This window comes from Lysinibacillus parviboronicapiens, from assembly GCF_003049575.1.
Classification (GTDB): Bacteria; Bacillota; Bacilli; order Bacillales_A; family Planococcaceae; genus Lysinibacillus; species Lysinibacillus parviboronicapiens.
On the sequence record NZ_PYWI01000010.1, the window covers coordinates 57,672 to 154,396 of the forward strand.

A 96,725-nucleotide genomic window follows, 5' to 3' on the forward strand; every position below is an offset into this window, starting at 1 on the left:
TGTTATTACGATCATTGTTAGTTTATCCCTGTTAACTGGTCATGCTATTTATACAAACTTCATAGAGGTTCATTCAAATGACATAACTACTGACAAAAAATCTGGCGTCTTTATAAGTGAAATCAGCACTCCTTTAAGTCCTAGTAATCCCGATGAAGTGTAACGTAGTATAAGCTTCATGATTGAATATGACATCATTAGCTTGTACGTTACAAACGGTGGAGTTGCCCATTTTAAAGTTACGTTAGCACAAGAAAAACTTGAGGTAATTTCCAAATAGGTTAGTGAAATTATTGCATCAAAAGTAAAATAAAATAACGCAAGAAGGGAATCACATAACTCGTGGTTCCCTCCTTCTTAATAGTTCCTATCCATTACTGCTATTTCCCCTTGTTCAATCTACTATATAAGTATTTTTCATTGTCTAGTATACGTTTATCGTTCGGTTTATATCTGCGCGCAGCTTCATTATGCTCATGTGCATTTTCATATAGACCTAAGCGATCATACAACTTACTTAATTGCAAATGTGGAAGCCATGTTGAATACGCTCGTCTCTGCGTACCGAGTGTAGTTGAAGATTGTTGTATCGCTTGCGAATACCAATAAATGGATGCTTCGTTTTTAAATTGCTCTATAAATAGATGACCGATTCGACAACAAGTTTCAGGACTCGGTCGCTCATACAATAATGATTGTAAAAGGGACTGAATTGCTTGTTTTGAATCGCGTAAATGTTGATAGCAATCTGCTACATTCAAACATGCCTGAATATTATCCTCTGCAGAACCAAGGTCTAAATCTAGAAAGGTATTATAGTGATTAATTGCTTCTAAAAAGCGCTGATGACTTTTTAATTCATTAGCATAATGAAACGTTTCTCTCGCTGAAAACGAATGTCCTGTGGCCATTAAACGCTCATAAATTTGAATATTACGATCCCTATCTTTTTTTAATGGTAAATGGGTAATCACTACATCGCTATGGAAAAGTTTCCCTTTCACATGTAGAAACTCATGAACAGCACCCTGCCACTGAAAATTTCGCGAACGTTTTACGAGTCGATATCTTTTTTCAGAGATCTCGATTTCTCCATCTTCATCTAATTGTACGTAATAATCCATAGAGACAGCATCAATATTAGGATTTAGCGATTTCTTAAGTTGCAGTAGCTTCTGCTGATATTCTGTCGTAAGTACATCATCTGCATCTAGCCATAAAGTATAATCTTTCGTTGCTTGTTGGAAAGAAAAATTACGGGCCTTTGCAAAATCATCGCACCATATGAAATCAAAAATACGCGTGGTATAGTTTTGAACAATTTCTTTTGTACGATCAGTAGAGCCCGTATCAATAATATTGATTTCATCCACTACATGTTGAACCGAATCTAGGCATCTTTCAATAATACTTTCTTCATTTTTGACAATCATGCATAAACTAATAGTTACCATCTGTCCCCTCCTCTATCTAAGTAATATATGCTACCTCTAAAATTGTCAGCTTGGATATTTTCCCATTTCAAATGTGAAGTTTTGCTGTTTCGTTGCAAAAATTTCCCTTTAATCCAAAAACGAACGGAGCAATATGCTACATCCGTTCGTTTTATCTTTATAAATATTCTTGTCGCCAACGTAATTGTTCTTTGTCTGATAACTGCTGTTCTAGCGTATTATCCCATTGATTTAATAGTGTATTCCACACTCTAGCGTACACAATATCTTGTTCCTTATCATGGAGGATGAATTCTAGACATGGAATATCATTTATTTGCTTGGCTTCTGTCTTCACAATGGTTTCAATGTGTGTATGTGCGGTGGTGGATTCATCATTTTCCTGCTGTAATGCTGCAATCATCATAGTTTCTTCAAATTGCTCCAGCTGTTCAGCCTCTTTATCTACATAGCGATATGGCTGTGGCAACTCATCATATTCCTCTATACTGTCTTCACCAATAGGAAGAAATACGTGATGGCATGGACTAAATAAAAGATTTGCTGTTTTCACATCTAGTTCCTCCTCAAAAATACCCCGCTCCAATTGTTGCTCACCTTTAGCAGTTAATCTGTAGCAACCTTCCCTTTGTTCAATAAGACGAACCCGAGCCATCAATGACACTAAATCTTCAATAAAAAGTGGGTCAACAAGTAATAGTTCACTTAATTCCTGCGCATTTTGAAAATCCGCCTCTTGCATGCTCATTAATAGCATTTTCATTAAGACATCCATTGTAGCACGACGAATAGGCTCATAGGTCACTTCTACGGTACGAATGGGAATGCACCATTCATTTGACTTCACTATTTTCACATGGCGATTATGCTGTAGTTCTTTCATTAACCGCTGCTGTAATTTTGACATCCTATATCACCTGTCCTTCATGATTACGTAAGCCCTTGTAGGATTTCACCGTTGTGAGAAGATTACTGTACATTTCACGCGTATCTTGATGTTTGGCTCGTTGTGCAAACATATCGGCGCTACCGACCAACATTAACAGCTCACGCGCGCGCGAAAGCGCAACATTTAAGCGACGATAATCGCGTGCAAAGCCGATGTCTCCTCCCTTAGGCGTATTACGTACCATACTCACTAAAATGACGTCCATCTCCATACCTTGGAACTTATCTACAGTCCCTGTTCTAAACTGGAGATGAGGTAGTTGTAGCTCCTGCTGAAGTAGGCGATTAATTTTCTTAACTTGCTCACCATAAAAGCTAATCACACCGACACTTTTCAGTGCATCCTGAGGCATGCGACCCGCCTTTTTCGCTTCAATAACAGCAGCATTTAAGTCTGTCAAAATGCGACGAATAGTTTGTAGCTCCCCTTCATTGTAGCGACTTGTTCCACCCTTAACTTGCTCCTCTAAATAAGGCTTTTCAGTTGGAATGTCAATCCATAGTAAATGATCATCTCGTCTGACAAATTGCCCCTCTAAACCATGGTCACGTGCCACATCTGAGTCTGGCAAACCACATTCTAAACCATTTTCTTCCTTGGCGTAAAATGGTGTAATACTATGCATGATTTTTTCATGCATCCTGTATTGTAATGCAAGCATTTGCTTATGAGTCGCTGGTAAATTATTAAATAAACGTTCAAATAACGATTCACGCAACAAATTTTTCAGCTCTTGTGCCCCATCAAAGTTAGGATTGTCATCTATCATCGATTTCAGCGTTTCCTCTAACGTATCATCGCCAAGCAGTGGCGGTAACTGATGGTGATCGCCTACCAAAATAATTTTCTTACCTTTAAGCATTGGTAATAATAATTCGGGTGGTGTCGCTTTCGATACCTCGTCGATAATAACGACATCGAAGGTTGGATAGTTTTCCATAAACTCCTTACTTGCAGAAGCAACGCATGTTGTTCCGATTACATTGGCATGCCGCACATATAATTTACGAATTTCATCCAAATCATATTCTGTTGCGTTTTGTAGCTTATCACGCCACTCCACTTGCAATTTTTTACGAAGAGGTAGCTGTTTTTCTTTGCGTTGCAGTTCCTCATAGCTTGATTTAGCCGACACAATAGCTTGTGCTACTTCCTCATATGTACGCTCCGGAGTAGACTGGAGGAGTTGCGTGAATACCGTTAATTTCTTTTCCTTCTTCAAACCAGCCACATTAATATCCTTTAGGCTTGCTTCAAATTGCGTTAATTGCTGTTCAATGTCTTGTAAGCTTGCTTGTACTGTTTGAAGCGCTGCCTTCTTCGGTACGAGCTGCGTATTTGCCTGTTCGACAGCTTGTAGCTGTTGGCGTGCTGTTTGTAAAAAGACTTGCTTTTCTGCTACCAGTATTTTCAATTGCGCTACAGATTCTTCTGGCATAGAGCCACATTGCGTTACTAGTGTTTCAGCAAGCTGCTGTAGTTTTTCTTGATGCTCGGTATACGGCTTCAATTGTCGCAACAAGCTTTGTACATTGAAGCTCGTAATCGCACATTCTTGATGTAATAGACTACTGACATTTTGACGTAATGATGCAAATTCTTGATCTTTATGTTCTTGCTGTTGTTGAAGTGCGACACCCTTTTGCCATACAAAATCACGACGCATATAGAGCCCAAGTAAATAGCTTTCTATTTGTTCTGCTGGTAGTGTCTGTCCCTCTTGAAAGGCTGTATTCAGCTGTGCAAACACGCCTGTTAAATTTTGCAATGAAAATGACTGAATAGGCTGCTGACGACTTTTTACAAGGGCTCGTTCCTTCGCTTCAGATGATAGTAATGATTCAAGCTTTTCAATTGCATTTCGTAGGCGCGTATTAATGATTGCCCAAGCTTCTAAATCCTTGGCATCCTCTAAATGCTCTAAACGTTGGATTTGCTGTGCTAACACATGAGAAGGTCGAACGTGATAATGCTGTAAAAAACGATGAATACGCTCAAAAGTAGTTAATGTACTAGTAAAATTTTGAGCTTCCTTCATTGATTGGAGTCGCTTGCTTTCTTCTTCGTATTTCATTTGAATATCTTGGAACTGTAGCGCCATTTGCGTTATCTGAACTTGTAATTCCTTATAGTGAATAGCCGCTTGCCACTGCTCTATCATTTTAGTAGTTTCATCTATAGTTAGTTGCAATTGTTCCATTGAATTATTTTCTGTGAGAATCTGTTCCAGTGACTCAATAATAGGCTCTAATTGTGAAAGCTGTTTCTCGTAATGCTCTTTTTGCGCTTCACATGCTTGTTGCTCTGTCTTAACGGTTTTCAATTCTTTTTTTAATGCTTGGATTTCTTGTTGTAAAATCGGCTCATCGATAGCCGCTTGCTCTTTTGCCGCAATTTCCTTTGTAAGTTCCTCGAGCCATGTTTCTAGTTTTTCTAATTCATCTTTAGCTTTAATCATATTGTTTTGTAGTTCGTGCTCGCGTGCACTAAAGCTTGTAATTTCTTCCTCGACAGCGGCAAGTGTTTGCTCACGCCAATGTAGAGCAACGTTTTCCTCGATGAATTTTTTCCCCTCTTCCTCAATACTTTCCGTACGGCCATAGCGTAAAATACGAATTTCTTGATTGGAAAGTAGTCTCCCTAATGCATTATCTACGGCTAAATTTGATTGAGAGGCAACAAGTGTTTTTAAACCTGCCTTTACATTTTGTTGGCAGATTTCAGAGATAACAGTTGTCTTCCCTGTCCCAGGTGGTCCTTGTATGACATATAAATCCTCTACAGATAGAGCACCGATAACAGCCCGACGTTGATAGTCGTTTAAGTTATTATGAAATTCTATATCATCCCGTTGCTTAGCTGTTCTTACAGTTGGACGTTTTTCAAACAATATCGTCTCTAAACTAGGGTTGACTGCCTCACCTTTTTCGAGCTTAGTAAAACCATTGCGTAAGCGTTTAATTTGGCTCAATGTTGCAAAATTACTAAAGCTCGCTTGCTTTGAACGAACATTGAGTTGATCCTTTCTCGCCTGATCCTGTGCGAAAGGTTTTAAGTCAATCTCAATCGTTTGCTTCCCTGCATTTACTTTTAACACTTGTCCGATTTCGCCACGAACGCCTTGAATACTAACACTCAAGCCATTTAACTGCTTCCACTCCTTCGCTTTCACATAGGGGCATACGAGCGTAAGGCGTGTAAAATCTTCATTAAAATAGCTTTGTTTAAATTCTGTATGAATATCATCAATTGTCGCATCACGCTCTTGGATTTTTAAATAGCCTTCCCAGCTGGCAATTCGCTTTTTAACATATTCCGTACGCTCCTCAGCAATTGGTAGTTCTCTTATTTTGGTATGAAGGTCTAACGGAATACCCGCTCCATTATTAGGTCTTGTTACAAATTGCAGTACAACTGGTAAACGACGATTTGTATTCACTGGCCCGCGCATATGTACGAAACGGATATTTGTTGCCAGTAAGCCTTCAACTTTTAATACACAATCCATAATCGCTGTTTTCTCTTCGATTATGCCTGCTAACTTTTCATTTTGCTGTGCATTAAAATAAATCGACAAAAACGTTTCACCCGGGGTTTTCGCCTTTCGTTTTTCAATATAGACGGTAAATGTTTTTTGTAACGCAAAAAAGGCATGCTCATTTGCTGAGCATTCCTCTACCGCTTCCTTCGCCTTATTCGTCAAAATGAGATTACAGCGTTGTTTTTCTAGTAAAGCGATGTCCTGCATGAGCAGCCCTCCCTTCCGATTTCACTAAAATCTTATTTTATCATATTGTAAAAGAATTCTAGAAAAGAAAAATCCCCTGAACAGTGATTTCCTTCCACTGTACAAGGGATTATTGTTTTCCGATATGATTAAAGGCTTAGCGACCTTCACTTACATGCAAGGAGTTAAACCACATGTTGTCATTTTTAATGTTGGTCAATGGTTTCTTTCGGTAATGTTTTGCTCATTTCACAATATTGTACAAAGACGCGTGCCATTTCGCGTAAACGATTATGCACATCAACATCAGTAATATTATTATCTGCATCAAAATGTGATGTGTGTGTGTATACATAGTTTGGTGTTACTAGCGCACGGAAGTAATCTAAAATTGGTTTTAATTGATTTTCCACTACTAAATGATGCTGGTATGTGCCACCATTTGCAACAATTGATACAGGTTTATAGCGCATTGTTTTAGGATGTAAGAAATCAAAAGCATTTTTCAATACGCCTGGAATCGAAGCTTGGAAAATCGGTGTTGCAATAATATAAGCATCGGCTTCTTCAAATTTTTGAATCATTTTTTTCATATCATCATTTAACGGTGACCCATCGACGATTTGATGCTTATATTCACTAAAATGCATAATTTCTAACTCAAAATTAGCATCTAATTCTTTAATATATTGTTCAACTTGCTCTAAAATAGCACCAGTTTTACGTCCAAACATTGTGCCATCAACGAGTAAAATTTTCATTATCATTTTGCCTCCACATTCATCTTCTACAATAATATTGTAACAAATGAATAGAAGCACGGGAAGAATAGGAACGGTCAAAACCATAAATTCAGTCTTTAGGCGGAATGAAACAAACTCTTAATGGTGAAGAGCGCATTCACTTCTCATCTCTTCGTTTAAAATTCACTTCTTTATCTACAACGCTCTCTGTTACTTTAAATTTATCTCGGTTGATAATGACATCTCGATTGACCTTACTATCTTCATCAATTGTATTTGGCAATTTATTTTTTTCCCAATTAAAATAATTGTCACGTGAGGCTTGCTCATCTTTTAACTTAGGAAAATCTAACGAAACTAATTTCTGCGACGGATAAATCGTTACAGGCTGCTCTTTACTATACAACGCAATAACAATCATCGCCTTGGCAACCTGTGACGCTTCTATTGCACGAGAACGTTTCAGTGGCCCCACTAATAAAGGCTTTGCAAACTTGAGAACTTTCTGTCCCACCTTTTCACCAAAACGGAAATCCTTGCGCGCTCCTATCAATAATGATGGACGAATAATCGATAGACGCTGTAAACCAAGTTCCTTTAACGCATGCTCAAGCTTGCCCTTTACACGATTGTAGTAAAACAATGAATTCGCATTTGCCCCCATTGCTGTTATGACAAGCATATGTGGTATACCTCGCTTTTTGGCCAATGATGCAATAGCTAAAGGATATTCAAAATCAACTTTCTCAAATACTTCGCGAGAACCTGCCTTTTTTTTGGTAGTTCCTAAACAACAATAGAGCTCATGAGCAAATTCAATATCATTTTCTTCTAATGTATCAAAGTTACGAATTTTGACCTCTAGCTTTGCATGCTCAAAAGCTGGTTTTTGACGTGCAATAACTGTCACTGAAATATATTCATCATTTTCACATAACTGTGCTACAAGCGAGGTGCCTGTTAATCCTGTTGCCCCTACAACAATTGCTGCACGCATTCCCATTGTGATGTTCCCTCCTTCTTCTAATGAAGTTTATGTATTAATTTAGCTAATCCTAATTTTTACACATACTTGCCCATTTTTCACCATAATTTAAATAGACAGACGAAAGGATGGGATACATTTGCAAAACGAAACTCAAACAATTAAACCGAAAAAAACGATTGTTTTCATTATTGAAAGCTGCATTGATAAAGGGCTCTATCCTTTTGAACGGGTTGCAACACTTGCTAAGCTACTCACACATGAGAAAGTTTTCATATTCGCAAAAACCCCTTCAAACGATGGGATACAAATTTTAATGAATGAAAATCTATCGCCTATATTATTCGAACATTTCGACGAACTATCAAAGCATATGAAAGGGATACAGCCTGATTTAATCGTTCGAGATGGTCGTAATTCTGAAAGCTGGCAAGTACACAATTTAAGACCATTTTGTAAAACAATCATCCATTTTGATGATTTTGGTGAAGGTGGTCAAGCCTGTGACTGCGTTTTACTAGCACTCTATCAAGAAGTTAAAGATTATTTACCATCACATTACATCGGTGGAAGCTTTGTCTTTGCTTTACCGGATACTTTCCAGCATTCAGAAGATTTACCGGACATTAAAATACCTGAAGATCCTCCACATATCGTTGTTGCTTTTGAGGATGGGGACGAGCATAACTTAACTTACCGAACGCTTCGACACTTAACTCAGCTACAAATTCCACTACAAATTACTGTGATGATTGATGACAGCTACCGACATGCAACCGATGATTTGCAGATGATGGTTCTAAGTCGACGTAATACTGCCATTCTTCGTGATAAAGACGCACTCCTAAAACTATTACCCAAAGCTGATGTTATTATTTGTAACGCCAACTACACACCTTATAAAATTGCTTCCTATGGTGTACCTTGCATCACTTTAGCACAAACAGAGGCCGAACTATTACATGCTTTTCCTCGTGAACATAATGGCTTCATTCATCTTGGTCTTGGGCGTAAAATGAAGCAGTCACAAATTCAAAACGCCGTAATGGAATTTTTGTTACATGAGGCGAGAAGCGAACGTGCTGTGAAAAAGCAACGTCAACTTAACCTTGCAAACAATAATGAGACGCTGGAAGCATTATTGCTTGATTTCGCATATGACCGTCATAATATCGCTTCAACTTAGTGATTCTTTTTAGGTGGATATGATACAATGTATTAGAATTTTTACACTTTCGCTTTTGTCAGCGTTTATCCCGTACTAAGGGTTCTAACCTCCCCCACTTCAATTTTGAGAAAACAGGGACGTTTAAAGTAAGGATTCGGCACACCCTTAAGTACCGATTGGTTCAACTAATAAGCGGTGGGGGATACGAAAAACCCTCACCGCTTAAAGTTTAGCTTTAAACGCATTTGTCATACAAATACCGATATAAAGGAGCAATGTATCATGCCATCAAAAAGTGATATTGAATATCAAATTAAAGAATTAAAAATGGATTATATGAATTTACAAGGTGACATTGAAAAGCTCGAATCTACAGGCCACAACGACCAAGTATCACAGGCTGAACAACGCCTTGCCAACATGGAAGCAAAATTAGCTGAACTAAATAAACAATTAGCAGCACTTTAAGTAATCTAGATTTTTGGAGGAACATTTATGGCAATATTAACAGTTGAAAACTTAGGTCATTCATTTGGTGACCGCACACTTTTTAAAGACGTATCCTTTCGTTTAGTAGAAGGCGATCATATTGGACTTGTTGGTGCAAATGGCGTTGGTAAATCTACACTAATGGGTATCATTACAGGCCAAACAATCCACGATACAGGAAAAGTTGAATGGCTACCAGGTACACATTACGGCTATTTAGATCAACATACTGTACTAACAGCCGGACGTACAATGCGTGATGTTTTACGTGACGCTTTCCTCCCACTCTATAAAAAGGAAGAAGAGCTAAACGATATTACAGGTAAAATGGCTGAAGCAACACCTGAAGAGTTAGAAGTATTATTGGAGCAAATGGCCGAGGTACAAGATGCATTAGATGCAGGTGACTTTTACACATTAGATATGAAAATCGAAGAAGTCGCACGTGGTTTAGGTCTTGATGCAATTGGCTTAGAACGTGACGTTGCTGCCCTTTCTGGTGGTCAGCGGACAAAGGTTTTGTTAGCTAAGCTTTTGCTTGAAAAACCGAAAGTATTATTACTTGATGAGCCAACCAACTACCTTGACGAAGAACATATTACATGGCTGAAAAACTATTTAAAGAACTATCCACATGCATTCCTACTCATTTCCCATGATACGGAATTTATGAACGACACAGTGGATGTAATCTTCCAATTGGAATTTTCTAAGTTAACTCGTTATACTGCAACATACGAAAAGTTTATCGAGCTAGCTGAAATAAACAAACGTCAGCATCTTGACGCTTATGAAAAGCAGCAGGAATTCATAAAAAAACAAGAGGATTTTATTGCGAAAAACAAAGCACGTTATTCAACAACTGGTCGTGCAAAATCGCGCGCGAAGCAGCTTGATCGTTTAGAACGAATTGACCGTCCTGAAACAGCAGTAAAGCCTGAATTCGGCTTTAAAGAGGCACGCACGCCAAGCCGTTATGTTGTAGAAGCAGAAAGTTTAGTCATCGGTTACGATAAAGATAAGCCGTTACTTCCTCCTCTGTCATTTATGATTGAACGCGGTGAAAAAATTGCCTTAGTCGGCATGAACGGTGTTGGTAAGTCTACCTTACTGAAAACGATGCTTGGTAAAATCAATCCACTCGGTGGCAAAGTGATCCGTGGCGATTATTTAGCCCCTTCTTACTTTGAACAAGAAGTAAAAGCTGATAAAATTACGCCAATTGATGATGTGTGGAACGCCTTCCCTTCAATGGAACAAGCACAAGTTCGTGCAGCTTTAGCGCGTGCAGGATTGAAAACTGATCATATTACGCGTCCACTCAATTCCCTATCAGGGGGCGAGCAAGCTAAAGTTCGCCTTTGTAAACTGATGATGGAAGAAGCGAACTGGCTATTATTTGACGAACCTACTAACCACTTAGATGTTGATGCGAAAGAAGAACTAAAACGTGCCATGAAAGAATTCAAAGGTACAATCGTGCTAGTTAGCCATGAACCTGAATTCTATGAAGGTTTAGTCACAAAAGTATGGAATGTCCAAGACTGGTTTACTTCAGGACAGCAAAGTTAAGAACATCTCTCACCGACACACTATCGTGTGTCGGTGTTTTCTTGTAATTAAGGGATCATAGTGTAACGAATCATAAATAGATTGTTAGACGCAATTGACTTCTCGCAGATAATGCCCCCTAGAGATTCTCAGTGCCAAATATCAACCCTTCTTTCGTGTCTCATAAAAAATATCTCTGTAATCTAGCAATCTTACATCATTGTAAGTAAATTTTACGAAACTTTTCCCTATTCCAAGCGTATATTCTAATATAGTTGAAAAAATTTCATTTTCCATTGACTTTTTTTTCAATTAGCTATTGATTTATATATAGCTTACTAGTAAGATATATGTATAACCTATTTAGCTTACTAATAAGATATTCATAAAATATAATCTAAAAAAGAAAGCGGGGAATGAAGAATGACAGTTACAATTTACTCACAAGCGAGCTGTTCTTCATCCAGAAAAGCATTAAAATGGCTAAAAGATCACAATATCGAATATAAAGAAAAACGTATTACATCACATCTACTTACGCTTGCAGAATTCAAAGAAATTTTAAGCATGACTGAAGACGGAACTGATGAAATTATTGCAACGAATTCAAATGATTTTAAAAATCTAAACATCGATATCGACCAATTATCTATTCAAGAATTGTATGCAATTATTCAGGCTCATCCGCGAATGCTGCGTAGCCCAATTTTAATTGATGAAAAACGTATTCAAGTTGGGTACAATGAAATGGACATCCGTCGTTTTATTCCACGTAAAGTACGTGCTTACGAATTAAATGCGATGACAAGATTGGCACAAGAAAGTTAAAACAGTTTTGGAGATGACCTATATGGATCAAGAAAAACAAAAAGCCATTTCCTCGTTGTTTGAAGTCGTCTCTTCCATTGAGCGTAAATGGGCAAACGAGTGGAATAATCATAATGTACTCGGCTTTTCAAAAACCCATATTTTAATTTTAGACTATTTATCGCAGGAGGGACCTAAGCGCCCTTCTGCTATTGCAGATCGTTTGAAAGTGACAACAGGTGGGGTTACAGTTTTAACGACCAAACTCATCAATGCGGGCTTTATAGAGAAAACACAGCATGCAACAGACCGTCGAGCTTCCCAGTTAGAAATCACCCCTGATGGTGAAGATATTTTAGAAGAATCACGTCAACAAGTTAGCGAAATCATCAACAATATGTTTGGCATGCTGTCAGCTGAAGAGGTACAAACTTTACGAGATATTTTCGCAAAATGTTTGCTCGAAGTTGAAATCAATCGTCATGATTAAAAACTTATTTGCATACCTTGCACCTATTGTTAGACTACTTCTAACTTTTAGAGGTGCTTTTTTTTTTGCAAATTTTAAGGAATGTCCCCCAACTTTCTATATAATATAAATCCGCTTCGCTTTCGCCGTATAAAACATTTGATGCTGTCGTTCCTTATCAGAGATACTAGGACTTAATTCAACGATATTGGCAGTTCTAGCAGCGATTCCAAGATTTCTACTAATTTTGTTAGAGGTTTCCTGATGATTTCGGGTACTTTATCAGCTATATATGATGTTCTACCTTCAAAAATTTCAGCAACAAAAAAGATGCATCGCAAATTATGTCATTTTGCAATGCATCTCTTTTTGATTGGTCGAACAAATACTTCCGTCTAAGTAATTATTATTTTAATGTGCGACCAATGCAAACTATTATGCTGGCAACACAGCCTCCACTATTGATACGTCAGCCATTAGCATTTCTTTTAAACGCGCTTTCGCACGGAATAAGCGTGATTTCACTGTTCCAATCGATACCTTCATTATTGTAGAAATTTCAGCAAGTGAGTATTGATCTATGTAGAAATACCACAATGTTTTTTGATAAATCGAATCTAATTGCCCCATTTTATCCTGCACTAGTTTTGTTACAATGTCTTTTTCAATTTTTTCTTCTGTAGAAATCTCATTATTAGGAACCAAATCTAAGATTGGAACGTCTAATGTTTCAGGTTGATTCATCATGTACTTACTACGTCTTACTTTTTTACGATAGCGATCTCTAAATGTATTCATAGTAATTGTTGTTAGCCAAGCTTTAATATGTTCTACTTCGGCAACGCTGTCCTCATAGCGTACAACTTTTACCCAAACTTCTTGCATTAAATCTTCCGCTTCTACATTATTGCGAGTAAGCTTTAAGCATAGATGATAAATATAACGATTAAATTCCTCATATACGCCTTCTAATTTTTCATTCATTGTGTATTCCTCCGCTTCTTGTTCTTGCTTCTATACACATTCTCGCAAAATAATGTATTACACTCTATCGTATTTGCTTTCAATTTCATTACAATCGTGTAAGCTTAATTGCTTTCACTTGTAATATTCGTAAAAAATGTTTTTCTACTATACTTCCAAAGGTAATGTATAACATAGAAATAAAACCCCCACTTCGCCATAAAAGACGACACTACGCCATAAAAGTCTTTCTTTTAAATGGGAGATCAGAAAGCGGCATGTAATCATATTGTTATGCAACCACTAAAAGGTTTAGATTTAAGGGCTCCTATCTACTTTTAAGATTGTCTTAAAAGTAAAAACACCACCCTACGGTACTTTTTTAGCTAAATGCTTTCCTTTACAGACTCCCCTCCCAAATTGTACAATTTTTGCCCAATCAAACCGAAAGATGTGATACATAAGCAAGTACCATCATTACTAATAAAATAAACGTCTATTTCAATACCATGGTCGTAGGGTCCATAAAGGTCCCTTAATGTATTGCTATAACAGGATTCTCCAGCCACATTATGCTATACTCTTTCTAGTATCGAAATATTGGAAAGAGGGATGAAATGATGACACATTTACAGGAATTAGACGCTTATTTTACTGAACATCGTGAAGCTCATTTGCATGAATTAAATGAATTTTTACGTATTCCAAGCATTAGTTCGTTATCAGCACACAAAGGGGATATTCAAGCTGCAGCTGAATGGCTAGCAAACGCTTGCAAAAAGCTAAACTTAGAAAACATCTCAATTACCCAAACAGCAGGTCATCCTGTTGTTTATGCAGATTGGTTACACGCTGAAGGACAACCAACTATTCTTTTTTACGGTCACTATGATGTACAACCTGTAGATCCATTACACTTATGGGAAAGTGAGCCGTTCAATCCTACAATTCGTGACAACAAATTATTCGCACGTGGTGCAAGTGATGATAAAGGCCAAGTTTTCATGCACTTAAAAATGATTGAAGCATTATTTGCTACAACTGGTACATTACCTGTAAATGTGAAGTTTATTTATGAAGGTGAAGAAGAAATCGGCAGTCCTCACCTCCCTGCCTTTGTAGAAGAACATAAGGAAAAATTAGCTGCAGATTTAATTTTGATTTCAGATACTGGTCTTTATGGACCTGGTAAGCCAGCTGTGTGCTATGGTTTACGCGGTTTAACAGGTGTACAAATTGATGTACGCGGGGCAAAAGGTGATTTACACTCTGGTCTTTACGGTGGTGGCGTGCAAAATGCGATTCATGCATTAGCAGACATTTTAGCATCCTTCCGTGATGAACATGGCACAATTCAGGTAGACGGCTTCTATGACAAAGTATTACCATTGTCAGAAGAAGAACGTGAGGCATATCGCGCGCTTGGCTTCGATGAAGAGTCAGTGAAGGAAGAAGTCGGTGTGAAAGAGTTGTTCGGGGAAACTGGCTATTCTTACTTAGAGCAAACATGGGCTCGTCCGACACTAGAAGTTAACGGAGTGTTTGGTGGCTTCTCAGGTGAGGGCATTAAAACTGTATTACCTGCTGAGGCTGGCGCTAAAATCACTTGTCGACTTGTACCAAATCAAGAGCCAGATGAAATAGTTGCACTCTTAAAAGCACATATCGAAAAGCATAAACCAACTGGTGTTGAAGTAACCATTTCTGAATTCGATAAAGGACGCCCTTTCATAACGCCATTCGACCATCCAGTTATTCAAGCGGCAGGACGCTCTTACGAAAAAGTTTATCATGTCCCGACTGCTTACACACGTGGTGGCGGTTCAATACCCATCGTAGCTGCATTCGATGAAATTTTAGAATTACCTGTCGTATTAATGGGCTTCGGCTTATCTAGTGAAAACTTCCATGCTCCGAATGAGCACTTCCATTTAGAAAATTTCGATAAAGGTCTACGTGTTTTAGGTGACTACTTATATGAAGTTGCAAGTTTAAATAATAAGTAATACTACTCGCTGTTTATAACTTTAGAACTCGATTTATCACGTTCTAAGACTAATAGATATTAAAAAGCCCCTCAGTGAGAGGGGCTTTCCTTCTACAAACTATTCACCAAAAATCGTGACAATTTCAGCTGATGTTTTACGTTCTTTAGCCTTTGGAATACCATCAAAATAACCAACTTGTAACATCGCAATAACGCGCTCACCTGGCTGCACCTTTAATGCTTCGCGGAATTTCGGATTATCTAAAAATCCTGGTGTTTTCCAGCAAGAGCCGATACCTTTATCCCACGCAAGTAACTGCATATTTTGAATAAAAGTACTTGCAGCAGCAAAATCTTCTAGACGTTCTTTTTGACGTGCATCCTCCGGTACGATAACAAAAGCATAACCGCCTGGAAGCGTGAACTTCGTCATTTGTTTTGTTAAATCTTCACTTGAGAGCTCCTGCCATTTCGGAATAGTTAAGTCTCGCAATAAATCATGAAGTGCAAATAACTCCTTACCACACGCTACAACTAAACGCCAAGGTTCACGATTTCCATGATTCGGTGCCCATACAGCATCGTCAATAATTGTAAGTAGTTGTTCACGGTCCACAGGTTGCCCATTAAATTTTTTAATGGAACGGCGCTCGATAATTGCATCTCTTACAGATAAAAAATGTTCGCTCATTTACTTTATCTCCCTCTAGAACTTTACATCATATTTTAATTCGTATTGTCTATCTCTCACATTATCACAAATTGCGAAGCTTTAAAACAGCTATCTTTCTAAGCAAAACTATCATCAATATGAATGTAAAAATACGTCATACTCGGTGTATATGCAGTTGAATCTTCATAAAAATAAGATCGATTAATGCTATCTGAAGTGTGGGCATTCACATATGGTATGCCATTCTGAATACTCGTGACGATAACAGAGTGATCAATACGTCCATTCCCCTGAAAATCATAAAAAATGATGTCCCCAAGCTCTAACTCCTCAGCATTTTGCACACGCCTTCCCTTTAATCCTGTTTTGGAGCCTTCTAGATACCACCTAAGGGAATGTGCGACAGACCAACTGAAGCTCCAATTCCCTTGCTGAATCCACCAACCCTTATCTCTACTTGGAGCACCTCGCATTGGCGCTCCTCCTGCAAGTAAGCATTGTGATATATAATTCGTACAATCCACATCAAAGTTTGGAAATGCTGGATTACGTCTATTCCACCACAAATTCGCATACTGTACAGCTGCCTGCCTATTATAAATTTTTGCCACGTTCCCCCTCCTTACGTACATCATATGTGTAGTTTAGCTAATCTATTAGTTAGGACATTAACATCAATGACGCCCAGCCGTCACTGCATTCAAGTTTTCAATGGTGTTTATGCCTGCACGATGTCAGTCGGTAAAGCTACAACTTGTTGCATTTTTATCAAGACAGGTCTGTTAGCCGCTGTTGCAGAACGAAGTTAAGCTAACCTCTTATATGACTCTTTATTAAATCTAGACATCTGTTGGAGGCTCTATCTTTAATCAGTCTGTGTTTGGAGCGTTACTGACTGAAGATAAATGGAATGAACGCGGTCACATTCGGTGCTATCTTTTCCAATTTAAAGATAGTTTTTGCTACAATAGGATTGAATGCAATGTAGATAAATAATTTACGAACAGAAGGGATGTTGAATGTGAAGCAGCATGCGGAGAAAGAAATCTTACAACCTACTCTTTTATGCGATAAAAAAGGGAATTTAAATCCAGCTTCCATTGGATTTGCACGAAAACCTCTCATAAATAGCAATTTAAGCGGCCATATGATGCGCAAAAAGAAATGGAATTATTGGTGTGTATACGGTGATGAGATTTTATTCTCCGCTACCATTAGCCATCTAGATTACGCAGCGGTCTGCTTTGTATACTTCCTTGAGTATGAGACACAGCGCTATTTTGAAAAAACAATCACTATTCCATTGGGTGGCAAATTAAAAATGCCCACACAGGTGCTAGAATCGGTATCTTTCAGCAGTAGTGAAATGACCATCGATATGACCTATATTCACAATGAAACTCATTTATCTGTTTCTATTCCTAATTTCGATGGAGATGGCTTACGCGCAAATCTTGTCATTCAACATCCACCAGCAGACGAGTCTTTAAATGTGGTCATTCCATGGAATCGTAAAACTTTCCAATTTACAGGCAAGCATCATACGCTACCTACTTCTGGACATGTGACCATTGGCAATCGCCGCTTTATCTTTATGCCTGAGGAAAGTTTTGCTGTACTCGATTATGGGCGCGGTGTTTGGCCGCGTGAAGCCACATGGAATTGGGGTATGGCGTCTCAACGAGTTCGTGGTCGACGTATTGGACTCAATTTAGGAGGCAAATGGACAGATGGTACAGGAATGACTGAGAATGCAGTGTTCGTTGATGGTAAAATGACAAAAATCCATGAGGATTTACTATTCGATTATGATCGAGAAGATTTTATGCAACGTTGGAAAGTAAAAACTAAGTTTACAAATCAGGTGTCCTTAACCTTTTCACCATTCTTTGAACGTGTTGCAGCAACAAATGCTGGACTCGTCAAATCGGAAGTGCATCAAATGTTTGGTTATTATGATGGCACCATCTTATTGGAAAATGGTGAGACCCTCGTTATTCAGCAAATGCTTGGTTGTATCGAAGAACATCGTGCAAAATGGTAACAAACGTGGCGTCTCAAAGGGAATTTGAAACGCCATGTTTGTGTACTTTATTGTCCCCTTAAGGCTACAAGCATTTTTTCGGGATTATCAGTAAATATTGCGTTTATGCCGAGCTGCTGTAACGCCTTGGCATTATCAATCTCATTGACAGTGTAGACACGCACAATAGCCCCAGTTTCAAGTGCTGAACCAACTGATTTCCTGAAAGCTGTAGGCAAGCTAACATGTATAGCATTGGTCGGAATTAGGACTGAATAAGATGTAAAATCAATTAAGACTTCAGCAAATAATGCAGCAGTTTCAATGTACGGGGCCATTTGTGACACTATTTGGATTGATTCATGATTAAAGGATGAAATAATTACACGTTCTGTCATTTGATATGTGGCTATTTCCTTTAGCACAAGCGCCTCAATACCGTCGTAAGGAAAAACATCCGTTTTTAGCTCAATATTAATTCGGTGATGTGTGCCTGCAAATAGCTCTAAGACTTCTCCCAGCCTTGGTATTTTTTCTCCTACAAAGTCATCCGAAAACCAGGAGCCAAAATCAAAAGCACGCAGCTGCTGAAGCGTATAATCTTTTACATAGCCTGTACCATTGGAGGTGCGGTCAATAGCTTCATCATGGATGACGACCACTTCCCTATCTGCAGTTAAATGAACATCTAACTCGATACCCGTAATAGCTAATTTTGAGGCTGCATAAAAAGCAGCACCTGTATTTTCAGGGTAGTGTGAAGATACACCTCTATGCGCAAATATATCCAAACGTATCCCCTCCCTTTCGTATAATTTAACAGTATAACAATAAGCATTTAATAATCTTACCCTTGAAAGGTAAAATTTTGTATAGTAATATGAGAACCTATTTCCATTAAGGACTAGGCGTTATTGTACCTGTATCATATAGCCCATTAGTCGTTAGCTTATTGCAGTGAACTAGCTGGGCTAACATCCAAAATTAACTCCTTCCCTGATATCCAACTGAAAAAATGATATTTGTAAGTACTTAGGAGGTGCAAAAATGACTGCACAACACCCAGATTTTCAAGCTGAACTGGAGCGGCTCGCTTACACCAAAAACTATATGCAACAAATTTTAAGCGAGTCTCAACGAGATTTGCAATCTGCACAGGAAAATATTCGTAAGTCGATGGCAGATCTCGATTATTTAGATTCTAGTTTGAGCTATTTGAACATCTTAGCAAACGCTCGCTTCTTTGAAATGGCCCGCAATCAAAAAGAAGGCTTAGAGGCTGTTCAAAAAAAGCCTTATTTCGCCCGTATCCATTTCCAAAAAACAGGAGATCCTGAAGAATTCTTGTATATTGGCAAAACATCCTTATTTCATCGTGAAACACATGAGCCGATTATTGTTGATTGGCGTTCCCCTGTTGCAAATGTCTATTACGACGGACGACTCGGGGATATGGAATATGATGTCCGCGGAGAAATTCACAAGGGACATTTATTTGCCAAACGACAATATAAAATTGAAGATGGTCAATTGCTAAATATTCGGGATATTGACTTAACTACAAACGATGAATTACTGCAAGAAGCATTAGCTGGCAAAGCTGATGTACGTTTAACTGAAATCGTCTCCACTATCCAAAAAGAGCAAAATGAAATTATTAGGGCTCACCTCCGTCAGCCAATTATCGTACAGGGAGCTGCGGGTAGTGGTAAAACAACGATAGCCCTACACCGTATTTCATACTTTTTATACACAATGGGTGAAAATTTCAATCCCGAGCAGCTCATGATTTTAGCCCCTAATAAATTATTTATCGATTACATTGGTGATGTTTTACCGGAACTAGGTGTCGATAAAATTTCTCAAACAACTTTTGCAGACTATGTCCTTGCGGCAACAAAGCTAAAATTAAAACTACGTAATCCTAATGAACAGTTAGAATCACTTGTTTCAGATGGTGCCAACCAAACAACTGCCTGGATTTCTGAAATAAAAGGGTCGCTTTATTACCGCGATGTCATAGAGCGTTATGTGCAAAAAATTGAGCAAGTAATTGCTGAACAATTTGAAGATGTATTTATTGAAAAATACCGTATTATGCGCGCCTCTCACTTAAAGAAGTTATTCTTATACGAGCTGTCCTATATGCCAATAGAAAAGAGACTTGCACATATCAAAAAGGTCATAGCGAGCCATGTTCGCCAGAAAAAACAAGCTGTCTTAAGTATGCTAAACGCTAAATACGATGAAGCACTTGGTAAAGCATTAAACGGCATACGTGACGATGAAAAGCGACGTCGTATCGTAACAAAGTATATCGATGAACGTGATGAACGTATTCCCGCAATTGAAAAAGAGACAAAATCAACAGCATCTGCCTACATGCGTCGCTTTTCTAAATATAATGTCAAAGCACTCTATCGTACCCTTCTCACAAACGCAGAACTAATCGCAGAGCTAGCACCTGAATGGCATTATTTAGAACAGCAACAGTTTTTACAAGTGCATGCAAAAGAACAATGGGTGTTAGAAGATTTAGCAGCCATTTATTATTTACAAGCACGCATAAAAGGGATTGCGGATGAATGGAAAATGCGCGTCGTTTTCATTGATGAGGTACAGGATTATAGTTTATTCCAGCTCGCTGCTTTAAAAACGGGACTCGAAACAGATATGTTTACAATGGTGGGTGACTTAGCGCAGGGAATTCATAGTTACCGTTCCCTAACTGCTTGGGAGCCTGTACAAAATTTGTTTCCACGAGCCAGCTTCCGAACACTGCAAAAAAGCTACAGAACAACGATTGAAATTATGGAAGTCGCTAATGAAATCTTGGCACAAATGGATGAACAACTCCCGCTAGTTGAACCTGTCGTCCGTCACGGCAATCCGCCAACCTTTATACAGACAGAATTTTTTAGTGCTCAGCAAATCGCACAGATATTTGATAGCATTCGTGCCAATGGGCATCAGTCTATCGCTTTGATTTGCAAAACAACGGTCGATGCAACCCGCATGCATCAGGCATTAACCGATTACGGCGTTGCTTCACAGTTACTAACAGAGGATGAGACCATTAATCAGCAACTGTTACTCGTAGTACCAAGCCATTTAGCTAAGGGGCTCGAATTTGATGCAGTGATTGTGGCAACCTTTGATACGCCTTTCTTCGATACTAAAATTGACCGAAAACTTCTCTATGTTGCGTTAACGCGGGCAATGCATGAGCTATACTTAATTGGTCCAACAAAAAAAACGTTTCTTTTAGAAAATTAAAAAGAGTCGCTATTCCTTGCGACTCTTTTTTTATGACGCTGAATGCATGGCAAGATTATTTTTGTCTTGGTGGCAAACGATAAAATTTGCCCTTTGACAAATAGGCTTTAACAACCTTCCACCATGAGTTAGGGGCTTCCTTTGGAGGAGACTTCTTTTTCGGCAATGCGGGCATGCGCATGATATCGACTCCTTTCATCGGGCTTATAAATACTATATGGGCATAGTACATATTTATGATAAAAAAACCAATTTATCACTGGATCGCTTCATGGCCTAAGGAAGAGACTTTAGGACGTTACCGTTTTGTCATAAAAATAAAAGAGTGAGTAGTGATGCATATAGCACACTCCTCACTCTTATTTTATTTTTTCACGTAATAATCAATTTGCTGTGCCTTCATAAAACCAGATTTTTCATAAACAGAGAGCGCTTTTCTGTTTTCGATTTCAACATCTAGCATGACATGCTTTGCTCCTATTTGGCTGGCATAATTCTTCGTGAATAACAATAAAGCTGTGCCAATGCCTTGCCCCTCATAATGTGGATGAACGGCCAATGCTGTTACCCATTGAACTTCGTTTTCTTCCGCTGTTGTCACCGTACCTACTACCTTACCATCTTTATGAGCTACCCATAATTTACGCCCACTTTTAGACGTATTAAAGGCAATAAGTTCTACCGATTCCTCTGGTAAATCACCAAAAGCCTCACTATAAATAGAAACCAGCTCCGCTTGCTCTCCAGCATACGCAGCAATAACAACGTCATCTTGTAGCTCCACTGGTTCTGCCTTAGTTTCTAGTGTTGCTTCTGAAAAACTGTAGGTATAGCTACAGTTTTCAATAAACGTATGACCATAAGGTGAACCATCAATGACTAAAGCCAATTGACCTTCTGCACTCCGCTCTACTAGTCCAGCTTGTAAAACTTCTACTAAAGCTGTACCAATTCCCATTTTACGATACGTTGGTAAAACAACTAACGACCACTCATACGTATATAGACCCATTAAATCAATCGCACTTGCTGCTCCGACTAATAAATCCTTGTCATCGTCGTACGCTAACACCATAAAACCTTTTGATTCAAAAGAGCCTGCTAACGGTATATTCATAATCGTTTCATATACTCGATAATCATGTATTGTTGCTTCTTCGCATAATGCTCTTAATTCATTTAATGTTTCGCCGTCTAACGGAAAAGACACTGTCATCACTGAAATTTTCATCATTTACTCCGTTCTATTACCAGACTATTGCCCTATTGTAGCAAGAAAGAAAATAAGCTGGCAACATTATTATGTGTGTTTACCAGCTTATTTTTACCCCATACTTATAGGTGCTAAAACGCCCACCTCAAAATAAAGCATAAAAACGTTTAAAAGAGAGGTTAGCACACACCAAATATGCGACGAATTGATGACCAACTTTATATGGCATAACAAGAACACAATTCACTATTACAACACTAGCACTAGCTACACGTAGCCTTTTCCTACCTAAAAATTTCACTTTATGATTATAAATGATGGGCAGACGATTCAAGCATTTGTGCATAAATCCCACCAGATGCAATTAACTTCTGTTGTGGCCCTGCCTCGACTAACTCACCCTTTTGCATTACAAGGACAATGTCAGCATTGTGCACTGTATTTAATCGATGGGCAATGACGAAGCTTGTACGCCCTTTCATCAACGTATCCAGCGCCTCTTGAATGGCTAGTTCTGTGACCGTATCAATGCTACTAGTTGCCTCATCCAGTAATAAGATCTTAGGATCCGCAATGAGGGCTCGGGCAATAGATAGTAGTTGCTTCTGCCCTTGAGAGATTTCACTTCCGTCCGCCGCTAGAAGCGTGTCATAGCCATCTTTTAGCTTCATGATGAATTCGTGTGCGTTTGCACGTTGCGCTGCTTCTTCAATCTCTTCATCACTAGCATCTAATCGACCATAGCGAATATTTTCTCGCACCGTTGCTTCAAATAAAAAGGGATCCTGGAGCACAAAGGCCATTTGTGAGCGTAGTGCTCCGCGTTCAATTTGCTGCACATTTATACCATCAAATAATACCTCGCCCTTCGTTACTTCATAGAACCTAGCAATAAGCTGAAGAATCGTTGTTTTCCCCGCACCAGTTGCACCAACCAATGCAACTGTTTGACCTGGCTTCACTTGAAAACTTACATTCTTTAATGTGTAGGCTTCTTCTGATTGTTCATATTTAAAATATACATGTTGGAAGGCTACATTTCCTTTAAGCAAGTGCTTTTGTGAGGTTGGAAATTCGACCTCCTGCTGTTCATCAAGTAAAGAAAATACACGTTCAGCCCCTGCAATCGCTGAAAGTACCGTATTGAACTGATTGGCTAAATCATTTAATGGACGGGTAAACTGTCGTGCATACTCCGTGAAAATAACAATTACGCCAATGGTTACATGACCGTATAGTGCTAGTACCCCTCCAATTCCCGCAACAATTGTAAAGCTCATATTGTTTAAAAAATTCATGACCTTTGGGATATAACCTGAATATGTTTGTGCCCAAAAGCCTGTTCTCTTTAAACGTAAACTTTTATCACGAAACTCTGCCTTAACACGTTCCTCCTGTGAAAACGCCTTAACAATTCGCTGCCCAGAAATGGTTTCTTCAATCATGCCATTAAGCGCCCCAATCGCTGCTTGTTGTTCTTTAAATAACGGCGCTGTACGACGTGTAATCCACCGCATCGCTATAAACATAATTGGAATAATTGTCATTGTTAGTACAGTTAAAAGAGGGCTCAGACTTAACATGATAACAAGTGTTCCTACGAGTGTTAGCACACTTGAAATGACTTGGATAAAGGAACTATTCAATGTTGAACTAACTGCTTCTATATCATTTGTCACACGGCTCATTAATTCCCCATGCTGGCGGCGATCAAAGAACGACACCGGAAGACTTTGGAAATGGGCAAATACACTTGTGCGTAGTCTGTAAATCGTTTGCTGAGCAATACCAATCATCCAATAGTTTTGTAAAAATAACGACACAGCTAACAGCACATAAATTCCAATTAGCCAGGCGATTCTACTCCCAAGTCCCGTAAGTTCCCCATGCATCACATATATATCTATCATTTTTCCGATTAAATATGGTCCTAGTAGTGCCAAAATTGAGCTTACAGTGACCAGCAAAAACACTATGATTAATAGAGCACGTTGTTCATCAACAATTTTCCATAACCGCCCAAGCGTACTTTTCCAGTCTGTTGCACGCGGACCCTTCTTTTTCTTTACGACCTGTTTTAAATCCTCTTTCTTTAAAATCGGCTCATAGCCAAAAGGTTTTTGGAAAAATCCCATTATTCCTCCACCTCCTGTTGGGAGATTGCGATTTTTTTATATAAACGAGAAGATTGCAATAGCTCATCGTGTGTACCATATGCCACCACTTCACCTGCATCTATTAAAAGAATGTGGTCTGCCTCTTTAGCCGTACGAATTTTTTGTGTGACCACAAGCATTGTTGCCCTTTCATCGCTCAAAGCCTCCCACAAAGCCTGCTCCGTTTTCACATCAAGAGCACTTGTACTATCATCAAGCATTAATAAATGCCCTTTCCTTAGTAATGCCCTTGCAATGGACAATCGTTGCTTTTGGCCGCCAGATAAATTAACGCCCTTCTGCCCAACTCGTGTATCGTACCCATTTGGGAAGTCCTCTACAGAAGCATGAATTTGTGCTTGCATAGTAGCTTTCAGCACTTCGTCCATGCCAGCCTGTGCATCACCCCAACGAATGTTATCAGTAATGCTACCTGTAAATAACAATGATTGTTGCGGTACATAGCCTATGGTTTCTCGTAATTCTTGTAGCTCCCATTGCTGCACATCTTTCCCTTCTACAGAAATCTGTCCCGACGCCACATCATAAAAACGAGGAATTAGTTGTAGTAACGTCGATTTACCAGCTCCTGTTGCTCCCATAATCGCTAACTTCTCACCAGACTTTACTTGAAAGCTGACATTGGACAGTACAGGTTTCTCTGCACCTGGATACGTAAAACTCACGTTTTCAAATGCTAACTCACCAAAATTCGCCTTGTGAGGAGTTTCTTCAGACGTAGTAACAACCTCTACTTCATTTTCAACAGCCAGCACTTCTGCCATACGATCTGCCGAGGCTTTTGCACGAGCGTAAAAAATTATGATAAAGGCGAACATCGAAAATGAACCTGTCATACGCATTGCATAATTGACAATGGCTACGATATCTCCGAGTGGCGTTGTACCAGCAGCGATTTGCTTTGTACCAAACCATAGCACTGCAAGTAAACTCATATTCATGATGAATAATAGTACTGGCATAATATATTCCATCGTGCGTAAAGCCTTTACCGTGTCTATTTTTAGGTGTGATGCCACCTGTTCAAAGCGTGAGGCCTCATATGTACCACGTAAATAAGCTTTCACTAGGCGAATAGCTTGTAGATTTTCCTGTAGTACACGATTTAATCGGTCCACACGCTTCTGTACGCGACCAAAATAAGACACACCCTTTGCAACCATAACAACAAGGAACACAAAAATAATCGGTGCACCTATGACTAAAAAAAGGGCTAGCTGTGCATTCACGACAAAAGCCATGACGATACTACCAACTACTGCAAGTGGTGCACGAAGCATAATACGTAGACTCATAAAGAGCACTGTCTGTACCTGTGTCACATCATTTGTTAGCCGAGTAATCAAAGAGGCCGTTGAGAACTTTTGATAGGTAGCGAGTGTGAACGATTGAATTTTCTCAAACATTGCATTTCTTAAATCAAACGCGAAGCTTTGCGCGGTATGCGATGAAAAATAAGAATTAACTATCCCTGCTATAAAAGCTACGAAAGATAAAACGAGTAATACCGCTCCCCATTGCCATATCATTTCAGGATTTTGAGCTCGTACGCCTTCATCTATTACTTTGGCCATAATGAGTGGCTGAACCAACTCCACAAATAATTCCAACAGCATTAAACATAAAGCAAACATTGCAGTCCATTTATATGGTTTTATATACGAAAAAATTTCTCTCACATTTGTTCACCCCTTTTTTGAGAAGAAACATCTTTACATCTTAATATAGTTCTTATTACTCTTCATTATAGTATTTTTATGCTTTTTCACCTGCGATAGAAAGCCAAGTTACACAAACAAGCATAACAAAAACACCCATTAATTGCCAAAAACCCAATGATGTACCAAACATAATTACAGAAATAACCATGGCCGTTAACGGTTCCATACTAGATAAGATGCTTGTCTCTACCGCTGATATGTATTTCATGCTACTCAAAAATAAGATAAAGGCTATTGTGCCAAAGACAATTAGTGCAAGCATTAGACCTACAACCTTCAAATCCATAAAAACAAGCCACTGATTCGATTGCCAAATGCGACTGATTATGCCTAACGTTAGACCACCAATTAGCATTCCCCAGCCTACAACAAGCAGTACACTCCATTCTTTCATGAGACGTGCTGGATACAGCGTGTAGAAGGCAAAAGTTAAACCTACTGCCACTCCCCATATTAAGGCTTTATTACTAACTAGCAAAGCATCAAAAGAAGCGTTCGTTAGTAATAAAAATAACCCTGCTAGTGTACCAATAATCCCTAACACTTGATATTTAGGTGGCCATTTCTTTAAACTAAGAGAGACATAAGCTACAACAAAGATTGGTGCTAAAAATTGTAGTAAAGTAGCTAGTACTGCATTGCTTTCATTGATTGCTGCTACGAAGGCATATTGTACACCCAACATCCCTGCTACACCAAAGATGATAAGCTGTTTACTCCATATTTTTTGTTGCCATATCCCAAAGATATTTTTCCCCGTTAACACTAAGTATATGAGTAATACAATACCCGCAATTGACAAACGAATTGTTAACATAAAGGAAACTGTCAATGGTGTATGATTGAGTAACCATTCCATTAAAGGGCCTGTTGCACCCCACAACATCGCACCCGAGATAATAAAAATCAAACCTTTTAATCGTTCCATCCCAATCCCGCTTCCTATATACGTACTAAAATTTGTTGTTTTTCTTCAAAACTTTTCTTATATTTTGTTAGTAAAGTCCTATTTTTTTCTCTATCAAATATTTACAAATATATTCATAATGACTAATTCCCGATAATTCTCTATAATAATAGTATATATTGATTACCCAAGGAGATTGAATAAATCATGAGTCAAATCCATAAATCATTTTCGATTGATGAACATTATTTAAATTCACTTCCTTTTCCTGCATTTGTCATAAACCAAGACGGACAAGCTTCTATTTGGGGAAAGAATGCTGAACAGCTATTTGGTTTTTCTGCTACTGATATTAAAGGACATACTACTTCATTCATACATGAAAATCTACTACGTCAGCTTTCATTAGAGACGTTCAAATCAATACTTCAAAGTGAGGATAGTACGTATTTAGATAAGATTCAAGTGTATACAAGTGCTAATGAAGAAATTACTACGGCATTGTTAGCTAAACCGTTTATCGAACAAGGTGAACACCTTATCCTTATTATGTTGATGTTACCTGAATTAATGATTAATTCCGTATCTAATAGTCGAACTTTTACTGACTTAAAACATGGTTTAGACTCAACTTTCATGACTGTGACACTTGACCAAGACGGGTTTATTTTAGAATGTAATGCTGAATTTCTAAAAACAAGTCAATGGACACCAAAGCGCGTTATCGGTAAAACATTTTGGCAACTGTTCCCTGATAATGATGTAAGTGAAAAAATCACCAATAACATCTGGCGCAATTTAAACAATTGCAATACATGGCAAGGTGAAGTCGAAAAAGTTACAAAAACTGGCCAATCATATTGGGTACTGTTAACAGCTATCCCAACGTTTAATCTAGAAACCAATGAACAACAGTTTATTTTAATTGAAAAAGATATTACGAAATCAAAAACAATTCAGCATCAGCTTGAAAAAATTGCCTATATTGATACCGAGACAGGTCTAATGAATGCCCATCGTCTTGAAAAAGTGATTGCTAGCATGATTGAAGAAGATAGACATTTCTCATTTGTATATTTAAGCATCGATAAATTTTACACATTAAAAGAGTTACATGATCAACAAATTAATCAGAGTCTGATTATTGAATTTACAAATCGTATAAAAATGTATTTCCAAGACAGTGCAATGGCACGTATCAATGAAAATGATTTTGTTGTCATAACACCTTTAAGTGAATGGTTTATTCAAGGCTTCTTATCTTACTTACAACAGCACCCAATATACAGTAGTAATATCGCTGTGCCTATTTCCATTAGCGGTGGCATTACACGCTTCCCTGAAGATCAAACAACCTTCTCTCAATTGATGAAGGCATCGATTGCTACTATTACATCGGTACGTGAAGCAGGTGGCGATAAAATTGTGTCACTATCGAAAGCAACACATAAAGCTTTAAATCGTAAAGCTTTAATAGAAAAACGTTTACTTCAAGCGCTTGATCAAAAGAACCTTAAGGTACTTTATCAGCCACAAGTTGATGTTTACACGGGGAAAATTACAGTCGTAGAAGCACTAGTGCGCTGGGAAGATGAGGTAATGGGGGTTGTTTCACCAGATGAATTGATTCCAATTGCTGAGGAAACAGGACTCATTAACAATATTGGTTCATTTATGTTAGAAAGAGCTTGTGAGCAGGCATTAATTTGGAAGAAGGCTGGTCTGCATTTAAAAGTAGCCATCAACTCTTCAGTACGTGAATTCCGTGATAAAAACATGGCCAAATCAGTACTTGATATGCTAGCAAAAACAGGTTGTCCAGCTAGCCTTATTCAAATTGAAATTACAGAGAAGTTTGCTTTAGAGGCAGAAGCAGCAACCTTTATTACGCAGCAAATGCGTAAACTTGAAAACGAAGGTATCGTTTTCGTATTAGATGATTTCGGTACTGGCTATGGTTCATTCCGCTATATGCAGATTTTGCCAATAGATACATTAAAAATTGATCAAACATTTACAAATTCACTATTAAAATCTGAAAAAACACAAAAGCTAATGCATGGCATGGTGCAATTAGGCAAATCAATGGAACTTAAAGTGGTTGCTGAAGGCGTGGAAACCGCTGAACAAGCAGACCTTTTAATGACATATGGCTGTGATGCTATTCAAGGTTATTATATTAGTAAGCCTGTTACACCAGAAGAAATTGAGACATTACTTGTAAAATAATAGTATGTAGGCTGTCCAAGTATTGGACAGCCTTTTAGTTTAAACATTTAGCAGTTTTATCTTTTGTATACTTTTCTTATTTTCATTTTACTCGTATATATTCCACGGAATATGAGTTGCATGAATACTTCCGCAAATACCAGCCCCATAACAATTGCCCCGGTAATTAAAAACGCCTTTAAACCATATTGCAAGCCTTGTAAATAATCATCTTCCACAACATTCCGCATCGCATTGTATGCCATCCCCCCCGGCACAAGCGGAATAATACCAGCCACAATAAAGATGATCATTGGCATTTTAAAGCGCCGTGCATACAAGTGTGCGACAATGGCAACTACAAACGAACCAAAGAAAGATGCATTTACTACATCCATTCCGTACTCTGTTAATACATAATAAATAAGCCAGCCTACTACACCAACAAAACCACAGTGAAACAGTGTTTTCCGAGGTACATTAAAAATAACCGCAATACCTGCTGTTGCAAAAAAACTGACGATTAATTGTACGATTATATCCAAATCATCCGCCTCCTAAAATGATAGGATGACGGCAATAGCTGCACCGATTGCAAATGCTGTTAAAAACGCCTCTGCTCCCTTTGCCATCCCTGACATAAAATGACCTGCCATTAAATCCCTCACCGCATTAGTAATTAAAATACCTGGTACAAGTGGCATGACCGAACTAATAATAATCTTGTCTATTTCCGCACCATATCCAGATTTTACGGCAAAAAAAGCAATCAGACCAATTATTAACGAAGCAGTGAATTCTGAGAAAAATTTCACCTTCGTTAAATAATTCATCCACACCAGTACAAGGAATCCGAGCCCCCCCGCTATAAACGCAGCAGGAAAATCCGACCATCCTCCTTTAAACATTATAAGAAAACAACCACTCGCCAGAGCAGCTGATAAAACTTGCATATAAATTGGTAAAAAATAATTTGTTTTTTGTATCGACTTTAACTCGTCATGAGCCTCATCTAATGTTATTATGTGAGATGTGAGTCTACGAGATACTGAATTTACCAAGGCAATTTTTTGTAAATCTGTAACTCTACTGGAAATCGAAGTGATTCTCGTCGGCTGTGTCTTACCTAACGAAAAAATGATTCCCGTAGGTGTAGCATAACATTGAGCATCAAGCATATTTTGAGATTGTGCCATACGCAGCATCGTATCTTCCACACGGTATGTTTCTGCCCCACTTTCAATCATAATACGACCTGCAAGTAGCAAGCAGTCAATTGTTAACTCATTATCGGCTTCTTGTAATATCATTACAGTTATCTACCTCCTTCAAAAGGTTCCTTGCCAATAGTAAATAGTATCGAACTGCAAATAAAAACTCAACCGTAAATCTTCAACATTTTTTTACATAATTCGTAGATTCATATAACTTTTCCGATGCTTCACACGTCTGATTGTATAGATAAATAATTTACAGAGGGGAGCGTATCCACCAAGATGCAGGAACGCAGAAAACGACGCGGCCCAATGATTGATTTCCTATTAATCGGCCTCATTATTACATTAACATCCATTATCCTTGTCATTATCCTTTCAAAGGATGACTTTAAGTTTCAAAAAATTAGTGCTTCGAAAGATTCAAACTCAGATTCTTTAAATAGTAGTTTATCGACTGAAAGCTCTGCGTTTCCAGGGATACGTATTGTAACAGACGTTTCGAATGATAAACGCACACCATTTGCCATTCACTATCCACAAACAGAAAATAATGTCTTTAATGATGCCGTAATAAAGTACATAACGGATTCAAAAGAAAACTACTTGTCGGAAATGAAAAAAAACGATACTAAAAGTGCAATGGGTGAATTAAATATCAGCTTTGAGACTTTTCCATATCACAAGCAATATTATTCTTTTGTCCTTACAAAAATGCAGTATCTGGGCGGAGCCAATCACGAAGTTTCTACAAAGACATTTTTCTTTAACAATGAAACAGGTGAACAAATCGATATAAAAACATTATTGCAAAATGACGAAAATAACTTGTCCACAATTGCTGCGCATGTCCGTAAAGATTTACAGCAAAATCCTCAACTAAAAGATGAGCTCAATAAAGATGAGTTACTTTCAGCAACGGAGCCAAAATGGGCAAATTTCGAGCGTTTTGCTCTTGTAGATGATGCGTTACTCTTTTACTTCGATGAATATGAAATTGCCAACGGTGCAGCTGGTGCCCCAATTGGGAAACTGCCCCTTTCACTTATTAACCCTTTACTAGCATCTGATTTTCAAATTGAGATGGAGACTATGGAACCGACGGAACCAGCAACTCCAGGAGATCCAAATGTTAAGCGCATTGCATTAACTTTTGATGATGGTCCACATCCGATTGTAACAGAACAGATTTTAGACATTCTTGATAAGTATCATGCAAAAGCTACCTTCTTTATGCTTGGCAGTCGTGTACAATATTATCCAGATATCGCCAGAGATGTTCTTGCACGTGGACATGAGGTTGGGAACCATACTTGGAACCATCCTGTATTAACAAAACTACCTTCAGAACAAGTCTTAAAGGAGTATTCTTCAACAGCGGCAGAAATTGAATTAGCTATCAATCAAGGCGCGACTGTCTTTAGACCTCCTTACGGCGCAACAAACAAGAACATAAATGCTCAAATTCCAATTCCGGTAGTACTATGGAGCATTGACACAATGGACTGGAAACATCGCAATGCACAGCAGTTACTTCCGTATGTAAAAAATAATCTGCACAATAATGCAATTGTCTTAATGCATGACATTCATCAATCAACTGCGGATGGACTTGATGCTGTACTTGCCTATTTACAAGAACAGGGGTATGAGTTTGTGACAGTTTCTGAAATCCTGCCGTATCGTCAATAAGCAATGACACCGGATAGTTAAAGAACGTTTATCACGATTATCTAAAGAAGTGGCTGGAACAAAAGAGAAAAAGTGTTAGATCGACATCAGTCAATCTAACACTTTTTTGCTGTGAACGTTGATGTCCACTACGGCGGACGCTTTCTAGGGGCGTGGCCTGAGCCTGTAGTCTCAGGCGTTACGCTAATCCCCCAGGAGTCGCCGCCTTCGCTACCATCAACTAGTGCTCTTTTCTAAATTTTATTTATGCCAAAAGGAAGAACGTCTAAATTTTTCTTCATTTTAGATAACAAAAATTTAATAATACATTTGCTGCTCTTTCTTAAAATTTAAAGTTTTGTCCCAGCCTCGTTTTTTATTTTATTGGCAGAGTGTCGAGCGATTTGAAGTCCTTCAGCTGATAGCTCTTTACCTCATTGCGGGCAACTGTGTATAGAACATCATCTATATAGACGACACGCTGTACGACTTGCTCCCAATCTTCATACTGATCGCCTGAATTTTTACTAATGATATTGCCCTTTAAAACGATACCCTTTTCTGCTGTGATTTCATATATTTGTGCGCCTTGGCCCTGATATACGATTTCATCTCCTTGCCCTGCTTCATACAGTACAACTGGGAAGCCATAGTAATTGTACTCTGTATGACGGAATAACGCTTTAGGATTATACTGCACTTCTGAGTTTGAACCTTTCCCACCAATCTTGACCATTGATTGCTCTTTTGGATTTTGGAAATCTGATACATCAAATAATGACATTTTCATATTCGTTGTAACGGTAAAGTTACGCTTTGAATAAGCGTCATAACGCTCTTCTGTATCATAACCAATACCGATTAAATGTGTGTCATCCAATGGATGTAAATAGTTGCTATAGCCAGGAATTTTCAATTGGCCTAAAACAGTTGGTTTTTTCGGATTCTCTACATCAATGACAAAGAGTGGATCAACCTGCTTGAATGTCACGACATATGCCTTTTCTCCCATGAAACGAGCTGAATATACTTTTTCACCAGGAGCTAAATCCTTCACTGACCCAAGCTCTTTTAAATTTTTATCTAAAATGAAAAGGTGGTTACGTGATACATTTTGTTCATCCCACATATTACCCTCTGTTGTGACGATGCGGAAATTACCTTTATATTCATCCATTGAATATTGATTCAGTACAGACCCCTTAACTTCAGTTGCACCTACAAAATTCAATGCTGTTCCAGCAATATCCCATTTAAATACTTGTGTATCTACTTGAGTTGGCAGCCAAATTCTATCCATAACCATTCCGCCTACCATATCTCCACGGTTTCCGTTATAAATCGGTGTCGTTAAATACAGTGCATTTTCGGACATGTATAGCCCGCTACTACCGCCTAAATATCCCTTCGTAGTGGCTGTTGCTTTGGCCCCATTTTTCAAATCCACAGCGGTAATCAAGCTATACGTACCATCCATAGTGTTTGGTAATATAGAAATTTTCTCAAGCGGTAAACTTTTATAGTCCTTGCTGACTGAACTATCATAAGTTTTTGGCTTTAAATCCAATGTCTCGCCTTCTTTTAGCATCCAATAATTAGGGTGCATATTACCAATTAAATACAAAGTGTCTTTCGTAATGCGTATATCCTGTAAGAATCCTTCTTGTGCGACCTCACGTAAAAAATTAGGATTTTTCGGATTTGTTATATCATAAAAAGTTGCTGTTGTCATACTCGTGCCTGTTTTTTCGATATATTCATCTCCGATTGCTATTAACACATTATCGTACAAGGCTAGCTTTGAAATATACTGTGATTCTTTTAGCTTGACTGTCGTTGCTAATTTTAAATTTTTCGGATTGCTGGCATCTACAACAGTTATGCTTTGATCTTTTACCGCATAGATTATGTCATTTTTGACAACGACAATATCCCCTTCTTCTACACCCTCTACTTGATTATTTGTCGTAGAGGAGTTGCTTGAATCGCTCAGTGAGTTTGCTTTATCTTCGCTACTTGTATTATTTTCTGTACGTGATTCAGATTCAGCTTCACTATTACCATTCGCTAAAATTGCTTTGAAATATTGTTGCAGTTCTTCCTCAGACTTTACAGCTTCCAACTTCTCTACAACCGTAAATGCTATAACATGTGATGTTGTTTTAAGCTCACTTGGTGCAAATGCTTGCTTACGGACATGTAATTTATAACTTCCTGGCGCCAACTGACTAACGATAAGTGTTTTATTATCTTCTCCCAATGTAATGGTCGCAGTCACTTTTCGCCCCTTATCAGTTGTTACATAGACATTTTCTTCCGTAATATTGCTACCTTTTAATGCTTTAGAGAATGATGCCTTCCAGCTTTGAGTCGACATAACCGTATTAACTGCCTTTGCCTCAGCTTTTGGTACCATCATAAAAGTAGAGATACCTGGCAATATAGCTAGTACGGAAATAATCAGAATTGCTATCCACCGATTTTTCATGTTTTTCCACTCCTTCATATACTTGTTTAATCATTAGACTTACAAAAGTTAGGAAAGTTACATTTTTCTGATAATTTTTTCATAAAAAAACGAGGGGAATGAATCCCTCTCGTTTACTCTTCAAACGGCCATTTAGGTAACATTTTAGCTAATGGTTTATCATTTCGTCTACCAAGTACATAATCTGCCTGCATTATTGTATGAATTTCCCGTGTACCCTCATAAATTACCGGTGCTTTTGAGTTACGTAAAAAACGCGCAACAGGATATTCATCCGAATAGCCGTAAGCTCCATGAATTTGGAGTGCGTCATCCGCTGCTTTATTGGCAAAATCACAGGCTTGCCATTTCGCAAGAGATGTCTCTCTTGTATTACGGAGACCTTTATTTTTCAACTCACCAACACGATAAACAAGCAAACGGCTCATTTGATAGCCGGCCTCCATCTTCGCAATCATTTGCCCAACTAGCTGATGCTCACCAATTGGCTTCCCAAACGTTTCACGCTCATGGCAGTACTTCACGCTCGTCTCAATACATGCTTGAATTAGTCCAACTGCACCGGCAGCTACTGTAAAACGACCATTATCCAGTGCTGACATCGCAATTTTGAAGCCCTCTCCTTCTTCACCTAGCCTATTTTCTACTGGAACGCGTAAGTCTTCGAAAAAGAGTTCGCCCGTATTGCCTGCACGAATACCATACTTCCCTTTAATGGCCTTGGAAGTAAAACCAACCATTGAACGTTCAACAATGAAAGCACTGATGCCGTGATGCTTTTGAGCTCTATCTGTGTATGCAAAGACGATAAAATGATCGGCAATATCACATAACGAAATCCATGTTTTTTGTCCATTCAGCACATAAAAATCACCATCACGTATAGCTGTAGTTGACATTGCTGCTACGTCTGAACCTGCGCCCGGCTCCGTTAATGCAAACGCACCAATGCGCACACCCTTTGCCTGGGGAACAAGATATTGCTTCTTTTGCGCCTCTGTACCCCATTGCATTAAAGTCATGCTATTCAAGCCAGTATGCACCGATACAGCCGTTCGAAAAGCTGTATCTCCTCGTTCAAGCTCCTCACAGACGATGGCAAGCGCATTATAATCCATGCCACTGCCTCCGTACTTCTCAGGAACACAGACCCCCATCAACCCAAGCTCTGCAAGTCTTGACCAAATGCTAGCATCGAAGCTTCCTTCTGCATCCCATGTTGCAATTTCTGGTATTATTTCATCATCAACAAACTGGCGTACTGTTTTACGTAGTATTTCTTGCTCAGTTGTAAATTCGAAATTCATGGTCATCACCTACCATTTCACAATCATTGCAGACTTATGAGACGTCTCTTTAATAACAACGCCACGTTTTGCCATTTCCTTAATATACGCATCACCAGGTACAATTGCCTCTGGCGCGAATACACCTCGATTCGTAATCGAGCCTTCACCAATCATTTGTGCAACTACCGATATTGTATTGGCTGTGGCACGGGCCATTGCCGTCTCGTTAATCGTCAAATCTTTACGTACAATCATTTCATACTCATAAGTAACCTGTTGTTGTGCTTTTTCACCTGCCACAATCACACGTAACAGCACAGCATCTGGCTTTGTTCCAAGCTCTAATTGCTTCTTAAGTGCCTCTCGTACCACAGCTCGCACAGGCACCTCCATATTGTCTACCTCAACCTTATTACTAGAATCTAAGAATCCTAAATCTGCTAACAATTTAAACTTCTCAGCATGCCCTTTATAACGAATCGTTTTATACTCTAGTGTTCGAACATTTGGGAATGTTTTATATAATGTCGATATGCCACCAGATGTATAAAATGCCTCAAGTACCCCAAAACCGTCGAAATAAATAGGCTCGACCCCCGTTAAGGATGGCACCTCTTGAAGTTTACCTTTTTGAATCATTTTAGAAGGTTCCGTATAGTGGTCAAATACACCATCTAAAGAAAATACGCGTGTATAGTGAAGGGGTGGCTTTGGCTCTGTTGGTATACCACCGACATATAACTTAATAGATTCTACTTCATCTAATTTTGACGCACCATAGCCAGCTAATATATTCACCATGCCTGGAGCTACACCTAAATCAGGAATAATTGTAACACCCTTTGCTTTTGCTTCCTCGTCAAACTCTAAAATCTTTTCTGTCACACCACCGATATGACCACCTAAGTCTACAGAGTGAACACCCGCTTCAATGGCTGCTCTCGCTACTCGCTCATTGAATGAATAAAATAAAGCATTCACAACGACATTTCCTTTTGAGATAACTGACGTCAACGAGTCGTCAGATTCCGCATGAAGCTCTACGACTTCAACTCTATCTGTATGCAACGTGTCAACAAAGCTCTGTGCCGTCTTCACATCAATATCTCCTAGAAATACGCGTTCTACATTGCTATTTTTAATTAAATCACGAGCTACCTCTTTCCCCATTAAACCTGCACCTAATACAACAACTTTCATCATTGAACATCCCCTTTCATTGATCTGTTACTCTGTATCGATTTGTGCTCTTTGTAATTTCCCGCTGTAATCTATATAAATGCTCTTCCATTCTGTATATACATCCAATGCGGCAACGCCTGAATCGCGGTGACCATTCCCCGTGCCCTTTGTTCCACCGAATGGCAAATGAATTTCAGCACCTGTTGTGCCTGCATTTATATAAACAATACCTGTGTCTAAATCACGTTGTGCACGGAAAATTGTATTAACGTTTTGTGAGAATATAGAGCTAGATAAGCCAAATTTCACACCATTATTTACTGCAATTGCTTCATCTAAACTTGCAACTTCAATGAGAGAAACTACCGGCCCAAAAATTTCTTCCTGCGCAATAATCATATTAGGTTTCACATTCGTAAACAATGTTGGTTCATAGTAAAACCCTTTATCATAAGGTTCCTCATTTAAAATCCTTCCACCAGCTAGTAATGTTGCACCTTCTTGTTTACCAATCTGTACGTAATGATTTATTTTCTCAAGGGCAGCTTTACTGATAACAGGACCGATTTTTACGCTTTCATCTAAGCCGTCTCCAATTGTTAAATGCTGCATTGCTTCTAAAAGAAGCTTTTCTAATTCTTCTCTTACATCTTTATGCACGATAACGCGACTACATGCTGTACATCTTTGACCAGCCGTGCCGAACGCACTCCATAAAATGCCTTCCGCTGCAAGGTGTAAGTCTGCATCGTCCATGACAATAACAGCATTTTTCCCACCCATCTCTAACGAAACTTTTTTCAAATGTTTACCACCAAGTTCCGCTACCTTACTCCCTGTCGTAGTAGATCCAGTAAACGAAATCACTTTTACATCTGGATGCTCAATTAATGCTGTCCCCACAGTTGGTCCTGTACCAAAGACAATATTTGCAACACCAGCTGGCAAACCTATTTCTTGAAAAATTTTACCCATTTCGTAAGCCATCATCGGTGTTTCATTGGATGGCTTCCAAATAAACGTATTTCCTGCCACAAGCGCAGGAAACGACTTCCATGTAGCAATGGCAACGGGGAAGTTCCAAGGTGTTATTAAGCCCACAACCCCTATAGGAGCACGTACACTCATGGCAAATTTATTGGCAAGCTCTGATGGTGTTGTCTCCCCAAACAATCGTCGTCCTTCCCCCGCCATATAATAAGCCATATCAATACCTTCCTGTACTTCGCCTCTTGCCTCTTCAATAACTTTTCCCATTTCTTTTGTTAAAACAGTAGCTAAGTATTCTTTCTTTTCCTTCATCTTTTGTCCGATGGCATATAAATAATCTGCACGTTTTGGTGCTGGCACTAGTGCCCATTCTTTTTGTGCTTGCTTTGCTACCGCTACCGCCTCATCTACCTCACTTGCCGTTGAGCGCGGTATAGTTGCTAAATGCTCACCGTTTGCAGGGTTCGTCACTGCTATACTTTGTAAATGCGAATGGCTTAACCATTCACCGCCAATATAGTTTTTAATATCCATTACAAACACCCCCTGAAAGATTTCAATGATGCCTCAGCTGAATTACGCCAAATTTGAAGTAGGCTACTGACTGCGAGATGCATTTCATATAGATGCCACACGTTTTAGGTTAACAACTGCGTAATCCCTTCAAAAATTGACTTCCGCTGGAGGATTTACCTTCATTCAACTTTGTTATTTGAGCACCCATTGAAGAAAGGATGGACCCCACATTCAATGTACAATCCCCCAAAAAATATCTCGCTGAACGAAAATAAATAATACACATTCTAGTTTTTTATATTCGACATTTTCTAGCTTATTCCCTTTTTTTCTAAAATAATTAATTATGCAGTGAAACTATTGTGCCTTATAATCGTATACAGTAACAACAAAATTACTATTGGAGGAATTGCATAATGAATAACCATGAAATTGACTACAAAATATTTGGAGACGACATGCAATACGTGCAAGTTGAACTAGATCCACAGGAGACCGTGGTTGCGGAAGCAGGAGCTTTAATGATGATGGATCAAGCTATTGAAATGGAGACTATTTTTGGCGATGGCTCTAAAGGGAATGCGCAAAGTGGCTTTATGGGGAAATTACTAGGTGCAGGGAAGCGTATAATTACAGGCGAAAGCTTATTCATGACCACATTTACAAACGCTGGTACAGGGAAACGTCATGTCTATTTTGCATCCCCTTATCCTGGTAAAATCATTCCAATGGATTTAAGTCAATTGAATGGAAAAATTATTTGTCAAAAGGATGCTTTTTTAGCAGCCGCTAAAGGCGTTTCTGTTGGTGTCGAATTCCAGAAAAAAATTGGTGTAGGTTTCTTCGGTGGAGAAGGTTTCATTATGCAAAAGCTTGAAGGTGATGGTATGGCCTTCGTACATGCTGGTGGTGCTATTCATCAAAAAACTTTACAACCTGGGGAAGTTTTACGTGTTGATACAGGATGTTTAGTCGCTATGACATCCGATGTAGATTACAATATCGAAATGGTTGGGGGCGTAAAAACCGCTTTATTTGGTGGTGAAGGTATTTTCTTCGCAACTTTACGTGGCCCTGGTACAGTCTGGGTTCAATCATTACCATTCAGCCGCTTAGCGAGCCGTATCTTTGCAGCAGCGCCAATTTCACAGGGCGGTGGCGGCAAATCTTCAGGCGAAGGCGGAATTGGTGGTCTATTTGACATGTTCAATAAATAATAAGTACCATTTATCTTTTAGTCACTAGCAAATACCGGTCAGTTGATTTCCCACCTCTGGGTATCTTACTGACCGTTTATACGGGGTAAAGTGAAACTTCAAACAGTGGGGTTTTCTTGATCCCCACTGTTTGCTAGTTGAACCAATCGGGTTTTTACGGTCAGTTGGTCGCCATCCTATGGGTATCTTACTGACCGTTTATACGGGATAAATCGGAGCACATCTCTAGTAGGTTGCGCTCCGCTTTTTAGTCTATTCGATTGGACACAGCCTTACCCTGCCCGTATGCCGTAAGTGCGTTGACATTTAGCGTCAGCATCGCAGTTCTCGTTTTCAATGAAGCACTGCCAATATGGGGAAGTGCCACAACATTCGGAAGCGTCAATAACGGATGATCCATCGAAATCGGCTCATATTCAAAAACATCTAGCCCTGCTGCCCAAAGCTTGCCATTTTTCAAGGCGTCATAAAGTGCACGCTCATCAATAATGCCTCCCCGAGAAGCATTAATCAGTACTGCATCATCCTGCATCATCGCCAGTTCTTTCGCTCCGATTAATCCTACTGTATCGTTGTTAAATGGTGTCATAATGACAACAAAATCTGATTGTTTTAAAAGATCCTCAAGAGGTACATATCGAAAACCATACATTTCTTCGGCCTCATGGCGACGTCTACGATTATGATATATTACCTTCATGTCGAAACCTTTTGCTCGTCTTGCAACTGCCTGACCGATTCGTCCCATTCCGATAATCCCTATAGTTGTACCTGACACATCCTTACCTACTAACTGCATTGGGTACCAGCTTTGCCATTTGCCATCACGCAAATAACGCTCACTTTCTGGAATTCTTCGTGCAGTTGCAAGCAATAAGCCAAATACTAAATCGGCTGTTGTATTAGTTAAGACACCTGGTGTATTTGTTGCCATGATACCTCGTTTGCGCAATGCTACCACATCAACATTATTGAAACCAACTGCTAAATTTGTCACGAGCTTTAAATTGGGTGCATGTGAAAGTAATTCCTCATCGACCTGATCCGCAATCGTTACCCATAATACTTCACAGTCTGCAACAGCTGCTAAAAGTTTGTCTCGTGGAATAACGATTTCTTCCTCCTGCCACTGCTCAATATCATAAAACTCCTCTAACGGCTCGACAATATGCGCCGGAAATTTACGTGTAATAAATAATTTCTTTTTCATGTTTCCAACACCCCTCAATTCATTTCCCCATTTCGCCTTTAGCGTATCACTAATAAGTCCAGTGCTCAAGCATCCATTTACGTCCGATGGCGGCTTATAAAGCAAACAAAACAATCAATCTCTAGCAACTTTCTGTTTCTATCCATCACTCTAATCATTCTATCGATCATTTTAAGGTTTCTATCCGTCACTCTTGCCATTCTATATCAATTTATTTCACTACAAAAAAACTATGCACATTCTCAGTGCATAGCTTTCCATCTATATAGTTAAAATTCTTTTATTGTTGTATCTAGGCGACTCGCAACTTTCTTCAATTCTTCTGAAGACTCACCAATGGCTTCAATGATATTCGCCAATTCCGTTATTTGATTGCCCACATTTTGGAAGTTTATGATAGATTCCTCCACCGAGCCTGATATGGCATCGAAGGCTTTCAAGGATTCAACGTTTTGTTCAATACTGTTATTCACTAGTTCTTGAATTTCTTGAATCGCTTGTACAACCTGATTTGTAATACCAGTCGACATCCCAATTAAATCCGCAATTTGTTGCACTGAATTTTTCGTTTGATCTGCTAGTTTACGTACCTCATCGGCAACTACCGCAAAACCTTTTCCATGTTCACCTGCACGAGCTGCTTCAATGGCTGAATTTAGGGCAAGTAAGTTTGTTTGTCCTGAAATGTTTTTTACCATTTCAACAACCACATTAATTTTAGAGGATGAGTGATTTAATTGTTCCACCATCTTCGCCATGTCAACAGTCTTATCATTTATTTTTCCAGTTTGCTCATTTATTAATACTATTTTTGAATAACCTTCTGTTGATACCTGTTGCATTGTTTTTGCATCATCTATGCTTTCCTTCAAGAATGCTTTAACTTGCTTCGTACTAGAAATAAGCTCCGTCACTGCCTCATTCGTTTCATGGGATTGGCTGTCAATCTGCGTTGAAATCCCACCAACAATTCCCTTTATATGGGCACGTACATTGTTACGTTGCTCCTCTAATAACGTATTAGCGTAATGATCGTATTCCTCTAAGACAATTTGTTGCTCGAAATTACAAATTTTACTTATAGCATCACAATACTTTTCTTCTTCACCTTTCGATAAATGCAGCTCATAAACAATCTTCCTTAATGATTTTTCAAGATTTTGAAATGCAGCTAAATACCACTTGGGATACAAATTAATCTTGACATGCATCTTTCCAACACGTCGCCGCTTTTCTAAGAACGCTTCATCAATTCGCCCTTCAAACATTTCTATTATATGATGACGTAACGTTTGGCGTAAACGCTCACTCGAACTGTGCTTTTGAATAACTTCTCGTAAAGCAGGAACGCTTTCAACTACATTATAAAAAGCCTCTACCACATCGACAACATTTTGCTCAATATAAGGCTTCAAGCTTCTAATGAATTGTAAATCTTGTTCGGTAAGATTGACGAGCTCTAACTGAAGCAAACGTTCCTGATCTTGAATAAAAACCCCTGTATTTGATACATCACTAATCACAATTATATTTTGCTTAGGTCTATTCCCAAATTGAAACATTTTTCCACCCCAAATATTATCTTGTGCCACCCTATACCTTTTTTCCTAAACCATATGCAATAGTTACAAGTATTATTATCTTATATAAAATTGATTATAATGTATATTTTCTCATATTTACAATGGTAAAGATAATATGGATTTTAAATATATTCCATTTTGTAGTTCTTAAAAACTACTGATATAATGAAAAACCATCAAAAAAAGTTACAAAATTCAAAAAATACATGAAATATATGGTTAAAAAATTCTATATACAAAAAAACCACTCATCCTTGTGACAGATGAGTGACTTTTTGTTTACATAAAAATAATAATACTTAAAATAGCCGCCAATACCAAACGGTAAATTGCAAATGGCATCAGTTTAACTTTTGAAATCAGTGCTAAGAAGAACTTAATGGATAGTAAAGCAAATATAAATGAACTAATAAAGCCGACTGCATAAAAACCAAAGTAATCCATTGACAGCGTATCCCAGTTTTTCAGTACTGATACAAGACTTGCCCCTGCCATAATTGGGACCGCCATTATAAATGTGAAATCAGCTGCTACACGGTGACTAATCCCAAAAAGGACCCCACCCGAAATTGTGGCACCAGAACGTGAGAAACCTGGCCATAGAGATAAACACTGAACTAAGCCCACTTTGAAAGCTAAGCCATATGAAATATCATCTAACGAATCAACCTTTGGCTTTCTCGGTGCAAATTTATCGGCAACAATCATTAAAATTGCGCCAGCCACTAATGCATAGATGACATGCTCTACTTTAAATAGATGATCGTCTATAAAATCCTTAAATGCGAATCCTAATACTACTGCTGGTAGCATACCAACAATCACATGCATTAAGTTGAATCGTCCTTTCATCGATCTTGATTGACCATCAATATTGTATAAACCAACTAGGCTTAACATGCGCTTCCACATCACGACGATTACCGCTAAAATTGAACCTAGCTGTACGACGATTTTAAATGTGTTAGCTGGATACTTCCCTAAAAATTCTTCTGTTTTTAACCACATATCATCCACGATAATCATATGTCCTGTAGACGATACTGGTGCAAACTCTGTCATTCCCTCAACAAAGCCTAAAATAAGTGCCTTTAACAACTCTAAAAAATCCACATCGTCACCTTACCTTTTAACATTATTCAACAATCGTTGCGCCAGCTATACGCCAGCCACATTACGCAAGACGTAATTAATTTTTCCAAACACCCACTAATTATAAGATACTCTTTTTCCATATACTATAACTTTTTATCGAAAAGTAATATCCACTACCCAAAGCTCAGATCGACTCCCTATTCGCATCGGTGGACCCCAGAACCCAAATCCTGATGAAACAAGTGTATGCATTTGATCCTTCAACTTATAACCATAATCAAGCTCAAATACACGTGCCGTAATATAGTGATTTGGCCACATTTGACCCTTATGCGTATGACCTGACATATGAAAATCCACGCCCTCCTGCGACGGAGTTACAAGATCATTTGGTGTATGATTCATGACAAACCACGGCAAATTATCAGTATGTCGTAATGCATCTAATTGCTGTCTTTCTTTATTTGTAATATCTTCTTGTCCCGTTACTATAAACGCATTTCCAACTCGAATTGTTTCATCTCTTAAAATCTTCACACTGGCTTTATCCATTTCTTCTACAAATTCAGGGATTTTCTTGCCGTAATATTCATGATTGCCAAGTACACCGTAAACACCATAAGTAGCAGTTAGTGATTTCATCACCTCTGCCATTCCTTCTTTTACAAACCATTTAGGATCATCATCAACAATGTCCCCTGCTAAAAAAACAATATCTGGTTTGGCTTCATTCGATAAATTAACAAAACGTTGTAAATGCTTTTTATTTGAAAGCACTCCTAGATGAAAATCCGAAGCAACGACGACACGCATCGAAGACAGTTCACTCTCTTTTTTATCCATCGATATTTCTAAATTACGTACTACTGGAGAATAAGCGAAATATGAACCAACTATACATAAGAAGACTAACAAGGCCATCGCTATACTTCCTATTATTTGTACATTGTTAAATGGCGTTAACCAAATAACAATTTGTGCTACCAAACAAAGCATCAACCCATACTCAAATACAAACATCCAATAATTCCCGACTATTGAAAACACTTTTAACGATTCATGTATCCGTCCAATAACAATACTAAAGGCTATAACATATAGTACCGACCAATACAATACCGGATAATTGAACCACTTCATCGCAACAAGCCACTGCTTTGCGCCCCACCCTAAATAGAAGGTTAACGCGCCATATATACCGACTACAAATATTCCCATTGTCACTTTCGCCATATAAAAGTCCTCTACTTTCATATATTCATAGTTGATTATAGCATTACAAATTAAAATCGTATTTTCAAAGCCCTTTTATTTTTTATTTTCTTTCAGTAACATGATATATGTAAGAGAGTATTTACGTTTAAACAAGCGAAAAGGGGTGTTATTCGAATGGTAAGATATAAATTTGAATCAACAGAGCATGAGTTATTCCGTAAAACCTTACGTAAGTTTTTAGCTGAAGAGGCTGAAGTACACTATGCACAATGGGAGAAAAATCATCTTGTACCACTAGATTTTTGGCGCAAGTGTGGAGAAATGGGCTATCTATGCCCTCAAGTAGAAGAACAGTACGGCGGCCTAGGATTAGATTTTAGCTTTAGTGTTATTATCCAAGAAGAGCTTGAACGTATTGGTTCTAGTCTGATTGGAATTGGTCTGCATAATGATATTGTCGTTCCCTACATCGAGGCTTATGGGACAGATGCCCAAAAATCTCGCTGGCTACCGAAATGTATAACAGGAGATTACATTACGGCTATTGCCATGACAGAGCCAGGCACAGGCTCTGATTTAGCGAATATCCAAACAACAGCTTTACGTGACGGTGATCATTATATTGTCAACGGACAAAAAACATTTATCACTAATGGCATTCATACAAATTTAGCAGTTATAGCGGTGAAAACTAATCTATCTGCGGTGAAAAAACATCATGGAATAAGCCTTCTCGTAATAGAGGAAGGTACACCTGGATTTACCAAAGGTCGAAAACTAGAAAAAGTCGGGATGCACGCGCAAGATACCGCCGAATTATATTTTGAAGATTGTCGTGTTCCAGTAGAAAATCTGCTTGGTGAAGAGGGAAAAGGCTTCACCTACATGATGGAGAAGCTGCAACAGGAGCGTTTAGCAGTAGCTATTGCTGCCCAAACGGCAGCTGAGGATATGTTAGCTTTAACAATAGATTATGTAACATCACGTCAGGCTTTCGGAAAAGCCATTAGCGACTTCCAACATACACAGTTTAAAATTGCGGAAATGGCAACAAAAATTGAACTGGGCAAAACTTTTTTAGAATCTTTAATAGAAGAACATATTGCTGGCAAGAATGTTGTAACCAAGGTTTCAATGGCGAAATACTGGATTACCGAAAATGCGCGAGAACTATCTGCGCAGTGTATGCAGCTGCATGGTGGTTATGGCTATATGGAAGAATATAAAATTGCAAGACGTTATCGTGATATTCCTGTAATGTCGATTTACGCTGGCACAAATGAAGTGATGAAAATGATTATAGCAAAAAATTTAGGATTATAAGAAAGTAGTTTATTCTTTTGTAAATTGCACATATTTTTTCGACGAAAGCAAAGCAACAGGAGCACAGAGGAGGTTCGGTGCTCGCCCATGGAAAGTGAGCGGAATGATTCGCAAAACAGCAAAATAAAATAAAAAAGATCAAAGAAATAGGGCACTTCCTGTTCAAGCTTAACAAGAAGTGCCCTATTATAAGTTGAAGGACATTAGATAAATTAAAGTTATAAGTTTTTCAGTGTCCTCGCTTTCTGCCAACTGCCCTTTTTACACGAACGGTATACGAACAATCACTTTAAATAAGTCTCCATCAACGTCTATGCTCATTCGCGCCCCGTGTAAGTCCACAATTGATTGTGCAATGGCTAAGCCGAGACCTGAGCCCTCAGTATGACGTGAAGCATCCGCTCGCTTAAAGCGCTCAAACAATTCATCGGCATTTTCACTGATTTCATATTTTGCAACGTTCTTAACGGTGATTTCTGCATCACCATTAGCTGTACGCTTTAATGTAACATAAACACGGGTACCTTCTAATGCGTATTTCAATACATTGACAATTAAGTTATCAATGAGTCTCCACCATTTTTGTCCATCAACATTAGCATAAAGTGGTTCATGTGGCATCGCCATTCGTAAATCTAAACGTGCTTGCACTAAGTCCTCCTCATGCTCACCAACTGCCTGCTGGACAAGCTGTGTTAAATCAACCCGACTTCGATGAAGCTCAATATTTCCACTTGCCATTTTCGATACTTCAAAGAGATCCTCAATCAGTACTTTTAGACGCTCTGATTTTTTATCGAGAATATGAATATACTGCTTGCGCTCTTCATCTGTAATATCCGATTTCTTTAGTAAATCTGTATAAGTAATAATGGATGTTAATGGTGTACGTAGATCATGGCTAACATTCGTAATAAGCTCTGTTTTCAAACGTTCACTTTTAGCCTGCTCATGCATCGACGTCCGAACACCTTCGCGTAAGTGATTAAGATTTTCAGCATGTTTAGCAAGCGGTGATTTTCCCTTTATCTTTACATCTCTATTCAGACGCCCATCTGCCATGTCCTTCGTATCCTTCATAATACGGTTTAAATAACCCATTCTGGATAGAAAAACAACCATTGCTGGTATACCTATAATCGCACAGACCCCAAATACGAATACTGGAAACCCGCCAGCTATCATCGTAGCAACAAGACTACCACCACCAAAAAAGGCAGCTGCAACCATCACTATGGAATGTAATGCGATGGAACGGTTTAAAAATAGATCAGTTAGAGAATCTCCTAACCCCCATAAATAACTGTCTTTCAAGTTATCTCCCAATTTTTTTACTGTATTCACTCGTTCATACAACCAAATAAGTTGTACCAAAAACGCGATACCTAAAACAATTAATACTAATAGTGTAAATAGAAAATTAGTGAAAAAATTTACATAATTAGATTGGTAAGCATGTTCAATCGCTTCAAAAGTAGCATACGAAGAAAACCAATACATACAGCCCGTAATGAACAATAAAGCGACTTGGATATCAATTCGTAGCTTATTAAGATGATTTTTTTCTGGGAAGCCTTGCACGACTTGAAGTACTTCTTTACGCCCTTTCCAAGCAAAGATTGCCGCTATGATGCTTGTAATCCAAATTATAAAAAACATGTATTGATTACGTGTAAAACGTTCATAGCCGTCCATTACATCCGCTGATTGTGCTGCTGACTTAGAAATTATGATAGTACCTGTGTAATCGGTGCTTTCCTTGAAAGATTCTGCATCTAAAAAGGCTTCCTGACTATAAAAAATGTGGCTCAAACTATCACTAATATTCCAAGTACTTAATGGATGCTGTTGTGTATACTTTATTTTGTATGCACTACTATCGGAAACATTACCTGAACTGAACATTTTTCCAGTTTCAGTATTTATTAATTCATAAGACCAGTAATTATAGTTTTTAGCGAAATTTTTTGCTTCCACTTGCGCAGATTTTATATATTGATCAACAAGTGCTTCCTTTTCTGCTTGAATTTTCTTCCGAACATATTCATCGTCTTGAAAATTAGTCGTAATGTCCTTAATTTTTTCATCCCGCTCGTTTTCAAGCTTTGTCATCAATTCAGTCGCATTGACATCAGCCGCTTCTTGAATACGCCCCTCATATTGCGCATGAATACTTGCTACTTGGTCACTTAGTGAACCATAGTAATTACGATGTTCTTCAATTTCATTTGTTGTGACTTCTATCTTGCTCTTTAATTCATCAGCATTTGGTCTATTCAATACCAGCGGCCCCAACTCGGATTGAAAATTATCAAGCTCATGTTGAAAATTTTCTGATTGAAAATAAGACTTCCCGATATACTGATAGCCAATCTTTGTAAATGTAAAGACACCAAAAATCAACCAAATTAAACAAATAAGTGCGAGAAGAGATTTCCACTTTTTCCCCATTACAATGACTCCCCTCTAAAAAATTCTTTCTAGCAATTGTAAAACTTCAGACGAACGGGTATTTACCATCTGATACGCATAGACACCAAAATAGATAAGGCCGATAACCCCAGCCACAAAACCTGCTATTGTTAGATAATGTTCTATTTTATTTTTCCATTTTATAGCCAACGCCCCATACCACCTTTAAATAGCGCGGGTTTTTCGGATCTGCCTCAATTTTTTCACGTATTTTGCGGATGTGTACAGCCACAATATTTTCCGCATTGTAGGCTTCCTCATTCCATACACGCTCATAAATTTCTCGAATCGAAAAAACACGCCCTGCATTTTTCATTAGTAATTCTGTAATTTTATATTCAATTGGCGTTAAACGAACAGGCTCGCCTTCCAAAATAACTTCTTTAGCATCCTCATCTAATACCAGACCGTCAATCTCAACTTTTGCCGTTCCATCATTGTATGTCCCAAGTTGTACATAACGTCGTAGCTGCGATTTAACACGTGCCAAAAGCTCTAATGGATGAAATGGCTTTGTGACATAATCATCGGCCCCAACGGATAAGCCATGAATTTTATCGCCGTCCTCCGCTTTTGCACTTAGCATAATAATTGGAATATTGCGTTCTGCACGGATTTTAAATGTTGCAGTAATGCCATCCATATTTGGCATCATAATATCTAAAATTATCAAATGGACTTCATTGCTTTCAAGCTTCGCTAGCGCCTCTACACCGTCAGCCGCTTTAATCACATCGTAGCCTTCGTTTTTTAAGTAAATTTCAATACCATCACGAATATCTTGATCGTCATCTGTTACAAGAACTGTTAACTTCGTCATGATATACACCTCGCTCTCAAATAATAGTGTACCTTTCAAATCTTAAAAACCTACTAGCATAAAAATGAAGAAATTCTTAAGCTTTATTCTGATCTTTCTTCCCTTGCAAGCATGACAGTAGCGGCAAGCAACATTGCTCCCCAAATTAAGACGTCAAATTTAACTATTCACCCGTAAGGATTACGCCCCGTATTGTTGCAGCAACAGGTCTGTTAGTGATAAATTTCGGCAAAGTGGTACTATTTTTTCTAAGACCACTTTTAATTAATATTTAGGCTTGTACGCATAACTATCATAAAGATTTGTCCTTATGTACTTCATTATCCAGCTATATACCGCGCCACGCTATTTGAAAACGGACCTCATGCACTGAACGAACTATCATTACAACTACAGGCTATGCTTCTAGCTGTCCATTAGCTTTTTACTAAAAATTGTGTACACTGCAAGGGGTTTTTCTGCAAAAGAGCTAACGCAACCCCAATCATCATTATCACTAACTATACAGTTTTATCCAAAAACAGACAATTCCTATTTTTCTTCTTTTCTCATTCAACGTTATTAGGTTTTCTGTTAAAGAGAAGTTATAATAAAAACAACAGAAGGAGCGAGCGATTATGTACAAAACAATTGAAGAAACTGCTATTGACCTTGGTATGTCAGAACACCAAGTACATCGTCTTGTTTACGAGGGACGTATCCGCTCTGTCTATGACGGCACACAAGTGCTTATTAACAGCGGACAATTTAGCACTTACTTTGAGCAATTAGAGCGCATTAAAGAGGAAATCGAAATTTGGCGTAATACACCTATTCCAGAAGATATTGATATCAAAGATGAAGACTAAAAATACCAGGCACCCAAACAATTCAGAATTGTTTGGGTGCCTGGCACTTTGTTAAATCGTTACGACAAATCCCGCTCGTTTGCCAATAATCTCTGCGTAATCCTCGACCATAACACTTGCCGTTGGATACATACCTGCACCAGGTCCAACAAGTGTTAATGTACCGATGTAATTTGTGTCCAACGCTACTGCATTATTGACGTCATCAACGGGGTAAAGTGGGTGCTCTTTATCTACTAGTTGTGGGCCAACTTTTGCTACCACACGCCCATCAGCAAACTTTTCAACCTCTGCCACGTGACGATAACGCAAGCCCTTTTCACACGCTTCTTTTACTTGCTGTGCCGAAATACTATCAATACCAATTACTTCGACATCTGCCCAATCTGGTTGCTCACCAAATGCTAACGCACTCAAAATCATTAATTTTTTGAAGGCATCTTGACCTGATATATCATTATATGGGTCAGCTTCCGCATATCCTAATTTTTGTGCTTCTATTAGAGCATTGTCAAAGGACCAACCCTCAGCTCGCATTTTCGTTAAAATATAGTTACAAGTACCATTTAAAACTCCTTGGATACGACTTACATCATTTACAAGCAAAATATTTTTCATCGTTTTAATGACAGGTACGCCACCAGCTGTTGTTGCCTCGAATCCAACAAAGACACCATTTGCTTTAGCTAGTTCCTGCAACTCTAAACCACGCTTCGCAAACATCACCTTATTAGCAGTAATGACATGACATTTATGTTCGACAGCACGTTTCAAATAGCCAAAAGCGGGCTCTTCATTGACGATTGCTTCGAAAACAACCTGCATACCTGGCTCTGCTAAAACTTCATCCATACTTGTTGTCATCAAATGTGCTGTACCGGGTACGCGTTCACGGCTAGCGTCTGTAACTAAAATTTTTGCTACTTCTAACTCTATACCTAATTTATTTTTAAGCTCTTCACGCTTTTCCTTTAAAATATGATAAATACCTTGACCTACTGTTCCAAATCCTAAGATCGCTGCCTTTATAGTTGCCATTCCTGTTATTCCCTCCAACGTACACTTCCGCGGTTTTAATAAAGATAAAAATTTGTGCCTCACACAAATTCTAATAATTCGAAATTCAACTTAAAGAAAATTGTAACGTAAATAAATACTTTGCACAAGAAAAATCTTTCTAGGATGGACATTTGTTTTCTCTAGACGTGCAAAAGAAATCGTTTTCATTGCCTTTATTATACGTTTTTTTGCTTCATCTATAATTTTTGAACAAAAAATGACGATTCCTTTATAAAAAACTACGTCTTTCTTCTATTATATATATGTATGTAAAGTCGTAATATAGAATTGTTCTTTTGAAAGATAGCAACAAAATAATTTTTCTTTACACACGTTTTGCTAACGAACCAAAATATCCAACAGTTATTTCTTTTCCAACATCAAGATTACTGCTGTTTTAATCTGCTTAACAAAAAGCTCATTCCCTATAGCAGTAGAGAATGAGCTAATATTATATTAAGAAGAGTTAGCTTGCTGTTGTTAATAATACATAACGGTAATGTGCTAATGCTACTTGTACAAGAATCTCTTCTTCTTGTGTAAAGTTTGGTACAGAATATGTACGTTCTACTAATTGAAATGTACCATACTTCAAATAATACTCTGTTGCTGGTAAAGAAATATGATTTGTACCATAAGCTTGATACGTCTCGTAAACTTCTTTCACTGCGTAGCTTTCTTCTTTAGTATGCACAATTTCCTTAAAAGCAGTATGCCCGAAAGTTTGATGCCATTTTTTTTCAACTATCGAAAGTAAGCTTTGAATGGAAATATTATTCACAAACTCATGACTTTCATTTAATTCGTAAATAAAATAAGACGCGATGTTATGTGCACTATAAACATTTCCCATTTCAAACACTCCTTTTCCGATCATTTTAATAGGATGGGAGTAGTTGCTGGCTATGCTCCTACTCTCCTATCCAGCTATATATTCAAAAGTGGGGGAGCACTTATGAAAACAATTTTATGTTTAAAGCATTTTCCAACATCACATCAACTACCTTTGAGTTCAAGAGGATGTGTGTTTTTTGAGAGCTTATAGCTCTTACAATGAACATCTATCGAATGGGATGAGAAGTCATTTACAACTACATTTACTTACGTTCTTGGTTGGTAGCCCTCGAACCTTTTACTTAATCCCTAGTATATAGAATGGTTTTAGAGAAGTCAACAATACTTATATAATTACTAGGTATTATTTTTAGAAAAATTCAGATAAGCAACCGAATGAGGTATGCGCTTTATGGAGCAACGTTTCACGTATTGCCAAATGAGGCTTTTCACATGAGAAAATACGTAAAACGTGACATCACTTAAGCATCAATATTTGAATGCTTCTTTATTAAAAATTAAGCTTCTACTTCTTGTTGCGCCGCAGTTACTTGCGCAATAGCTTGTTGTAAATCGGCAATAATGTCCTCTATTGCTTCTAAGCCTATGGATAAGCGGATGAGCGACTCAGATACTCCTGTCTGGATTAATTCTTCCGCAGATAACTGCTGATGTGTTGTAGAAGCAGGATGAATAATTAATGATTTTGCATCTCCTACGTTTGCAACATGTGAGAATAATTTCACACTGTCAATCAGTTTACGACCTGCTTCACGTCCACCTTTTATGCCGAATGTAAGCACGGAGCCGAAGCCATTTTTCAAATATTTCTTCGCTAAATCATGAGTAGCGAAATCTTCTAAACCATTGTAATTTACATACTCCACAGATGGGTGGTTGCGTAAATATTCAGCTACAGCTAATGCATTTTCATTATGCTTAGGAATACGCAAATGGAGCGTTTCTAAACCTTGTAAAAAGTTGAATGCAGCATCAGCGCTTAATGTTGGTCCGAAGTCTCGCAGTAATTGCACGCGCAGTTTTGTAGCAAATGCAGCCGCTGCCGTATCGATACCGTAACGTAAACCATGGTAGGAAGCATCTGGCTCTGTAAAGCCAGGAAATCTTCCTTGTGTCCAGTCAAATTTTCCTGCATCTACAACAACGCCACCTAAAGTTGTTCCGTGACCGCCAATCCATTTTGTAGCGGAATGAACGACAATGTCTGCACCAAAATCAATTGGTGTAGAACCATATGGTGAAGCAAATGTGCTATCGATAATTAATGGTAAGCCATTTTCATGTGCAATGTTAGCTACTGCTTCAACATCTAGTACTTTTAAACTTGGGTTGCCGTAACCTTCAGCAAATATAGCTTTTGTTTTTTCGTTAATGGCTGAACGGAAATTTTCTGGATTTGTTTCATCTACAAAAATAGTTTTAATACCGTAGTTTGGTAATGTATTTGCTAGTAAGTTATATGTGCCTCCGTATAAAGAACTTGCTGCTACAATTTCATCGCCTGAGCCTGCAACATTTAAAATCGAAAATGCGATAGCTGCTGCACCAGATGAAAGTGCTACTGCAGCTGTTCCGCCTTCTAATAAAGCAACGCGTTTTTCAAAAACATCTACAGTTGGGTTGGTAATACGTGTATAAATATTACCCGCTTCTTCTAGAGCGAAAAGACGTTGCGCATGAGCAGTGTCTTTAAATACGAAAGCTGTTGAACGGTACACGGGAACTGTACGAGAGCCTGTGACTGGGTCTGGCTCTTGGCCTCCGTGTAATAATAAGGTCTCTGGTTTAAAATTTGTCATTTTTGTTCCTCCTAAAATGGTTATTTTTTTACGATGGTACCGGAGATGAGGAGGATTTTCTGTAGAAAACAAAAACCCTCTTCAGTTAAGAAGAGGGTTGCGGTTGCAAGTTTTCCTCCCCTTATCTGCCAGATCCAAGTATGAATCTGTAGGAATTAGCACCTTAGCAAGTAGGTTACTCGCTGGTTGCCGGGCATCATAGGGCCTATCCCTCCGCCGCTCTTGATAAGAGTATGTGATTCAATTTCCATCGTTGTTACACAGTATAAACATAGAGTTTTTTTCTGTCAACAGTAAAATTTGATTTTTTCTGAAACTTCTGTCTGCTCCGTAACGTAATATGAACACATACACTACTTTAAAATAGATTTTTCGAGAGGAGTATTTTTATGGTAAAAGCCTTGATAATTTTTCTTATTGTTGGCTATCTAATCGGCTGTATTCATGGCTCAAAAGTAGCACAATTGTTATCGGGGGTAGATTTAAAAAAATCTGGGCATGGCAATGCCGGCGCCTCAAACGCAACACTTTCACTCGGATGGAAATATGGCATATTAGTGGCGCTTATCGATATTGGGAAAGGCGTTGCCGCCATTATTGGTGTACATCTCTATTTAGCTGGTGCTTTGCATTTAACTGAAGTACAAATTTGGCTCTTAACATATACAATTGCAGTTGGAGTAATTTTAGGGCATAATTTCCCATTCTATATGGGTTTTAACGGTGGCAAAGGAACTGCTTCGATTATAGGGATTTTGCTTGCCGTCGATTGGAAAATCGGACTATTTGCACTCATCTTATTTGTCATTTTATCATTTGCCACAGATTATTTAATCGTCGGCGTCCTAGAATTTTATGTTGTATTTTGTACAGCTACTTTTTTATGGATTCCAGGAATAGGACCAACAATAATTGCACTTATCCTTTTTGGCATAGCACTTGTCTTACATATTGAAAATATTAAACGACTGATTCATGGTACCGAGCCTAAAGTAACTGCTGCCTTTAAGAAAAAGAAATAAGCACTATCACATTGGATATTTTTGTATTTTTTGTGACCATCTATTCTCTCGTTATAACTTAATATTGCTACAAATAGAGGGTTCTTTATGTTCTTGCACTTTTTACAATAATTAGACAAAATTACTTTCTTAATAAAGCATTTTATGGACCGATGTTATAGAAAACTAGAGTCATATTTATCGTTAGAAAGGATGAATTTATATGTCTACTCTCGAAAATGCAGCACCTAAACGCAATTTGAAGCCACTATGGATTGGCCTGGCATTCGCGGCACTTATTATTATTACATTTTTACCGAATAGCGGCGATTTACCCATAGCAGGCCAACGTGCTTTAGCGATTTTAGCTTTCGCAGTCATCCTTTGGGTAACTGAGGCAGTATCGTATCCTGTCAGTTCTGCCATGATTATTGCTCTTGTTACAGTTATGCTTGGTTTAGCCCCCTCTATGGATGATCCTACAACAGATTTAGGTACTTCAGGGGCGTTAAAAATGGCCTTAAGCGGATTTAGTAACTCTGCAGTTGCTCTTGTTGCCGCAGCTCTATTCTTAGCCGCTGCCATGCAGATCACTAATTTACACAAACGACTGGCTTTATGGATTTTATCGCTAGTTGGCACTAAAACGAAGGCAATTGTATTCGGTGCTATTTTAGTATCAATTGTACTAGCATTCTTCGTACCCTCTGCTACAGCACGTGCTGGTGCAGTCGTACCAATACTACTTGGCATGGTGGCAGCATTTGGCTTACCACGAGATAGTCGCCTGGCCGCCTTACTCGTTATTACATCTGTCCAAGCAGTTTCCATTTGGAATATCGGCATTAAAACAGCCGCAGCCCAAAATATGGTTGCCTTAAACTTTATTAAAGAACAGTTCGGTGTAGATATTTCTTGGGGTGCTTGGTTACTATACGCAGCGCCATTCTCAATCATCATGTCAGTGGCTCTTTTCTTCATAATGATTACGTTAATTAAACCTGAGACAAGCAATATTGAAGGTGGTAAAGATGTCATTAAAAAGCAACTTGCTGATTTGGGTCCATTAAAAGCACCTGAAATTCGTTTAATCATAACATCGGTAGTACTTTTATTTTTCTGGGCAACAGAAGACAAGCTTCATCCATTCGATACTACAACTGTCACAATTATTGCTATTGCGATTCTATTAATGCCTAAAATCGGTGTTTATACATGGAAAGAAGTTGAGCCACATATTCCTTGGGGGACAATAATCGTTTTCGCAGTTGGGATTATGTTAGGGACAGTGTTGCTCAGTACGAAAGGTGCGACATGGTTATCAGATACTGTATTCGGTTCATTAGGTCTTGATTCTATGCCAATCCTTGCAACAATCGCGATTGTTACACTTTTTAATATTCTTATTCATTTGGGCTTTGCCAGTGCTACAAGTTTAGCTTCCGCACTGATTCCGGTATTTATCGTATTAGCTTCAACATTAACTACAAATGTTGATCAAGTCGGTTTCGTGTTAGTCCAACAATTTGTCATTAGCTTTGGTTTCTTATTACCGATTAGCGCACCCCAAAACATGCTTGCCTACGGTACAGGTGCCTTTTCAACGAAAGATTTCTTAAAATCAGGCATTCCATTGACGATTATCGGGTACCTTTTGGTCCTTTTATTCACAGCGACATATTGGAAATGGATTGGATTGTTATAATAAAAAGAAAAGCCTTGAGAGACAGTTTTGAACTGAACCCTATAAATAAAAGACCATTCTCTACATTAAACAGCGATTAGATGACTTCGGTATGCTGCCGGAGTCATTTTTTTAATGTCCATTGCTTTCTTGTATTGTTGTAGTGCTCCATATAATTATCTATCATATATTCTAATTCTGCTAAGCTTTCAGCTTCTTTATAGTCTATTTCATCTTTAAAATGCCCAAAGAATGATTCCATTGGCGAATTATCTAGGCAGTTTCCTCGGCGAGACATTGACTGAAGTAATCCCATTTCTTTGACGCATTTTTGAAATGCTGGGTGTGTATAATGAAAACCTTGATCTGAATGAATATCGCTTCTGGATGTAAATTGTCATTGATATGCTCTTCTAATTTCTTTAGCGTACGATAAACAAACTCCATGCGTAAACTTGTCGATACGTCATATGCAACGATTTCTCGTGTTGCAACATCCTTTATACACGATAGATACGCTGTTTGTCCGCCACGGTATTGTAAATACGTAATATCTGTTAAAAACACTTTGCCTGGCTCTGTTTGATGAAAATCACGATTTAGATGATTAGGTACTTGACGATGGATTTCTGTAGCTTTGGCAAGATTTCGATAAGGGTTTGCACGTCTTACTTTCGAATATAGATTGAATTTACGCATTAATCGTAGAATTTTTTTATGATTCATCGGGATTTCAAGTAGTTCTTCTAGTGCCATGTAAAGTCCTCGATAACCCACTTTTCCTTTTGACGCATCATAAATCTTTTTTAATAGGACGTAGTCCTGAAAATCTGCTTCTTCACGTATCGCTTGTTTCTCACTATTTTGGAGCCATTTATAATAACCACTGGGGCTTACATTTGCCAAATAACATAAATAACGAGTCATATTTTTCAACTGATACAGTCGAATGGTATCATTAATTGCTTGATACTTTTCCCTTGGCATTAAAATAGCCGTTTCTTTGCCTGCCTTTCCATCTCGTCTAGCTTTTTTAACAGTGTTAATTCAGCTTCAAGTAAACGAATACGTACCTCTGCTTTTTCTAATTTCTTTTCAGCCGATAGGTTTTCTTTCTTTGGTCGACCAGAACCTCCTTTTCCGCGTCTTTCCTCCGAAAATGCTTGTTCTCCATGAGTTTTAAAAGATGCTCTCCATCGTTTAATCGATGATCTTGCTTTTTCCACACCAATCACTTCTAAATCAAATCCGTTTTCTTTAAAGATTTGTACTGGTCCCTTTCCAGCTAGATTTTCTTTGACCGCAAAAATTTTAAATTCCGGTGTATATTGAATAGATCAATCTGATACAGATGCTACAAATCGATTTGCTTCTATTTGTCGTATTTGATATTCGTTAAAAATGATTTTACTCATGCTAATTTCTCCCGTTCTTAATTTCGTATATTTCAGTATAACGGGTTTTTTAGTGAAATGAACAAAAAAACCCGAATAGGGTCACTTTTTAAAGTGTCCACTATTCGGGGTTCAGTTCATTTGTCTTCCTCAAGGCTTATTTTAAATATATTTTTATTTAGCAAAGGATGGATCTTTCATCGTACCGTTCTTTGCTAAGTTAACGTGCCATGACAATGCTTTTTCTAAATCATGTGGTGTTTGGTGACCACTTGTCGCTTCATTTGCTGCATTAAAGTACGCCCATAATTGTTCCCGATAATCTGGATGTGCACAGTTATCAATAATGCGACCAACTCGCTCTTTTGGTGCTAGGCCACGTAAATCTGCTACACCTTGTTCTGTGACAATAACATCTACATCATGCTCCGTATGGTCGACATGCGGCACCATTGGCACGATACTTGAAATTTTACCGCCTTTAGCGTATGACTTCGTCACAAAAATTCCCAGACGTGCATTGCGTGCAAAATCACCAGAACCACCAATACCGTTCATCATTTTTGTACCTGATACATGTGTAGAGTTCACATTACCATAAATATCTAATTCAAGCGCCGTATTCACGGATATTAAGCCGAGTCGACGAATAATTTCAGGTTGATTAGAAATTTCCTGCGGACGTAATACTAATTTGTCTGCATATTTTTTAAAATTACCGTATACACGGTTTCCTACTTCTTCAGATAGGGTAATAGAAGTAGCAGATGCGAAACTAACTTTACCGGCATCAATTAATTCAAACACTGCATCCTGTAATACTTCTGAATACACTTCTAAGTTTTCGAATTCAGAATCTTTGAATCCTAATAATACAGCATTTGCTATTGAACCGACTCCTGATTGTAATGGGCGTAAGCTCGTCGTTAAACGATCTGCTTTAATTTCCTCGCGCAGGAAATTCAGTAGATGGTTAGCCATAATATCTGTTTCTTCATCGGCTGGGACAATTGTTGATGGTGCATCTAGGATATCTGAAATCACAATACCTTTTACTTTATCTAAATCTAGTGGAATACCAATAGTACCAAGGCGATCCGATGCACTCTGCAGAGGGATGGGTGCACGTTTACCTTGAGGACCTGGCACGTAAATATCATGGATACCTTCTAATGCATCAAGTTGCGCTACGTTTAACTCAATGATTACTTGGTCAGCCTCTTGTACAAAAATTGGAGAGTTACCAACTGAAGTTGTCGGAATGAGTAAGCCTTCTTCTGTAATAGCAGCCGCTTCGATAATGGCAAAATCGATTGGACCAATGATGCCTTGGCGTACAAGTTCAGCATTGTGTGACAAATGTGCGTCAACATATGCGATGTCACCGCTGTTAATTTTGTTACGAATACCAGAGTCTGCTTGGTAAGGTCCTCGCTTGCGAATTGCGCCGGCTTCTGCTAGGTATTGGTCAACTTCTGGTCCAAGCGATGCACCTGTGTATACATCTACCTTGAAGTTCTCTGTTTTTGCTTTCTCTACAAGTGCAAGCGGTACCACTTTTACATCACCAGCACGTGTAAATCCACTCATCCCAAGTACCATGCCATCCTTAATCCAAGATGCGGCTTCTTCTGCTGCTACAACTTTACTTCGTAGCTGTTCATTACGAAGTTTTTTCGCTAACTTTTCTTCCATTCTTTATTCCTCCCATTCGTATTTACTCCAACTAGATTATTTACCCTATTTTTTTGGTTCTCCCCACCAATTTTACAAGGCATAAAATTAAATAATCTGTCGCATACATAATTTTACACTATTCAGAATATTTAAGCCATATCTTACAAAATATTTTACTTTACGAGATTTTCTAACCATAAAATAAATTATTTAAAAATAGTTTTAACTGGAAATTAACCGATTACTTATAAGGAATATATTCGATTTTACAGGAAAAGCGTGATATGCTTTTGGTATATATAAAAGGGAAAAAAGGAGAAATTATGATGGTGAAACAATTATTACGTAATCATTCCTCAGTTCGTATTTACGATGGCACACCTATATCAAAGGAGATTGTTGAAGATTTAATAGCTACTGCTCAAATGGCAGCAACCTCTCATTTTGTACAAGCTTATAGTGTTGTTTGGGTAACTGATGAAGAGAAAAAAGAAAAATTAGGTTTACTATCCGGTAATCCACGCCAATTCGAAACATCTGGCGGTGCCTTTGTTTTTTGCGTAGATTTCAAACGCCTAGAAATGGCCGGTAAATTAGAAAACGTTGACATTATTGCAGATTCAGCGGAGAACGTACTTGTTGGAGTAGCCGATGTATCGTTATTCGCGCAAAACTTCGTGATTGCAGCAGAATCTATGGGATACGGCATTTGCTATATCGGTGGTGTACGTAATAAGCCAGAGGAAATTAGCGAACTATTAAATCTACCAGAATTCGTTTTCCCACTGTTTGGCTTAACGATTGGTGTTCCCGCTCGCCGCAACGAAGTAAAACCCCGTTTACCAGTAGCAGCAGTGCTTCATGAAAATGAATATAATGCACAGAAATATGAAGAACTTTTACCAGCTTATAACGAAACATTGGAAGCTTACTATAATAGTCGATCCTCAAATCGTAAAATCGATAATTGGACTAAGCAAATGGCTGACTTTTTAATTGAACAACGCCGTCCATTCATGAATGATTTCCTTGCAAGAAAAGGTTTTAATTGGAAATAAATATATATTCAATAAAGTAGGGTTACTATTGTATGGTATTAACCCTACTTTTTTCTATTATTATAAAAGATACTCTTGCATATAGTAAATTTTTCTTAGTAGATAGGTTTAATTATGGTACAGATTAAACGAAAAGACTCTTCCCTTTTCCAACAATTCCATTACTATTAATACAAGGTGCTCTATATCGAAGGGAGTTTGTTCAAATGTCCTATGTCAATAAACATCTTGCACGTACCTTAGAACAGCAACATAAAAGAAGTATAAGAGGTTTATTTTTAAAAATTCAAGACTTAAATAATGAATGTACGCTATTAAGAAAACGACTTGAACCTCAAATTGACTTATCTATTTATAAAGATGCAGTGGATTATGTCGATCAATTCGTGTCTCATACGTCCATACTAAATTTAAAATTCATCACGAATACACAAAATCTAGAAGTCGTTGTATTACATGCCCTCTTATTAGAGCATATTTTACATAACGAAACAGCTCATTCATTCGAATATGAAAATCAACTGCTTCAAGGCTATATTCAAGAAATTTTAGCATTAAATGATCATGCCTCAACACTTTTTAAGAACCACCATGAAAAGATGCTTTATTACATTCATTCACAAACTGTATAAAAAAGACGATCATTGCAACTAATTTCATTGCGCTGATCGTCTTTTTGATTATTGAAGGCCTTTAATAATTAATGTGCGAACTGGTAAGAATTGCTCGCCTGTATCTCCATACGTCAGAATTACTTCATCACCTGCTTGTAAATAAATCGCAAGTGGTTCTGTCTCTGCACTGACTAAATAGTTTTCACCATTATCCAGTAAAAACGAAACTAGCGTAAAGTCGCCTAATCGTTCTTTGTGAACGCGCAACACTTTCCCACTTGTATCTTTTTCCTCTGCATTTGAACTACCTTCGACCGAGCTTCCACCACGGTTAAGCGCCGTTTTATATAATTTCAACGCTTCTTTTGGCGTTGTGGCAAAGGCTGAAATTTCAGGGTTTGCTGCTGATACGATGAAGTAGTTTTGTAGGAAACCATTCGCATCGAGTACCGCTGTTAGCCAGCTTGCTTCACCGTAGAAGTTATACAATACAGGCATTTCACCTGTCCATTTCTTCTCAATAAATTTCTTTTCAATAATTTGCAATGCCCCTTGAGAATCCATATAAGAAGCATCTTGATTACCCGTGTAATAAGTAGCTTGCCCTGTTCTCGCGTTCGTTAACGAGTAACCTAGCATCGAGTCAACACCCTCTTTTGGACTTGTAAAGTCAGTGAAGTAATACATGTCGCCAGCTTCATCGAAAATCGGGCTGACATTTGACTCTGTCCCTTCATCTGAAGGTAGCTTCACATCTTTTTTCCCAAACATACTATTCCAATAACCATGAACATATTTACCAAAGTAGCTATTTTGTAGACTTACTGTTTCAGGTGATACTGCCCCATCTATAAATTCTGGAACATCCGCTAACTTCACAACCTCTGATTTTCCGGATAATGCATCAACCAACACTATCCCTTGCACGTCAAAGCCATTGCGTGCTGAAATAAATTCTCCGTAGGAGCGAATATAGTAAGGCTTACCATCGTCATCAACTTCAAGCTGGACATCCCCGTAAAAAATTAGGAATGGATGTTGTAAACGCATATGACGTTCTAAATTAGCATTTAAATAAGCTGAAGGAATGTATTTCATTTCTTGTGCAACAAACTTTGGATTATCTGCGGAGTCAGTAGCACTCATTGTAAAGTAGCCAGGCGTCGTATCGCCATTCATCCATTTAAAGAAACCAGAAAATTCAACTGGTGCGATATAAACATACTCACCATTTACCTTTTGAATTTGTAAACGTCCCAACTCATAATAACTTGTGTTTGGTACTTGCCCAAACGCTTTTTTCATTTTATTACGGACAAACTTTGGCGGCACACTAGCAGGTGTTTGTGTTTCATCGAAAGGTTTAATTTCAACCTCTTCCTTCATTTCCGCAGATTTGAATTTATCATTTGCATTCCATAAAGGAGCTGATAATACATATACTGCAACAACTAGACTTGCCAAAAATAAAGTTCCTTTAATTTTTCGTTCGATGCCACTCGCTAAGAGAGCACCACCTAATGTTAATAAAATGATTGCTGGCCAAAAGACAAGCCAGTTTACATCAATTTTTGTTACATACAGTGTAATACCAGTCGCTAAAAATCCTAGAATAAAGGCTCCAATAAAAAAATATCCGATAACCTTCTTCGACTGACCATCTTCTCGCTTTTTTGTTATAAGCGGCGTTAATAAAACACTCGCAATTAGTGCAATGACTGCTGAGGCTATTAATAGCTTGGTCATTCCATTCACCCTCTCTTCACTTACTGTCTTACTTATTTACGATTACATAACGCAAAAGTTTCAATCATAAAAATATTATAGAAACAAAGGAATTTTAACATAAAAAGAGAATTTCAAGTGAAAGGAGTTGGAAACATGGCTAAAAAGTTAATAATTACTTGTATTACTGTGCTCGGCCTTTACTATATTTTTTTCTTTTCCCATATTACGGAGAGTATGAAACTCATATTTAAAGTCATTCCCATGATTTTAATTATTTTATTGGCCGCTACGCAAAAAGTATTACACACTAAAAAGTATCAAATGCTCATCATTATTGGTCTTATTTTTTGTATGATCGGTGACTATACGCTACGTTGGTTTTTGTTTGGCTTAACAAGTTTTTTAATTGGGCATATTTTTTATATCTTTGCGTTTGCAGGCACAAACACACGAAAGGTGCCGGTATCGGCGAGAATTTTGCTTCTTGTATATGGCTTAAGTATGGCCATTTGGATTGCTAGTACAGTCTTTCAATCCGGCGAAACAGTGCTAAGCATTGCTGTCCTTGCCTATATTTCAGTAATATTAATGATGGGTTGGACATCTATTCGTACCGGCTCAACTTTTGCAACTATTGGTGCTATGCTATTTATTGCATCAGATTCTTATTTGGCCATTAATAAATTCGTTATGCCTTTACCATTTTCACACGAAGTTATCATGCTGACATATTATAGTGCGCAATTGCTAATTGCACTAAGTATTCTTCAATATTCCGAAATCCGAAGTAAAGTGATACAATAAGGTGCCAGGCACTCAAACAATTCAGAATTGTTTGAGTGCCTGGCACGACATATACCATTAGGAGGCCATTGCAATGAAAGAACAAGTAATTGAACGTTTAATCCGCTACGCTAAAATTGATACACAATCAGACTTTACAAGTGAAACAACGCCTTCCACACAAAAGCAGTTTGACTTATTACATGTACTTAAAGAAGAGCTCGCAACAATCGGTTTAACCGATATTACATTAGATGATAATGGCTATTTATTTGCAACACTAGAAGCCAATACGGATAAAGATGTTCCGACAATCGGCTTCTTAGCGCATGTGGATACAGCTACTGATTTTACAGGCACAAATGTTCTTCCTCAGCGTATCGATAATTATGATGGTGGTGACATCCGATTAAATGAAAACCTAGTCATGTCTCCAGTGGATTTCCCTGAACTAAAAAATTACATGGGGCAAACACTTATCACAACAGATGGAACAACGCTGTTGGGAGCCGATGATAAGGCTGGCATCGCCGAAATTATGACAGCAATGGAATACTTAGTGAAAAACCCTACAATTAAGCACGGGAAATTACGTGTAGCCTTCACTCCTGATGAGGAGATTGGCCGTGGCCCGCATAAATTTGATGTTGCAGCATTTGGTGCAGATTATGCTTATACAATGGATGGCGGACCACTTGGTGAGCTTCAATATGAAAGCTTTAATGCAGCAGGTGTAAAGGTTATTACAAAAGGAACGAGTGTACATCCAGGCTCGGCAAAAAATAAAATGGTCAATTCCATCACAATGGCCATCGCCTTCCAAAACGAAATGCCTACTGATGCAGTACCTGAAAAAACAGAGGGTTATGAAGGCTTCATCCACTTAATGAACTTCAAAGGCGCTATTGAACATACAGAGCTTTCCTATATCGTACGTGACCATGACCGCCAAAAATTTGAAACGAAAAAACAAATAATGCTTGATGCGGCAGCTAAAATTCAAGCACAATATGGTGAAAATGCACTCACTATCACTATTGAAGATCAATACTATAATATGGGTGAAAAAATTGAGCCTGTAAAAGAAATCGTTGACATCGCACGTACGGCAATGGAAAAATTAGATATTGAAGCTAATACTCTACCGATTCGTGGAGGTACTGATGGTTCACAACTTTCTTATATGGGCTTACCTACGCCAAATATTTTTGCAGGTGGCGAAAATATGCATGGTAAGTTCGAATATGTATCAGCGGAAACAATGGAGAAAGCTTCGCAAGTTATTATTGAAATTGTCCAACTTTTTGAACAGCAAGGTAAATAAACTACCCTTTTTGCTGGCTGTTTAAAACAGTAACAACATAATTTTTCTTTACGGAGAAGGTTTTACGACTTTCTTCGTAATTTTTTCAATGTTAATAACTGAATTTTCTCATTACATAAGTAGTTAGCGTGTTAAACTCAAATTGGGGTGAAATTGTTATGAAAGAAATTGCATTAGGCATTTTAGCTTCTCTTTTTTTTGCTGTAACATTTATTTTGAATCACGCGATGGAGATGCAAGGAGGTAGTTGGCTGTGGAGTGCATCATTAAGGTACTTCTTCATGGTGCCATTTTTACTTGTTATCGTCTTCTATCGAAAGGGCTTTTCACAGCTTACAACTGAGATGAAAACACAGCCTATAGCATGGCTTCTTTGGAGTTTTATTGGCTTCGTGTTATTTTATGCACCTCTCACATTTGCAGCAGCATTTGGGCCAGGCTGGCTCGTTTCTGGTACATGGCAATTCACGATTGTTGCAGGAGTCCTACTTGCTCCTCTCTTTGTGTCAGTAATCGCTGGGAAAACTGTACGTCAAAAAATCCCGTTAATTTCATTACTAATATCATGTATCATTCTAGTCGGCATTTTGTTGATTCAAGTACCTCAGGCTCAATCCGTTCCTTTAAAAAACCTGATGCTCGGCATTTTACCAGTCGTAGTAGCAGCATTCGCTTATCCACTTGGCAATCGTAAAATGATGGACATTTGTGGTGGAAGAATTGATACGTTTCAACGCGTGCTTGGCATGACGATTGCATCAATGCCAGCATGGATTGTAATGGCGTTTTATGCAATCGTAACTGTTGGACTCCCATCAAAAGCCCAAGTTCTACAATGCTTATTAGTCGGTATTAGTTCAGGTGTCATTGCTACCATTCTATTTTTCATTGCCACAGACCGTGTACGCGATCATCAAGGCAAACTGGCCGCTGTGGAAGCGACACAATCCACAGAAATTATTTTTGTGATTATCGGTGAGGTACTCTTGTTAGGAATTGCCTTCCCAGATCCTATTGCACTTGCCGGACTCGGTGTCATCATTGTCGGTATGCTATTGCATAGCTACTATACAATGCTACTCGGTAAAAGGAATTCCACCGAACAATCATTATCTTTAGATTAAAAAGGACCGTCCAATCAGTCCCTAAAATCAAACAGGTGAGGAAAAACGAATTGTTTTCCCTCACCTGTTTTTCTATTATTAAGATTTCCGCCCTTCACTCAAAAAAGCAACGGATATATTATTTATAAGACATTAGTCGGGCGCTATATCCATCGATTAAACCATAGCCTGGTGCGAAAAATTCAACCGAGGATATTTCCACAACATTATTAAACGTACCTGCTGGTGTTATTGTGAATGTGTAATGAATGGCACGAACAAATTCCTCTTCTTTCATTCCATGCCTCATTATAGTCACTTTCGAGCCTTCTGTAACTGGCTTTTCAAATATATATTTGGTACCATCCATTTCATAATTAAAGGTTTGTTCTGTTTCATGATAGTCAATGATTCGATTTTCTTTCTGCGCTTCAAAGCGATTATTGGTCATTTTCTTATAAACCGTATTCCCATACACTAACTGCTGAAGTGTATCGTTTGGCAAGAAAGACGTTGTAATAATCGGTGATTTGTTCGGTCTGATGGTAGCTAGAGCTTTTTTCGGTACGTGATATGTTTCCCCACCTATCTCAATCCAAGCTGTGGCATTTTTTTCTGTCAATAACGACACTTCATCAAAACGCTTTAGCTCTTTTTGCTCTCTGTTACCTTCACCAATAACCCCATATCGAATATATCGTTTCCCTTGAGTTTGCACAGGTTGGAGCAATGCTACAGGAATATATGTAAAAATAAAGTCTTCCCCCCATGTTCCAAGCACTTGCACTCTAAGATATCCATTTATTTCAAGTCCTAACGATTGAAAGACAGTTCCTTTTGAATACTTCCCCCCTGCGCTTCCTCCAGCTATTGGACCTCTTAAATGCTGTACATCAGCTGTTAGCTTATAGAGTCCCTCATCTCTTTTGGCTGTTTCGGCAATGCGAATATCTGTGGCATCAAGATAGCTCTTTTCTGTAAGCCCATCAGTTCGAAGATATTCGTAGTATAAATTTTCACCAATAGAAAGATTATACCTAGGGCCTCTATATTCAGAACCATCGAAATAATGTGTTCCATAGATATAGTCATTGTCTTGACGACTGATGTTAATATAGCCGGGATTATCGTAAAAAGAAGCGCGGATATTCAAAGGTACTTTCTTAAAAACAACTAAATCCGTTGCTTGTACACGATAACCCGAGCTCATCCAATAAAATGTTTTATTTTTATACTTTTCGATATTATAAACTCTGAAATAGTTGTTGCGCTTGACTGTCATCGAGCTAAACGTACCGTTTGCATTCTTCTTGTACACTTTTACATCTTTTGTAAAGGTCATTTTCCCCGTTTGCCCCTTGACAATTTGTGCCCCGTCCCACTGTACTTCCGCTTTAGAGGATGATGGGTTTGTTAAAAAGGCGATAACTACGAGGAATGTGAAAAAATATTTCTTCATTTACTTCCCCCCACTTAGTTCTAAATTGAATTCCCATTTTTTATTATACTATACCCAGCCTGTTACTGATTAACTAATACCCTTTCTAAAGACAATCAAAAAAAGAGCGACTTATCCATATAGGCATAAGTCGCTCTGAGATTTTCACGTTCCCAAAAAATGAGGGGGGTTTTAGGAGCGTTTTCATGAACTAGCAAACTTCTGGAGAAAAGTAGCTAAAGTCCATCCTCTCTACACTCGTTTTGTAGAAGAGGAATAATCTTTATACGATAATGATAATCATTATCAATTAAAATGTCAACAACTATCTGAAAATTTTTTTAAGTATTTTCTCAAATGATTTACAATGCCTTTTTAAGCGTGCGTCGATACTGCCATTGCTTCACTTGAAAATATAAAAAACAACCGATACAAAAGCCTGCAATTGCCACTGCTGAAGCAATAGCGACCATTACTGTAAAAACATAGCCTACTATTTGTCAATGTAAAAGGAATGCTATAAATCCACCCGCTAAACAAGAGCTTGCAATACTCGAATTGAATTTTTGTTGCTGTGCATCCGCTGGAATATACGCAGATGGAGCCTTTTTCAAAAATAACTTTCCAAATCGAATAATTAGATTAAAATTGCATATTACTCAAAGTAAATTTGCTACCAAAGGAATCGCTAATATCCAAGCATGCCCTGTGGTCCAAGTCAGGATGACACTCAAAAGAATTGTCCACTGATTAAGTTGAACAAGCGGTCTTGGAATTGCATTTGGCTGTGACAATCTAAAACCCACCTTTCAGATATGTTTAATGCATTTTACTACACATCATACTATTTGTGAAGCAAAAATGAATAATTTATAATTAAGAAGAGAGAATCATCATTGACGTACCGATATTCATTGTATTCGGAGGTCAGTAAAGCTCTGAGCGCTACTACCAGAGGCCTTATAGTCCGGACGTCTCTTATAGAATAAAGTGAAAAAGAAAAGGTGATGACAATGCCAGCTTTAACGATGGATCAAGTTAGACAACTAAATTCCTACAGTATATATACAACAGAGCCTAAGCGCACATTATTTACATTGGCTGATATACATAAAGACTTTTACCACACTGATTTTTTAAACCTAATGATGGGCATTACAGATGCTGCAACCGAAACCGCAGCTATTTCCCACTTCTCTCGCCGTTACGGTATGTTTTTCGCCATGCAACTGTACATGCTTGCAGCGTATGACGAGGTTTGGGATGGTAAGCCAATCGAGATTCGTTTTGATGCAGCAAAAGAATTTAATAGTTTTACCGTCGCTACGTTTGTTAATCCAAACGATTGGCGTTATGTGAATGAGGATGAACGTCAGGCGGTCATTGAGAAGATTCTGTATGATGGGCATGTCATTGTACAACAGCTACGTAAAGTAACATCGATATCTCCGCTGACAATTTGGGAGAATTTCTTCGGGTATTTGTTGTGGCATTATCATATGTTGTTGTCTAATCCAGGTCTCGCTGATCAAGCTATGGAGGATATTGAAATATTAGAGAATCCTAAAACATGGTCTCGCTTCTCCCAAAAATCATGGTGGGCTGAGTATACGGGCGGCCAAAGTCCAACTAACTTAGTAAATATACCTGTACGTAAATCCTGTTGCTTTTCTAAAGACATCCCTGGTTTAATGGCATGCGGTTTTTGTCCACTTAAAAAATGATAAAAAAACCTTACCCTCACATTAAAAGGAAATGAAAGTGCTAATAAAATAGCTAAATCTTTGGGGGCTGATAAAAAGGCAATTTTTAAATGGGTTAAGCAATATGAATACAATGGTGTTGGAGCTTTTATTCAGCCATATACAAATTACACACTAAAGTTTAAAATGGATGTACTAAATTTTATGATTGAAAATGGTACGTCCTTAATCGAAACGGCAGCGATTTTTAAGATACCTGCCCCTTCAACAATTAGTGCCTTCAATCAAAGAAAAAGGGGCGTCCATCCATGAAAAAAGAATTCAATAAACAATCGAAACAAGCACCAATTGAAGGTTCTACCGAAGCGCTTGAAGCACGTATTAAACAACTAGAAATGGAAAATGAGTATTTAAAAAAGTTGAATGCCTTAGTTCAAAACAAGGACAAAGCACAAGCAGTCTATGCGTTAAGGCATAAATATTCGGTGAAAGCACTTGTAAAACTCGCTGGCATTCCACGAAGTACGTACTATGATTTAGTACAACGTATGAATCGACCAGATCCAGATGCCGATTTAAAAGCAGAAATAAAGGCGATTTTTGAAGAACATGAAGGGCGTTATGGCTATCGTCGTATTCGTGACGAGCTAGCGAATCGTGGGCAAAAAGTAAATCATAAAAAAGTGCAACGAATCATGAAAGAACTGAGTTTAAAGTGTGTTGTACGTATGAAAAAATATAAATCTTAAAGGAAAAGTTGGCAAAATTGCGCCAAACATTTTAGACTGTCATTTTACGACTGAGGCACCTCATGAAAAATGGGTAACGGATCTCACAGAGTTTAAATTATTCGGAGAAAAGCTATATTTATCACCCGTATTAGATTTATTTAATGGAGAAATTATCACGTATACAATTGGCTCTAGACCAACCTATTCACTTGTTTCAGACATGTTGGACAAAGCGTTGGAACGTTTACCTGAGCACCACCAGCCACTTATGCATTCCAATCAAGGCTGGCACTATCAAATGAAGAAATATCGTCGCGTCTTAGAATCAAGAGGGATTGTTCAAAGTATGTCTTGTAAAGGAAACTGTTACGACAACGCTGTTATGGAAAATTTCTTTGGAATAATGAAATCTGAATTCCTTTACATGAAGGAATTTGAAAGTATCGAGCATTTTAAAATAGCATTAGAAAAATATATCAATTACTATAATACGAAACGGATTAAGGCAAAATTAAAAATGAGTCCGGTGCAATACCGAACTCATTTTACCCAAGCTGCCTGAAATAACCGTGTCTAACTTTTAGGGGTCACTTCAAAGGTAAGGTTTTTTGTTTATCTTAGCAACCAACATGAATAATGGCACTTAGACATTCAACAATTTACTACTCTGTGCCTGATGCTATTTTTCATAAACAACGAACCAATCATGTTGTTCTTCATATATCGATGTTCCTAAGTAGCCCTGCTTTAATAGAATTTGTTGTCCATTTGTATCCCCCATCGGCAGAGATTTTTTTTCACTAAAGATAGGTTGTTCGTGGTGTAAATCTTTATAAAAGATATAGCGTAATTTATCAACATACTTAATCTTTAAACCCTTTATTACTAGTCCTTGCGAAAATTTATCCTTTAAACTTGGTATATTATAAGGTTTGACTGTTGAACAAACGTAATCATAACTTGCTAAATCGATATGATTCATCACAACTTTTGCTAACTTTTTTTGTAAACCAAAGCCTTGATATTTCGGTGAGACATTCGATATTTCTTGATATAATACTCGATGAAATTGATCCTCGGCAATGCCACAATCATAACCTAAATGTTCTTCCTCAATAGGAGGATTTAATAACGCTCGGAAGGCAATTAATTCATTCTCCACATAAGCGCCCATCATCATGCCATTGCCGCTTAAAATATACTCAAATTCCTCAGTACTTAGTGGCTGCAATATACTTCGATCATGCAATGATTCATAAACCTCTTGTTGCAATTCTTCAATAACATGTAAATGCTTTCTTTGTAATTGTGTAACAAAAAACGGCGTATCCCCGAGCATTCCTTCATAAACCTTGTCCATTTCGCCGCCTCCTTAGGCTGTTACAACTGTTGAGAACGCACTTAATTCTTTAATAACTTCATCATCTACGTCTACACCTAATCCAGGCTTCTCTGTTAAACAAATGAATGGTACATCGTAATGTAGGTTCCCGATGTCCTTCGCGAATTTAAGAGGGCCAGTTAATTCAACACTTGTCATAATTTTTTTAGAAAATGCCACATGGAAACCTGCTGCTGAGCCGACAGATGACTCCACCATTGATCCTATTTGACATTCAATACCTGCCATTTCAGCCATTACTGCTAGTTTCATTGCAGGATAGATGCCACCACATTTCATTAACTTAATATTTACTTTATCTGCCGCACGCTTAGCAATAATTTCACGCATCTCGCGTACCCCTCGAAGGCCTTCATCAATCATTAAAGGGATATCTGATTTTGACTTTATTTCTACCATTCCATCTATGTCTTCACTGTCTACAGGTTGTTCTAACCAATCTAGATTTAAATCCTTCAAATCGCGTAAACCTTGCAGTGTTGTGGGAGCATTCCTCCATCCTTGGTTTACATCCACACGGATAGCAATGTCCTCACCTACACGTTTACGTACTTCCTTTATGCGAGCAACATCGCGTTTTACCTCAGTACCCACTTTCATTTTAAAAGACATATATCCCATTTCAACGCGTTTAGCTGCCTCATCAGCCATTTCTTTAGGTGTTCCAATACTTAATACATGCGTAATAGGGAATTTCTCATGATAGCGGCCACCTAAAAGTTGATAAACCGGCACTTGCAATGCTTTCCCAGTAATATCAAAGCAAGCAATATCAATAGCCGCTTTTGCTGCTGGCACACTTTTAATAATTTGGTCCATTTTATCGTGAATTTTTTCGATTGCCATTGGATTTTCCCCTATAATAGCAGGTACTAGTTGGTGCTTTAAGACTGCATAAGTGCTTTCCCAGGACTCACCTGTAACATGCTCATCAGGTACTGCTTCTCCATACCCTACGATGCCAGTATCAGTCGTCATTTTCAAAATGATTGAGGGCATTGTATCATATGTAGCATAACTAATGATGAATGGTTCGACTAATGGTAAATTAATGGCAAAAATTTCTACTTGTTGAATTTTCATTTTCTATCAAACTCCTGTATAATTTATAGTTGTCGTTAATACGTCGTTAATTACTTAAAAAATATAGAAAAGGAAAGATGCTCATGTCTACAAAAATAGCCGTACTATGCTCCGAGGCATTTAAAAAGCGTATACTTAGTATCGCACATAATATAGATGACATTCAATTAGAATTTTATCTATATAATCAACCTGCTGATGCCCCAACTTTGCTGAAGCAAATTAAACCATGTGATGCCCTTTTATTAGGAGGCACACTTCCCTATCTCCATGTTCAATCATTACTAAAAACATTACCAATTCCTTGGAATTATATGAAACAAGATGAAACAGCTATTTCTACAACATTATTATCACTTATAACCAATCATACCATCTCTTTAGACAGAGTCTCCATCGATGTTATGAATCCTATATTTGTAGATAACGTTCTCACTGATATAGAATATAGCGGACCAAAACCATATGTCTACCCTATCTCAATTGCAGAAGCACCCAATCTTATTTTGCAAAAACATATTAAATTATGGCAGGAAAAGAATATTGATTTCGTCATAACAAGTATTCATACTGTGTTTGATGAATTACAGGATCTGAATATTCCAGCAATGCGTATGTTGGATGCAACAAGCTCGATTATCCACTACTTAGAAGAAACAAAATCACAATCATTACTAACAAAGTCTGAATCTGTCAAAGCTGCAATTGGACTCCTTGAACTGAGTGACAATAACGAAGCCAATATCTACATTTTAAATCATATTACGGCCGCTACACATTCCACCTTTAAGCAAATTACGGCAAATTATTTCGAACTTTATACAACCGCCGGACATTTACAAAATGCTTTTGAAAAGGAGAATATGCATAAACTAATACAACAAGTAGAACACCCTTTTAAGCTCGCATTTGGCTATGGCCACTCTATTTTTGAAGCAGCTCAAAATGCAAAGTACGCATTAAAATTTGCCAAGCCTTTTGAAATTTATATACTAGATGAACATAAAAACTTATTAGGACCTTTTCCAAATACTGAAGCTAAAATATCCTTAAAAACAAATGATCCTTACATTTTACAATTGGCCAAGCAAACAAATTTAAGTCCGTTAAATATTTCTAAAATTATAAATTTCAGTCGAGAAAGACAATCTTCGCAGTTTACATCTCATAATCTTTCTGAATATCTACAAGTTTCTCGTCGAACAACAGAACGCATCATAAAAAAATTAGTTGATCAAGGCTATGCCAAAATAGTTGGGGAAGAGATGCCACACCAACAAGGTCGTCCTCGCACAATCTATGAACTGAATTTCGCAACCTATTAAAATTCAATTATCAGACAAGGGGCTGTATAACAAGCCCCTTTGTCTATTATCTTACTAGAATAACACTTTGAAATTTAGATTGAAAAGTTGTGCTCCCCTTCTAGGGCTAACTACAAACCTCACATATCATCACTTTTTCTGAAATCAATTTCCGAATTAATCTGCTACCACCATATTATTAATATCGTTATCTTGTGATTCTTTCTTGCGCTGCTTAGCTTCTTCTATTTCTTCTGGCGTCAACTTCACAATTTTAAAACCGAGATAACCATAAATAATCGAAATAATTGGAACAATGAAGTTAATGATAGCATATGGTGCGTATTCCATTGCTCCAACGCCTAATGTTGCAAGTATAAATACTCCACATGTATTCCACGGGAAGAATACAGATGTCAGCGTCCCGCCATCCTCCAATGCACGAGATAAATTTTTCGAATGCAAGCCGCGTTTTTCATAAACGTCAGCAAACATTCGTGAAGGCACAACGATAGAAATATATTGTTCAGAACAAGTTGCATTAGTCGTAATACATGCAGCAATCGTTGAAGCAATAAGGCTACCCGTAGATTTTGCAAATTTTATAACAACATCCATAAGCGCCTTCAACATGCCGGAATATTCTAACACTCCACCAAATGTCATGGCAACAATTGTCATTGAAACCGTATACATCATAGAATCTAAGCCGCCACGATTAAATAGCTCGTCCACCATTTCATTACCTGTGGATATGACAAATCCTTCTTGCAATGCATGGACAGCCATTGTCGGAGTTCCACCTTGTACGAAAATTTGTAGCAAGAATCCTGAGATTATTCCGATAACTAATGCTGGAATAGCGGGTACCTTTTTAGCAACCATAACAATTACACCAATAGGGACTAACAATAACCACGGTGAAATCACAAAACTTTTTTCCATCACGTCCAGTGTTGTCATTATTTTCTCAGAATTCATCGATATATCCGCAAAGCTTCGGCCCATAAAGCCGAAAGCGAGAAGTGCAATGATTAATGCTGGTATTGTTGTATAAAGCATATGTTTTATATGATCAAACAAGTCTGTATTAGTTAGACCTGCTGCTAGATTTGTTGTGTCAGATAATGGGGACATCTTATCACCAAAATATGAACCAGAAATAACCGCTCCTGCAATCATGGCTGCTGGGATTCCCATACTTAAACCGATACCCATACCAGCTACCCCAATAGTCGCCATTGTTGACCAAGAGCTACCAATTGCTAGCGAAACAATCGCACATAACAGCATTATCGTTACTAAGAACCATGCCGGAGAAATTAATTTCAAGCCATAAAAGATCATCGTGGCAACAACTCCGCCACCGATCCATGCCCCGATTGTCAAACCTACTAAAATGATGATGACAATTGCAGGCAATGCTAAACGAATCCCTTTATACATCATTTCCTCGATTTCTATCCACTTGAAACCATGTTTTTTGGCAATAATTGCTGCTACAGTTGTTCCCACAATTAGTGGTACATGTGGACTTTGCTCTAATACAACTACTGTTAGAAGCATTGTAAAAATCATTATAGCAAAAGTCAAAAGTGCCCATCCTGCACTAATATCCTTTTTCATCATCATCCCATCCCCTTTTTTTGCACCAATAACCAGTTTGGAAATTTAAAGACGCAAATATTTTTTTACGATTTTTAGCATAATATTCAAAAAATATAAAGTCAACGCAAAAAATTTATGCTTCTCTAGCAATTATGCCTGTTAAAGCGAAAAAAAACGTTTCCAAATAGCTTTTACAAGCAATTCAAAACGTCGTATATTTATGCATTCAGCCATTTTCTAACCAAGTTTTATTCGGGATGTTTTTCTAACACGCAAGCAAGCACTTTCGACGCATCAATTAATGCACTACGTTCGAACGTCATTTTAGGATGATGTAATCCTGGCGCTAAATTGGCACCTATACCAATCATTGTTGCTTTTAATTCAGGTTTTTTAACTGTATAGAAATGGAAATCGTCACTGCCAGGCGTTGTAATTTCTTCAGCTAGATAGCCTTCACCCAATGTTTCAATAATAGCATTTTTTGCCATTTGAGCAGCAATTGAAGAAACCTCTGCTCCAGGTGTAAAGTCAATCCATTTCCAGTCCATACCAATTTCATATTGCTGTTGTATCGATTTCAAACCAAACTCAATACGGTTACGCAGTAATTCCAGTTGATGATTTCGTTGAGCACGAATATCCATTGAAAAACTAGCACTTCCGGGAATGATATTTGTACTACCGCCATCCGCAACAATCTTCGTTAATTTTGCAGAGTGTGGCTCGAATGGTGATAAATGAATACTGTTTAACATTAGTTGGATAGCCATAATGACATCTATTGCATTTTTTCCTTGATGTGGTCTTGCACCGTGTGCATCAATACCACGGATTGTTCCATCTAAGAAATAAGCTGCCCCATGATGTATTGCAGGCGATACCTTCCCTAGCGGTAGCTCTTCTATAGGTCGTAAATGAACACCAAACAAATGTGACACACCATCAACTGCTCCACGCTCAAAGGCTGCGCAAGCACCATTTCCAACCTCTTCTGCTGGCTGGAAAATAAAGCGCACTCGATGCTTCAATGGGCGATCTTTCAGTAGTAATAAAGACCCTAGTACCATCGTAATATTAGCGTCATGACCACACGAATGATTAGCTTGCCATTTACCATCTACCTCTTGCCACAACGCATCAATATCTGCACGGACTGCTACAACTTCATCTCCTGTACCAATTTCAGCAATTAGCCCTGGCACATCACCTAGTAAACGATAAGTTACCTGTAATTCATCTAGTATAGACGCAATTTTTTTAGTTGTTTCAAACTCCTTCCAACTTACCTCTGGATTACTATGAAAATGTTCAAACCATTGATACATTGTGTCTTCTAGCATTGCTGCACTTGTCATAACTACACCTCTATATAGCTTTTTTCTTCACCATTATACATGATAGCTTTTCAGAAAAGTAAATACACTTTAAGTACCATATAAATTCAATAATTTACATATTCACAACACACTGCTCCACATGGCAGGTGGCCATCTTCGTAAAAATTTCACTCATGTTATGCTCTTATGTAGTATTATTGGTAAACAATGACTTTACACAATATGAAAGGCTGTGTTAAAAGTTTTCTTCACTTTTATCACAGCCCATATCTTTTATAAACTTGTAAAAAAACCTTCTGGGTATTCTTCATGATGGACTATTGTTAGTTGCTCCTCATTTTTTTCATCATTTATTTGAAAAACAGGCTCTTGATCCATTAGATATGTTTCAAATTTTGAGTTTAAAAATTTTATCATTTTTCCACCCCCCTCTTTATTAATTGAATTTTCTGATAAAATAATTATACAATAATTTTACAAAGAAAAGCAATGATTAATGCTTTATATGCATAATAAATATGAATTCAATCTCAATTTAAGATAAAAAGTAAAAACGTCTCAGATATACCTCTGAGACGCCTTATTTTTTCTTTTTTATGCCGTTACACTCTTTGAAGCTTCATCACCGTTTCCTCCGTATTTATGCTGTGTTAGATACTGGATAACTACCAATACAATAAAGATTGCTAATCCGGCCCAATCAGAGAATTTCTCTGGATAGATGAGTAATAAACCAGCAGCAATAGCAATAATACGTTCAATCCATAGCATTTTACGATACCAGAACCCTATTACCCCTGCCCCGATAGACACCATGCCCGTTACAGCCGTAAATACTACCCATAAAATTTGCGGAATCGTTGTATCAATCATCAGTAACGCAGGTGAGAACACAATCATATAAGGAATGATAAAAGCTGCAATGGCAAGCTTTGCAGAGTTAACACCCGTTTTAATCGGATCTCCACCAGAAATACCAGATGCAGCAAAGGCCGCAAGTGCTACAGGAGGCGTTATATCTGCGATAATACCAAAATAAAAGACAAAGAAATGTGCTGATAATAGGACAACAACTGGCACTAGTTCTTGTGGTGTATTCGGTGATAACAACGCCACAATTGCTGGAGCAGCTATTGTTGATGTAATAACATAATTTGCTGTCGTAGGTGCACCCATTCCAAGAATTAAGGAAGCAATCATCACGAATACAAGTGTTAAAATGATACTACCTCCAGCTAAAGCTACTAAGCTATTCGCTAAACTTAAACCTAGGCCTGTTTTGACAACTACACCTACGATAATACCCGCACAGGCTGTAGCAGCTACAACACCAAGTGCTGTACGTGCACCTTCAACTAATGCATCAATAATATCCTTAGGTTTTAAACGTGTATCTTTGTTAAACATCGCCACTCCAATTGAAATAAGAATACCGTATAGTGCCGCATGCATAACAGGCGTACCCGTTAACATTAAAATGATAATAGCAATAATCGGTAATAATAAGTAAATCTTCTTAAACACTTCTCTACGATTCGGCATTTGGTCGTCACGTAAACCTCGTAAGCCAACGCGTTTTGCCTCGAAGTGCGTCATAATCCAAATTCCTGTAAAATATAACAACGCTGGGATTGCTGCTGCTTTGGCAATATCCCAGTAAGTAATACCACGACCGATAAATTCTACCATTAAGAACGCTGCAGCCCCCATAATCGGCGGCATTAATTGACCACCTGTAGAAGCAGCTGCCTCAACAGCACCTGCAAACTCTTTTCGATAACCAAGCTTTTTCATCATCGGTATTGTATACGAACCTGATGTAACAACATTTGCCACAGAGCTTCCTGAAATCATTCCTTGAAGGGCACTTGAGAATACAGCAACTTTCGCCGGACCACCAATCAATTTCCCCGCAAATGCTACTGCTAAATCGTTGAAGTATTGCCCCACACCGGTTTTTACAAGAAAAGCCCCGAATAATAAGAACACAAAGATGAATGTCGCTGATACACTAATTGGTGTACCTAAAATCCCATCTGTCGTAAAGTACATAAGGTTGACAATACTTTCTATATCCTGTCCTCGATGTGCCATAAATGCCGGGAAGTACGGTCCAAAGTATGCATATATAAGGAAACATACTGCAATAATTGTGATTGGTAAACCTACTGCCCGTCTAGCCGCCTCAAGAACTAATACCACAGCAATTAGGCCGACAAAAAAGTCCAATTGCGTTATAGTACCGTTACGATTGACAAGCTCTGTATAATTCAGTGCCCAATAAGAGCCTACTACGACGGATAATAGTGCTAAAATATAATCAAACCATGCAATTTTATGCTTTGGCGCCTTCTTTCGAGCTGGAAATAACAAGAAAATCAGTGCTAAGCCAAAACCTAAGTGAACAGTACGCTGAATTGGTGCTGTATATTGACCAAATATGGCAGTGTACAATTGAAACAATGAAAATGCTAACAAACCATAGAAGATTACATACTTCATGATTCCTGATATTGTACGCACATTCGATTCAATATCATATTTTTCAAGAATTGCTTGTTGCTCTTCAACGGAAATTTGTTCAAATTCTTCTACTTTTACATCATTGTTGGGTTCTTGTTTTTTAGTCATTTCAACCTAACTCCTTTCCATTGGTCATAAAGAGATATGTGTTTCACTTCAAATAAATAGGATTTTCCTCTTTGTAAACCTTTTTTTAAATCATATTCATAATCCTTGTATGCCAATACTAGATCTAAATCTATATCGCCAATGTAAATAGTAAAGTTTTCAATTGTTTCATTATCAAATTGCAAATAATATTTACCGTCGCGTTGGGTTAACGTTTGATTTTCCTCTGCGTAGCCTGGCATACCTATCGCCAAATCCTCATACTCCATCCCAAGCATTTGTATACGATTTTTTTCGACACATTTGTAATACTCAAGCACATCAGATTTATGAATCGAATGTGTATATCTAATACGGAAAGTATCGTCCGTAACAACTGGTATGTAGTGTAATGTGGGAGATTCTACACGTGTTTCAGTGAATGCAAATACCTTTTGAAGAGGACAAAACATCATTACGATAACACCTACAGATAATAGCACTGTTACTATTAACATTTCCCTCTGTCGCATTACATCTGTTCCCCCACTTTATAAGCCATTCGTTATTCGTACGTTTAACACAAGAAAAGGGGCTCGAAGCTTTACGCAATCCGAGCCCCTTTGTATGTTTAAGAAGTATAAATCTTATCAATGTCTAGGTACCCCTTGCCCTGCTTACCTATAAAACTTATTGTGTAAGCAAGTGCAGATGTGCTTACCTATAGTAAATTATTCCTTCTCATCAAAGTACTTTTGAGCGCCAGGATGGATATCAATGCTGATACCATCTAAACCAGTTTCAGCTTTGATAAGACGACCTTTGTCATGAGAAATTTTATCAGTATTATCATAGATTGCTTTTGTCATCGCATATACAACATCTTCTGGAAGATCCTTTTTCACAGCTAGCATGGCAAGAACAGAAACAGTTTCAACAGCACTTCCGATACCATAGGTACCAGATGCTACAGTATCTTTTGCGTAGTATGGATATTTCGCAATTAACTCATCTGCTTTACCAGCATCTACACCAATAATATTTACTTTTGTTGTAGCATTTAACGCTTCAACAGCACCTGTTGGTGTACCAGCTGTAATGAAGGCCGCATCAATTTGACCTGATTGAAGACCATCTGTCGACTCCCCGAAATCTAAGTTTTGTGCTTTAATGTCATCCATAGTTAAACCATGGATTTCAAGTAGTTGTTCAGCGTTTGCATAAGTACCAGAACCTGGAGCACCTACAGAAACTTTCTTACCTTTTAAATCCGCGTACGTTTTAATACCTGATGCTTCAGTTGTTACTAATTGAACTGTTTCTGGGTAAAGTGCGCCTAGAGCAGCAATCGTATCAATTTTTTTACCATCGAACATTAACTTACCTTCAGTTGCATAATAAGCAATGTCTGTTTGTACAAATGCAATTTCACCTTTCCCCTCTTGTAAAGCCGTCATGTTAGCAGCAGACGCTTGGGAAACTTCAGCTGTCGTTTTAATGTCTGTTTCAGTTGTAATTAAATCGGCAAATGTACCACCAAGTGCATAATACGTACCTTGTGTACCACCTGTTAATAAACTTAAAAATTTAATATCAGATTTTGGTTTGTCAGTTGTAGCTGAATCACCATTTGAATCTTCTTTTTCTGTATCGTTCGAATTGGTACCACTATCAGATCCACATGCAGCTAAAATTAATAGCGCTAATGCACTTAATAGCATTAATAATCTAAATTGCTTGTTCTTCATTCCAAAACTTCCCCCTATAAAATAAATTTAGTAATATATTTAAAATTATCAAATTTGGTATAATATTGTCAATCTATTTATAGTAAATTCAGTCTTTTATAATTATACCTACCCATAAAATTCTATTTTATAACATCTTTTATGGAATTCTATTTAACCCTTTATTTATCTGTAATAATCAAATAATTTCTACAAACAAGTTTGACGTTAAATTTCGATAATGTATATTAAATGCATAAACAACTCCCAGTTTTTGTTTTTAATTCAAGCTATTTCAAAATAAAAACAGCTATATCTAAAAGGAATACAACCCTTTTTGATACAGCTGTTTTTTATTATTGAATTACACCGCAAGCAATTCTTGCCCCAGAATTGCCAGAAGGATCTGTTTTATAGTCGTCGGCTGTTTCATGAATGACAAGTGCACTGCCATCTTCATCAAATAATGAATTTTCCATATTTTTCCGCAAAGTGATACCTTCCGCTAAAAATGTTAAATCCACAACGCCATCTTCCCCGATTTCTAGGTTTGGTAAGTCTCCTAAATGATAACCCTTCGGATTCAATTTGCCATGCTCTTTTTTAGTTGGGTTAAAATGCCCCCCCGCAGATTCAAACGTCGGTGCTTCACACTTTCCTACAGTATGAATATGAATACCTTTCGTTCCTGAAGGTAATCCCGTTAAAGCTAACGTCATCATGACACCATTATCCTCTTCTTGAAAATATGCATTTCCATAACTTTCATTTTTCGAACCAATAACCTTTGCGGTTGCCGTTAATGATGAGTTTGGATTGGAATTGGATTCTGAGTCGGCATTTACCGTTACTTGTTTCTCGTTCTTATCAAAAAAATTACAGCCACCGACAAATACTGTTAACGACATGATTAATATAGTTATTTTTTTCATAAAAATACCTCCCTTTAATTCTGATGTTACCCATCTCAACACATACTTATGCAATTTAGATACGGATTTCGAGACTCAAGCAACATCGATTTTTCCTTTTTCTCAAAGAAAAGAGGTATCCCAAGTTTTTGAGATACCTCTTTTACCAAACACTAATTTAAAATTTTTACAGTAACTGTTCGGACACCCCAATTTCGAGCTTGTCCATCCGATGGAATGAAGACATCAATTTTATTACCTTTAATCGCCCCACCAGTATCAGCCGCGATCGCTTCTCCATATCCTTCAACCCAAACCTTTGTGCCAAGAGGAATAACACGTGGATCAACAGCGATTACTTTTAGTCCGGGGTTTGATCGTATGTCTGTCCCGTTTGCTGTGATGCCCGAGCATCCTTCGCAATAAGCTGTATAGGCGGTCGCACGCATTGTATATGTTTTCCCTGAAGCATTCGCTGGTGCGCTCGTTGATTTAGTGGTTGCAGCAGCAGTTGCAGCAGGTTTCTTGTAGGTGCTCACTGCGGTTTTTGGCTTTGCCGCTGATGCTTTAATGGCTAATAATTCACCCACGTAAATCAAATCTGATGAGAGATTATTCCATTGTTTTAATTCGGCCACTGTTACATCATAGGTACTTGCCAGTTTAAACAATGTATCGCCGGCTTTAATCAGATGGTTATCTTTTGTTGAGTCTTCTTTCTTGGCTTTCTCGATATTCAAGTCCTGATCCGGATAAATCCATATCGAATCAATTTCGTTTAATTTTTGCAACTCAGCTACGCTTAAATTATATTCCCGCGAGATTCCCCACAATGTGTCGCCCATCTTAACACTATATACTCCCTCAGCAGAAGAGGAACTTGCAAACATACTCACGCCAAGTGTCAAGGCTACAGCAAAAGCTATTGCTTGTTTTTTCATATTAAGTAATACCTCCATTTTTTTATTTCCTGCAATCTCCTACTAGCACATTAGCATTAGGCTCATATATGCAAGCAAGCATTCCGATTACAACTAAACAACACAGGACAATGGACCTGATATTACAAATTATTACTAAAAAAACGGAAAAATATACAATATCAATCATATATTTAGCAATTCAAACAATTTTATGGAAATAAATCTTGCGAAGCTACCCATTATTATCAGGATGTAAAAGTTGGAAACTCGTAGTTTTTAACCGATAATAGGGATAAGGAGGAATGTGGAATGAATATTGCCGCTATGATGAGCAACAGTTAATGGAACTACAAATAACCTTATAAATGAGTGGACTGTAAAATGCACTTAACTTAAATTCGGCAGTTGCAGTTAATGAATAAAAGATATGCCTCAACCATAAGTTACTACACATCCTTATAAAGGAGCAGTTATGGATGTTTCTATTTAAAAACTAGGTTGTTATTACTATGAATACAGCCTTTTACAATAAGTAATGCTATTCGTTTCATTAGCACATTAGTGAAAGAGGAATTGGTAATAATATGTATTTCATTTGAAAGTTGGTGCCCGTCTGTGATTAGAGTAATAATAATGGACGATGAGCCATTAGCTCTTATTAACATGGAAAAAAAGTTACAAGAATTTGATACGATTGAAATCGTTAAATCCTTTTCAACCTTAAACGATTTGCTTACCGAGGGACCAACTTTGAATATTCAAGTAGCATTTTTAGATGTTGAAATGCCTGGTATGAACGGCTTAGAAATAGCCCAATTATTAAAACAATGGCATAACAATATTTATATCGTTTTTGTTACAGCGTACCGAGATTACGCTGTTCAAGCATTTGAAATTCAATCCCTCGACTATTTATTAAAGCCCATTTCCAAATCTAGATTAGAGACAACAATAAATAGAATTCAAGAACTCTTCCAGTACGAAAAAAAATTGCCTCCATTACAGCACATTGAACCATCACTCAAAATACAATGCTTTGGAGGGTTTAATGTCTCCTTTAATGATAAAATTGTTCATTGGCGAACTGTGAAAACTAAGGAGCTGTTTGCCTTTTTGTTTTCTCATCTTAATAGCCATATTCCTCGAGATACCATTATCGATGCACTATGGGCAGAGACAGAATATAAAAAGGCTAGAGTACAATTGCATACTACCATTTCCTATTTACGGACAACACTGTCTACTTTAGGTTATGTAAATGTGCTACATTATGCAAATGGGTGCTATACATTGCAGTTAGAGGAATTTCAGTGCGATGTTCTCGACTTAGAGCAATTATTAAAACAAAAAGAGGAAACTGAGGAGCTAGATATAGAAAAAGCGGAGACGTTTATTGATAATCATCAAGGTGATTATATGGCAACATTAGATTATCCATGGATAAATAGTAAAGCAAATTTCTTTAACAACCAGTTTACAATCTTACTAAATTTTTTAGTAGAACATTATACCGCTACACATGCTTTTAAAAAGCGCGAACTTACCTTACTGTTATCTTTAGACTATAGTCCTTATTCAGATAAAATCATTCAACAGCTTATCCAACACTATGTAGAGGTAGATAATCGCGCAAATGCAATAACAATATACAATACTTTTAGAAACAACTTGTTAACAGAACTCGGCATTCTCCCTAACCTAGATACCATTGAACTATTTAATACTATTTCGAAAAATAAATAACAAGAAGTAGCTGTCTTTTAAATGGTGTTATCCATAGACAGCTACTGCTAAAGTTGTCTTCTTGCAATTGTCGCACCTGAAAATTCCTCAACCACACAAATACAATTCCGGCCAGATTTTTTAGCCTCATATAAAGCCTGATCAGCTATAGCAATCAACTGCTTAGGGGTTTTTATGGCAGTTGAAAATGCAGTAATTCCCGCTGACAAGGTAACTGGATGCCCAAAAAGATTCTCTGCCAAAGCTTGTTTAACACGTAAATTCTCTGCTACCTCCACCGCTTCCTCTATCGTAGTAGATGGTAAAATAATCATAAACTCTTCTCCACCATAGCGAAAACAAACTCCATGTTGATTGACGCTCTCTTGCATGATCTTTGCAAAAGCTTTTAATACTTCATCACCCGCTGTATGACCATATGTATCGTTTACATTTTTAAAATTATCTAAATCTATCAGAACAATCGCATGCGGTACTTTATTTGTAAATAATTCATTTAACACTTGATCCATACTCCTGCGATTTGGAATACCTGTTAATGAATCTAGCCTTAATTGCTTAGTTAAATCAGCTATCCTATTTCTCGACTCTGTTAACGTATTCAATACTGCATTTTTCAAGTGATACGCTTCCAAATACCAGCCATCAATTTCCTCTAAATTTTGTATTTTCCCCCCTCCCTCTATACCCGTTGCAAGACCTTTTAGAGGTCGAATAATTTTTACAGCGATCCATAATGTTAATACAAACGACACTAATAAAGCTAGCGCTAAAGGAAATATTATTTTTTTAAAAAGGGCATTAAATGGCACGGTATTTTCTTCGAGAAAACGGTTAGCCGCTTGCTCAAATGCCGCATGTGATGCTATACCATTATCGGAATCTTGCATTTCCAGTTGCCCATAATCATTGGTTATATTGGAAATTTCCTTTCTATACACCTCTTTCAAATCACGTTTATTTTCTATAAGTATTTCGTTAAAACTTTGATAGCTGCCCCAAATACTTATAGTAGATGTAGCGAGTATGCTAACCATCACAATACTAACGATTAAAAAAGATAATTTGAATTTGAATTTACACACAATAGATCTATTCTCCCATTGAGACGATTTTTTTGCGAAACCCTTTATACTTGTTTCAACTCATATATAATTTTATATATACAATACAACATCATACGCTATAGCTCTTAAAAAAAACTTAACAAGTGATAGAATTACCTCTTTTCAATAAAGTATAACTAGATCGAAAAGAACTACAGACTCACAGTAAATCAGCCAAAATAGTATTTTTAGAGTATTTTTTAAGAAAATTCTTATTTTCTTTTTTTATCAATTATTTTCAGGAGGCTTTTATGTTAGCGCTAAAAGAAACAACAAAACGACACCTACTTATTATTGTCTTGATTTTTATCGTCCTTTCTACCCTCCGAATACTTTGGCTAGCCTATTTCTTACCTTCTAATGATCAGCCATCTGCTAAGGATGGCATTTTCGATATGCAAAATCAAATGTGGTCAGATGACAATGTCTTCTATTTAAATGGCGAGTGGCTCTATTACCCTGGATTATTATTAACTACAACCAATAGCAATCATAGCATGGCCACTTTCCCAATAGAAAAAAGCGTCCTATCGATTCCACAGCGTGATAGCAAAGCAAAGACACAACAATTTGGCACATACCGCTTAAAAATCTTACTGGACGATAATGATTCATCAGATAATCAGTATGCTATCCGGATACCTGCTATTCCTACTGCTTCAGAGCTATACGTCAATGGCAAACTTGTAGGAAAATCTGGGACAGTAGCCACAGACGCTAACATACATAAAGGACAAGCCGCACCTTATACCGTCTACTTTACGGAAAAGGAGTCTGAAATCGACATACTTTTACAGGTATCCAATTTCGATACCCCAGCTAATACTGTTATTAACAAAAGAATTTCCTTTACTTCCGCATCTGCCATGACACATTACCAGACGATTACTGAGCTATCCCTAGCTACTATCTCGGTGATCATCATTATGTATGCACTTTTTAGCATTCTAGTTTATCTATTTATTTACCGCAAAAAGATTGTTTTACTGTTCACAGTTGGCTTTCTTTTGCCTTTAACAGATGAATTAATAACTTATGATCGTTCGTTCCTGGATTGGCTACATCTCGATTATGTTTGGTCTTTAAAATTGTCCAATATTATTTATCTCGGTGCTTCTTTTTTCTTTGTACAATTTATGCGTGTTTTACTTGTCAAATACCAACATGCTAAGTGCTTTCGGTGGTTCTCTACTTTATATGCTCTAGGAACTCTGTTAATCGTTTTGTTACCTATTCAATGGTTGTATGCAGTAAATATTTTATTCTTTATTCTTTATATTGTTTCTTTTTTATATGTTGTCGTACTAGCTTTAAGGGAGTACGTTGCAAGCCAAAAGACTTCCGCCTTTCTTGCATTCACAGCCCTCGCTACAACCAACGGAATTATTTGGGGGCTTATAAAAACAACCTACGTTTTAGATATTCCCTTTTATCCTTTTGACTATTTAATGATTGTTCTTGGATTTACGGGGTATTGGTTTAAACGTTTTTATATCAATACACAGCAAATCAACAGGCTAGTAGCTGATTTACAAAAAGATGATGAACAAAAAGATGAATTTTTAGCTAGCAGCGCACAAAAGTTATGGAGTCCGATGAATAAAATGATTACCCTTGGACAATCCATTTATGAAAATCCAAACAATTTGCTTATCAGTGAAGATAAACATAATTTAAAATATTTAATTGATATTGGTAGGAGTATGTCTTTTACACTTAATGACATTCTTGATTTTACTCGGCTAAAAGAAGGAACCCTATATCTGCATAAAAAAAATGTGAATATCCTAGGGACTGTTTCAGGGGTATTTGATATGCTTCGATTTATTACGGAGGGAAAACAAATACAGATGACTTCAAGTATTTCCAGGTCCTTCCCTCATGTAGTAGCTGATGAAAACCGTCTGATTCAAATTTTATTTAATCTTTTACATAATGCTATTAAATATACGGGTGCTGGCTTTATAGAAATTAGTGCACGCACAGAAAAAAATATGGCTATTATTCATATACGCGATACTGGTTTAGGCATGGATGGTGATTTGCAAAATCGTCTATTCTCTCCTTACGAGCAAGGAAATGTGGCTGATGAGGGTATTGGTATCGGTTTATTCGTCTGTAAACAACTAATTGAGTTACATGGTGGGACATTGCAAATTCAATCTATCCCACACAAGGGATCGGACGTGATGTTCACGTTACCTCTTGCTGAAGAAAGTACTGTTGCAGACGAAGCTCTGTGTGCTTATCAAGCAGCTGATTCATTACCATCTGAAAGTTTGCATGCAGAAGTACCTTCTACAGTCCATCACTTTAAAATTTTAATGGTCGATGATGATCCCGTTAATTTGCGAATTATGAGAAGTTTATTTGTCTCTACAGAATACGATGTCACTACTGTTACAACCAGTGAAAAAGCGATGGAATTACTACCGCGGCATAATTGGGATTTGATTATTATTGATGCAATGCTACCGTATATATCAGGTTACGCCTTAATTGAGTTCATCCGAGAGCATTATTCAGTACTTGAATTACCCATTTTATTATTAACTGCTCGTAATTATCCTGAAGATGTTTATACAGGCTTTGCTCATGGGGCAAATGATTATGTATCAAAACCCATCAATTCACTGGAATTAAAAGTTCGAGCAAGAGCTTTAATTGATTTAAAGTATAGTATTCATCAACGCTTACAGTTAGAAACTGCATGGCTTCAAGCCCAAATACAGCCACATTTTTTGTTTAATACACTCAATACAATCGCATCTTTAAGTACGATTGACACAGATCGAATGATTGACTTAATGCATCACTTTGGGGAATATTTACGCGCGAGTTTTGATGTCAAGAATCTTCAGCGAGTTGTTCCACTTCAAGATGAACTAGAGCTTGTCCGCTCCTATCTTTATATTAAACAACAGCGCTTTGAGGGACTTTTAAAAATCGAATGGGACATTGACGACAATATTCATATTGAAATTCCCCCTATCTCTTTACAAACTTTAGTAGAAAATGCAATTCGCCACGGTATACTAAAACAAGAAGGTGGTGGAACTGTGTGCATCCATATTAAAGATTTTTCGGATTACGTAGCCATCAGTGTGATAGACGATGGGGTTGGTATAGATCCAAGTACATTAGCTGAATTGCAATCTGATAACAATCCAACAACTTTTGGTGTTGGGATACGAAATACTGACCTTCGTCTTAAAAGGATTTACGGTCAAAGATTGCAAATTAAAAGTATACTGAATGAAGGAACGACTATTACATTCCATATACCAAAAAATGATTGAAACGAAAACATCTTACTATAACCTGAAGAGCCATTAACTTCTCGATGAGTAGATAATGGCTCTTTTTTAGTAAATTCACAGTAAAATGCTTACTATAAGTAAAATAAATATTTTAATGGAATACAAAAAATTAGGGTACATTAATTATAAATGTACGTAAAAAAGAAAGGTCGATTGATGTGTACAAAATATACATAATAGAAGACGATGCAAATATTTCAAAGCTTATTGTAGAACATTTATCGAAATATCAATATGCATGCCATACGGTACAACAATTTAATCACATTGTAGAAGAATTCCAAGAAATTCAACCTCACCTTGTTGTCATGGATATTAATCTACCAACCTATGATGGTTACTTTTGGTCGCGGAAAATCCGCCAATTATCAAAATGTCCCATTATTATTGTATCGGCGCGCGTCAATGATATTGATCAAGTGTACGGTATTGAAAATGGTGCGGACGATTTTATAACAAAGCCATTCTCTCTAGATGTATTTATGGCAAAAGTGAACGGCCTCATACGTCGAACATATGGTGAGTATGCTTCCACAGATTCACATACACTAAAGATTAAAAATACTACATTAAACCCTGATACAGTTCGACTTCACACAGAGGAGCACGAAAGCTTGTTAACATTAAAAGAGATGCAACTTAGCAAATTACTATTTGAAGCTTATCCGAATGTTGTTCCTCGTCAAAAACTGCTAAGTGCCATTTGGGATGACGAAGCCTTTGTAGAAGAAAATACTTTATCTGTTAATATTGGCCGACTTCGCAAAAAATTCGAATCCATACAATCTCAATTAGAAATCAAAACGATACGTGGGCTCGGCTACCAACTAGTGGAGGCTCCAAAATGAAACTCTTCTTTCGCGATCACGCAAGTGTCATCATTCTATACGGCATAAGTTTTTTATTGTTACCTTGGTTATTCCAATCACTTGATGATTTATCTACGCATTATAATTATTTTATATTTCTCGTTAGTTTCTTTTTTATGATTTGGCTTATTGGTCGTTATTATCGACGAAGAAAGTTATATGCTCATTTACAACAGGCCTCATTGACTAAAAACGATTTACATTTATATGAACCACAAGCAATGATAGAAAAAGCCTATAGCCACAAACTCAGACAAATGCAGTACCTTTATTTGTCACAGCAGCAACTACTTGAAGAACAAGCGGGAGAAAAGCAACTGGTATTATCACATTTCGCCCATCAAATGAAAACGCCATTATCTGTTATTCAACTAATTATTCAATCTAGAACATGTGAAACAACTAGGCAATCAGATGACTGGCAAACAATTCATTATGAATGCGAGAAATTAACTTTTACGCTGAATCAACTACTAACTTATGAGCGTACATCTAACCTAGTAGCTGATTTAAAAATAGAGCCTATTGTAATCAAAGGACTCGTTCAAGAGGTCATCAATGATTTAAAAGATTATTTTATCGCAAAAGAAGTATTTCCGAAATTGACTGTTGCTGAAAGTGATGTAATTTATTCCGATCGAAAATGGTTAAAGATTGTTTTTTATCAAATCATCAATAACGCGATTAAATATAGTGAGTCTGAAACTTCGATACAAATAACTTATGATCATGCTTCCGTACAAATTATAAACAGTGGCAATACCATTTTAGATAGTGAAATTTCACGTGTCTTTGACCTATTTTATACAGGGGTAAAAGGAAGAACAAACGGCGAAGCATCAGGTATTGGCTTGTATCTAGTTAAAAAGATTTTGACAACATTAGAGCATCCCTTTTCTCTACAATCACAGAACCAAGTAACTACCTTTGCTATCGACTTTTCAAATAGCGCGAAAGCATATTCGTAAATAACCTTCTCAAATGACAACTTTGTCATGTTCATGTCATATAGCGAAATAGGTAAAAATCGGCTCCTTTTTTATACTTAAACTATTCAATAGATGTAAAGGAGTTGTTCGAGATGAAAAATTCAATATTGCAAGTGACGAATCTACACAAAGAATATATCGGAGAAATTACGTATAAAGCTTTAAACGGAATAGATTTCCACCTTGGGAATCATGAATTTGTAGCAGTGATGGGGCCATCGGGTAGCGGCAAAACAACATTTTTAAATAGTGTATCAACAATCGATCGACCAACAGCGGGAGAAATTTTTATTAATGACAGAAACCCTTATGCATTAGATGACGAAGAACTCGCAAAATTTCGTCGCTCAGAATTAGGTTTTGTATTCCAGGATTTTAATCTTGTACACACTTTAACGGTAAAAGAAAACATTTTACTGCCACTAACTTTAGATAGCCTTCCTGCCCCAAAAATGCGTCAACGTTTAAAAAACGTTTCACAATTTTTAGGTATTGAGGATCTTCTAGTAAAGCGTATCTATGAGATTTCAGGCGGACAAAAGCAGCGCGTGGCAATTGCTCGTGCCGTCATTCATGAGCCTAGTTTATTGTTAGCGGATGAACCAACTGGTAACCTTGATTCGAAGGCAGTTAATGATGTCATGAGTTTATTTAGTTCTATTAATACCGACTTAAAAACGGCGATTTTAATGGTGACGCATGATCCGTATGTCGCAAGTTTCGCTAACCGAATTATTTTCATGAAAGATGGTAAATTATATAACGAAATTCATCGAGGGCATAATCGTAAGCAATTTTATCAAGAGATTATGGATACATTGGCGTTTTTAGGTGGTGGCCAACATGAGCTTTAATCATATCGTATTGCAAAATATTTTACGTGACAAATGGACATATGTATCTTATTTCCTAAGCAGCATGTTCTCGATACTCATTTTTTTCTTATTTACAGTGATTGTGTTTCATCCAAGCCTGAAAAGCTTAGATCCTGACTCAACACTTGGTATTACATTATTATTAGCAAGCATGCTCGTATACTTATTCTCATTTATCTATATTACTTATTCTATAATGGCTTTTTTAAAGAAGAAAACAAGGACTTTAGGTATTTTCATGATTACGGGTGCTTCCATGAAGCAAATTCGTACTTTAGTATTCCGTGAGAATATTCTTATTGGCATAGTGGCGATTATAGCAGCCATTATCTTCGGTCTTGTCATCACACCCCTTTTCTTAATGGCTACGAAGGTGGTGTTAAAAGCCGAAACTTTCGGTATGTATATACCCGTTAAAGCAATAGTAATAACGGTTGGTTTATTTCTATTATTATTTATAGTTATTTCAAAAATAGTAACACGATTTATTAATAAGGAAGCTTCCATTCAGTTATTAAAAAGTGATGCAGTTATTGAAAAGCCTATCAAGTCACATTTACTATCCCTTCTTAGCAGTGTCCTTATTTCCATTACGTTGACATATTTATTAAAAATAGATCATGGAATCGTAGGAAGCCTTGGCCTATTTTATTACACATTATTTTTTATAAGCATTTTATTGTCCATGTATCTAATGATTTCTCAAGGTATGCGTGTTCTGCTAGAAGTCTTCGAGAAATCACCCACATATATTAGAAAAACAAATATGTTACTGATCTCCAATTTGAATGCGAAAATGAAATCTCATGCAAATATGCTTTTTTTAATCACAATTTTATTGAGTGGCGTATTTTTATGTACAAGCATTTTATTTAGCTCCTATTACAATGTTGCCAATGACAGTGAAGCGAATTATCCATACAGTTTTCAATACATCGCTGACCCTAAAGCTGATGACAGTATGGTAAAAGCAGACATTGCATTTTTAGAAAAACAATTGGCCTCGGTTGATTCAAAAAAATATGCTGTAGCCTTTAAATCCGATAAAGCATCTCGTATTGGCTACATGTCAGCATCTGATTATAATTTGTTACAAAAACAAGAGATTAATCTAGACAAAAATGACTTTATTGCTGTTGCAGGAAATCGAGGTATACCGCCAATAACGAAAATAGCAGATGAAAATCTAAATCATTTAAACCTGGCATATACTAATGAACAAAACTTATTAACAACAGGATTCCAATATACGTATTTCATTGTTTCTGACACTATTTATAGTAGTATGGACTATCCTGTCTACAAAACCTATTTATTTGAGCTAGAACATTGGACACACCATATAGACCTAGCCCATAAAATTACTAAAAGTCTTCCAACAATCATAGACAAACGGTATGTAGCATCAAAAATCACCTTGTATGATTCGGAAATGTTTGTTAAAAGTGTGATGTTCTTCATCGGCTTTATGTTAAGTTTAATATTCTTAAGTGCCGCCATGAGTATACTCTATTTCTATCTACAAACGACACTCATTCAAGAAAAAGAAAAATATATAGGAATACGAAAGCTTGGCTTATCCAAAAAAGAATTATCGACCGTCGTATCGAAAGAATTAGCCATTCTCATATTTGTGCCATTTTCAATAGCAACTGTCATGTTGTTTACGACACTATTTACTATGCGAACAATGATCTCAATAGCATTTTTACAAGTTTCAATGGTTAGTTCTCTATGCTTCTTTGCTCTTTTCTTAGTTAGTTACCTATTTATTCGCAATAGCTATATCAAACGTCTGCTAGTTTAAAATATAAAGTTGGCTAGTTAGACACTATATATTCACCTTTAGCATTGTTATGAAGTATATTATTTTAAAAAATTCCGCTCACTCCTGCCGGCAATAGCATGGCCTCACAGATGCTCAGGCATCCTCGAAGTCTCGCTTATTTCGCCTTCCTACAGAAGTGTCGGAATTTTTTTATCTTGGTCTTTACCAAAGTATTGGCTTTGCGACCATTAACCACAGCATAATAAGCAATAATACAATATACATCCATGCCTTTCGATGTAACAACGACGCAAATTGTTGCTGATTGTATGCCGGTGTATTAAATGTTCTAATCGTTGGTTTAAATGCGCGTGCCAAAAACACTATTGAGCCCAGCATCACAAGAAATGTTAACACTACCCATGAAGTTGTCCACGGATAACCGCCTCGCCACATTAACAAAATGCCAGATGCAACTAGCACATGTCCCGCGTGTTTGACAATAGTAATGGCAGCTTGAAATGTCTCAATATACGGTGGCATTTCTGTATGCTGTGCTTGACGCATCCTTTTGACAATTGCTAAAACAACAAACAATGGCCCAATCGAAAGTATGGCACTTAAAATATGTATATAGAGAAGAAGTGAATAAATTGATAACATGGTGCATACTCCCCCTTTTATGACTCATCTTAATTATAGCATCCGATATTACCCGTTCTAAAAACATTTGTGAATCCTTTGTAAACGCAAAGTGAATCTTTGTTAAATTGTTTGAAATGAACGCAAAAAGGGTATGGCTTATAGTAACATGCACTTATAACACAAGAAGGAGTGATTATTATAGGAATTCATCAATTTTTTACAAGTCTGAATGATCTAGAGCGCATTATTCGTTGTCCTGGACGCTTCAAATTTGAGGAACATAATGTAGCAGCCCATTCGTGGAAGGTTTCTCAATATGCCATGTTTTTTGCAACACTTGAAGAGATGAATGGAGCCACGGTAAATTGGAAATCATTATATGAAAAAACTATCAATCACGATTTTGCTGAAGTATTTATCGGCGATATTAAGACACCTGTAAAACATGCAAGTCCAGAGCTTAAACAAATGCTTGCCCATGTTGAAGAAAAGATGATGGAAAAATTTATTATTAATGAGATTCCTCAAGAGTTTCAGGCTATCTTTTTTGAGCGTATGAAGGAAGGCAAGGATGAAACAATAGAAGGTCGCTTGCTCGAATTTGCCGACAAATTAGATCAATTTTATGAAGCCTTCGCAGAATTAAAACGTGGTAACACAGATTTAGAGTTCGTCATTATGTATCAAACGGCACTCTCTAAACTTTTAGCCATTCCCCTAAAAGCAACAGTCCACTATTTCCGAACTGAAATATTGAAGGATGCGGTCCAAGAGAAAACGCATATTGATATTCAAACATTAACAAATGAAGTCTTAGATACAAAAAAATAATTGCATGTACAAGTTTTCCGAAAGAATTGACTCACGGAAGGCTTTTTTTATTTCCTGAAAAAAGTCGTATAATAGAAGTGATTGATTGGAGGGAAGCTTTTGTCACAGGCATGTTCAATTGTAGAAGATTTATTACCTTTATATAAAAACGAAGCACTACAAGCAAATACCGTAAAATTTATTGAGCAGCATATAGCGTGCTGCGAGCATTGTCAACAGCTCGCCTATTCACAGCCATCGCCAAAACCTTCTATACCTTTTAAACAAACACTATCCTTCTTCCATGTGATATTCATTGTACTTTCCTTTATGTTTGCACTGAATTCTTCACTTCTTGGAAATCATCTTGGCTTTGTTGTGTCCTATGCACTTTTTGGTTGCCTTACTTATTTGTTCTATAAAAATAGCTGGATTGTTTTTACTATAAGCTTTATCCCTGTCTTTGTATGGGCCATCATCGATAATGTGATGAATCCACTTTACATTGCAAAGACTTCCTTATCCGATATCGGTACATTGCTACTTGGCGCGACCTTTATCGCTATTTTACATACAATCTTTGCCCTACTCGGCTCCGCTATCGCCATCATTTTACGCAAATTTTTTAGATAAAGAACTGGTGTTAAAAGTCGCTTCGCTTTCCAACGCAATGTATGCCACTGGGTTTACATGGGTTTTTACCTGTATATCAAAAATAGTATGCAATAAGTACTCCTGCATACTATTTTTGACTTTCGAAACAACTCTTATCCATTCAGCTTTGATTTAACGACATCCTTTACTCATTAGTAAACCTCCTGTTTGGTTAAATGTTACAGTAATTGCTCAAATTTTTTAAACAAAAATAAAAAGCTGAGCATTGAACGCTCAACGTCTATTTACACATAGTGCTTCTGTAAGTATTATAAAAAATTAAATAAAAAAGAGTCGGTTTCCCGACTCTGCAGACTGTAGACAAACTCAATGAATTTTGAGTTTGCCTACAGTCTTTTTTCTTTTACAATGAAATAAAGTAAAGCCGTTGATTTCCACTACGGGCGGACGCTTTCCGCGGGCGGGGTCGAGCTGCTTCCCTCGCTTCGCTCAGTCCAGGATCT

The 96,725-nt window shown here is 37.6% G+C and carries 77 protein-coding genes, 2 pseudogenes and 1 riboswitch (1 of these 80 only partly in view); of the genes and pseudogenes, 32 read left to right on the plus strand and 47 right to left on the minus strand.

The genetic code is table 11. From position 1 onward, the window contains the following. On the plus strand, positions 1 to 163 hold the 3' portion of the coding sequence (locus C9J35_RS10585) for a hypothetical protein (RefSeq protein ID WP_107924479.1). It extends 35 nt beyond the left edge of the window; only the last 163 of its 198 coding nucleotides appear in the window; its start codon lies off the left edge, out of view; it ends in the stop codon at positions 161 to 163. Between the two features lie 217 nt (positions 164 to 380). Here C9J35_RS10585 and C9J35_RS10590 read toward each other — a convergent pair whose 3' ends face one another. The 5 genes from C9J35_RS10590 to C9J35_RS10610 form a co-directional block, all read right to left on the minus strand. After that, positions 381 to 1,454: a glycosyltransferase gene (locus C9J35_RS10590; protein WP_107924480.1), complete on the minus strand. Its 1,074-nt coding sequence runs from the start codon at positions 1,452 to 1,454 to the stop codon at positions 381 to 383. A gap of 157 nt (positions 1,455 to 1,611) precedes the next feature. Further along, on the minus strand, positions 1,612 to 2,361 hold the full coding sequence (locus C9J35_RS10595; protein WP_107924481.1) for a hypothetical protein: 750 nt from the start codon (positions 2,359 to 2,361) through the stop codon (positions 1,612 to 1,614). 1 nt (position 2,362) lies between these two features. After that, positions 2,363 to 6,151 (minus strand): AAA domain-containing protein, encoded by a 3,789-nt coding sequence (locus tag C9J35_RS10600; protein ID WP_107924482.1) that lies wholly within the window; start codon positions 6,149 to 6,151, stop codon positions 2,363 to 2,365. A 185-nt stretch (positions 6,152 to 6,336) separates the two neighbouring features. Continuing rightward, the gene (locus C9J35_RS10605; RefSeq protein WP_107924483.1) at positions 6,337 to 6,891 is read right to left on the minus strand and encodes an NADPH-dependent FMN reductase; all 555 of its coding nucleotides are present in this window, start codon (positions 6,889 to 6,891) and stop codon (positions 6,337 to 6,339) included. A 139-nt stretch (positions 6,892 to 7,030) separates the two neighbouring features. Continuing rightward, positions 7,031 to 7,876 (minus strand): NAD(P)H-binding protein, encoded by an 846-nt coding sequence (locus C9J35_RS10610; protein ID WP_107924484.1) that lies wholly within the window; start codon positions 7,874 to 7,876, stop codon positions 7,031 to 7,033. A 121-nt stretch (positions 7,877 to 7,997) separates the two neighbouring features. On the opposite strand from C9J35_RS10610, the gene C9J35_RS10615 reads away from it, so the two are divergent. The 5 genes from C9J35_RS10615 (at position 7,998) to C9J35_RS10635 (ending at position 12,363) form a co-directional block, all read left to right on the plus strand. After that, positions 7,998 to 9,044, plus strand: a complete 1,047-nt coding sequence (locus C9J35_RS10615; RefSeq protein WP_107924485.1) for a PseG/SpsG family protein — start codon at positions 7,998 to 8,000, stop codon at positions 9,042 to 9,044. A gap of 264 nt (positions 9,045 to 9,308) precedes the next feature. Further along, the gene (locus tag C9J35_RS10620) at positions 9,309 to 9,494 is read left to right on the plus strand and encodes an SE1832 family protein (RefSeq protein WP_054768016.1); all 186 of its coding nucleotides are present in this window, start codon (positions 9,309 to 9,311) and stop codon (positions 9,492 to 9,494) included. A 27-nt stretch (positions 9,495 to 9,521) separates the two neighbouring features. Then, complete coding sequence (locus tag C9J35_RS10625; protein ID WP_107924486.1) at positions 9,522 to 11,087, plus strand: ABC-F family ATP-binding cassette domain-containing protein; 1,566 nt, start codon at positions 9,522 to 9,524, stop codon at positions 11,085 to 11,087. 402 nt (positions 11,088 to 11,489) lie between these two features. Beyond that, positions 11,490 to 11,894, plus strand: coding sequence for a transcriptional regulator Spx (gene spx, locus C9J35_RS10630; RefSeq protein WP_054768017.1), 405 nt, complete (start codon positions 11,490 to 11,492; stop codon positions 11,892 to 11,894). Positions 11,895 to 11,916: 22 nt separating this feature from the next. Then, on the plus strand, positions 11,917 to 12,363 hold the full coding sequence (locus tag C9J35_RS10635) for a MarR family winged helix-turn-helix transcriptional regulator (protein ID WP_054768018.1): 447 nt from the start codon (positions 11,917 to 11,919) through the stop codon (positions 12,361 to 12,363). A 414-nt stretch (positions 12,364 to 12,777) separates the two neighbouring features. Here C9J35_RS10635 and C9J35_RS10640 read toward each other — a convergent pair whose 3' ends face one another. Next, on the minus strand, positions 12,778 to 13,326 hold the full coding sequence (locus tag C9J35_RS10640) for an RNA polymerase sigma factor (RefSeq protein ID WP_107924487.1): 549 nt from the start codon (positions 13,324 to 13,326) through the stop codon (positions 12,778 to 12,780). A gap of 599 nt (positions 13,327 to 13,925) precedes the next feature. Here C9J35_RS10640 and C9J35_RS10645 point away from each other — a divergent pair. Further along, positions 13,926 to 15,311, plus strand: coding sequence for a dipeptidase (locus tag C9J35_RS10645; RefSeq protein ID WP_107924488.1), 1,386 nt, complete (start codon positions 13,926 to 13,928; stop codon positions 15,309 to 15,311). Positions 15,312 to 15,410: 99 nt separating this feature from the next. Here C9J35_RS10645 and C9J35_RS10650 read toward each other — a convergent pair whose 3' ends face one another. Beyond that, a complete protein-coding gene (locus C9J35_RS10650; RefSeq protein ID WP_107924489.1) occupies positions 15,411 to 15,983 on the minus strand; it encodes a nitroreductase family protein in 573 nt (190 codons plus the stop codon). Positions 15,984 to 16,081: 98 nt separating this feature from the next. After that, a complete protein-coding gene (locus C9J35_RS10655; protein WP_107924490.1) occupies positions 16,082 to 16,576 on the minus strand; it encodes an amidase domain-containing protein in 495 nt (164 codons plus the stop codon). 410 nt (positions 16,577 to 16,986) lie between these two features. Here C9J35_RS10655 and C9J35_RS10660 point away from each other — a divergent pair, with 410 nt between their 5' ends. Then, positions 16,987 to 18,009, plus strand: a complete 1,023-nt coding sequence (locus tag C9J35_RS10660; RefSeq protein WP_107924491.1) for a DUF2804 domain-containing protein — start codon at positions 16,987 to 16,989, stop codon at positions 18,007 to 18,009. A gap of 47 nt (positions 18,010 to 18,056) precedes the next feature. Here C9J35_RS10660 and C9J35_RS10665 read toward each other — a convergent pair whose 3' ends face one another. Then, positions 18,057 to 18,779, minus strand: coding sequence for a glycerophosphodiester phosphodiesterase (locus C9J35_RS10665; RefSeq protein ID WP_107924492.1), 723 nt, complete (start codon positions 18,777 to 18,779; stop codon positions 18,057 to 18,059). A gap of 256 nt (positions 18,780 to 19,035) precedes the next feature. Here C9J35_RS10665 and helD point away from each other — a divergent pair, with 256 nt between their 5' ends. Further along, positions 19,036 to 21,264 (plus strand): RNA polymerase recycling motor HelD, encoded by a 2,229-nt coding sequence (helD, locus tag C9J35_RS10670; RefSeq protein WP_107924493.1) that lies wholly within the window; start codon positions 19,036 to 19,038, stop codon positions 21,262 to 21,264. A 364-nt stretch (positions 21,265 to 21,628) separates the two neighbouring features. Here the strand turns inward: helD and C9J35_RS10675 are convergent, their stop codons facing one another. From C9J35_RS10675 to C9J35_RS10690, 4 genes are all read right to left on the minus strand, one after another. Then, complete coding sequence (locus tag C9J35_RS10675; protein WP_235616274.1) at positions 21,629 to 22,498, minus strand: GNAT family N-acetyltransferase; 870 nt, start codon at positions 22,496 to 22,498, stop codon at positions 21,629 to 21,631. A gap of 287 nt (positions 22,499 to 22,785) precedes the next feature. Then, positions 22,786 to 24,612 carry an ABC transporter ATP-binding protein gene (locus C9J35_RS10680; protein WP_107924495.1) on the minus strand — a complete coding sequence of 609 codons (1,827 nt, stop codon included), beginning with the start codon at positions 24,610 to 24,612 and terminating at the stop codon, positions 22,786 to 22,788. Next, positions 24,612 to 26,333: an ABC transporter ATP-binding protein gene (locus tag C9J35_RS10685; protein WP_107924496.1), complete on the minus strand. Its 1,722-nt coding sequence runs from the start codon at positions 26,331 to 26,333 to the stop codon at positions 24,612 to 24,614. The genes C9J35_RS10680 and C9J35_RS10685 overlap by 1 nt, the downstream gene beginning before the upstream one ends. A 76-nt stretch (positions 26,334 to 26,409) precedes the next feature. Next, positions 26,410 to 27,303, minus strand: a complete 894-nt coding sequence (locus C9J35_RS10690; RefSeq protein ID WP_054768019.1) for a DMT family transporter — start codon at positions 27,301 to 27,303, stop codon at positions 26,410 to 26,412. A gap of 186 nt (positions 27,304 to 27,489) precedes the next feature. On the opposite strand from C9J35_RS10690, the gene C9J35_RS10695 reads away from it, so the two are divergent. Then, positions 27,490 to 29,511, plus strand: coding sequence for an EAL domain-containing protein (locus tag C9J35_RS10695; protein ID WP_107924497.1), 2,022 nt, complete (start codon positions 27,490 to 27,492; stop codon positions 29,509 to 29,511). 56 nt (positions 29,512 to 29,567) lie between these two features. On the opposite strand, the gene C9J35_RS10700 is transcribed toward C9J35_RS10695, so the two are convergent. Both C9J35_RS10700 and C9J35_RS10705 read right to left on the minus strand, forming a co-directional pair. Continuing rightward, a complete protein-coding gene (locus tag C9J35_RS10700; RefSeq protein ID WP_107924498.1) occupies positions 29,568 to 30,035 on the minus strand; it encodes a threonine/serine exporter family protein in 468 nt (155 codons plus the stop codon). Between the two features lie 12 nt (positions 30,036 to 30,047). Further along, positions 30,048 to 30,800: a threonine/serine exporter family protein gene (locus C9J35_RS10705; protein WP_107924499.1), complete on the minus strand. Its 753-nt coding sequence runs from the start codon at positions 30,798 to 30,800 to the stop codon at positions 30,048 to 30,050. 186 nt (positions 30,801 to 30,986) lie between these two features. Between C9J35_RS10705 and C9J35_RS10710 the strand changes: the two genes are divergently transcribed. Beyond that, positions 30,987 to 32,396, plus strand: a complete 1,410-nt coding sequence (locus tag C9J35_RS10710; RefSeq protein WP_107924500.1) for a polysaccharide deacetylase family protein — start codon at positions 30,987 to 30,989, stop codon at positions 32,394 to 32,396. A 355-nt stretch (positions 32,397 to 32,751) separates the two neighbouring features. Here the strand turns inward: C9J35_RS10710 and C9J35_RS10715 are convergent, their stop codons facing one another. The 4 genes from C9J35_RS10715 to C9J35_RS10730 form a co-directional block, all read right to left on the minus strand. Then, positions 32,752 to 34,863, minus strand: coding sequence for a beta-propeller domain-containing protein (locus tag C9J35_RS10715; RefSeq protein WP_107924501.1), 2,112 nt, complete (start codon positions 34,861 to 34,863; stop codon positions 32,752 to 32,754). A 113-nt stretch (positions 34,864 to 34,976) separates the two neighbouring features. Beyond that, positions 34,977 to 36,170: an acyl-CoA dehydrogenase family protein gene (locus tag C9J35_RS10720; RefSeq protein ID WP_107924502.1), complete on the minus strand. Its 1,194-nt coding sequence runs from the start codon at positions 36,168 to 36,170 to the stop codon at positions 34,977 to 34,979. Positions 36,171 to 36,179: 9 nt separating this feature from the next. Beyond that, a complete protein-coding gene (locus C9J35_RS10725) occupies positions 36,180 to 37,352 on the minus strand; it encodes a saccharopine dehydrogenase family protein (RefSeq protein WP_054768025.1) in 1,173 nt (390 codons plus the stop codon). Between the two features lie 27 nt (positions 37,353 to 37,379). Further along, complete coding sequence (locus tag C9J35_RS10730) at positions 37,380 to 38,858, minus strand: aldehyde dehydrogenase family protein (RefSeq protein WP_107924503.1); 1,479 nt, start codon at positions 38,856 to 38,858, stop codon at positions 37,380 to 37,382. A gap of 398 nt (positions 38,859 to 39,256) precedes the next feature. Here C9J35_RS10730 and C9J35_RS10735 point away from each other — a divergent pair, with 398 nt between their 5' ends. Beyond that, the gene (locus C9J35_RS10735) at positions 39,257 to 40,057 is read left to right on the plus strand and encodes a TIGR00266 family protein (RefSeq protein ID WP_107924504.1); all 801 of its coding nucleotides are present in this window, start codon (positions 39,257 to 39,259) and stop codon (positions 40,055 to 40,057) included. A gap of 247 nt (positions 40,058 to 40,304) precedes the next feature. Here C9J35_RS10735 and C9J35_RS10740 read toward each other — a convergent pair whose 3' ends face one another. The 4 genes from C9J35_RS10740 to C9J35_RS10755 all read right to left on the minus strand — a co-directional run bounded on the left by C9J35_RS10740 (position 40,305) and on the right by C9J35_RS10755 (position 45,178). Continuing rightward, a complete protein-coding gene (locus C9J35_RS10740; protein WP_107924505.1) occupies positions 40,305 to 41,267 on the minus strand; it encodes a 2-hydroxyacid dehydrogenase in 963 nt (320 codons plus the stop codon). A 269-nt stretch (positions 41,268 to 41,536) separates the two neighbouring features. Next, positions 41,537 to 42,829 carry a globin-coupled sensor protein gene (locus C9J35_RS10745; RefSeq protein WP_107924539.1) on the minus strand — a complete coding sequence of 431 codons (1,293 nt, stop codon included), beginning with the start codon at positions 42,827 to 42,829 and terminating at the stop codon, positions 41,537 to 41,539. A gap of 300 nt (positions 42,830 to 43,129) precedes the next feature. Beyond that, on the minus strand, positions 43,130 to 43,963 hold the full coding sequence (locus C9J35_RS10750; RefSeq protein ID WP_054768020.1) for an undecaprenyl-diphosphate phosphatase: 834 nt from the start codon (positions 43,961 to 43,963) through the stop codon (positions 43,130 to 43,132). 135 nt (positions 43,964 to 44,098) lie between these two features. Continuing rightward, entirely contained in the window at positions 44,099 to 45,178 is a 1,080-nt protein-coding gene (locus C9J35_RS10755; RefSeq protein ID WP_107924506.1) for a metallophosphoesterase, read from the minus strand. 156 nt (positions 45,179 to 45,334) lie between these two features. Here C9J35_RS10755 and C9J35_RS10760 point away from each other — a divergent pair, with 156 nt between their 5' ends. Further along, positions 45,335 to 46,483, plus strand: a complete 1,149-nt coding sequence (locus C9J35_RS10760) for an acyl-CoA dehydrogenase family protein (RefSeq protein WP_107924507.1) — start codon at positions 45,335 to 45,337, stop codon at positions 46,481 to 46,483. A gap of 261 nt (positions 46,484 to 46,744) precedes the next feature. Here the strand turns inward: C9J35_RS10760 and C9J35_RS10765 are convergent, their stop codons facing one another. From C9J35_RS10765 to C9J35_RS10770, 3 genes are read right to left on the minus strand one after another with little or no spacing between them, the layout of a single operon-like run. Beyond that, entirely contained in the window at positions 46,745 to 48,934 is a 2,190-nt protein-coding gene (locus C9J35_RS10765) for a histidine kinase dimerization/phospho-acceptor domain-containing protein (RefSeq protein WP_107924508.1), read from the minus strand. A gap of 15 nt (positions 48,935 to 48,949) precedes the next feature. Continuing rightward, positions 48,950 to 49,105 (minus strand): hypothetical protein, encoded by a 156-nt coding sequence (locus C9J35_RS23585; protein ID WP_167395951.1) that lies wholly within the window; start codon positions 49,103 to 49,105, stop codon positions 48,950 to 48,952. Continuing rightward, complete coding sequence (locus tag C9J35_RS10770) at positions 49,083 to 49,775, minus strand: response regulator transcription factor (protein WP_107924540.1); 693 nt, start codon at positions 49,773 to 49,775, stop codon at positions 49,083 to 49,085. The genes C9J35_RS23585 and C9J35_RS10770 overlap by 23 nt, the downstream gene beginning before the upstream one ends. Positions 49,776 to 50,392: 617 nt before the next feature. On the opposite strand from C9J35_RS10770, the gene C9J35_RS10775 reads away from it, so the two are divergent. Next, entirely contained in the window at positions 50,393 to 50,623 is a 231-nt protein-coding gene (locus C9J35_RS10775) for a MerR family transcriptional regulator (protein ID WP_054768021.1), read from the plus strand. Positions 50,624 to 50,674: 51 nt separating this feature from the next. Here the strand turns inward: C9J35_RS10775 and C9J35_RS10780 are convergent, their stop codons facing one another. The 3 genes from C9J35_RS10780 to C9J35_RS10790 all read right to left on the minus strand — a co-directional run bounded on the left by C9J35_RS10780 (position 50,675) and on the right by C9J35_RS10790 (position 54,336). Next, positions 50,675 to 51,661, minus strand: a complete 987-nt coding sequence (locus C9J35_RS10780; protein ID WP_107924509.1) for a homoserine dehydrogenase — start codon at positions 51,659 to 51,661, stop codon at positions 50,675 to 50,677. 487 nt (positions 51,662 to 52,148) lie between these two features. After that, a complete protein-coding gene (locus C9J35_RS10785; protein WP_054768026.1) occupies positions 52,149 to 52,535 on the minus strand; it encodes a hypothetical protein in 387 nt (128 codons plus the stop codon). A 499-nt stretch (positions 52,536 to 53,034) separates the two neighbouring features. Next, complete coding sequence (locus C9J35_RS10790; RefSeq protein ID WP_107924510.1) at positions 53,035 to 54,336, minus strand: O-acetylhomoserine aminocarboxypropyltransferase/cysteine synthase family protein; 1,302 nt, start codon at positions 54,334 to 54,336, stop codon at positions 53,035 to 53,037. Positions 54,337 to 54,454: 118 nt separating this feature from the next. Continuing rightward, a riboswitch (SAM riboswitch) is annotated at positions 54,455 to 54,568 on the minus strand. A gap of 157 nt (positions 54,569 to 54,725) precedes the next feature. Here C9J35_RS10790 and C9J35_RS10795 point away from each other — a divergent pair. Then, positions 54,726 to 55,358: a glycerol-3-phosphate acyltransferase gene (locus C9J35_RS10795; RefSeq protein WP_107924511.1), complete on the plus strand. Its 633-nt coding sequence runs from the start codon at positions 54,726 to 54,728 to the stop codon at positions 55,356 to 55,358. 202 nt (positions 55,359 to 55,560) lie between these two features. Then, positions 55,561 to 57,042, plus strand: a complete 1,482-nt coding sequence (locus C9J35_RS10800) for a DASS family sodium-coupled anion symporter (protein ID WP_054768022.1) — start codon at positions 55,561 to 55,563, stop codon at positions 57,040 to 57,042. 65 nt (positions 57,043 to 57,107) lie between these two features. Here C9J35_RS10800 and C9J35_RS10805 read toward each other — a convergent pair. Beyond that, positions 57,108 to 58,436, minus strand: a pseudogene (locus C9J35_RS10805) (IS3 family transposase). Between the two features lie 153 nt (positions 58,437 to 58,589). Further along, on the minus strand, positions 58,590 to 60,110 hold the full coding sequence (scpC, locus tag C9J35_RS10810; protein WP_107924512.1) for a succinyl-CoA:acetate CoA-transferase ScpC: 1,521 nt from the start codon (positions 60,108 to 60,110) through the stop codon (positions 58,590 to 58,592). A 308-nt stretch (positions 60,111 to 60,418) separates the two neighbouring features. Between scpC and chrR the strand changes: the two genes are divergently transcribed. Then, positions 60,419 to 61,150, plus strand: coding sequence for a class II chromate reductase ChrR (gene chrR / locus C9J35_RS10815; RefSeq protein WP_107924541.1), 732 nt, complete (start codon positions 60,419 to 60,421; stop codon positions 61,148 to 61,150). Positions 61,151 to 61,356: 206 nt separating this feature from the next. Continuing rightward, on the plus strand, positions 61,357 to 61,782 hold the full coding sequence (locus C9J35_RS10820) for a hypothetical protein (protein WP_054768606.1): 426 nt from the start codon (positions 61,357 to 61,359) through the stop codon (positions 61,780 to 61,782). 48 nt (positions 61,783 to 61,830) lie between these two features. Here C9J35_RS10820 and C9J35_RS10825 read toward each other — a convergent pair whose 3' ends face one another. Continuing rightward, positions 61,831 to 63,510, minus strand: a complete 1,680-nt coding sequence (locus C9J35_RS10825; RefSeq protein ID WP_107924513.1) for a hypothetical protein — start codon at positions 63,508 to 63,510, stop codon at positions 61,831 to 61,833. A gap of 135 nt (positions 63,511 to 63,645) precedes the next feature. Here C9J35_RS10825 and C9J35_RS10830 point away from each other — a divergent pair, with 135 nt between their 5' ends. The 3 genes from C9J35_RS10830 to C9J35_RS10840 all read left to right on the plus strand — a co-directional run bounded on the left by C9J35_RS10830 (position 63,646) and on the right by C9J35_RS10840 (position 66,723). Beyond that, positions 63,646 to 64,296: a lysoplasmalogenase gene (locus C9J35_RS10830; RefSeq protein WP_107924514.1), complete on the plus strand. Its 651-nt coding sequence runs from the start codon at positions 63,646 to 63,648 to the stop codon at positions 64,294 to 64,296. A gap of 73 nt (positions 64,297 to 64,369) precedes the next feature. Then, positions 64,370 to 65,599, plus strand: coding sequence for a peptidase T (gene pepT, locus C9J35_RS10835; RefSeq protein WP_107924515.1), 1,230 nt, complete (start codon positions 64,370 to 64,372; stop codon positions 65,597 to 65,599). A gap of 158 nt (positions 65,600 to 65,757) precedes the next feature. Next, positions 65,758 to 66,723, plus strand: coding sequence for a DMT family transporter (locus C9J35_RS10840; protein WP_107924516.1), 966 nt, complete (start codon positions 65,758 to 65,760; stop codon positions 66,721 to 66,723). A gap of 118 nt (positions 66,724 to 66,841) precedes the next feature. On the opposite strand, the gene C9J35_RS10845 is transcribed toward C9J35_RS10840, so the two are convergent. From C9J35_RS10845 to C9J35_RS25060, 3 genes are all read right to left on the minus strand, one after another. Continuing rightward, entirely contained in the window at positions 66,842 to 68,161 is a 1,320-nt protein-coding gene (locus C9J35_RS10845) for a hypothetical protein (protein WP_107924517.1), read from the minus strand. Between the two features lie 341 nt (positions 68,162 to 68,502). Next, a complete protein-coding gene (locus tag C9J35_RS25055) occupies positions 68,503 to 68,637 on the minus strand; it encodes a DUF4395 family protein (RefSeq protein WP_438941207.1) in 135 nt (44 codons plus the stop codon). Positions 68,638 to 68,799: 162 nt separating this feature from the next. Next, positions 68,800 to 68,934, minus strand: coding sequence for a DUF4395 domain-containing protein (locus tag C9J35_RS25060; RefSeq protein WP_438941206.1), 135 nt, complete (start codon positions 68,932 to 68,934; stop codon positions 68,800 to 68,802). A 219-nt stretch (positions 68,935 to 69,153) separates the two neighbouring features. On the opposite strand from C9J35_RS25060, the gene C9J35_RS10855 reads away from it, so the two are divergent. Beyond that, positions 69,154 to 69,864: a Fe-S oxidoreductase gene (locus tag C9J35_RS10855; RefSeq protein WP_107924518.1), complete on the plus strand. Its 711-nt coding sequence runs from the start codon at positions 69,154 to 69,156 to the stop codon at positions 69,862 to 69,864. A 21-nt stretch (positions 69,865 to 69,885) separates the two neighbouring features. Continuing rightward, positions 69,886 to 71,136, plus strand: a pseudogene (locus C9J35_RS10860) (IS3 family transposase); the annotation flags it as partial. Positions 71,137 to 71,253: 117 nt separating this feature from the next. Here C9J35_RS10860 and C9J35_RS10865 read toward each other — a convergent pair. Continuing rightward, a complete protein-coding gene (locus C9J35_RS10865; protein ID WP_107924519.1) occupies positions 71,254 to 71,934 on the minus strand; it encodes an N-acetyltransferase in 681 nt (226 codons plus the stop codon). 12 nt (positions 71,935 to 71,946) lie between these two features. Further along, positions 71,947 to 73,059: a mandelate racemase/muconate lactonizing enzyme family protein gene (locus C9J35_RS10870; RefSeq protein WP_107924520.1), complete on the minus strand. Its 1,113-nt coding sequence runs from the start codon at positions 73,057 to 73,059 to the stop codon at positions 71,947 to 71,949. A gap of 83 nt (positions 73,060 to 73,142) precedes the next feature. Between C9J35_RS10870 and C9J35_RS10875 the strand changes: the two genes are divergently transcribed. After that, positions 73,143 to 74,384, plus strand: coding sequence for a hypothetical protein (locus C9J35_RS10875; protein WP_107924521.1), 1,242 nt, complete (start codon positions 73,143 to 73,145; stop codon positions 74,382 to 74,384). A 156-nt stretch (positions 74,385 to 74,540) separates the two neighbouring features. On the opposite strand, the gene nhaC is transcribed toward C9J35_RS10875, so the two are convergent. From nhaC to C9J35_RS10910, 8 genes are all read right to left on the minus strand, one after another. After that, positions 74,541 to 75,989: a Na+/H+ antiporter NhaC gene (gene nhaC / locus C9J35_RS10880; protein WP_107924542.1), complete on the minus strand. Its 1,449-nt coding sequence runs from the start codon at positions 75,987 to 75,989 to the stop codon at positions 74,541 to 74,543. A 230-nt stretch (positions 75,990 to 76,219) separates the two neighbouring features. Then, on the minus strand, positions 76,220 to 77,329 hold the full coding sequence (locus C9J35_RS10885; RefSeq protein WP_107924522.1) for an amidohydrolase: 1,110 nt from the start codon (positions 77,327 to 77,329) through the stop codon (positions 76,220 to 76,222). Positions 77,330 to 77,584: 255 nt separating this feature from the next. Continuing rightward, the gene (locus C9J35_RS23590) at positions 77,585 to 77,728 is read right to left on the minus strand and encodes a hypothetical protein (RefSeq protein WP_167395952.1); all 144 of its coding nucleotides are present in this window, start codon (positions 77,726 to 77,728) and stop codon (positions 77,585 to 77,587) included. 177 nt (positions 77,729 to 77,905) lie between these two features. Then, positions 77,906 to 79,942, minus strand: a complete 2,037-nt coding sequence (locus tag C9J35_RS10890; protein ID WP_107924523.1) for a TRAP transporter permease — start codon at positions 79,940 to 79,942, stop codon at positions 77,906 to 77,908. Next, positions 79,939 to 80,454 carry a DUF1850 domain-containing protein gene (locus C9J35_RS10895; RefSeq protein ID WP_107924524.1) on the minus strand — a complete coding sequence of 172 codons (516 nt, stop codon included), beginning with the start codon at positions 80,452 to 80,454 and terminating at the stop codon, positions 79,939 to 79,941. The genes C9J35_RS10890 and C9J35_RS10895 overlap by 4 nt, the downstream gene beginning before the upstream one ends. Positions 80,455 to 80,652: 198 nt before the next feature. Continuing rightward, positions 80,653 to 81,669 (minus strand): TAXI family TRAP transporter solute-binding subunit, encoded by a 1,017-nt coding sequence (locus C9J35_RS10900; protein WP_107924525.1) that lies wholly within the window; start codon positions 81,667 to 81,669, stop codon positions 80,653 to 80,655. A gap of 335 nt (positions 81,670 to 82,004) precedes the next feature. Beyond that, complete coding sequence (locus C9J35_RS10905) at positions 82,005 to 82,580, minus strand: superoxide dismutase family protein (protein ID WP_107924526.1); 576 nt, start codon at positions 82,578 to 82,580, stop codon at positions 82,005 to 82,007. 152 nt (positions 82,581 to 82,732) lie between these two features. Next, entirely contained in the window at positions 82,733 to 83,500 is a 768-nt protein-coding gene (locus C9J35_RS10910; protein WP_054768607.1) for a LysM peptidoglycan-binding and 3D domain-containing protein, read from the minus strand. A 615-nt stretch (positions 83,501 to 84,115) separates the two neighbouring features. Here C9J35_RS10910 and C9J35_RS10915 point away from each other — a divergent pair. Beyond that, positions 84,116 to 85,225: a response regulator gene (locus C9J35_RS10915; RefSeq protein WP_235616275.1), complete on the plus strand. Its 1,110-nt coding sequence runs from the start codon at positions 84,116 to 84,118 to the stop codon at positions 85,223 to 85,225. Positions 85,226 to 85,272: 47 nt separating this feature from the next. Here C9J35_RS10915 and C9J35_RS10920 read toward each other — a convergent pair whose 3' ends face one another. Next, a complete protein-coding gene (locus C9J35_RS10920; RefSeq protein WP_107924528.1) occupies positions 85,273 to 86,310 on the minus strand; it encodes a GGDEF domain-containing protein in 1,038 nt (345 codons plus the stop codon). A gap of 272 nt (positions 86,311 to 86,582) precedes the next feature. Here C9J35_RS10920 and C9J35_RS10925 point away from each other — a divergent pair, with 272 nt between their 5' ends. The 5 genes from C9J35_RS10925 (at position 86,583) to C9J35_RS10945 (ending at position 94,191) form a co-directional block, all read left to right on the plus strand. Next, the gene (locus C9J35_RS10925) at positions 86,583 to 89,630 is read left to right on the plus strand and encodes a hybrid sensor histidine kinase/response regulator (protein WP_107924529.1); all 3,048 of its coding nucleotides are present in this window, start codon (positions 86,583 to 86,585) and stop codon (positions 89,628 to 89,630) included. 179 nt (positions 89,631 to 89,809) lie between these two features. Then, complete coding sequence (locus tag C9J35_RS10930) at positions 89,810 to 90,499, plus strand: response regulator transcription factor (protein WP_107924530.1); 690 nt, start codon at positions 89,810 to 89,812, stop codon at positions 90,497 to 90,499. Then, positions 90,496 to 91,488, plus strand: a complete 993-nt coding sequence (locus C9J35_RS10935) for a sensor histidine kinase (protein WP_107924531.1) — start codon at positions 90,496 to 90,498, stop codon at positions 91,486 to 91,488. The genes C9J35_RS10930 and C9J35_RS10935 overlap by 4 nt, the downstream gene beginning before the upstream one ends. A 113-nt stretch (positions 91,489 to 91,601) precedes the next feature. Continuing rightward, on the plus strand, positions 91,602 to 92,363 hold the full coding sequence (locus tag C9J35_RS10940) for an ABC transporter ATP-binding protein (RefSeq protein WP_107924532.1): 762 nt from the start codon (positions 91,602 to 91,604) through the stop codon (positions 92,361 to 92,363). After that, positions 92,353 to 94,191, plus strand: a complete 1,839-nt coding sequence (locus tag C9J35_RS10945) for an FtsX-like permease family protein (RefSeq protein ID WP_107924533.1) — start codon at positions 92,353 to 92,355, stop codon at positions 94,189 to 94,191. Before C9J35_RS10940 ends, C9J35_RS10945 begins: the two co-directional genes overlap by 11 nt. A gap of 183 nt (positions 94,192 to 94,374) precedes the next feature. On the opposite strand, the gene C9J35_RS10950 is transcribed toward C9J35_RS10945, so the two are convergent. Beyond that, positions 94,375 to 94,815, minus strand: a complete 441-nt coding sequence (locus C9J35_RS10950) for a hypothetical protein (RefSeq protein ID WP_054768598.1) — start codon at positions 94,813 to 94,815, stop codon at positions 94,375 to 94,377. Positions 94,816 to 94,986: 171 nt separating this feature from the next. On the opposite strand from C9J35_RS10950, the gene C9J35_RS10955 reads away from it, so the two are divergent. Beyond that, a complete protein-coding gene (locus C9J35_RS10955; RefSeq protein ID WP_107924534.1) occupies positions 94,987 to 95,628 on the plus strand; it encodes a YfbR-like 5'-deoxynucleotidase in 642 nt (213 codons plus the stop codon). 99 nt (positions 95,629 to 95,727) lie between these two features. Further along, a complete protein-coding gene (locus C9J35_RS10960) occupies positions 95,728 to 96,240 on the plus strand; it encodes a zf-HC2 domain-containing protein (protein ID WP_054768597.1) in 513 nt (170 codons plus the stop codon). Positions 96,241 to 96,725 lie beyond the last annotated feature (485 nt).

What these genes read in the sequence shown, in the direction of transcription:
- C9J35_RS10890 (WP_107924523.1), bottom strand. Translation starts at nt 79,942, where the DNA reads ATGACTAAAAAACAAGAACCCAACAATGATGTAAAAGTAGAAGAATTT.
- C9J35_RS10690 (WP_054768019.1), bottom strand. Translation starts at nt 27,303, where the DNA reads ATGGAACGATTAAAAGGTTTGATTTTTATTATCTCGGGTGCGATGTTG.
- C9J35_RS10740 (WP_107924505.1), bottom strand. Translation starts at nt 41,267, where the DNA reads ATGAAAAAGAAATTATTTATTACACGTAAATTTCCGGCGCATATTGTC.
- C9J35_RS10770 (WP_107924540.1), bottom strand. Translation starts at nt 49,775, where the DNA reads ATGACGAAGTTAACAGTTCTTGTAACAGATGACGATCAAGATATTCGT.
- C9J35_RS10765 (WP_107924508.1), bottom strand. Translation starts at nt 48,934, where the DNA reads ATGGGGAAAAAGTGGAAATCTCTTCTCGCACTTATTTGTTTAATTTGG.
- C9J35_RS10675 (WP_235616274.1), bottom strand. Translation starts at nt 22,498, where the DNA reads ATGATGAAAATTTCAGTGATGACAGTGTCTTTTCCGTTAGACGGCGAA.
- C9J35_RS10785 (WP_054768026.1), bottom strand. Translation starts at nt 52,535, where the DNA reads ATGGGAAATGTTTATAGTGCACATAACATCGCGTCTTATTTTATTTAC.
- helD (WP_107924493.1), top strand. Translation starts at nt 19,036, where the DNA reads ATGACTGCACAACACCCAGATTTTCAAGCTGAACTGGAGCGGCTCGCT.
- C9J35_RS23590 (WP_167395952.1), bottom strand. Translation starts at nt 77,728, where the DNA reads ATGATAAAATTTTTAAACTCAAAATTTGAAACATATCTAATGGATCAA.
- C9J35_RS10720 (WP_107924502.1), bottom strand. Translation starts at nt 36,170, where the DNA reads ATGAATTTCGAATTTACAACTGAGCAAGAAATACTACGTAAAACAGTA.
- C9J35_RS10640 (WP_107924487.1), bottom strand. Translation starts at nt 13,326, where the DNA reads ATGAATGAAAAATTAGAAGGCGTATATGAGGAATTTAATCGTTATATT.
- C9J35_RS10650 (WP_107924489.1), bottom strand. Translation starts at nt 15,983, where the DNA reads ATGAGCGAACATTTTTTATCTGTAAGAGATGCAATTATCGAGCGCCGT.
- C9J35_RS10865 (WP_107924519.1), bottom strand. Translation starts at nt 71,934, where the DNA reads ATGGACAAGGTTTATGAAGGAATGCTCGGGGATACGCCGTTTTTTGTT.
- C9J35_RS10780 (WP_107924509.1), bottom strand. Translation starts at nt 51,661, where the DNA reads ATGGCAACTATAAAGGCAGCGATCTTAGGATTTGGAACAGTAGGTCAA.
- C9J35_RS10705 (WP_107924499.1), bottom strand. Translation starts at nt 30,800, where the DNA reads ATGATATTACAAGAAGCCGATAATGAGTTAACAATTGACTGCTTGCTA.
- C9J35_RS10825 (WP_107924513.1), bottom strand. Translation starts at nt 63,510, where the DNA reads ATGACCAAGCTATTAATAGCCTCAGCAGTCATTGCACTAATTGCGAGT.
- C9J35_RS10875 (WP_107924521.1), top strand. Translation starts at nt 73,143, where the DNA reads ATGTCTACAAAAATAGCCGTACTATGCTCCGAGGCATTTAAAAAGCGT.
- nhaC (WP_107924542.1), bottom strand. Translation starts at nt 75,989, where the DNA reads ATGAAAAAGGATATTAGTGCAGGATGGGCACTTTTGACTTTTGCTATA.
- C9J35_RS10725 (WP_054768025.1), bottom strand. Translation starts at nt 37,352, where the DNA reads ATGAAAGTTGTTGTATTAGGTGCAGGTTTAATGGGGAAAGAGGTAGCT.
- C9J35_RS10820 (WP_054768606.1), top strand. Translation starts at nt 61,357, where the DNA reads ATGTCCTATGTCAATAAACATCTTGCACGTACCTTAGAACAGCAACAT.
- C9J35_RS10915 (WP_235616275.1), top strand. Translation starts at nt 84,116, where the DNA reads ATGGACGATGAGCCATTAGCTCTTATTAACATGGAAAAAAAGTTACAA.
- C9J35_RS10935 (WP_107924531.1), top strand. Translation starts at nt 90,496, where the DNA reads ATGAAACTCTTCTTTCGCGATCACGCAAGTGTCATCATTCTATACGGC.
- C9J35_RS10745 (WP_107924539.1), bottom strand. Translation starts at nt 42,829, where the DNA reads ATGTTTCAATTTGGGAATAGACCTAAGCAAAATATAATTGTGATTAGT.
- C9J35_RS10895 (WP_107924524.1), bottom strand. Translation starts at nt 80,454, where the DNA reads ATGCGACAGAGGGAAATGTTAATAGTAACAGTGCTATTATCTGTAGGT.
- C9J35_RS10680 (WP_107924495.1), bottom strand. Translation starts at nt 24,612, where the DNA reads ATGGGATTTTTCCAAAAACCTTTTGGCTATGAGCCGATTTTAAAGAAA.
- C9J35_RS10795 (WP_107924511.1), top strand. Translation starts at nt 54,726, where the DNA reads ATGGTAAAAGCCTTGATAATTTTTCTTATTGTTGGCTATCTAATCGGC.
- C9J35_RS10590 (WP_107924480.1), bottom strand. Translation starts at nt 1,454, where the DNA reads ATGGTAACTATTAGTTTATGCATGATTGTCAAAAATGAAGAAAGTATT.
- C9J35_RS10755 (WP_107924506.1), bottom strand. Translation starts at nt 45,178, where the DNA reads ATGGCGAAAGTGACAATGGGAATATTTGTAGTCGGTATATATGGCGCG.
- chrR (WP_107924541.1), top strand. Translation starts at nt 60,419, where the DNA reads ATGGTGAAACAATTATTACGTAATCATTCCTCAGTTCGTATTTACGAT.
- spx (WP_054768017.1), top strand. Translation starts at nt 11,490, where the DNA reads ATGACAGTTACAATTTACTCACAAGCGAGCTGTTCTTCATCCAGAAAA.
- C9J35_RS10775 (WP_054768021.1), top strand. Translation starts at nt 50,393, where the DNA reads ATGTACAAAACAATTGAAGAAACTGCTATTGACCTTGGTATGTCAGAA.
- C9J35_RS10605 (WP_107924483.1), bottom strand. Translation starts at nt 6,891, where the DNA reads ATGAAAATTTTACTCGTTGATGGCACAATGTTTGGACGTAAAACTGGT.
- C9J35_RS10790 (WP_107924510.1), bottom strand. Translation starts at nt 54,336, where the DNA reads ATGACAAATTTTAAACCAGAGACCTTATTATTACACGGAGGCCAAGAG.
- C9J35_RS10710 (WP_107924500.1), top strand. Translation starts at nt 30,987, where the DNA reads ATGCAGGAACGCAGAAAACGACGCGGCCCAATGATTGATTTCCTATTA.
- C9J35_RS10715 (WP_107924501.1), bottom strand. Translation starts at nt 34,863, where the DNA reads ATGAAAAATCGGTGGATAGCAATTCTGATTATTTCCGTACTAGCTATA.
- C9J35_RS10600 (WP_107924482.1), bottom strand. Translation starts at nt 6,151, where the DNA reads ATGCAGGACATCGCTTTACTAGAAAAACAACGCTGTAATCTCATTTTG.
- C9J35_RS10735 (WP_107924504.1), top strand. Translation starts at nt 39,257, where the DNA reads ATGAATAACCATGAAATTGACTACAAAATATTTGGAGACGACATGCAA.
- C9J35_RS10635 (WP_054768018.1), top strand. Translation starts at nt 11,917, where the DNA reads ATGGATCAAGAAAAACAAAAAGCCATTTCCTCGTTGTTTGAAGTCGTC.
- C9J35_RS10950 (WP_054768598.1), bottom strand. Translation starts at nt 94,815, where the DNA reads ATGTTATCAATTTATTCACTTCTTCTCTATATACATATTTTAAGTGCC.
- C9J35_RS10595 (WP_107924481.1), bottom strand. Translation starts at nt 2,361, where the DNA reads ATGTCAAAATTACAGCAGCGGTTAATGAAAGAACTACAGCATAATCGC.
- C9J35_RS10945 (WP_107924533.1), top strand. Translation starts at nt 92,353, where the DNA reads ATGAGCTTTAATCATATCGTATTGCAAAATATTTTACGTGACAAATGG.
- C9J35_RS10900 (WP_107924525.1), bottom strand. Translation starts at nt 81,669, where the DNA reads ATGAAGAACAAGCAATTTAGATTATTAATGCTATTAAGTGCATTAGCG.
- C9J35_RS10610 (WP_107924484.1), bottom strand. Translation starts at nt 7,876, where the DNA reads ATGGGAATGCGTGCAGCAATTGTTGTAGGGGCAACAGGATTAACAGGC.
- C9J35_RS10730 (WP_107924503.1), bottom strand. Translation starts at nt 38,858, where the DNA reads ATGGATATTAAAAACTATATTGGCGGTGAATGGTTAAGCCATTCGCAT.
- C9J35_RS10645 (WP_107924488.1), top strand. Translation starts at nt 13,926, where the DNA reads ATGACACATTTACAGGAATTAGACGCTTATTTTACTGAACATCGTGAA.
- C9J35_RS10620 (WP_054768016.1), top strand. Translation starts at nt 9,309, where the DNA reads ATGCCATCAAAAAGTGATATTGAATATCAAATTAAAGAATTAAAAATG.
- C9J35_RS10905 (WP_107924526.1), bottom strand. Translation starts at nt 82,580, where the DNA reads ATGAAAAAAATAACTATATTAATCATGTCGTTAACAGTATTTGTCGGT.
- C9J35_RS10830 (WP_107924514.1), top strand. Translation starts at nt 63,646, where the DNA reads ATGGCTAAAAAGTTAATAATTACTTGTATTACTGTGCTCGGCCTTTAC.
- C9J35_RS10845 (WP_107924517.1), bottom strand. Translation starts at nt 68,161, where the DNA reads ATGAAGAAATATTTTTTCACATTCCTCGTAGTTATCGCCTTTTTAACA.
- C9J35_RS10925 (WP_107924529.1), top strand. Translation starts at nt 86,583, where the DNA reads ATGTTAGCGCTAAAAGAAACAACAAAACGACACCTACTTATTATTGTC.
- C9J35_RS10910 (WP_054768607.1), bottom strand. Translation starts at nt 83,500, where the DNA reads ATGAAAAAACAAGCAATAGCTTTTGCTGTAGCCTTGACACTTGGCGTG.
- C9J35_RS10885 (WP_107924522.1), bottom strand. Translation starts at nt 77,329, where the DNA reads ATGACAAGTGCAGCAATGCTAGAAGACACAATGTATCAATGGTTTGAA.
- pepT (WP_107924515.1), top strand. Translation starts at nt 64,370, where the DNA reads ATGAAAGAACAAGTAATTGAACGTTTAATCCGCTACGCTAAAATTGAT.
- C9J35_RS10695 (WP_107924497.1), top strand. Translation starts at nt 27,490, where the DNA reads ATGAGTCAAATCCATAAATCATTTTCGATTGATGAACATTATTTAAAT.
- C9J35_RS10940 (WP_107924532.1), top strand. Translation starts at nt 91,602, where the DNA reads ATGAAAAATTCAATATTGCAAGTGACGAATCTACACAAAGAATATATC.
- C9J35_RS10625 (WP_107924486.1), top strand. Translation starts at nt 9,522, where the DNA reads ATGGCAATATTAACAGTTGAAAACTTAGGTCATTCATTTGGTGACCGC.
- C9J35_RS10870 (WP_107924520.1), bottom strand. Translation starts at nt 73,059, where the DNA reads ATGAAAATTCAACAAGTAGAAATTTTTGCCATTAATTTACCATTAGTC.
- C9J35_RS10800 (WP_054768022.1), top strand. Translation starts at nt 55,561, where the DNA reads ATGTCTACTCTCGAAAATGCAGCACCTAAACGCAATTTGAAGCCACTA.
- scpC (WP_107924512.1), bottom strand. Translation starts at nt 60,110, where the DNA reads ATGGAAGAAAAGTTAGCGAAAAAACTTCGTAATGAACAGCTACGAAGT.
- C9J35_RS10855 (WP_107924518.1), top strand. Translation starts at nt 69,154, where the DNA reads ATGCCAGCTTTAACGATGGATCAAGTTAGACAACTAAATTCCTACAGT.
- C9J35_RS10760 (WP_107924507.1), top strand. Translation starts at nt 45,335, where the DNA reads ATGGTAAGATATAAATTTGAATCAACAGAGCATGAGTTATTCCGTAAA.
- C9J35_RS10840 (WP_107924516.1), top strand. Translation starts at nt 65,758, where the DNA reads ATGAAAGAAATTGCATTAGGCATTTTAGCTTCTCTTTTTTTTGCTGTA.